The organism is Streptomyces celluloflavus, from assembly GCA_000720995.1.
GTDB lineage: Bacteria > Actinomycetota > Actinomycetes > Streptomycetales > Streptomycetaceae > Streptomyces > Streptomyces celluloflavus.
The window spans coordinates 57,672-171,642 of sequence record JOEL01000006.1; the positions used below are offsets into that span (position 1 = coordinate 57,672).

Sequence of the window (113,971 nt, forward strand, 5' to 3'; positions counted from 1 at the left end):
GGCCCCCGGCCGCCCGTTCCGCCTCCGCACCCATCGCGCACCCCGCTCTTCGCTCCTCGGCCCGCCAGGGAGAGTCCGCTGCCGGATCGAACACCATACCGCGCACTGAGCAAGCGCTTAGCGAACTGCCGGTACGCGCCGGTGACCAGGGGCGGGAATCCGGTGCGCGGCGGCCCGGCGGCCGGGTCAGAAGGCCGAGACGCCGGTCAGCGCGCGGCCGATGAGCAGTTTCTGGATCTGGCTGGTGCCCTCGTACAGGGTCATCACCCGGGCGTCCCGCACCAGCTTGCCGACGGGGTACTCGTCGATGTAGCCGTAGCCGCCGAAGACCTGGAGGGCGTTGTTGGCGGCGCGCACCGCGGCTTCGGAAGCGAACAGTTTGGCCTTGGACGCCTCGGTGGCGAACGGCTCGCCGCGGTCGATCAGATCGGCGACCCGCCAGGTCAGCAGGCGCGCGGCGTCCACGTCCACGGCGATATCGCTGATCAGCTCCTGCACCAGCTGGTGCCCGGCGACGGGCTTGCCGAACTGCTCGCGCCGGGCCGCGTAACCGAGGGCGGCGTCCAGGGCGGCCTGGGCGATGCCCACACAGCCGGCGGCGACCGACATCCGGCCCTTGGCCAGCGCGGACATCGCGACCGTGAACCCCTTGCCCGCGGGTCCCAGCAGGGCGCTCTCCGGCACCCGGACACCGTCCAGGAACAGTTCTGCGGTGGCCTGGCCGCGCAGCCCCAGCTTGCCGTGGATCTCGCGGCGCTCCAGCCCGGGGCTGTCGGCGGGTACGAGGAAGGCGCTGATGCCCCGGTGGCCGGGCTCCTCGCCGGTGCGGGCGAAGAGCAGTACGACATCGGCCCAGGTGCCGTTGGTGATGAACATCTTGCTGCCGTCGATGATCCAGTCCCCGCCGTCGCGACGGGCCCGGGTCGTGAGGGCGGCCGCGTCCGAGCCGGTGCCCGGTTCGGTGAGGCCGAAGCAGCCGAGGGCGCTGCCGGAGGTGAGCGACGGCAGCCACCGGCGCTTCTGCCGTTCATCGCCCCAGGCCGCGATGGTCTTGGCGACCAGGCCGAGAGAGACCGAGACGATGCCGCGCACCGAGGAGTCGCCGCGGCCCAGCTCCTCGGTCACCAGGGCGTACGCGAGGTGGTCGCCGCCGGAGCCGCCGTACTCCTCGGGGACGGTGAGCCCGAGGAAGCCGAGGTCGCCCAGTTTGCGCACGATGCCGCGGTCGACCTCCTCGGCGCGGTCCCAGGCGGTGACGTGCGGGGTGATCTCCCGGTCGGTGAAGTCCTTGGCGAGCCGCCGCACGGCGGCCTGCTCCTCGCTGAGTTCCAGGTTCATCGGGGCCCCTTGTGGACGGCGGCGGTGCGGCGGACGACATGAGGCGCACGAGGCAGCGTGTTCGCCGGTACGCGACATTAAATTAGCACTGCTAGTTTTTTCTGGTCGGCCTCTACTATGTGCGTCATGGCCCGACCCCGCAAGCCCCTGCTGAGCCGCGAGCGCATCGTCACCACGGCGCTGGCGCTCATCGACGCGGAAGGGCTGCCGGCGCTCTCCACCCGGCGCCTCGCGGCGGAGCTGGGCGTGAGCGGACCATCCCTCTACAACCACTTCACAACCAAGGACGAGATCCTCGACGCGGTCGCCGACACGGTCATCGCACATGTCGACGTCTCGGCCTTCGAGGAGGGCGCGGACTGGCGGGCCGGGCTGCTGGACTGGGCCCGCTCCTACCGCGCGGCGCTCGCCGCGCATCCGCACATCGTGCCGTTCCTCGCCCAGGGCCCCGGCCGCCGGCCGGCCGGTCTGAAGATGGCCGACGCGGCGTTCGGCGGCATGGTCGAGGCCGGCTGGCCGCCGGCGCAGGCGACCCGGATCTGCGCGATGATCCGCTACTTCGTCGCGGGCTCCGCGCTGGGCTCGTTCGCCCGCGGTTTCGTGGACGACCCGAGCGCCTACGATCCGGCCGACTACCCGCATCTGGGCCAGGCGCACCTGCTGGCGGAGCATCAGCGCCAGGTGGACGAGGGGGCGTTCGAAGCCGGCCTGCGCGCCCTGGTGGACGGGCTCGCGCTGCACCACCCGGAACTCGTACCGCCGCACGGCCGGGGCGCACCGTCACCGTGACGCCCGCCCCATGACGCCCGGCCCCGGAATCCGGCGATCCGTATTCCCGTGCGACACCTCTTGCCTGCACGCCAATCGGTAGATGTAAAGTGCATCTGTCCCTGACCAGCAGGGACCTGACGCGTGGTACGGAGGCGGCGTGCGCACACCCGGCACAGCCCATGACAACCGGTTCACGGCGCGTGGCGCGCGCTTCGCCGTCCAGGTCCTGCGCGGCCAGGCCCAGGTCGACTTCCTGCCGAGCGCGCTGACCGGTCTGGTGTTCGCCATCGCGCTGTTCGCGTCGGGCTGGGAGTACGGCCTCTACGGGCTGGCCGGCACCGCCGTCGGCACCGCCACCGCCGCCCTGCTGGGCGTGGACCGGGACCGGGTCACCTCGGGGCTCGAAGGGTTCAACGCCTGTCTGGTGTCGGTCGGCTTCGCGGTGTTCCTCGGCGCCGATCAGGTCTCCACCATGGTGCTGGCCCTCGCCGGCAGCGCGGTGGTCACCATCGTCACCGGCGGCACGGCGCGCATCATGGCCACCTGGGAGCTGCCGACCTTCACCCTGCCGTTCTGCCTGATGGCGAGCGCGATGACGATCGCGGCGCCCGGCTTCGAACGGGTCTGGCACCACAGTGCCGGGCTGGCCGAGCTGACCCGCCCCGCGGGCGGGTCCACCGCGCTCGGCTGGACCGATCTGTGGCACGCCTTCTTCGCGAACTTCGGCGAGATCTTCTTCATGCCGCAGTGGTACGTCGGCCTGATCTTCCTGGCCGGCATCTTCCTCGCCAGCCGCCGGGTGGGCGTGCTGGCCTGCCTCGGCAGCGCCGTCGGCATCCTCACCGCCTGGGCCCTCGGCGCGCCCGCCGACCAGATCGCCTCGGGCACGATGGGCTACAACGCGGTGCTGGTCGCGATGGGGCTGTGCGGGGTCTTCCTCGTCGCGGACGCCTGGAGTCTGGGGTACGCGCTGGTCGGCGCGGCCGCCGCGACCGCCCTGACGTCGGCGATGGGCGCCCTCTTCGCCCCGTCCGGCGGCCACACCTTCACCTGGCCGTTCGTCCTCGTCGCGGTGATCTTCCTGGCCGCGGCCCCGGCCTTCCCCCGGCTGCGCCGGGTGGGCGCGGCCGACCCGGCGGACGCGGCGGTGGACAGCCCGCAGCGCGCCGCCGAGGACGCCGCGGCTCCCGGTACCGCGGAACCGGACCGGGGAGCCGGCCGGCCACGGCACCGGCCGACCGTCCCGGCCTCCTAACCCTCCCGGCTCCCCGTCCGGCCCGCCCGGCTCACCGTCGCCGCCCGAGGACGGCCGGATCTCCCCTTCCGCACCCGGTCGGCGCGCGCTCTCAGAAGACGATCAGCGCCCGCCCGCCCCGGCCCGCCAGCATCGCCTCGAACGCGGCCGGGATGCCCTCCAGCCCGATGCGGTCGGTGACCAGCGCGCCGAGATCGAACGCGCCGGAGCGGACGTGTCCGGCGATGACCGGGAGGTCCCGGGCGGGGTCGCTGTTGCCGTAGACGCAGCCGGAGAGCGTACGGCCGAAGTAGAAGAGCTCCAGTGCGTGGAAGGTCACCTGCTGCTCCTGGCCGCCGATGCCGACGACGGTGGTGCGCCCGCCGCGCCGGGTGGACGACCAGGCCGTCCGGATCGTGTCGGCGCGGCCCACGCACTCCACCGCGACATCGACGCCGTAGCCGCCGGTGAGTTCGCGGATGCGCTTGGCGGTGCCTTCGCCGGAGAGTACGAACTCGGTGGCGCCGGCGGCGCGGGCCAGCTCCTCCTTCTCCGGTGAGACGTCCACCGCCACGATCGGGCCCGCCCCCGCGATCCGCGCCGCCTGGAGCGTGGCCAGCCCGACCCCGCCGGCCCCGTAGACCGCGACGGACTCCCCCGCCCGCACCCGGGCGCTGTGGTGGACCGCGCCCCAGCCGGTGAGCACCGCGCAGCCGAGCAGCGCCGCGTCGGTGAGCGGCACCCCGTCGGGCAGCGGCAGCACGGCGTGCGCGGGCACCACGGTCTCCTCGGCGAAGGCGGCGGTGCCCACACCGGGGTAGAGCGCGCTGCCGTCGGCGGCGAGGGTGGCGTACGGAACGTTCGCGGCGGCCCCGGAGCGGGCGCACAGCCAGGGCTCCGCCAGCCCGCAGAAGTGGCAGTCGCCGCAGGACGGCGCCCAGTTGAGGACGACCCGGTCGCCGGGGGCCACCGCCGTCACCTGCGGGCCGACAGCGGTGACGGTGCCCGCGCCCTCGTGGCCGAGGACGGCCGGGGCGGGCTGGCGCAGGGTGCCGTTGGACAGCGACAGATCGGAGTGGCAGACACCGGCGGCGGCGAGGCGGACGCGGACCTGGCCGGGCCCCGGCTCCGGCAGCTCGATCTCGGCGATCCGGAGCGGGGCGTTGACGGCGGGCAGTACGGCGGCACGGACCACGGAAGGGATCTCCTCTGGGTGGCGGAAGCGGAAGGGTGGCGAACGGGGCGGAAGAGCCGGATGCGGGCGAGGCGGAAGAGCCGGGTGCGGGCGGGGCGGGTGCGCCGCCCCGCCCGCACCCCCGCTCAGAACTGGAGCGACTTGGTCTGGAGGTACTCGGTCAGACCGTGCCGGCCCAGCTCGCGGCCGACCCCGGACTGCTTGTAACCGCCGAACGGGGCGAGGGGGTTGAAGCCGCCGCCGTTGATGTCGACCTGTCCGGCGTCCAGCCGGCGGGCGAAGGCGACCGCCGTTTCCTCGTCACCGGCCCAGACCGCGCCCGCGAGTCCGTAGACGGTGCCGTTGGCGATCCGGGCGGCGTCCTCCTCGTCCTCGTACCGCAGGAGCGACAGCACCGGGCCGAAGATCTCCTCCTGGGCGATGGTCATCTCCGGGGTGACCTCCGCGAAGACGGTCGGGGTGACGTAGTAGCCCGCCTCAAGGGGCGCCTGCGGGCCGCCCGCCACGATTTTCGCGCCCTCGGCGACGCCCTGCTCGATGTAGCCGCGCACCCGGTCCCGCTGCCGGGCGCTGACGAGCGGGCCGATGCGCTCGCCGGGGACGTACTTGGCGGCGGCGGTGGCGGCGAGTTCGACGGCCTCGGCGTACCGGTCGGTGTGAACCAGCATCCGGGTCCACGCGCTGCACGTCTGGCCGGAGTTGGCCATCACGTTGGCGACGCCGACGGCCACCGCCTTGGCGAGATCCGCGCCGGGCAGGATGACATTGGCGGATTTGCCGCCGAGTTCCAGGGCCACCCGCTTGACGGCGGCGCCCGCAATGGCGCCGATCTTCTTGCCGACGGCCGTCGAGCCGGTGAAGGAGACCAGGTCCACGCCCGGGTGCTCGGCGAGCGCCTGCCCGGCGACCGGGCCGAGGCCGGTGACGAGGTTGAAGGCACCGGCCGGGATCCCGGCCGCGTCCACGCACTCGGCGAACAGCTGGGCCACCAGCGGGGTGTTCTCGGCGGGCTTGAGCACGACCGTGCAGCCCGCCGCGAGCGCCGGGGCGACCTTGGCGACGATCTGGTGCAGCGGGTAGTTCCAGGGCGTGATCGCGCCCACCACGCCGACCGGCTCATGCAGCACGGTGGAGTTGCCGACCTGCTCCTCGAAGGGGTACGAGGCGGCCAGTTCCGCGTACGAGCCGCAGACCACGACCGGCATGCCGACCTGCACCTTCGTACTGAACGCGGGGGGCGAGCCCAGTTCGGCGGTGACGGTCTCGGCCAGTTCCTCGCCGCGCGCCGCGAGCTGGTCGCGCAGTGCGGTCAGCCGGGCGGCGCGCTCGGCCGGCGCGGTGGCGGCCCAGCCCGGCAGGGCGGCGCGGGCGGCCCGTACGGCGGCGTCCACGTCCTGCGCGGAACCGGCGGGGACGGTGGCGATGACCCGCCCGTCGGCCGGGTTGACGACATCGATCGCGCCGCTCCCCTCGGCGGGCCGCCAGCTTCCATCGATGTACATCGCGTCGTGCTGCTTCACGTCGTGGTCCTCCCGGGGCCGCTGTGGTCGTGCGACCCCCAAACTAGCACTGGTAGTTTTCCGTCGCCGGAAACCTCGGCGATTCCCTCGGCCCGCCCGGAGGCGGGATGCCGGACGCCTTCCGCACGGCCCGGCACCTCACCCGCCGGGCCCCGGCGACATCTCTCACCCTCCCCCGGGCGGCGGCGCCGTACCCACGAACCGCCGGCCTTCCCGCCGTTGGCCCCACGGCCACGTCTTCGCCCCGTCAGCTCGCGTGGCGGCTGGAGGATGCCGAGGGCGGTGCACGGCCGTCCGCTTCCCCCGGGGCCGCCGCCCGGCGGCGGGTCGGCGGGCCGGTCCGGTGCGGGCGGCGCACAGTGGACGCGGCCGGCCGGGAGCGGGAGTGGGGCACGGTGATCCGGCCACGGCGGCCGGGAGTTTCCGTTGACGGACCCCGACAGCAATCCTAAGGTCCTGCATAGGATTCCTTGAGCGTCGGGAGCGCGCGATGACAGGCACGGGCAACGAGCAGGCGGGGAAGACGGCCGAAGGGCTGGCCTATTCCCTCGGATTCGGCAACGAGCACAGTTCGGAGGCGGTGCCCGGCGCACTGCCCGCGGGCCGCAACTCCCCGCAGCGCGCCCCGCTGGGCCTGTACGCGGAGCAGCTCAGCGGCAGCGCGTTCACCGAACCCCGCAGCCACAACCGCCGCTCCTGGCTCTACCGCATCCGCCCCTCGGCCGCGCACCCGCCGTTCGTCCGCGCCGATCAGGGCGCGCTCCGCTCGGCGCCGTTCACCGACTGCGTCCCCGACCCCAACCGGCTGCGCTGGAACCCGCTCCCCGAGCCGGCCGGTCCGGTCGACTTCCTGGACGGCCTGTGGACGCTGGGCGGCAACGGCGACGCCACCCAGCGCACCGGGATGGCCGTCCACCTCTACTACGCCAACGCCTCGATGTCCGAGCGGGTGTTCAGCGACGCGGACGGCGAGCTGCTGATCGTGCCGGAGCGCGGCGGGCTGCTGCTGCGCACCGAGTTCGGTCTGCTGCGGGCCCTGCCGGGCGAGGTGGCGCTGATTCCGCGCGGGGTGCGCTTCCGCGTCGAGCTGCTGGACGCGACCGCCCGCGGCTATGTCTGCGAGAACTACGGCCGGCCCTTCCAGCTCCCCGACCTCGGCCCGATCGGCGCCAACGGCCTGGCCAACGCCCGGGACTTCCGTGCCCCGGTCGCCGCCTACGAGGACATCGAGGGCCCGTTCGAGGTCGTCAACAAGTTCTGCGGGCACCTCTGGAAGGCGGTCTACGACCACTCACCGCTGGATGTCGTCGCCTGGCACGGCAACCACGTCCCGTACGTCTACGACCTGCACCGCTTCAACGTCATCGGGTCGATCAGCTACGACCACCCGGACCCGTCGATCTTCACCGTCCTCACCGCCCCGTCGGACACCCCGGGGCTGGCGGGCGTGGACTTCGTGGTCTTCGCGCCGCGCTGGCTGGTCGGCGAGGACACCTTCCGGCCGCCGTACTTCCACCGCAACGTGATGACCGAGTACATGGGGCTGATCGAGGGCGCCTACGACGCGAAGACGGCCGGTCCGGGGGGTTTCGTGCCGGGCGGCGGTTCGCTGCACAACATGATGTCGGCGCACGGCCCCGACCGGGAGACCTTCGACCGCGCCAGTGCGGCGGAGCTGGCACCGCAGAAGATCACGGACGGTCTCGCCTTCATGTTCGAGACCCGCTGGCCGCTGACGCTCACCGAGCAGGCCCGTGACGCCGGACACCTGCAACGCGGCTACGACGACGTATGGCAGGGTCTCCAGCGCCACTTCCGCCCGTGACTCCGGGGACCCCTCTGTGACGACCTTCGCTCCCGACTCGCTCGCCCTGAACCGCAAGCTGCCGCTGTGGTACCAGGTTTCGCAGTCACTGCGCGCCTCCATACTGGGCCGCTCCCCCGAGGCCCCGCTGCGGCTGCCCACCGAGGAGACGCTCGCCACGCACTACGGCGTGAGCGTGCTGACCATGCGCCAGGCCCTCAAGGAACTGGAGACCGAGGGGCTGATCAGCCGGCACCGGCGCCGCGGCACCTTCATCGAACCGGACGCGCGGCGCGGCGCTCCGGTGCGGCTGCTCGGTTCCGTGGACGCGATCGTGGCCCAGCAGTCCGGGATGAGCAGCGTCCTGCTGGCGCACGGGAGCTGCGCCCCGCCGGCCGAGCTGGCCGAGTACTTCCCGGACTGCCCGGAGGTCGCCTGCTTCCGCCGGCTGCGCAGCGACGAGAAGACCGGCGAGCCGACCAACCACGCGTGCAACTACGTACGGTCCGACGTCGCCGCCCGTATCGACCTGGCGGATCTGGCGCGCTGGCCGATGACGAAGGTGCTGCGGGACGCGGTGGGCGTGCGGATCAGCCGGATCACCGACACCGTCGAGGCGCGGCTGGCCGATCCGGAGACCGCCCGGCTGCTCCAGGTCCCGCTGGTCAGCCCGATCCTGCACCACACGGGCATCACCTACGACGAGGAGGGCCGGGTGGTCGACGTGGCCCGTATCCACTACCGCGGCGACCGTTTCTCCTTCACGGTCACCCTGGACGCGCACTGAGGACGGCCGGCGCGGACGGCATACCGGACGGGGGGCCGGGCAGCCGCGCCGGCCCTCCCCGGTTCAGATGCGCTCCAGGCTCCGGCCCGTGCTGCGCGGCCCCAGCAGCACCACGTCCAGGCACAGCAGCACCATCAGCACCGCGGAACCGGCGAACACCGCGACCGCTCCGAAGCGGGCGAGGACCGACAGCGCGACGAACGGCAGCACCACCGAGGTGAGCCGGGAGAGCGAGTACGCGATACCGATCGCGCTGCTGCGCAGGCCGGTCGGGAAGATCTCGGTCTGGTAGACGTGGAAGGCGTTGGAGAAGACGTTGCTGCACAGCGTCAGCGCGAAACCGGAGCCGACGATGAGCCAGGGGGCGTCGGCGAGACCGAAGACGAGTCCGCAGGCGGCGATGGCGAGCGCCGCGGCGGCGATCAGCGTACGGCGCTCGATCCGGTCGATGAGCGGGACGGACAGCGCCGAGCCGATCGGATAGCCGCAGAAGCCCAGCGCCGCGTAGAGCAGCGAATCGGTGACGGTGTGCCCCTTCGCCGTGAGCACCACCGGTGCCAGCGACCCGAAGCCGTAGTAGCCGACGGTCTGGAGCACCTGGAAGACGCACCACATGACGGTGCGCCGCCGGTGGTCGCCGCGGAGCAGCGCGCCGAGCGGCACCTTCCGCTCCGGCGGGGTCCCGGCCGCCGGAACCAGCGGCAGACTGCCGCCGGTCTCGTGCGCCACCCGCGCCTCGATGTCCGCCACGATCCGCTCGGCCTCACGGTCGCGCCCCTGCACCATCAGCCAGCGGGGCGACTCGGGTAACCGCCGTCGCATCAGCTGGAGGAAAGCGGCCCCCAGCCCGCCCGCCACCAGCAGCCAGCGCCAGCCGTCGACGCCCAGCACCTGATGCGCGGCCACCAGCCGGGCGCCGAGCAGCGCGACGACCGGTACGCCGAGGAAGCCGAGGGTGTACGCCCAGGCGATGTAGCGGCCGCGTACCGCGCGCGGCAGGAACTCCGCGAGATAGGTGTCCACCAGGACGAGTTCGGCGCCGAGCCCGATGCCCGACAGGAAGCGCAGCGCGAGCAGCCACGGCAGATCCGGGGCGAAGGCGCAGAGCAGCGAGCACCCGGCGTACGCGCCCAGGTTCACCAGGAACATCCGGCGCCGCCCCACCCGGTCGGCGAGCACCGACAGCACGTTCGCGCCGACGAACATGCCGAGGAACGCGGCGGCGATCACCCAGGCTTTGGCGGTGTGGCCGAGCTGCCACCGTTCGGCGAGGGCGGCCCCGAGCACCCCGCCGAGGAAGACCTCGTAGAGGTCGAAGAAGGAGCCGATGCCGACGATCAGGGTGATCTTGCGGTGCCACCGGGACGCCGGCAGCCGGTCGAGCCGGGCGGCGGTGAACGCGCCGGCGACAGCGGTGTCCGTCAAGTCGGTCCTCCCCCTGGGCAGGTCCCGGCGCGCGGGGCGCGGTGGCGTGCGCACCGCGCTCGCCGGGCGTACGGCGAGGACCGTACTCCGCCAAGATCGGACCCGGTAGACCGCCGCCGGACGCCCGTCCCCGGACACCGGTGGCCGGTGCCGGGCCCGGCCGCGGTGTCCGGCCGGTGGATACGATGCCGGGGTCAACCGAACGGTCCGGGAGGGGCTCCGCGTGACGGCGAAGCAGGACGCGCCACGGCTGTCCGATCTGCTGCCGTGGTCCGTGGCGCCGCTGCGGCCCGGCCGTTCCTGGGTCATGGGGCCGGACCCGGCGGTACTGCGGGCCCGCTGGAACGCCCTGGTGGGCGCCGCGGACCCGGCGGCCCGCGAGCGGCTGTTCCGGCCGTCCCGGGCCCGGACCCTGCACTCCGCCGTCGGGCAGCTGCCCGGACAGCCGACGCCCACCGGGCGGCTGTCCCGGGCGGCCGGACCGTGCCCCGAGCCGGTGCGGCTGCTGCACGGCCCCTTCGACCAGCAGTGGCTGCTGCCCGACCACCGGCTGCTCGACTCCGCACGGCCGGAGCTGTGGCGGGTGGCCGGGCCCCGGCAGCTGTTCGCGGTCACGTGGAGTCCCGCGTCGCAGCTCCCGGGCCCCGCGGTGGTGTGCTCCGCGGTGCTGCCGGACGGGCGTTCACCGGCCGGCCGCCCGGGGCGGATCCACCCGCTCTACCGGCGGCCGGGCGGCCGGGAGCCGAATCTCGCGCCGGGCCTGCGGGCGCTCCTCACCCGGCGGCTCGGCCGGCCGGCCGCGCCCACGGATGTCCTCGCCTGGATCACCGCGAGCGCCCGCCACTCCCCCGACGGCTGCGTGGTGCCGTTCACCGCCGACCCCGCGGTCTGGGACGCCGGGGTCGCGCTCGGCGAGCGGCTGCTGTGGCTGCACACCCGGGGCGCGTACGCACCCGGTGGCGGCCCCGGCGGCGAACGGCCGCGGCTGCCGGGCGGCCGCCGCCCGTACGTGCGGGCGCCGCTGCCCTCCCGCGGCCTGCCGGGGACCCTCGCGTACGACCCGGCCGAGGAGGCGCTGCTGCTCGGCAGTGGCCGGATCTCACCGGTGCCGCCCGGCGCCTGGGAGTTCCACGCGGGCGGGGTCCGCGTCCTGTCGGCGTGGTTCGAGCAGCGCACCGCCGCGGGCCCGGAGCCGGCCGAGGACGGTTCGCTGGCCGCGCTGCGCCCCGCGGTGTGGCCGCAGGAGTGGACCTCGGAGCTGCTCGAACTGATCACGGTGCTGGCGCTGCTGGCCGAACTGGAGCCGCGCCGCGAGGAGCTGGCGCGCCGGACGGCGGACGGTCCCCGGATCGACGCGGCCGGGCTACGGGCCGCCGGCGTCCTCCCGCCGCCACCCACCGCGCGCCGCCCGGCGTCCGTGCTGGACCATCACGAGGAGGGTCCGGAGGGACAGTTCACCCTGCTGTGAGGGGCCGGCGGCCCGGGGCGGCACGGCGCCGGGCGCGGCACGGCCGGAAACGCAGGAAAACCACCCGTCGCAACAGGACGGGTGGTGCGGGTGGGGCGCCGACCGGGTGGGACGGGCGGCGGATCGGGCCGTGCGCCGTACGACGGGCCGGGATTCCTGCCCCGGCGAACACACCGGCGCGCTGCCGACGCCCCGGGCCTGACGGGCGGTCGGATCGCAGCGCTGCGCCGGGACGGTGTGATCGCCCGGGGTGCCGCGTCAGGGACGCGTCAGCTGTGCCCGCCGAGCAGTGATCGCCGCAGCCTGCGCAGCGGGGCGAACAACAGCACCTTGGCACCGCGGCTCGTCGTGCGTGAGCGGTCACGCGTGGTGAGCTCCCGCATCAGTGACGTCGCGCCCTCCGCCTCCCGCTGCGGGACGGCGGGACCGCCCAGCACCGCGAGATGGCGGTCCAGCCGCGCGCTGGACGCACTGCTTCCGCAGCTGACGGCAGGGACTCGCGCCCTGCGCATTGCTATCTGTTCCATGACTCTCCCCACCCTTACGAGGGCACCCGGCCCCGGGCAGGGTAACCCTATCTCTCCCGGAGGACACGTGCGCAGACCGGTCAAGGGCATCACCTGCCCCACGCCGGCGTTGACGAATACCTATGAAACGCCGCGTACAGGGCTGTGACCAGGCAGAGTTGATGCCCCGTCGGGCAGGGCGCGGGCGGCGGGACGCACGAGGAGAGCCCGCCCCCTGCGGACCCTCCTCGCCGTCCCGAGGTGCGACGGCTTACGCGGCGGAGGAGAGCGCGGGCAGGTAGCCCTTGGCCTGGCCGGCGGCGGTGGGGTGGTAGGACTCGTCGACGGGCAGGGTCACGCTGTGCAGCCAGGGGTCGCCCGAGCACAGCTCATGCCCGGAGAACTTGGTGTTGACGTCGGCGAAGCTGAAACCGTGGTCGGCGGCGCGCTTGGCGGAGACGCCGTTGATCTGGTCGGCCGCCCCGTTGATGGCGCTGCGGGACTTCTCGGAGAGGCCGGCGAGGCAGCTGCCGCCGATCTTGTAGAAGTGCGGATAGCCCAGGACGACGACGTGCGCGGCCGGGGCCTTCTGGCTGATGGCGTTGTACACGCCGTCGAGCTGGGCGGGCAGCGTGTTCTTGACGTAGCTGACGGCCTGGGCGACCCGCGCCAGACAGGTGCTCTCGGAGTTGAGCGCACAGGTGGACATGGTGTCGGCGAACCCGGCGTCGTTGCCGCCGATGGTGATGCTCACCAGACCGGTGGAGGAGTTGAGCGGCGCCAGCTGACCGCCGAGGACATCACCCGTACGGGCGCCGGAGCAGGCGGTCGACTGGTAGGAGGACGGTGAGTTCGCGGCGGCCCACAGGGCCGAATACGCCTTGGTGCTGCGTTTGCAGGAGCCGCTGGAGCTGTCGTAGCTGCCGGCCCCCACACCCGCCGAATAGGAGTCTCCGAGGGCTACATAGCCGGTGGGGGCGGCTTGTTGGGCGGACGCGGCCGTCACCGGACCGGTGAGGACGAGCGCGGCGGCGGCGAAGAAGGCGGACGTCATGGCCGCAAGTCGGGGCAGTCTCATGGAACCTCCCATAGCAGGAACTCGGCCCCACATGTAGTAGCAGCGGCGCCACGCAACGGGAAGTGTCCATGCCAAAGATCAACGAGAGTTCACGGCACATCTGCGGACCTGTGAAGATCTTCACCGCCGGACCATTGCGTGCGGTGACATGTCTATGGCATTGCCTCAGAATCCTTGCCGCGCACCCGATGCCACCCCACGAACCATGTGACGGGTGGTCAGCACAGCCCTCCGTACCGCCCGCCGCGTACACCCCGGGCGGCGCGTCGCCCGGGGCCCTCCGCCGCGGCGCCACTGCCCGGATTCGCGTCTTGACGGGGGTCGGGCGCTGCGCGACATTGAGGCCCGGCATCCGGCGCTTACAGGGGGCAAGCGGCCAATGCAGACCACAGCCATCAACGACAGCGGCTCACGCGACGGGCCGCCACCCGGTCACCGGCCACCCGGTGACCGGCACTCCGACGTAGGGCGGTCCGACCGGCACCCGCCCGGCGGCCGCCGGTGGACCGGAGCGGTACCGCTCTGCGCGGGCGCGGCGGTCGGCGTCGGCGCGGTGGGGGCCGTACTGGCGCTCGCCGACCTCGCCTCACCGCTGCGCGCGCCGTTCACGCTCTTCTTCCTCCTGCTGGCACCGGCCACCGCGATCGGCGCGGCGCTGGGCCGGCTGGATCCGCTCGGCCGCGCGGTCGTCGCGGGAGCGGGCGCGCTCGCCGCCGATCTGCTGGTGGCCGAGGCCATGCTCGCGCTGCATCTGTGGTCGGTACGCGGCGGAGTGGTGGCGGTGGCGGTCCTCAGCGCCGCCGCGCTGCTGCTGACGGCCCTGCACCGGTGGCCCGGCCGGGCCCGCCGGAGCCGGACACCCTGACGTGGACATCGCCGTATACCGCCCCGGCGAGCTGACCGCGGCCGACCGGGCCGCCTGGACCGCCGTCCAGTCCCAGGCGCGGGCGCTGGGGTCGCCGCAGCTGGCGAACCCCTTTCTCGCCCCCGAGTTCGCGCTGGCCGTCGGGCGGTGCCGGCGCGGTGTGCGGCTGGCGGTGATCCGGGAGGACGGCGCCCCGGCGGCGTTCCTGCCCTTCCAGCGCTCGGCACTGGGCGTGGGGCGCGCCATCGGCCTCGGTATCTCCGACGCCCAGGGGCTGGTGCACCGGCCCGGCTTCCCGTGGGACGCCCAGGAGCTGCTGCGCGCCTGCGGGCTGTCGGTGCTGGAGTTCGACCACCTGGTGGACGGCCAGAAGCCCTTCGACCGCGGGGCGCTGATCGCGCATCCCTCCCCCGTCATCGACGTGGACCGGGGCTTCGCCGCGTACCTGGAGCAACTGCGCGGCCGGTCGCCGAAGTTCATCCGCACCACCCTCGCCAAGGAGCGCCGGCTCGGCCGTGACCTCGGCCCGGTGCGGTATGTCCACGACGAGCGCGATCCGGCGGTACTGCGCACCCTCATCGGCTGGAAGTCCGCGCAGTACCGCAGGACGGGACGCCGCGACCGGTTCGCGCACCCCTGGATCGTCCGGCTGGTGGAGCAGCTCTTCCACACCCGTACCGAGGCGTTCGCCGGTCTGCTGTCGGTGCTGTACGCCGGGGAGCGGCCGGTCGCGGCGCACTTCGGGCTGCGCTCGGAGTCCGTACTGGCCTGCTGGTTCCCCGCGTACGACCCGCGGTACGCGAAGTTCTCGCCGGGCCTGGTGCTGCATCTGCGGATGGCCGAGGCGGCGGCCGCGGCCTCGATGGCCTACCTCGATCTGGGGCGCGGCGAGAAGGGCTACAAGAACTCCTTCAAGACCCGGGAACTCCCGGTGTCCGAGGGCTGGGTGGCGCGGCGCCATCCGGTGGCGCTGGGGCACCGGGCGCGGCGCGCTCCGGTACGGGCGCTGCGCGACACCGTGCGGGCCCGGCCGGAGCTCTTCGAGCCGGCCGATCGCCTGCTCAAACGGATGGGCCAGTTCCGATCGGGCCGCTGAGCCGCGCATCGGCGCGTACCGGCCAATAACCCGGAAAGAGATTTGGAGTCCGTCATCTTGCCTTAGAGTCGCCGTTATCCATATCGTCATGCATTCACTCATTCACTCGCATCGGGCGATCATTACCAAGCGCTCTCGGGGAGAGCCGAAGCCAGCACGCTGAATATCCGGTGCGAGGCACGGCGGGGGGTCTTGGTGCACCCGGAATTCGCTTATTGATCGCCGTTCACCGATGACCGGGACACGCGCCGCGCAACCGGTGACACGCTTGCCGGCCAGCTCTGTTCGCATGGCGGCCCAGGCCGTCCCGAATGGGGTGCGAACCCCCCTTTCGAACCGGATACACAGCAGGACCGCCCGGGGGTGGGCGGCCCACCGGACGGGAGGGAATTCAACCCATGAGCTCGTTCCTTCGCCCCGTAGGCGCGGTTCGACCGCCGCAGGCGCTGCTGCCCGGACATGCCGTCTACCGGCCCGTCTCCTCCTATCTCGCCATCGCGCCGCCGGTCAGCGTCGTCATACCGGCGATGAATGAGGCGGAGAATCTCCCGTACGTCTTCACGACCCTGCCGGACTGGATTCACGAAGTGATCCTGGTCGACGGGAATTCGACCGATGACACGGTCCGGGTCGCCCGTGAGCTGTGGCCCTCCGTCGTCGTCGTGCGGCAGCGCGGCAAAGGCAAGGGCGATGCGCTGATCGCCGGATTCGCGGCCTGCACCGGCGACATCATCGTGATGATCGACGCCGATGGATCGGCCGACGGCCGCGAGATCGTCAGCTATGTGTCGGCGCTGGTCTCCGGGGCCGATGTCGCCAAGGGCTCGCGCTTCGCCAACGGCGGCGGTACGGACGATATGACGCCGGTCCGCAGGCTCGGCAACCGGGTGCTGACCACCGTCGTCAACGTCAAGTTCGGCGCCCGCTACACCGATCTCTGCTACGGCTACAACGCGTTCTGGCGGCGCTGTCTGGCCCAGATCTCGCTGGACTGCGCCGGGTTCGAGGTCGAGACGCTGCTGAACATCCGGGTGGTCAAGGCCGGGCTGCGGGTGCAGGAGATCCCCAGCCACGAGTACCACCGCATCCACGGCGCCAGCAATCTGCGGGCGGTGCACGACGGTTTACGGGTCCTGCGGGTGATCCTGCGGGAGCGCGGCACCCGATGGAGACGGACCGCCCGGCGCGGGCCGAACACCGGAGACGCGCGGTGACCGGCCCGGCCGTACCGGACGGCGGCGGACCGGGCCGTACCGGGGCGGACCGCACCGGGGCCGGTATCCGGATCTCCGTCGTGATCTGCGTCCACACCGAGGACCGCTGGGACGAGATGCTCGCCGCCGTGGCCTCGGTGCGCGGACAGTCCCGGCCCGCCCACGAAGTGCTGCTCGTGGTCGACCACCACGCTCCCCTGCTGGACCGGCTGCGCCGGCACTTCGGGACCGCGGGCGCCCCGGCGTCCCCGGGCCCGCCGACTCCCCTGCGGATCATGGCCAATTCAGGTCCCCGGGGACTGTCCGCCGGGCGCAACACCGGTATCGCGGCGGCGCGCGGCGAGGTGATCGCCTTCCTCGACGACGACGCGGTGGCCGAGCGGGACTGGCTGCGGTACTTCGCCGAGGGGTACGCGGATCCGGCGGTGCTGGCGGTCGGCGGGCGCACCGAACCGGTCTGGGCGTCGGGCCGCCGGCCCGCCTGGTTCCCCGCCGAGTTCGACTGGGTGGTGGGCTGTACGTACCGGGGTCTGCCGCCGGGCAGGGTGCGGGTCCGCAACGTACTGGGCGGCAACGCCTCGTTCCGCAGGCCGGTGTTCGAGACCGTCGGCGGTTTCGCGAACGGTATCGGCCGGGCCGCCGGCCGGCGGCCACTGGGCGGCGAGGAAACGGAGTTGTGCATCCGGCTCGCCCGCGCCCTGCCGGACGCGGTGCTGCTGATCGACGACCGGTCGGTGATCCACCACCGGGTACCGGCCGCCCGGCAGCGCTTCGGCTACTTCGCCGGCCGGGCGTACGCGGAGGGCCTGTCCAAGGCGCTGGTGGCGCGGCGCGTCGGGACCCGGGCCGGGCTGGCGGCCGAACGGCGCCAGCTGACCCGGGTGCTGCCCGCGGGGGTGCTGCGCGGGGTGCGGGACGCGCTGCTGGGCCGGGCGGGCGGTGCCGGGCGGGCGGGCGCGATCGTGGCGGGCACGGCGGCCGCGGCGGGCGGCTATCTGGTGGGGACGGTACGGGTACGCCTCGGGGGCGCGCCGACGGCTTCCGACGGTCCGGGCGGCCTGGGCGATCCGGGCGGCGCCCCGGAGTCCGCCACCGCCGCCACGGCCACCCCTGCCACGGGCGTCGCGGCCTCCGGGTGCGCGGGGGCGACCGTATGAGCGGCCCGTCCCCCGTACCGGTCCTGATGTATCACGCGGTGACCGAGACGCCCGCGCCCGCCGTACGGGAACTGTCCGTGACGCCCCGGGCGTTCACCGGGCAGCTCGCGGTGCTGGCCGATCGTGGTTTCACCCCGCTGACGACGGCCGCGCTCGCGGCGGCCTGGCGGGGCGGCGGCCCGCTGCCCGCCAAACCGGTGCTGATCACCTTCGACGACGGATACGAGGGCGTGCACCGGTATGCGCTGCCCGCCCTCGTCCGGCACGGTTTCCCGGCCACCCTCTTCGTCACCACGGGCTGGCTGCGCGGCCCGTACGGCACCGGGGGCGGCCCGGACACCATGCTCGACTGGGACCAGGTGCGCCGGCTGGCCGCGGCCGGTGTGGAGATCGGCGGACACAGCCACCGCCATCCGCCGCTGGACGGACTCACCGACGACCGGCTGCGGCGGGAGGTGCTGCGCTGCAAGGCGATCGTCACCGCCGAGACCGGCGCGGCCCCGGAATCCTTCGCGTACCCCTACGGCCACTCCAGCCGGCGGGTGCGGCAGCTGGTCCGGGGGCTCGGCTTCCGGCAGGCGCTCGCCGTGCGCAACGCCCTCGCGGACCGCCGCCAGGGACCGTACGCACTGGCCCGGCTGACGGTGCGGCGCGGCACCGGCCCCGAGGAGTTCGCGCGGCTCGTGGAAGGCCGCGGTATCAGCCGCGCGTTCGCCCGGGACCGGGCGCTCACCAAGGGGTACGCGGTGGTGCGCCGGACCCGGCAGGCGGCCCGGCTGCTGAGACCGGACGGGCGACGAGACCCGGAGGATGACAACTGACCGTCCACTCCCGGCAGTTGAGACCCGGCGGCCGCGACGGACCGGGTCCGCCGGCGGCGGGAGGAAGGACGCCCGAGCCCGTGCCCGACACGACCGCCCGGACCGCGGAGCGCACCGGACCGAAACCGCGGGAAGGAGACCGCCCGCCGCCCCCGGCGGGGCGGGGCGGCGGCGGGCCGCTGTTCCGCAACGCCTACGCGCTGATGCTCAACACCGGTGTCTCGGGGCTGCTCGGACTGGGGTTCTGGCTGGTCGCGGCCCGTTACTACACGGAGGCCGCGGTCGGCCAGGGTTCGGCGGCGATCGCCGCGATGAAGCTCCTGGCGGGGCTGACGGCGGTGACACTGACCGGCGCGCTGGCCCGTTTCCTCCCCGTCGCCGGGAGCGCCACCGGTCGGCTGGTCCGCCGTACGTACGCGGGCGGTTCGGCCGTGGTGGCCGTCGCCGCGACCGTCTTTCTGCTCACCCTCGACCTGTGGGGCCCCTCCTACGGTTTTCTGCACGGCCCGCTGAACGGCCTCGGCTTCGTCCTGGCCGTCGCCGCCTGGTCACTGCTCACCCTCCAGGACGGGGTACTGACGGGGCTGCGCAGCGCGCTGTGGGTACCGGCCGGCAACCTCGCGTTCTCGGCGGTGAAACTGGGGCTGCTGGTGGTGTGCGCCGCCGCGCTGCCCACCGCCGGGGTCTTCGTCTCCTGGGTGGCGGCCATCGCGGTGTCCGTCCTGCCGCTCGGCTGGCTGGTGTTCCGGCGGCTGATCCCCCGGCACGTCCGGGCGACGGGCCGGACAGCCCGGCCGCCGTCCCTCCGGGAGATGGGCCGCTTCCTGGCGGGCGACTACACCGGGTCGCTGTTCTCGCTCGCGGTCGTCTATCTCGTACCGGTGCTGGTCGCCTCGCAGGTCAGCGCGGTGGACAACGCGTACTTCTACATCACCACCACCATCGGCGGCACGGTGAACCTGCTCGCCGTCAACATGGGCGCCTCGCTGACCGTCGAAGGGGCGCACGATCCGGCGCGGCTCGCCCAGCACACCCGGGCCGCACTGCGGCGGATGGCCCGCATCATGATCCCGGTCTGCTGCCTGCTGTTCGTCCTCGCGCCGTACGTCCTCGGCGTCTTCGGGTCCGGCTACGCGGACGCGGCGACACCGCTGCTGCGCTGGTACGCGGTGGGGGCGGCGCTGCGCGTGGTGCTGGAGGTGTACTTCGCGGTACTGCGCGCACAGAGCCGCACCTCGGGACTGGCGTACCTCCAGGGGCTGTTGTGCGTCCTGGTGCTGGGGCTGACGCTGCTCCTGCTGCCGCGGATGGGGCTGACGGGGGCCGGCGTCGCCGAGATCTCCAGCCTCACGGTGATCGTCTCCATCGCCGCCCGCCGACTCCACCGGGTACTGCGCGGCCACCCGTCCCCCCTCCTCACCCGGGTCCCGGCGGACAGCCTCGCCCCGGACGGCGATCTCGCGGACCTGGCCGTCCACGGCGACCGCGGCGACGCCGTCGGGACGTACCGGAGGGGCCGCACCACGGAGGCGGATGGGGATACGGATGACGATGCGGGTGCGGTCACCGGTGTGCACACGGGCACGGGGGCAGGGACTGGCGCAGATACGGACGCCGTGCGGCCGCCGCGGCGCCGGGCGGTTCCGTCCTGGGCCGAGACCGCCGCCACCCCGCCCGCCCCCGGTCCCGCCCGCCACCGCGGCCCCGCCCCCGTCCCCCTCTCCGTCCGCCTCCGGCGCCGTCCCGATCTCGCGGTCTGGGGGCTGCTGGCCGTCGCGCTCACGCTGTTCTGGCTGCCGCTGCGCGGTATGGGCGACGCCGACCTGGACCGGATGAACGGGCTCGGCCTGGTCTCCGTACTGCCCCCGGCGACGCTGGCCGGCGCCGCCCTGCTCGTCACGGCGTACGGCTGCGCCCTATGGCTGGCCCGGCCACGACGGGTCCTGCTGGCCGCCGTACTGCTGCTGACCGTGGTGGCACTGCACGCGCTGCCCGCCGTTCTGGAGACCGAACCGCGCTTCGCGACGGCCTGGCAGCATCTGGGTTTCCTGGACCAGCTCGGCAGAACCGGCGCCGCGGCGCCGGATCTGGACGCCCGCTGGAGCTGGCCGGGGTTCTTCGCCATGGCGCAGTTCCTCGCCCAGGCGTGCGGGGTCACCGACTTCACCGAGGTGCTCCGCTGGTGGCCGCTGACCCTTGAACTCCTCTACCTGGCCCCGCTGTTCCTGCTGCTGAAGGCGGTACGCGCGAGCTGGCGGGCGAAGTGGTGCGCGGCCTGGCTGTTCGCGTTGTGCGGCTGGGTGGGCCAGGACTATTTCTCCCCGCAGGGTTTCACCTATCTCCTGTACCTCGCGTTCACGGCGATCCTGCTGGTGTGGTTCCGCGCGCCGCACCCGCCGCCCGGTACGCCGCACCGGTTGCCCCGCAGGCCGCACCGGTTGTCCGGTGGGCGGCAGCCCGGCGAGGCGGCGGTGACACCGGCCGGGCGGGGCCAGCGCGCGGTGCTGCTGGCCGTGCTGATCGGGCTGTTCGCGGCGTCGGCGGCGGGTCATCAGCTCACCCCGTTCGTGATGCTCGGCGTGCTGACCGTGCTGGTCCTGGCCCGCCGCTCCTGCTTGCGCGGGCTGCCGCTGCTGCTCGGCGTCATGGTGGCGGCCTGGCTGGGCTTCCTGGCCGAGCCGTACTGGTCGGGCCACCTCCACGAGCTGTTCGGGGGGCTGGGCGGCATCGGCGGCAACGTCGCCTCCTCCGTCACGGACCGGATAGGCGGCGGCGACGCCACCCACAAACTCGTGCTGTACGCCCGGGTGGCGCTGGCCGGCGGGGTGCTCGCGCTGGCCTGCTGGGGAATGCTGCGCCGACGGCTCGCGGGCTTCACCGAACGTGCACTGCCGGTGCTGGCCGGCGTCCCGTTCCTGGCCTTCGGGATGCAGTCCTACGGCGGCGAGATGGCCCTGCGCGTCTTCCTGTTCGCGCTGCCCGGCGCCTGTGTGCTGGCGGCGCTGGCGCTCTTCCCGCACGGTACGGACGCCCGCCGGAGCCTGGGCCCGCTCGCCGCGCTGCTGACGGGCCTGATCCTCACCACCGGCTTCCTCGTCGCCCGCTGGGGCAACGAACAGTTCGAACGGATCCGGCCGGGCGAGGTGGCCGCGATGGCGTACGTCTACGCCCATGACCGCCCCACGGCGCGGCTGCTGTGGTTCAGCGACGATCCCGTCAACAGCGTCACCCCCGCGATGCCCTGGGGCGCCAAGGACATGGCCCGGGTGCGGTACCAGCCGGTCCTGGCCCCCCGCGACCCGGCCCGCCTCGACCCGGTCGTCACGGCGCTGCGGGACGCCGGACCGCAGTCGTACCTCGTCGTCAACCACGGCCAGTCGGAGGCGCTGCGGCTGAACGCGGGCTACGGCGACCACTGGGAGCGGCGGCTGCGCACGTCCCTGGACCGGCGGCCCGAGCTGCGCCGGGTGCTCTCCAACGAGCACGCGGCGGTGTACGAGCTGATGCGCCGGCCGCCCGGTGAGGTCCCGCGGCCGCGTCCCGGTCCGGCCGGGCCGCGGGTGACCTGGACGCCGTGGACGGTGGCCGGCGCGGCGGCCGCGGTGCCGCTGATCCTGCTGCTGACCGCCCGGGAGGTGCTCCGGGTGGCGGCCGCGCCGGGCACCCGCCGGCGGCGGTGGCTGCGCGGCTCGTTCTGGTGCGCGATGCCGCTGCTGGCGGTGTTTCTGGCGTCGCTGGTGCAGCGGTTCCTGACGCTGTCGTGAACCACCGCACCGGCGACGCCGTGCACTGCCGCCGCGAACCGTGCCGGGCAGACGGTCGGTGGCGGGTGGCCGTGCGTCTGCCCTCCTGGGTCTGTGGCCGTGGGTCCGGCCCGGCCGCCGTCCCGCCGCGCGCCGGCTTCCGCCTCAGCGCCGCGCGATCCAGCGCACCCCGTAGCCCGCCAGCGGCACGGCCCGCCCGTCGACCGTCGCCGTGATGCGGCGGTCCGTGGTGTTGACGACCAGCGTCGTGCGGTCATCGGCGAGGGCACGGACCCGCGCGCGGTCGTCCGCCGCGATCGCGGGTTGGCGCGGCCGGGTGCCGGGCGGGAAGGCGCGGGCGAACCCCGACAGCAGATCCATCATCGGCAACTCCCCTCCCCCGTCCGCCAGTTCGGTGCTGCGCCAGAGGCAGCCGGGACAGTCGGCGCCCTCGTTCTGCGGGTTCCAGTAGAAGCCGCTGGTGGCACCGCCGGCCGCCATCTCGATGAGGGCCGCCGCCTGCACGGCGGTGCGTTCGCGCTCGCTCCAGCCGCTCCGGTCGCCGGCGGTCTCGACGTACCACTCGGCCCACCACAGCGGCAGCCCGGTCTCCTCGCGCAGCCGGCGCCCCACATCGGCGAACTTCCGGGTGGCGGCGAACGGATCCGGTGCGTAGCGGTCATCCGTGCTGTAACTGGAGCCGTCGACGACGACGAAGTCCGCGCCCGCCTTGTGCCGGTTCCAGTACCGGAAGGCGTCCAGGGTGCGCTGATCGACGCTGCCCCAGGGGCCTTTCCACGCGGAGGGGTGGGTCTCGTCGCCCAGGACATGGCTGTCCATCACCAGATAGGGCCCGCCCACCTGATTGGCCGGGTTCGCCCTTTTCAGTTCCCGGTGGACGAGGTTGTACAGGCGGGTGTATCCCTCGCTGTTCCAGCGTCCGCGGGAATCGTCGAAGAAACCCTTGAATTCGTTCCAGACGACGAAGTGGCGCACGTCCGGATAGCGGCGGGCGATCTTTCCGGCGAGCGCCGCGAAGTCCGCGTAGTGCTCCGGCGCGGGGGCCTTCTCCAGCGCGCTCCAGTCGGTGTGGCCGGCCGCCCCGCGCTTCATCCAGTCCGGCGAGCAGCACAGGGTCAGCACGGGGGTGCCGCCGGTGCGGCGGATCAGCGCGATACGGCGGTCCAGATCGGTGAAGTCGTAACGTCCGGGGCTCGGTTCGGGGTTCCGCGCGCCCCAGCCCATGATGTGCTGGTTCTGCGGCATCGGGTCGGCGGACAGCAGCCGGGCGGCCCGCCCGGTGGCCCGGTCCGTGCCCCGGTCCGCGCTGTACTGGGTGTGGGTGAAACCCCAGCCGACGGCGGCCTTCGCCGCACCGGACGGCGGTGGCGGCACGTCCGGCGACCGACTGCATCCCGTCAGCAGCACCGCCAGCAGCACCGCCGGGACCATCACCCCGGCTACTGTCACCAGGGCGGCCCAGCGGCGCACCGCCCAACTCCCCCGCCTCGCGCGGGCTCCCTCCCCTCCCGCACCACCCGGACGTCCCCGACGTACCCCACCTTCACGTCCCTGACGTGCCCCACCATGGCGTCGCACAACAGGCAACAGTAGCCAGCCGGCCGGCCGCCCGGTACACCTGATTTCCTCGTCACGGGTGGATTCCGGGACAGGGCGAACGCCGGAATGCCGCGGGTGCGCGGGATATTCCGTGTACGCGGCGGGGCCGGGTGGCAGATCATGGCCGCATGAGTGCCGATCACGTCCAGCCGACCGCCGCCGAGGAGTCCCTCCCGATCCGTCTGACCCTGGACGACAGCGATTCCCCTTCCGATGTCATCGACGCGCTCTTTCTGGGGCGGTTCGCCAACGGCGAGCAGCCGTACTGCCGTACCCGGTCCCTGGAGCGGGTACGGACCGGCCTGACGCTGCTGCCCCCCGGCGCCCGCGTCCTGCGCTCCGCGCGCGGCGACAGCCGCAGTGCCACCCTCGCGGAGGGCGACGGCTTCACGCTCCTGATCTCCCGCTGGAACCGCGGCGCCGATGTGACGGTCACCGCCGTCAGCGACGAACTGGCCGAGAAGGTGCTGGCCCACTCCGCGGACGGCGCGGAGGACGAACCGGAGCCGCGGCCGGAGAACGTCTCCATGGGCTTCTGGTACTTCTCGCCGCGCCGCGGCCCGCACCGTACGTCCCGGCAGATCTCGGCCGGCACCTGGGAGGAGGTCCGGCCCAACTACACCGCGCCGGTGGCCGACGCGATGGACCGGCTGATGAAGGTCGCCCCGGAGGAGATCGCCGGCCGGCTCCTGCTGCTGCACGGCCCGCCCGGTACGGGCAAGACCTCCGCGCTGCGGACCCTCGCCCGCTCGTGGCGGGACTGGTGCCAGGTGGACTGCGTACTGGACCCGGAACGGCTCTTCAACGACGTCGGATACCTGATGGACATCGCCATCGGCGAGGAGGACGACAGCGGCAAGGACCGCTGGCGGCTGCTGCTCCTGGAGGACTGCGACGAACTGATCCGCGGCGAGGCCAAGCACACCGCCGGGCAGGCGCTGTCCCGGCTGCTCAATCTGACGGACGGACTGCTGGGCCAGGGCCGCAACGTCCTGGTGGGCGTCACCACCAACGAGGACCTGGAACGGCTGCACCCCGCCGTGGTCCGGCCGGGCCGCTGCCTCGCCCGTATCGAGGTCGGCCCGCTCAGCCGCCCGGAAGCGGTGAACTGGCTGGGCACGGAGGAGGGCATCGGACGCGAGGGAGCCTCCCTCGCCGAGCTGTACGCCCTGCGCCGCGGCACCCGCCCCGCGTCCGTCCCGTCCCCGTCCCCGGACTCCGACGCCGGGCTGTATCTGTAGGGGAACAGGTGGTGCCCGGGGACAGCCTCCTATGACGCAGGGGCGAGCGGCGCACGCACCGGGGCGCCCACGCCTTGTCCACGCGTCGCCTCGGAGACATCGAGGCAGCGCGTGGACAAGGCGGGCGAACCGCCCACCACCCGCCACGACGGGCACCACTCCGACGCCGTCACCCATGGGCCGCCGAGGACGGCGACGGCACGAAGCCCCGGAACCGCCTCGGCGAGGTTCCGGGGCTTCGTCGTGCTCAGCGCGCGGCAGTGGGCGCCGGGAGCCGTCGCGACATGTTCATCTCCTCGACGGTGGCGACCAGCGGGGCCAGCTCGGGGTTCTTGGCGGCCTCGTCCAGCGCCTCCCGGAGGGCGGCCTCGTTGGTCGGCCTGGCCGCTTCCAGGAGCTTTAGGCCGGGCCCGGTCACGTCGGTGTAGATGCCGCGGCGGTCGGTCGCGCAGAGGTAGCGCGAGAGCAGGCCGCGGTCCTCCAGCCGGGTGACGAGGCGGGTGGTGGCGCTCTGGCTGAGCACCACCGCGTCGGCGACCTGCTTCATCTGCAGGTGCCCGCCCTCGCCGTCGTGCTGGCGGCTGAGCACGTCGAGCAGCGAGTACTCGCGCACGCTCAGGTCGTGCTCGGCCTGGAGGGTGCGCTCGATCTGCGCCTCGATCCGGCCGGCCAGGAGGTAGAGGGCGGCCCAGCCGTTGGCGAGGGCGGTCAGCGCGGGGTCCGTGGCGGTCATGGGCGTGGCTCCTTCGGGTGCGACGCCCTCAAGGATAAGCCCTTGCACAAATATCGGCCAGCGCACGTATCCCGCTCACGCAAGTATTACCCTCCGCGACGCCGGGGTGCGCGGCCCGCCGCCGTCCGGAGAATCGGTTCCACCCGGCCCCCAGGAATCCGCCCCGCACCCGCGGAGCGACCGCCGCCGCGCAGGGATCGGAACGAAGGGAATCGTCATGACCGTTTCCAGCACCCCGATGAACCTCACCCGGGCGGCCCACGTCGGGATCTCGGTGTCGGACCCGGACGCCTCGATCGCGTTCTACCAAGCCCTCACCGGGCGCGAGCCCGTCGCCTCGGGAACCATGCACAGCGTGCCGTTCGGCGCGTCGCAGGGCCTGTTCACCGCGGAGCTGCGCTACGCCACGATCAACCTCGACAACAGCCTCGGCATCGACCTCATCGAGTTCCGCAACCCGCCGGGCGAGCCGACCAGGGGCGCCGCCAACCGTCCGGGCTCGATGCACCTGTGCCTGCGGGTGGACGGCTTCGACGCGGTGTACCGGCGGATGAAGGAGGCCGGCTACGCCTTCCTCGGCGACGATTACACGTTCATCGCGGGCGAGGTGACACCCGAGGCGGCACTCGGCACCAAGGTCGCCTACTTCAACGACCCGGACGGCACCAACCTGGAGATCATCCAGCCCGAGGGCGGCTTCGCCGGCTGAGGTGCCCGACCAGCGCGGGCGGGGCCCGGACCGACACGATCCCGGGCCCCACCCGCGTTCACACGTCCGCCGCCACCACCCACCGTCAGCGACAGACGAATGCCCGCACTTGCGCTTAGCCAGCGCATGCAACTATTGTCGGAGCACGTAAGGCGCACCCGCAATCGTATGGAGGGCAGCACACCATGCCTCTCGCGCTCCTAGCCCTGGCCATCGGGGCCTTCGGGATCGGCACGACCGAGTTCGTGGTCATGGGCCTGCTGCCCGAGATCGCCGGCGACTACGGGGTGTCCATCCCCTCCGCCGGACTCCTGGTCACCGGTTACGCGATCGGCGTCGTCATCGGCGCCCCGCTGATGACGGTGCTCGGCACCCGGATCGGCCGCAAGACGATGCTGATGATCCTCATGGGCCTGTTCGTGGCGGGGAACCTGCTCTCCGCCGTGGCACCGACCATGGGCGTGATGCTCGTCGGCCGCATCGTGGCCTCCCTCGCCCACGGCGCGTTCTTCGGCATCGGCTCGGTGGTCGCCGCCGACCTCGTGGCCCCCGACAAGAAGGCCGGCGCCATCGCCACGATGTTCACCGGCCTCACCATCGCCAACATCGTCGGCGTTCCGCTGGGAACCTTCATCGGCCAGGCCGTCGGCTGGCGCGTCACCTTCGCCGTCGTCGCCGCGCTCGGCGTGGTCGGACTGCTCGGCATCGCCAAGCTCGTCCCCGCCCTGCCCCGCCCCGAGGGCGCCCACCTGCGCCGCGAGCTCACGGCGTTCCGCAACCCCCAGGTCCTGCTCGCCATGGCGATGACCGTCCTCGGCTTCGGCGGTGTCTTCGCGGCGATCACCTACATCGCGCCGATGATGACCCACGTCGCCGGCTACTCGGACGGCGCCGTCACCTGGCTGCTGGTCCTGTTCGGCGTCGGGATGTTCCTCGGCAACCTGCTCGGCGGCAAGTTCGCCGACCGCAAGCTGATGCCGATGCTCTACGCCTCCCTCGGCGGACTCGCCGTCGTCCTGGCCCTGTTCACCCTGACCGCACACAACAAGATCCTCGCCGCGGTCTCCATCCTGCTCGTCGGGGCGCTCGGCTTCGCCACCGTCCCGCCGCTGCAGAAGCGGGTCCTCGACCAGGCGCACGGCGCGCCCACCCTGGCCTCCGCCGTCAACATCGGCGCCTTCAACCTCGGCAACGCCCTCGCCGCCTGGCTCGGCGGCCAGGTGATCGCGGCCGGCCTCGGCTACACCGCCCCGAACTGGGTCGGCGCGCTGCTCGCCGGAGCCGCGCTCCTGCTGGCCGTCCGGTCCGCCGTCCTGGAGCGCCGCACCCCCGTACGGGAGGGCGCCGTCACCGCCGCTCCCGTCCCCGTCCACCACTGACCGTCCCCCTCTCCGTTCCCCCTCCCCGTTCCTTCCAGGAGAAGCGCCACCATGAGCACCACCCTCACCCCGCTGACCACCGCCGACGCCGAGACCCTCGTCGCCGCCGCCCGCCGCGCCGCCCGGGCGGCCGGGGTCGCGGTCAGCGTCACCGTCCTGGACGCGGGCGGCCACCTGCTCGCCTTCCTCCGCGACGACAGCGCCGTGCTGATCTCCGGGGAGACCAGCACCCGCAAGGCGTACACCGCTCTCCAGCTGAGCGCCCCCACCGCCGACCTGGTCGACCTCGTCAAGCCGGACGGACCGTTCCACACCCTGTCCACCGCGCTCGACCGGCCGCTCCTCTTCATCGCCGGTGGCGTCCCGATCCACCGCGACGGCAAGCTCGTCGGTGCCATCGGCCTCGGCGGCGGCGCCCCCGAGCAGGACCACTCCTTCGCCACCGCCGCGCTGACGGAACTCGCCCGGTGACCCGCACGCCGCAGGAGGTCTTCGCCGACCACGGGCAGCGCCTGGGCACCGGGGACCTCGGCCACATCGCCGGGAACTACACCGAGGACACCGTCCTCATCACCCCCGAGGGCGCGCACCACGGCCGCGACGGGGTCCGGCGGGTCATCGGCCGCCTCCTGGCCGATCTCCCGGACGCCGACTGGCAGCTGGACCCGCAGTTCGCGGGCGGGGTGCTGTTCCTCCGGTGGACCGCCGCCACCGCCACTCACCAGGTCACCGACGGCACCGACACCTTCGTCTTCCGCGACGGACTCATCAGCGCCCAGACCGTCCGCTACACCCTCACCGACCTTCCCCGCTGAAAGGAAGCACGCACCATGAACAACTCCACCGTCCCCACCGTGAAGCTCAACAACGGCGTCGAGATCCCCCAGCTCGGCTTCGGCGTCTTCCAGGTCCCCGACGACGAGACCACCGCCGCCGTCACCTCCGCCCTGGAGGCCGGCTACCGCAGCATCGACACCGCCGCGATCTACGGCAACGAGACCGGCGTCGGCCGTGCCCTGGCCGCCTCCGGCCTGCCGCGCGAGGACCTGTTCGTCACCACCAAGCTGTGGAACGCCGACCAGGGCTACGACGCCACCCTGCGCGCCTTCGACGCCAGCCTCGCCAAGCTCGGCCTCGAATACCTCGACCTCTACCTGATCCACTGGCCCACCCCGGCCCGCGACCTCTACCTGGACTCCTGGCGCGCCGTCGAACGCCTCGCCTCCGAGGGCCGCATCCGCGCCGCAGGCGTCTCCAACTTCCAGCCCGCCCACCTCCAGCGCCTGCTGGACGACAGCCGGCTGGTGCCCGCCGTGAACCAGATCGAGCTGCACCCCGGCCTCCAGCAGGCCGAGCTGCGCGCTTTCCACGCCGAGCACGGCATCGCCACCGAGGCGTGGAGCCCGCTCGCCCAGGGCGCCGTCCTGGACGACCCGGCGATCACCGCGATCGCCGCCCGCACCGGCAAGTCCGCCGCCCAGGTGGTCCTGCGCTGGCATCTCCAGCTCGGCAACATCGTCATCCCGAAGTCCGTCACCCCGGCGCGCATCCGCCAGAACCTGGACGTCTTCGGCTTCCAGCTGACCGACGAGGACATGGCCGCCATCGCCGCCACCGACCGCGGCCTGCGTACCGGCCCGCACCCGGACCAGCTCAACTGACCGACCCCGCACCCCCGGAAGCCCGCTGCGGGCCGGCCCTTCCCGGCCGGCCCGCAGCGGGCTTCGCCCGTTCCCCCCACTCCGAGGACCGATTCACCCATGGCACCCCGTCACCCCGCCCTCGCCCGCCTCGCCCCCGGCGAGGGCCGGCTCACCCTCGGCCTGGAACTCCCCCTCGACAACGACTGGGGCCCCTCCCGGCAGGCCACCGACCGTACGGCCGGCCGCCCCCACGGCGTCCCGGACCTCGCCGACCACGCGCGCCTCGCCCGGCTCGCCGACCGGCTCGGCTTCGCCGGCCTCTGGGTGCGCGACGTCCCGCTCTTCGACCCCGTCCGCTTCGGGGACGCCGGGACGGTCTTCGAGACCTTCACCCACCTCGGCCACCTCGCCGCCGTCACCGAGCACGCCGTCCTCGGCACCGCGGCCGTCGTCCTGCCGCTGCGCGAACCGCTGCTCGTCGCCAAGGCCGCCGCCACCGTCGACGCGCTCTCCGGCGGCCGGATGCTGCTCGGCCTCGCCAGCGGCGACCGTCCCGTCGGGTACCCGCTCTTCGGACGGGACTTCGAGGCCCGCGGCGCCGCCTTCCGCGAGGGACTGCACACCCTGCGCGCCGCCTGGCGTCCGGGCCCGCTGGAACTGCCCGGGGCCGGGCTCGGCTCGGACTTCCAGCTGGAGGTCCTGCCGAAACCGGCGGAGGCGGCGGGCATCCCGATCGCCGTCGCCGGCGGCGCCCAGCAGACGCCCGAGTGGATCGCCGAGCACGCCGACGCCTCGCTCAACTACCCCCGCGACCTGGGCGCGCTGCGCCTGCGGACCCGCCGGTGGCGCGAGCTCGCCGGGGAGAAGCCGTACGTGACCCCGATGGTGCTCACCCTCCAGGAGGACCCGGACGCCCCGGCCCGTCCGATCCGGCTCGGCCTCAGCACCGGCCGCAACGCCCTGATCGAGCACCTGGAGACCATGGCGCGGTCCGGGGTCTCGCACGTCTCCTTCAATCTGCGGCCCAACGACCGGCCGGTGGAGGAGCTGCTGCTGGAGCTCGCGGAATACGTCCTGCCGCGTTTCCCCACATCCGTCGCATAGAACCCTTGCATTAACCAGCGTCTGCAATTATTGTAAAAGCATGCAAGGTGCGCTCGCATCTATCGAGTGGCCCTTGCACCCCCCACTCTCCGTTTCGAAAAGGCATCACCATGTCCCTCAAGGAACTCCTCCCCGGCAAGCTCGGCTACGGCACCGCCCCGCTCGGCAACATGTTCCGCGCGATCCCCGACCAGGAGGCCGCCGCCACCGTCGAGGCCGCCTGGCAGCAGGGCGTCCGCTACTACGACAGCGCCCCCTTCTACGGCGCCGGTCTCGCCGAGGAGCGCCTCGGCGAGGTCCTCTCCGCCAAGCCCCGCGACGAGTACGTGCTCTCCACCAAGGTCGGCCGCGTCATCCTTGAGGAGCTGGAGGAGGGTGCCCGCGAACTCGGCGAGAAGGGCGGCCTGTTCGAGCACGGCAACCCCCACAAGATGCTGCACGTCTGGACCGCCGAGGCCACCGAGCGCTCCATCGAGGACAGCCTCAAGCGCCTGCGCACCGACCGCCTGGACATCGTCTGGGTCCACGACATCGCCCAGGACTTCCACGGCGACCAGTGGCTGGCCAAGTTCGAGGAGGCCCGCACCGGCGCCTTCCGGGTCCTGTCCCGCCTGCGCGACGAGGGCGTCATCGGGGCCTGGGGCCTCGGCGTCAACAAGACCGAGCCGATCGAGCTCACCCTGTCCCTCGACGAGCCCCGCCCGGACGGCTTCCTCCTCGCCGGCCGCTACACCCTCCTCGACCACGGGCACGCCCTCCAGCGCCTGCTGCCGATGGCGCAGGAGCAGGGCGTCGGCATGGTCGTCGGCGGCCCCTACAGCTCCGGCATCCTCGCCGGCGGCACCCACTTCGAGTACCAGGAAGCCCCTGCGCACATCATCGAGCGCGTCACCCGGCTCAAGGACCTGGCCGCGAAGCACGGCGTGAGCGTCAAGGCCGCCGCCCTGCAGTTCTCCCTCGCCCACCCGGTCACCGCCGCGGTCGTCGCCGGCGCCACCAAGCCCAGCCGCATCGCCGAGGACCAGGCGGCGCTCAACGAGACCGTCCCCGCCGCGTTCTGGCAGGAGCTGCGCGCCGCCGGCCTCGTCAGCCTGGCCGCCCCGCTGCCGTACGGCGTCTGAACCACCCCCGACCCGTCAGGAAATCCGATCATGGCCTCCACCTCCGTCAGCCGCATCGTCCCCGCCTCCCCCGACAAGGCGTGGAACCTCATCGGCGGCTTCGACTCCCTCCCCGACCGGCTCCCGTACATACCCGAGAGCACCGCCCTCGAAGGCGGCCGCGTCCGCCGCCTGCGCAACCCCGAGGGCGGGATCATCATCGAGCGCCTCGTCGCCTTCAACGAGGCCGAGCGCCACTACAGCTACGCCATCCTGGAAGCCCCGTTCCCCGTCAACGGCTACGTCTCCACGATCCGCGTCCACGCCGTCCCCGGCCAGGAGAACGCCGCCGAGGTCCAGTGGTCCGGCCGCTTCAACCCTGACGGCGCCACCGAGGACGAGGCCGTGGCCCTCTTCACCGCCATCTACCGCGACGGCCTCGGCGCCCTCCACACCACCCTCGCCGCCTGAGACCCCTTCCTCCTGCGAGCCCGGGTACGCCCCCGCGCACCCGGGCTGCCGACTGGTTCCGGGCCCCGGCGGTCGTTCTCGGGCGGCTTGGGGGCGCACGGGACGTACCAACTGACCGCCGTACGCGGCGACGCGATCGGCGGCCTGCTGCGGCCCGTCGTCCTGTCCGGCCGCCTCGACCGGCCCGGCCCGGCCCGGGAGAGCCAACCATGAGCCGGGACCGCATCCCGCCCGGGTGGCACCGCCTGAGTGGCCAAAAATGCGACGGGTTAGCATATGAGCGCCGCCTAGCTCGAAAGATAAATCTGTGACTGTTGTCAACGAAGACTCATTCACCAACTGGAAGAACCGCGAGGAGATCGCGGAGTCGATGATCCCGATCATCGGGAAGCTGCACCGTGAGCGGGACGTCACGGTCCTGCTGCACAGCCGCTCCCTGGTGAACAAGTCGGTGGTCAGCATCCTCAAGTGCCACCGATTCGCCCGGCAGATCGCCGGTGAGGAGCTCTCGGTCACCGAGACGCTGCCGTTCCTCCAGGCCCTCACCACGCTCGACCTGGGCCCGTCCCAGATCGACATCGGCATGCTCGCCGCGACGTACAAGGCCGACGACCGCGGTCTGTCGGTGGCGGAGTTCACCGCCGGGGCCGTCTCCGGTGCCACCGGCGCCAACAAGACCGAGCGCCGCGAGCCGCGCGATGTCGTCCTCTACGGGTTCGGCCGCATCGGCCGCCTCCTCGCCCGCCTGCTCATCGAGAAGGCCGGCTCCGGCAACGGCCTGCGGCTGCGCGCCATCGTCGTCCGCAAGGGCGCCGGTCAGGACCTCGTCAAGCGCGCCTCGCTGCTGCGCCGGGACTCCATCCACGGCCAGTTCCAGGGCACGATCACCGTCGACGAGGCCAGCGGCACGATCATCGCCAACGGCAACGAGATCAAGGTGATCTACTCCGACGATCCGACGTCGGTGGACTACCCGGCGTACGGCATCAAGGACGCCATCCTCATCGACAACACCGGCAAGTGGCGCGACCGCGAGGGCCTGTCGAAGCATCTGGGCCCCGGTATCGCCAAGGTCGTCCTGACCGCACCGGGCAAGGGCGACGTCCCCAATGTCGTCCACGGCGTCAACCACGACATGATCAAGCCGGACGAGCAGATCCTGTCCTGCGCGTCCTGCACCACCAACGCGATCGTCCCGCCGCTGAAGGCGATGGCGGACGAGTACGGCGTCCTGCGCGGCCACGTGGAGACCGTCCACTCGTTCACCAACGACCAGAACCTGCTGGACAATTACCACAATTCCGACCGCCGCGGCCGCTCGGCGCCGCTCAACATGGTCATCACCGAGACCGGTGCCGCCTCCGCCGTCGCCAAGGCGCTGCCCGACCTCGACGCACCGATCACCGGCAGCTCGATCCGCGTCCCGGTGCCGGACGTCTCCATCGCGATCCTCAGCCTGCGGCTCGGCCGCGAGACCACCCGCGAGGAGGTCCTCGACTACCTCCGCAATGTGTCGCTGACCTCGCCGCTCAAGCGCCAGATCGACTTCATCAGCGCCCCCGACGCGGTCTCCAGCGACTTCATCGGCTCGCGCCACGCCTCCATCGTCGACGCCGGCGCCACCAAGGTCGACGGCGACAACGCGATCCTCTACCTCTGGTACGACAACGAGTTCGGCTACTCCTGCCAGGTCATCCGCGTCGTCCAGCACGTCTCCGGGGTGGAGTACCCGACCTACCCGACCCCGGTGGTCTGACCCGTACCGGCGAACCGTCCGGCCGCCGGCACTCACCGGCGACCGGACCCCGGCAGCCCGCGCCCCTCGACCGCCCCGCCAGGGGCACCACGGGCGGCGCGGCAGCCGGCGCCGCGCGGCGACTCGGTCCACGCCCCCCGGACGCGGTGCCGCAGCTCAGCGCTCGCTGGCCCGGGGCTTGAGCCGCACCGAAGCAGCCGCTCCGCCTCGTCCTCCACCGCCCTCGTCCGGCCCCGCCCGGGTCAGCGGTGCCGCCAGGTGCTGGCGGTCGATTCCGGCTGCGGCGCCAGGTGTTTCAGCCGACGGTACGAGCCATGGCCGGAGTCCCTGCTCGGCCAGTCCCAGCTCGGTAATTCCCCGCTCGGTCAGTCGCGGGACGCCGCCCCGTCGAGGAGACGGGCGAGCTCGGCCGGTTTGGTGAACATCGGCCAGTGGCCGGAGTCGATGTCGGCGAACTCGACGTGCTTGACCCGGCTCAGTTCCGGCGCCTCGCCGGCGGTGATCCATTCGCGCGCCTGCTCCGGGGTGAACTCCGGGCAGACGACCAGGACCGGAACGTCGTAGCGGCGCCGGTCCGTCAGCCGGACCACGCCTCTGGCCACCTGCTCGGGGACGGGGACGGCACCGGCTGCGATGCGCCGGCGGAGTTCCTCGTCGAGGTCGGCGCTGTCCGCACCCTCGAACGGGCCCCAGCCGGGGAACGGCATGGCGCCGTCGCGTATGTCGAAGAAGTCGGCGTACCGCTGGCCGTCCTCGTGGGGGAAGCCGCCGATCAGCGCCAGTTCGGCCACCCGTTCCGGGCGCGCGTCAGCGGCCAGCCAGCCGAGGGTGCAGGCGGCTGAGTGCGCCACGAGCATGGGCTTCTCCGCCGTCGCGTCGACGGCGGCGAGGACTGCCGCCACCTGCTCGTCGAGCGTGGCGGACGAGCGTCCGTCGCCCTGGCCCGGCAGGGTCACCGGCCGCGGGCGATGCCCGAGCGCCTCAAGGGCTGGTGTCACCTCGTCCCAGGCAGTGCCGTCCAGCCACAGGCCGCCGATGAGCAGGATTTCCACAGTGAGATCCACTTCCATATCGAGGGTGGGGCAGAAACGGCCGAGAGCGTCGTGCGGTGGACGCGGCCTGCCCGACCGGGCGTGCACCCATGCTAGGAGCGATTCCGGACGATCTGCTTCCTGATTACCTGCCAGCTGCCTACGCTGTCCGACGTGCAGACCGGAACGAGCCCCACAGCGCGCGCACTGCGCACCCTCGAGATCCTGCGGACCCGCCCCGGCACGACGGCCGAGCAACTCGCGGAGAAGCTCGGGGTGACCGATCGCGCCGCACGTCGCTACGTCGCGATCCTGCGGGAGGCCGGCATCCCCGTGGACTCGGTGCGCGGCCCGCACGGCGGCTACCAGTTGCGGCGCGGGACCCGCCTGCCTCCGGTGACCTTCACCCAGAGCGAAGCGCTCGGCCTGGTCATGGCGGTGCTCGACGGCAGGCCCGCCGCCACCGATCCCGGGGACCTCGTCGGCTCCGCCCTCGGCAAGGTCATCCACGCGCTGCCCGAGGGGATCGGGCGTCAGGCGGCCGCGCTGCGCGAGCATGCCGCCGCCGCGCCCGATCCGGGTGCGGCCTACGCCGACCCCGCCGTCACGAGCGCCCTGGTGGACGTGATCGCGTACTGGCGGCGCGTGGTGATCACCTACCGGAGCGAGGCCGGCAACCAGTGGCAGGAGGAGGTGGACCCGTGGGCGGTCGTCGTACGCCGGGCGCGCTGGTACCTGCTCTGCCATTCCCATCGTGCGAACGCCGTGCGCACCTACCGGATCGATCGCGTACTGGCGGCCGAGGAGACCGCGGTCGGGTTCCGGCTGCCGGAGGGCCTCGACCCGGTCGCGGTGCTGGAGGAGAACCTGGGCACCGGATGGGCCTATCCCACGCGAGTGCTCTTCGACGCACCCGTGGAGCGGGTCGCTCCATGGGCCGGGCCGTCGATGGGACAGCTCGAACCGGTGGGGGTGACGGGAGAACGCTGCGTCCTCGTCGGCAGCACCCGCAACCCGGCGATGTACGCGCAGGAGTGGCTGGCAGCGGTCCCGTTCGTCTTCCATGTCGAGGGCGGAACGGAGCTCCGGGACGCGGTCGCCACCCTGGCGTCCCGTCTCGGCACGGCCGTATCCGGACCGGCCTCGGGGGCGGGACAGGGGTGACTCCGGGGCGCCGATGACGAGTCCCCGGCAGCGGCCGGCCTCGGCCGGGCCCTTCAGTCTTCGCCCTTCACCTCGTCGTACGGGCGCCGGCATCCCTCGCAGTACACCTCCAGTGCGTCAACGCGCTGACCCGCGGTCGTCTTGAAGCTGCCCGGAAGTCGGCGATGCTCGCGATGCGCGGCTCCTCCTGGATCTTCAGCAGTTGCAGAAGGATGCGCTGTTCGCGAGGGAGCGTGGAGTGGTCCTCCAGGCGGCCGGCAAGGCGGGCGATCGTCTGCCAGGTATCAGTCACGTGTGTCTCGATTCCGTTTTGTGCGGTCGGGGTTCAAGTGCTCAGGGGGAACGTGAGCGTCATCGGGGAGCGGCCGGTCGTTTGGCTGCGTGAGGCCACCGGCTGCCTACCGGTCCTCGGCGAGGGCCACGAGCTCAGCGAACAAGCCGCCGACATGGGCCAGTTCTTCGTACCCGCCCTGCTCGATAACGCGCCCCTCGTGCACAACAAGGATTCGGTCGGCGAGACGGGTGTCTTCGAGCTGGTGTGTCACCACGATTGATTGTCATGTGCTCGGCGGCGATCCGTTTGGTCTCCAGGAAGATCTGGTGCTCGCCCCGCGGGTCAAGGGTTGTCCATAGCCGTCAAGTATCCGTCCGCGTCGGATGGCACGGCTGCCCCAAGGCACGTTCGGCACAACCCCGGTCAGCGGGTGGAAAATTGGTTGAGCCTCGTATGGCCATGTGACAGGCTCGCCAGCCTTGACCGTGATCACCAAGTTGCACGACGACGGGGTGGACATCGATGCATCCCTGGTGACACGTCCGCTCTCCACGCGGCGATGACATCCGGGGTTTCGGTGAACAGCACGTGGAGGACTGATGGCATCCATCAAGCAGTTGCAAGTCACCTTCGACTGCGCAGAACCTGAGCGCGTCGCTCGCTTCTGGTGCGAGGTGTTGGGGTACGTCGTACCGCCGCCACCGGAGGGGTTCACCACGTGGGACGATTTCAAGCGCTCGCAGCCGCCTGAGCAGCGGGATTCATGGTTCACCTGCAGTGATCCCTCAGGTGTGGGCCCGCGACTGTACTTCCAGCGCGTCCCCGAGGGGAAGACCGCCAAGAACCGGCTGCATCTCGATGTGCGGGTCGGCACCGGGCTCGTGGGTGAAGAGCGCCTCGCCACACTCCAGGCCGAGTGCGCACGACTGGTCGCGCTCGGCGCCGTACACGTGCAAACGCTGCTCGCCGATGGCACCAACGAGTCGTGCATCCCGATGCAGGACATCGAGGGCAACGAGTTCTGTATCGACTGAGAGCCGCGAACGCGTCCTCGTTCTGTCCCCATGGGCCCCGGACGAAGAACCGTCCCCGACCTATCAGGGCGTGCGCGGTTCGGACGAGGCGACGCAGCCGGCCGTTGAGCTGTTCGAACACGCCGTCCTTCTGCAGGCGGGCGAAGCAGCCGTACACGGTCTGGTGCGGCGGGTAGTCGTGTGGGAGGTAGCGCCAGGGGATGCCGGTGCGGTCGACGTACAGGATCGCGTCGGGCAGGTCACGCAGGTCGTGCTCGGGTGGGCGGCCGAAGGGCTTGCATCTGCCGCCCGAAGTGCCGGACAAGCGCTGCTGCTGAAGGTGAGCGAAGCCACTCGCGCGATGCCCCGTGACACAATTCCGCGCATGAACGATTCGGCCACGTCGGCCATGGCCCGGGAGGTGCGTCGACGATGGCGTGACCGGGAGGCGCCCGACGGGGACTTCATCGTGTTCGCCGACGGCTCGCTCACTGTGATGGATCTGCTGCGTATGCAGCCGCCCGACCGGCTCGACGATCCGCGGGCCGAGAGCTGGCACTGGACCGAGGCCCTGCGCGCCACCGAATGGAGTACCGACAACTGGGTGGAGGTCGACTCCGCGCTCGCCACGCACACCTACGAGGGAAGCCGCGCCTGGGCGGGAGAGTCCGCCCAGCACGGATCCATCGGCTGGGTCGCGCTGACCCGGGACGACGACGAGAGCACCCTGGAATGGCTCGCCGTCTCCGCCTGGTCCAATCCGTTCCACCAAGTCACCCTGGACGGCGCCGCGGTGACCGCGGGCAGCACCTCCGGCCGGATCTGGACCTTCCCTCGGAACGCGCCCCAGAAAGTAAGGATCACCAATGATCCGGCCTACCCGGGCCGTCGCCGCTGAGCGCACCGCCTTCCCCACGATGACCGTCCTCGTGCTGTGTCGATGTGCCGTCAGGCAGCCACCCGGGGGCGGCCTCGCCCCAGCCTCGTAGCAGTCCGTAACACCAACAGCGCCAACGCCTCCGCGATCGGGCCGGCACAGTGTGTTCGGACGATGTCACCCTTGGGGCCAAGGTCATGAAGCACATCGACTCGGCCAACAAGGCGGTCGTCGACTCGACACTGCCGCACGCGACAGAGGACCTGGTGTCGGCGTACACGGGTAGGTGCTCAGCCGCGTCCTGCTGAACGTGCTCACCTGCCGCTTCGGCGGGAGCCTTCACTCACCGTGCGGTTGCCCGACGGTGAGTGGCGCGGATCAGTGCGGGGCCGCCGGGGGCGGTCTCATCCGCGCTTCAGCCACCCCTCGCGCACCCCGAGTGCGAGCAGTTTCTCCGTGCAGTCCCACAGGTCGTGGGAGCCCTCGTCGATGACGGAGGTGCGCTCGCGCACCCTTGTGTGGGTGACGCCCGGGGCGCGCCAGGTGCCGCCGTGGTTCCCGGCGTTCAGCAGCAGGGGCTGGAGCCGGTCCATCGCCTTGGCGAACCTGGCCTCGGGGGTCCGGCGCTCCTCGAACTCGTTCCACAGGCCGTGGAACTCCGCCTCCTGGTCGGTGGGCAGCAGTGCGAACAGCCGCTTGGCGGCGGCGCCCTCGCGCTGTGCCTGGTCCTTGCGGGCCGCGTCGTCGAACAGGCAGGTGTCACCCGCGTAGATCTCGACGAGATCGTGCACCAGGACGAGCTTCAGCGTGCGTTCCACCTCGATCGGCTCGTTGGCGTACTCCGCGAGGACGAGCACCATCAGCGCCAGATGCCAGGAGTGCTCGGCGTCGTTCTCCCGCCGGTTCGCGGACAGCAGGGGGCTCAGCCGCAGGACGGCCTTCAGCCGGTCGGTCTCGGCGATGAAGGCGATCTGCCGGGCGAGGCGTCCGGGGATGTCGAGCGGCAGCCCTTCGGCGTCCAGCAGTGGCTTCGCGGTGCCACGGGCGGGGGCGGGGGGTGATGCGGTCATGTCGTTCCTTCCTGGGGCCGGCGGCTTTCTCGGGGGGAGGAGTTGACGGGCTTCGCGGAGGGGTCCCGGCGGGCGCGGGCCGAGCGCCGGGCCGGTCGTACGGCGTACCGGCCGGCGGCCCGTACTGGGCACGCACGTGGGTGGCCCGGGGCGCGGTCAGACCTGGAGCAGTTCGAGCAGCCGGCCGCGGTCGAGCCGCTCGACGATCGTGACGGCGGGCCGGTCCCGCAGTGTGTCGCGCCAGTCGACGGCGGTGGCGCCGTGGCGGGCACTGCCCGGGGCGTATTCCGCGTAGACGCGGTGCTCGACCGCCCCGGTGATCACGGCGGGATCGAGGGCCACCGCCATGGCCAGCGGATCGGCGCGGACGTACTCGCCGCGCCCCGCGTACGCCGGGTCGGTGGCGAACCGGTTCGCCATGATGCGCCGCAGGGTCGTGGCGGACCGGCTCGTACCCTCGAAGAAGGACGTGAACTCGTCCGGTGTGAAGGCGTGGGCCAGCGTTGTCTCCCACGAGAGCAGCACGAGTCCGGGGAAGCTGGCGAAGACCAGGTCGGCCGCGGCCGGGTCGGCCCCGGTGTTGAACTCGGCGCTGATCGTGAGGTTGCCGCGGCCGTGGATGGCGCCGCCCATCACCACCACCCGGTCGAGCAGTTGGGGCAGCCGCGGTTCGAGCCTGAGGGCGAGGGCGACATTGGTGAGGGGGCCGAGGGCGACGAGCGTGATCCGGCCGGGGTGGCGGCGGGCCGTCTCGACCAGCGCGAGCGCCGCCGGCGTGCCCTGCTCCCCGGCCTGCTCGACGGGCCACCGGCCGAGTTCGCCGAGCCCGTCCGAGCCGTGGATGTCGGGAGCCTCGCTCCGCGGCCCCGCGAGGGGCCCCGCGGCGCCCCGGTACACCGGGGTCCTGGCCGCGTCGTCGCCGTACGCGCCGAGCAGCCACCGTGCGTTCGCCGTAACGGTGTCGATACCGACGTTGCCCGCGACCGTGCAGACGGCGGCCACCGGGACGTGCGGGCGCTTCGGCGACGGGGTCAGCGCCATGGCGAGGGCGTGGGCGTCGTCCAGCCCGGGATCGGTGTCTATGACCAGCATGCTCACTGGGGAACTCCCTGCATGAGACGGAACAGAGCACTTGCTTGCGCGGTTTTCGGCGGGCCGCCCGCCGCGGTGCCGTCGCACCGAGCGGCCGCGGCGAGACCGCGACGTCCTCAAGGGGCGCGGGGAACCGCACGACCCGCTACGGCCAACCCGCGGACAGCGCACCCCACTTCCGGCGGACCCGCTCCAGGGGGCTTCTGACGGATCTCCGTGGCGGAAGGAGCGGTGCCCGGTGCGTGCGATCGCAAGGCGCCGGGAGGTCTTCACAGCGGAGCCATGGGGACATTCCGGCAACGCCGCGTGGGGGTACCTCCCGGCGGCAGCCGGGCGAGGGCGTGCCAGGCGCCGCGACGCCGCGGGGATCCGTCAGAAGCCCCCTAGGCACGGTCCGGCGACGGCCGCCGCCCGGGGCACTCGGCCGGGGCGGGGACGGGTACGCGGGCCGTCGGCGCGGGGCGCACCAGGCGTCCGCGGAGCGTCCGGTACCGCAGGGTGGGCAGCTCGGGCTCCCGCTCGACGTGGTCCGCGTGGAACTCCGCGCCCGTCCTCTTCAGCGCCTCCAGGAGGGCCTCGACCACCGAGCGCGCCAGCGGCGCACCGGGGCAGTAGTGCTCTCCCGCCCCGAAGCTGAGCGAGCGCGAGGCGGCACCGCGGTCCTGTATGCGCAGGGGGGCCGGGTAGTGCTCGGGATCCAGATTGGCCGCGGCGAGGCAGAGGTTGACCCGGTCGCCCTCGTCGAGCCGGTACGGGCCGACGGAGACCGGCCCCCGCGCGTACCGGCTGGCGAACCGGAAGGGGGTGGCGAGCCGGAACACCTCCTCCCTGAGCCGGGGCACGGAAGTATGGCCGAGCAGGTCGCGGGGGATCCGCTCCCCCGCGACGCACAGGGCGGTGACGGTGGGATCGTGGGCCCCGGTGACCACCTGGGTGAGCAGCGCGGTGGCGGTCTCCGGGCCGAAGTCCGGGTCGTCCCACAGCTCCGCGACACCCGCCACGAACGGTGTCGGGCGCGCCGTCCGTGCCGCGCGCAGCCACTCGCGCAGCCCGTCGACCGAGGCGAGCGCCCGGTCGATCCGCTCCATGTCGAGGCGGGGCGTGGCCAGTTCGTCCATCACGGACCGGCTCAGCTCGATGAGGATCGCGGCGCCGGCGCGACCGGTCAGGGCGGCGACGACCTCCCAGGCCAGCGGACGCGCCACCTCGTCCAGCCAGTCGAAGGACTCCTCGCCCACGGCGGCGAGGCGTTCGTCGGCCACCCGGGCGCACCTGGCCCGCAGTTGCGGCGTCACCGCTCCGCGCAGCAGATGCAGGGAGACCGTGCGGATGCGCTTGTGGTAGTCGGAGTCGGAGAAGACGGGCCAGTGGGCGAAGAACTCCTTGAGTCTGGACCGCCGTCTGCGGTCCTCCTCCGGGAGCGCGGCGAGCCGCTGGTCGGTGGAGCGCCGGGACCAGAACTCCCGGCTGGTCAGGATGTGCCGTACGTCGTCGGCACGGAAGGCGTAGAGGCCGCCGTTCTCGGCCGCCTCCTGGAAGGGGCAGGCCGCGGCCGCCTCGGCGAGCGCCGCGGCCGGGTCCTCGCGGCTGAAGTCGCCGAATACGTCAAGCATGGACGGCTCCGCCGGGCCGGGCCGGGGCCGGCGGAGCCGCCGGCCCGGCGTCCGGCGCGGTGGCGGCCGGGACCGAGGGTGAGGCCACAGCGGCGTTCGGTGCGGTGGCGCGGGACCTGGTCCGGTTCGAGACGTGGAACATCATCGCGGCGCGGTCCCAGTCGGGTTCCTCGTCGGCCATGGCGGTGATGCGCCGCAGCACGTCCTGCTCGTCGAGGATGGCGCCGACCGCCTCCGCCACCGTCACGTGCTTGGCGGGCCGCCACACCACCTCGACCGGGTCCCCGGCGGCGACGCGTCCCTCTTCGAGCACCCGGAGGTAGACCCCGGGGCGGCGGGCGCCGTTGAAGCGTTTGGCCCACCCCTTCTCCTGCATCCAGCCGCCGAATGTGCCGCAGGCCATACGTGGTGCCATGACTTGCAGCAGCACCTCGCCCACCTGCCATTTCTCGGCGAGTACGGCTCCGCTCGCATCGAATCCGACGAGGTCGAGGTTCTCCCCGAACGCACCGTTGCGCAGGGGGTTCTGCAGGCGGTCCGACCACCAGTCGAGGTCCTCCCGCGCATAGGCGTAGACCGCCTGGAGTGCCCCGCCGTGGAAATCGGCGGCCTGCTCGTCGCCTTCGAGACCGAGTCTGCCGACGTTGACGCTTCCGTCGACGGGGAGTTTCCTGATTGCCGACCTGCCGCGGCGCGGAGCGAATTCAGCCGCAACGATCGGACCCGTGTTGACAGAAATCACATTACCCATGTGAATTACGCTAAGCGGTATCCTGTACACCCATCAACAGTTGCCTGGAAAATATGTCAGGTATCCGATCCCCAATCCCGCCCGGAAATCGCCGCGTTCGAAGCGGCGGGCAGTATTCCGCCGCAAACGCCCGGCGTGCTCCAGCGGTCCCGGAGCGAAATCCCGGACCGCTGGCACGAATGCGCGCCGCGGGGAAGGAGGAAACCGGTGCCGGCCGTCACGCTCCCGTCGGGAAGAACGCGCCCGGAGTTACCGCACGCCCCGGGCGCGTGCCATCACGAAGAAGGCGGGGACATTCACGTGCCGCCCCTCCGCGGTGACCGTCCCCTGGTAGTCGAGGGGGGCCGTGGAGACGATGTCGAAGCCGGCCGCCGCCAGTTTGCGCTGGAGGGCGTCGTCCTCCCGGGCGACCGGCAGCGGGACCCGGTCGAAGACGAACCCGAACTTCTCCGCGGGACCGCCCCTGCCCTTCAGCTGTCCGAGGATGAAGTCCCTGCTGGCCGGGGCGAGTTCGTAGAAGAAGGCGCCGCCGCTGGAGCCGGCCAGGTGCGCCAGGGACGTGACCGCGCGGTCCAGTTCGTCGGGGGTGAAGGCGTGCAGGACGGTGCGGACGTACAGCGAGGCGTCACCGATCCGTTCGTGCAGCGCCGCGGCCTGCTCGGGCTGGAGCAGATCGAGCTGCTCGTACTCGACACCGGGGGCACCGTGGTTCTTCCGCGCCCGCTCCACGGCGCTCGGGGCCACGTCCACGCCGATCACCCGGTCGAAGTGCGTGGCGATGGCCGCTGTCTGCGCGCCGTCCCCGCAGCCGACGTCGATGACGGGCTTGGCGGGGTCGAGCACGCTGCCGAACAGGTGTATGTGGGCATGGGCCACGTAGGTGGGGTCCACATCCCACGGTGATGCGCCGGGCGTCGGGGGAAGGTCGGTCCAGAAGCGATCCCACATGGCCTCGAAGCGGCTCATACGTGCTTCCTCTCCCTGGTTTTCGGCAGTTTCCGCTCCCGCACCGCGCATTCGACCCCGCCCATGGCGGCCGTGCATGCGCGGGAGACGGGAATTATCTTTCGATCATTCGCCGTCCCGGTCGGTTCTGTAAAGGGAAGGGCGCGCGATGTGTCAGGTCCGGCAGTCGGGCGGCGAATTTCCCGCACCGGCGTGAAGGGCAGACGCGGCATTTTCGTCCGTGGCATACCAAAGGCGTCCGCGCATTCCTGTAGCGCGGGCCGGCACATGTTCTCCGGCGGGGAAGTCACCGTATGCGGAACGCGTACGGAAATTGCGGGCCGGGCGAAGAAAGCCCCGGCCCGCAACGGCGGTCCCCGTCGTTCGCGGAGGCTGTGGCCGACGACGGCCGGACATGTCACGGCGCCGTGAAGGCGGACCGCTCAGCCCGGCGTCACCTCCACCAGTTCCCGGATGTACGGCACGAGTTCACGGAAGGCGGCGCCCCGGTGGCTGATGCGGTTCTTCCGCTCCGGCTCCAGTTGCGCGGCGGTCACCCTCTCGCCCAGCGGCTGGAAGACCGGGTCGTAGCCGAACCCGCCCGTGCCCTCGGGGGAGGTGCGCAGCACACCGGGCAGCTCCCCGAAGGTCACCCGCTCCGTGCCGTCGGGCAGGGCGAGCGCGGCGGCGCAGAGGTAGCGGGCGGTGCGGTGCGGGCCGTCGATGTCTTGCAGCTGCGCCAGGAGCAGGCGCAGATTGGCCTCGTCGTCGCCGTGCCGGCCGGCCCAGCGGGCGGAGAAGATGCCGGGCGCCCCGGAGAGGACGTCGACGCCGAGGCCGGAGTCGTCGGCGATGGCGGGCAGCCCGGTGGCACGGGCCAGGGCATGGGCCTTGAGCAGGGCGTTCTCGGCATAGGTGACCCCGGTCTCCGGCACATCGGGGATGTCGGGGTAGGCGTTGGCACCCACCAGGTCGTATGAGGGCGCCGCCTCACTCAGGATCGTCTTCAGCTCGACGAGTTTGCCCGAGTTGCGGGTGGCGAGGATCAACGTGTTCATGGGTCAATCATCCAGTCCGGCCGGGGGCGTTGGGGTGATATCGCGGGCGTTCCGGAGCGCGGTGCGGGCGCTTCCTTTCCGGCGGCGGGAGGGGCCGGCGGGGCCGGGGCGGGACCGTCCGGCCGAAAGCCGCGGGCCGGGCAGGTGAGCCCGCCCGGCCGGGAAGCGCACAACGGGCCGAAGCCGAGCCATGCCGCGGTGTAGGCGGCGGACGCCAGCGTCACATGGCGGTGCCACCCGGCGAGCGATCTGCCGCTGAAGTCGCGCAGCCCGACGGCCTCGACGGCCCAGGCCGCCTCCCGGTCGACGCAGCGGGCCAGATCGGCGTACTCCACGAGCCGCTGCAAGGGGGTGTCGACCATGTCCGTCAGCCACAGGCGTTCGGGGGGCCGGTCCGGGTCGTCCCATTCGCCGACCAGCAGCCGCCGCGCGCCCGCCACGGCCTCCTCCGCCAGCCGGACCGGCACCGCGGCCGCGAGGGAGCGGCCGGCCGGCCGCGCGCCGCCCGGGGCGGTGTGCCGCACGGGCTGCCGGACGCTCCGGGCGGCCTCCAGGATGACCTGTGCGGAGAAGGAGCCGCGCCGGTATCCGGGCATGCACCGGTCGGCCACCGCGAGCCGGGTGGCGAGCGCCGCCTGGGCGAGCACCGGGGTGGCGTCCCGGGTGAACCGCGCCAGGGTGGCCCGGGTCGCGCCGCCGGGCACGTTCATCACCACCGGTCTGCCGCGGACCCCGGCGTCGCGGGGTGTGGTGAGGGCGGCGGTCGCCGCCCAGCCCTGCGGGGTGCTCCCGGCCGCGTCCGGCGACGGCTCCCCGGTCCCGGGCGCGCCCTCCCCCGGCAGGAACAGCAGCCAGTTGACCGGTACGGTCAGCTCCGGGGACGCCAGCCACACGCCGTACGCGAGTTGCCCCTGGAACGTCCTCCGCCGCCGTGGGTCGAACATCTCGTCGACGCCCACGGACTGCTTGCCGGTCCTCGGGATGGCCATCGGGTGGACGACGAGCGCGCGGGCCAGCTCGGTCTTCTCCGCCCAGGCGGCCAGAGCCGCGCGGATGGGGCGCCAGTCCCAGGTCGAGTCGGCGATGAAGTGGTGCAGGCTCTGCGCCGCCGCCGGGTCGCCCGTGACCGCGGCGACGTTCCTGATCGACTTGCGGCCCTGGGCCGCGAGCAGGCCGTGCAGGTACTGCCGGGCCCTGAGTCGCTGGTCCTTGCGTCTCAGGGAGGAGAACAGCTCGGCGCAGAAGCCCTCCGGCACCTCGCGGATGCCGTCCGTACAGGCCGGAACAGCGCACGGGCGGCCGACGGGCCCCGGCACGGCACCTCTGCCGGTCACCGCGGGACACCCCGCCGGCCCGGGGTCACCGGGCGGGTGCCCGGGCCCGCACCGGAATGTGCGTGGGCTTCCATCGAGAGCCTCTCCCTTCTGTCTGGTGCGGCCGGCGGCCGGGCGGGGCCGCCGGGCCGCCCGGTGCGGGGGACGGTGCCCGCGGGCCGGCGCACGGCCGGAGTGCGGGCCGCGCTCCGGTCCGGACGGGATCCGTCAGGCCCCGGCCATATGGGTTCCTCCGTCGACGTGGACGATCTCCCCGGTGGTCCTGGGGAACCAGTCCGACAGCAGGGCCACCACGGCGCGGGCGGCGGGTTCGGGGTCCTCCAGGTCCCAGCCGAGCGGCGCACGCGCCGTACTGGCCTCGGCCAACGCCTGGAAGCCGGGGATGGACTTGGCGGCGGTGGACCGGATGGGCCCCGCGGCCACCAGGTTGCAGCGGATACCCCGGCCGCCCAGTTCCCGGGCGAGGTAACGGGACGTCGCTTCCAGGGCCGCCTTGCTGACGCCCATCCAGTCGTAGTAGGGCCATGCCTGCTGGGCGTCGGAGTCCATGCCCACCACCGCGCCGCCGCGCCGTTCCAGCAGTCCGGCGACGGCGACCGTCAGCGACTTGAGCGAGAAGGCCGAGATCTCCACCGAGGTGGCGACCGAACTCCACGCCGTGTTCAGGAAGTTGCCGCCGAGTGCGTCCTGGGGTGCGTACGCGATGGAGTGCACCACGCCGTCGAGGGCCGGGTCGGGCCCCAGGTGCTCGGCGACCCGGTCGGCCAGCGAGTCCAGCTGCCCCTGGTCGCACACGTCCAGGTCCACCAGGGGAGCCGGCTCGGGGAGCCGCTTGGCGATCAGCTCGACGAGGCTGCGCCGTCCGTAGGCGGTCAGCACCACTCGCGCGCCCTCGCGCTGGGCGAGGCGGGCCACGTGAAAGGCGATGGACTTCTCCGTGAGCAACCCTGTGACCAGGATGTTCTTTCCGCTGAGTATGCCGCTCACGTCGTCACATCTCCTTGGTCCGCGTACCGCCGGCCGCCGCGGCGGCCGGCGGGGCCGTGCGGCCGACGGTTCCGGTCCGCCGGCCCGGGGCGAGTCCGGCCAGCAGGCCCGCGACGATGGGCGGGCCGTTGCGGGTGAGGACGGACTCCGCGTGGAACTGCACGGAGGCGAAGTGCGGCGCCCGCAGGGCGTGCACCTCGCCCGTGCGGCGGTCCCTGCTGACCTCGACCCGTGCCGCGTGGGGTCCCTCGACCACGTCGCGGGTGCTGTGGGCGACGAAGCTGTTGTAGAAACCGACGTGCTCCCGGCGGCCGAAGAGGTCGATCTCGCGCTGGAGCCCTTGGTTGGGTACCTCCTTGCGGACGACGTCGAGGCCGAGCAGCCTGCTGAGCACCTGGTGGCTCAGGCACACCGCGAGGAACGGCCACCGCCCGTCGAGGAGTGCGCGGATCGCGCCCTCCAAGTGCGCGATCTTCGGATCGGACGTGGCGCACGGGTCGCCGGGCCCCGGCCCCATGACGACGACGTCGTGGCCGGCGAAGGTGTACGGCTCGTCGAACCGGCGGGCCGTCACCTCCATGCCCATACTGCGCAGTTGCATCTCGATCATGGAGGTGAAGGTGTCCTCGGCATCGACCACGAGGACCCGCTGCCCGGCGAGCCGGTCCCGCGGCACGTCCGGCGCCACCTCGCCGTCCGCCAGCCAGAACCCGGCCAGCGCGTCGTTGCGGCTGCGCAGCGCCGCCCGCACCTCGGGATGGTCGCGGAACCCGGTGGGCGCGCGCCCCTCCAGGGCGGCGATGAGCCCGGCGGCCTTCGCCCGGGTCTCGGCCACCTCGGCGGCCGGCCGGGAATGGCGTACGAGGGTGGCGCCGACCCCGATGGCGACCCGGCCCGCGCGGTCGATGTCGGCGGTGCGGATCAGGATGGCGGAGTCCAGCGTCCGGCCGCCGCGCTCATCGCGGCCGATGAGCGCGGCGACACCGCTGTAGTAGCCGCGCCCCTCCGGCTCGTACCGGGCGATGACCCGGCAGGCGCTCTCCAGCGGACTGCCGGTGACGGTGGGCGCGAACAGCGTCTCGCGCAGGATGTCCTGCGGCTCGCGCCGGGTGCGGCCCTCGATGAAGTACTCGGTGTGCGCGAGCCGGGACATCTCCCGCAGATAGGGGCCGTCGACCCCGACGCCGTCGGAACAGACCCGGCTCATCATCTTCAGTTCCTCGTCGACCACCATGTACAGCTCGTCGGTCTCCTTGCGGTCGGCGAGGAAGTCCAGTACGCCGGGCAGGGTGGGGCCGCCGTCCGGGTAGCGGTAGGTGCCGCTGATCGGGTTCATCACCGCGGTTCCGCCGTGCAGGCTCACATGGCGTTCGGGCGAAGCACCGACGAAGGTGCGGTCGCCGGTGTGGATGAGGAAGACCCAGTACGCGGACGACTCGCGCTCCAGCAGGCGCCGGAAGAAGGAGAGCGCGCTGTGCAGGCCGTAGTCGCCGATCTCGGTGACGAAGGACCGCCTGATGACGAAGTTGGCCCCGAGCCCGGTGCCGATCTCGTCCGCGATCACCCGCTCCACGGTGTCCGCGTAGGCGTCGTCGGACACGTCGAAGTCCCCGCCGACAAGCCGGATTCCGGTGTCCGGGACGCGGCGCAGGACCTCGGCGAGCGGCACCGCGGCCTGCTCCCGCACGGTCAGCGCGAGGAGCGGCGCGCCGTCGTCGGCGCAGGTGAAGCCGCGCTCGGCGATCTGCCGGAAGGGCACGACCGCCAGCACCTCGTGGTACGGACCGGGCCGGTCCGGCGTGCGCGGCAGGGGCAGCTCGGCGAGCGAGGCGCACTCGCCCACCTCGCCGAGGACCACGTCGACCAGGCCGCTCGCGCCGCTGACGGGGCGGTGCAGCAGGGCGCAGGGCCCGGGAGCGGCCGACAGGACGCGGCCGAGGGCGTCGGCCGGCGGTGCCCCGGTCATCCGAGCGCCTCCTTCGTGGTGAGGACCACGGCGCAGGTGCGGGAGGCGTGGTCGAGGGTCCTGCGGTGGTCGTCCTCGCTGAAGTCGGCGACGGCGTCGGCCACCAGGAAGGGCTGGATGTCGTGGGTGTACGCCTCCAGCGCGCTGGTCAGCACGCCGACGTGCGCGTACACCCCGCACACCACGAGCTGGTCGCGTCCGTGCCGGCGCATCCGCTCCAGCAGGTCGCTCTTGAAGAAGGCGCTGTAGCGCCACTTGGTGAACACCCAGTCGTCCTCGGCGGGGGTGAGGGGTTCGACGATCTCGCGGTCGGCGCGGCCGGCCCGCATCCCCTGGCCCCAGAAGTCGGCCAGCAGGCCGCGCTGCTCAGGTGTCATATCGCCGGGCTGTGCCGTGTAGGCGATCGGCATACCGGCGCCGCGGCAGTGGGCGAGCAGGGCGCCGGTGTTGCGGACGAGTTCGGCGCGCAGGGCGTCGGGCAGTGGCCGCAGGAAGAACCGCTGCATGTCGTGGACGAGCAGGACGGCCCGCGCGGGATCGATCGTCCACCGCGGCACAGGGGCGGGCAGGTCCCCGCTGGCCGGCATCGGGTAGGGCTCGATGGGCGGGATGCTGGGCATGGCGCTCCTCTCGGGGGTGGGGGGGGAGGGGACGGCGGCGCGGTGGACGTGCCGGGGCGGCCGGCCGGGACGGGCCCGCGGACGGCGCGCCGGACCGCCGGCGGAGCGTTCAGGCACCGAGGGTGGCTCCGCCGTCGACCGTCAGCTCGTGCAGGGTGATGTGCGACGCCTCGTCGGAGAGCAGGAAGAGCACGGCGTCGGCGATGTTCTCGGGCCGGGCGATCCGGCCCAGCGGGATGCCGAGCCGGTACGCCCCGGGGTTGCCCCGGAGTGTGGCCTCGCGGCCGGACTCGTCGTGCCACATCGAGGTGAGCATCGGGGTGTCGGTCGATCCGGGGGCGACCACGTTGCAGCGGATGCCGTGCCCGGACAGTTCGATGCCGAGGGACTTGGTGAGCTGGACGGCGGCGGCCTTGGAGGCGGCGTAGGCGGCCATCTCGGCGCGCGGGGTGCGCGCCGCGTTGGAGGCCACGGTCACGATCGAGCCCGTGCCGCGCGGGATCATCCGCTCGGCCACCGCCCGGCACAGGTGGAAGACACCGGTGGTGTTGACCGCCAGGGTGTGGGCCCACTCCCGGTCGCCGAAGCCGACGACCGGACCCAGGTGCAGCACTCCGGCGGCGTTGACCAGGAAGTCGACCGCGCCCAGGCGCCGTTCGACCTCACCGACCAGGGTGTGCACGGCGGCGGCGTCGCTGACATCGGTGGGGAACGTGGTCACCCGCGAGGTGTCCGCGGTGCCCTCGGCCGCCCACTGCTCCAGTCGCGCCGCGTCGAGGTCGACCGCCGCGACGCGCACGCCGCGCTTGGCCAGGGCCGCGGCGACGGCGCCGCCGATCCCCCCGGCCGCTCCGGTGACGATGGCTGTCTTGTCCTGCATGGCCTTCCTTTCCGTGTCCTGTTCCGTCGCCCGTCGTGGGTCGTGGGTCGTGGTGGGACTGTGCCGTTCCGTCGGCCGCCGGCGCGGTCCCGTTCCGTCCGCCGTCGTGCGTCAGGGCCGCTCCCCGGTTCGCGCGTCAGGGCCGCCAGGCCGTCACGACGGACATCGCCTGGGCCGGGTTCAGCCGCGGGTCGCACACGCTGGTGTACGGGCCGGCCTCCCCGGCCCGCTCCAGGGCCGCCGCGTTCGCCACGCACTCCACGACGTCGTCGGGGGTGGTCTCCAGATGCAGTCCGCCGGCGACGCCGCCGGCCGCGCCCACGGCCTCCTGGAAGTCATGGATCTCCTGCCGGATCGTCTCGGTGTACCTCCTCTTGCGGCCGTCGCGCGCCGAGAAGGTGTTGCCGTGCATGGGGTCGGTGAGCCAGACCACCGGGTGGCCCTCGGCGCGGACGGCGGCAACGAGCGGGGGCAGCACCCGGGCGGCCCGGTCCGCGCCGGTGCGGGCGATCAGGGTGAGCCGGCCCGGCTGCCGCATCGGGTCGAGCCGTTCGCACAGCGCCAGCAGTTCGTCGGTACCGGTGGTCGGGCCGACCTTGCAGGCCACCGGGTTGACCACTTCGGCCAGCATCGCCACGTGCGGGCCGTCGGCCTGGCGGGTGCGCTCCCCGATCCACGGCAGATGTGTGGAGGCGAGCAGCAGCCGGCCGTCCTCGGTGCGGCGCAGCATGGGTATCTCGTAGTCGAGCAGCAGGGCCTCGTGGCTGGTCCACACCACGGGCTCGCCGGGGGTGCGCCGGTTCTGCTCACCCCATCCGAGGTGGCCCATGATGTCGGCGGCGGCCATGTATCCGGTGAGCAGCCGCAGCGGGTCGGGGCGGCGGCTCTCCGGCAGCGGCTCCGGTGCGTTGACCATGTGGCCCCGGAACACCGGGAGTTCGCAGCCGTCCACCGTCTCGGTGGGGTTCGAGCGCGGCTTGCCGAACTGGCCGGCCATCCGGCCGATCCGCACCACGGGCCTGCCGGTGATCAGCTTGAGCGAGCCCGCCAGCATCTCCAGTACGGCGGACTTGCGGGCGACGTGGCCCGGTGTGCACTCGGCCGGGTCCTCGGCGCAGTCGCCGGCCTGGATCACCTGCGCCTCCCCCGCCGCCACACGGGCCAGCAGGGAGCGCAGGAGCGCGACGTCCGCGGCCCGTACCAGGGCGGGGCGCTGGGCGATCTCCCTGCGCACACGGGTCAGCTGGGCCGGTTCCTCCCAGGGCGGCTGTTGCCTGGCCTCCTCGTAGCGGAGGTCGAGCAGGGTGATGTCCACCGTCTTCCTCTCCCCTTGCGGGCCTGGTGCGCGTGCGGCTGGACGGAGGGGTGTCACGGGACGAGTCCGCCGTCGACGCCGAATACCTGTCCGGTGATGTAGGAGGCGCGGTCGGAGACGAGGAAGGCGACCAGGCTCGCGACGTCCTCCGGGACCCCGAACCGGGCGAGCGGTATCCGGCTCCTTATCCGGTCGCATGCCGTGTCGTCGAGGTCCGCCGTCATGTCCGTGGTGATGAAGCCCGGGGCCACGACGTTGGCGCGTACGCCGTAGCGTCCGCACTCCTTGGCCAGGGCCCGGGTGAAGCCGATGATCCCGGCCTTGGACGCCGAGTAGTTGGTCTGGCCGGCGTTGCCGTGCACACCCGCGACGGAGGAGAGGGTGACGATGCTGCCCGCCTTGCGGCGCATCATGGAGAAGATCACGGCGCGGCAGATCGCGTAGGTGCCGTCCAGGTTGGTGGAGAGCACGTCGTGCCACTCGTCGTCGTCCATCAGGGCGAGCGGGCGGTCGCGGGCGATGCCCGCGGCGCTGACGAGGGTCCGTACGGGGCCGAGCCGCTGCTCGGTCTCCGCCACGAACTCCCGGGCGCTGCCCGGCTCGCACAGGTCGGCGGCGCGGCTGTGCACACGGGCGCCGGCCGCCGCCGCCAGTTCCGCCGTCTCCTTGGCGGCGGCCTCGTTCGAGCGGTAGCAGAAGGCGATGTCGTGGCCCTCGTGGGCGAGCCGTGCCACGACGGCCCGCCCGATGCCCCGGGAGCCGCCGGTGACCAGTGCCACCGGCCGGCCGTCGGCCGGCGCGCTCATGCCGCCGCGAGCTTCCGCCGGACCAGCTCGCGGACGCTCAGCAGGGTGGTGACGGTCTTGAACTCGTCGTCCGAGAGGACGACGCCGTAGCGGTCCTCCAGCCGGGTGGTGATCTCCAGTGCGGTGAGGGAGTCGACACCGAGGTCCTCCGCGAAGTGCGCGTCGTCGGTGACCTCCTCGGGCGGCAGCTCGAAGGTGACGGCCATCAGGCTGCGCAGTTCTTCCAGGTCGACGGAGTCGGGGGTGCTGTGGGACACGGTGCTGTTCCTTTCGGTCATTCGCCTCGCCCGAGGTCGCTCGGGCCGCTCGGATCAGGGGGATCGCTCGGGTCGTTCAGGTCGTCCGGACCGCTCGGACCACTCGGCCGGGGAGGCGGGGGAATCGGAGGTGGTGGCCGGCGGCAGCAGGGTCAGCGCGGCGGAGACGTCCGCGGCGCAAACCGTGGCGAGCGCCGCGCCCCCGCCGCCGGCGTCGAAGTGGGCAACCGCCGCCGCGCACTGCAGGACACCGAGAGCGCCGCCGCACTCCCCCAGTCCGTCCGCCAGGGCCACCGGCCGTACCGAGGTGCCCAGGTGTGCGGGGCGCGTCTCGCGGGCCCCGGTCAGCCAGAGCCCGATGCCGGGGGCCGCGGAGCCGGCGGCCGTGCGCAGCACCTCGTCGTGGTCCCGGCCGCGGTGCAGGCCGTGCCAGTGTGCGCGGACGCGGCCCGCGCGGTCCGCGGCGTGCGCGGCGGACTCCAGGACGACGGTGGCGGCGCCGTCGACGGTGCGGGTGCCCAGCAGCTTGTGCACGACGTCGTTGGCCGGTTCGACGCCGGTGACGACAACGGTGTCGGCTCGGTCGGCGGCGATCAGGTTGCGGCCCCAGTACAGCGCGTCGAGGCCGCTCGTCGCCCCGTTGCACAGGGTCACCGCGGGGCCGTGCAGGCCGTGGCCGGCCGCGATCCAGCCGGCGATGGCGCTGGTGGAGGTGTGCGGCAGGCCCATCGCGGAGATTGCCCGCGAGGTCTGCCGCGCCGCGATGTCCACGTACGCGCAGACGCTGTCGTAGTTCCCGGTGTTGGAGCTGACGACCACCGCGGTGCGGGTACCGTCCAGCGCCGGACCGCCGGCGCCGAGCAGTCCCGCGTCCCGCAGGGCCGGTTCCACCGAGCGGAGGGCGAGCCGGGTCGCCCGGTCCTTGTGCCGCAGGTCACGGCCCTTGAGCCCGGTCTCCGGGTCGAAGCCCGCGCCGCCGGCGGGGGCGCCCAGCAGGTCGCCGGGTCCCGTGAGGCCGGGGACCGCGAGTCCGGCCCCGGTCACCACCACGGCGGTGCGCGCCCTCGGTTCGCCGCTCATCGGCGGACCCTCCCTTCTGCCGCCCTCACGAGTGGGGTCGTGTCCTCTCGGTCCCGGTCGAAGCGCCTCTGGCTGCATAGGGGCTGGCTCAGGGAACTCATGCCTTCTCCACCACCGCCACGGCGTTGATCCCGCCGAATCCGAACGCGTTGACCTGGGCGAGGCCGATCGACGCGGGCCGGCTCGCGTCCCGCACCAGGCGCAGCCCGGCGGCCTCGTCGATCGGCTCCCGCAGGCCGATCACCGGCGGTACGGCGCCGTACCGCATGCTCAGTACGGCGGTCAGCAGGCTGAGCAGCCCGGAGCCGCCGAGGGTGTGCCCCACCCCGGACTTGACGGCGGTCATCAGCGGACCCGGGCCTTCGGCGAAGACCTCGGACATGACGGCCGCCTCGGTCTCGTCATTGCGGGCGGTGCCGGTGCCGTGCAGCATGACCAGTTCGATGTCGCGGGGTGTCACACCGGCCCGCCGGTGGGCCTCGCGCACGGCCGCGGTGATGCCCTCGGGGTCGGGGGCGGTGGGATGGGCCGCGTCGCAGTTGAGTCCGACCGAGCGCAGTCTGGCCACCGCCCGGCCCGTGCCCGCGCGGCGCAGCACGGCGGCGACGGCGCCCTCGCCCATGACCATGCCCCGGTGCCCGCGGTCGAAGGGCCGGGCCGCGTCGGGCACCAGAGTCTGGGCACGGTCCATGGCCGCGAAGGTGGATTCGGCGATGGAGTCGGTGCCCGCCACCACGACGGTGTCGGCCTGCCCCAGTTCGATCATGTCGGCGGCCAGGCCGAGCGCGTAGAGGGAGGCGGCGCAGGCGTTGGCGAAGGTGTAGGAGGTCGTGGCGGCGAAGCGCTCGCGCAGCGCCATCCCGAAGTCCAGCCGCTCCACGGGCACCTTGGGCCCGCCCCGCCACCACAGTTCCACGCTGCGCTGTTCGCGCAGGGTCGTGCCCACCAGTACCGGTACCTCGTCGAGGTCCTCGTCGAGTCCGGCGTCCGCCAGCGCCTGCGCCACGGCCGACAGGAGCCAGCCGGTGGCCCGCAGCGGCCGGTCCCCGCCGGGGCCCCGGTCGTCGACCTCGTAGGCGTGGTGCGCCCGGTAGTTGGCCGTGTCGAAGACCCGGACGGGCGCCAGCCCGTCGCGTCCCGCGCACAGCGCGTCGTAGGTGGTGCGGGCGTCGCCGCCGACGCAGCTGACGATGCCGATCCCCGCTATGTCCCAGCTCATGTCCGGGCCACCCGTCCGCGCAGGATGTGCGCCGCCACCTTGCCGCTGCCGGTGACGGGCAGTTCGGTGAAGAGCGCCACCCGCGAGGGCCGTTTGTGGGCGGGCAGCTGGCGCCGTGCGGCGGCGATCACCTGCCGGCGCACCCGTACGGGGTCGCTCCCTTCGGCGGGCTGCACACAGGCGACCGCCTCCTCCAGGCCCTCGGGGTCGCGGCCGGAGACGACCGCGCAGGCCGCGACGCCGTCGACCCCGCGCACCACGGTCTCGATCTCGGCCGGGACCACCTTGTAGCCGCCGATGTTGAGGATGTCGTCGGCGCGGCACAGATAGTCGAACGAACCGTCCTCGGCCTTGCGCACCAGGTCGCCGGTGTAGGCGCCGCCGTCGGCGAACGCGGCACGGTCGGCCTCCTGGCGCCCGACGTAGCCGAGCGCCACGGTCGGTCCGGCGATGTGGAGCCTACCTTCCTGTCCGTCGGGCAGTTCGCGGCCCGTGTCGTCGCGGACCGTGGCGCGGACCCCGGGGGCGGGTCGTCCGAGCGATCCGGTGGTCGTTCCGTCGGCGGGCGTGAGGAGGACGACGTGCATGAGTTCGGTGGCGCCGAAGCAGTTCACCAGGGCGGCCCCGAAGGCGGCGCGGATGCGCTCGGCCAGGGGGCGCGGGCAGTTCTCGCCCGCCGTTGTGCACAGGCGCACCGTGTCGTGGCCGGCCTCGGCGAACCCGGGCAGCGCCAGCAGCGCCGCGTACAGCCGGGGCACGGAGCAGAAGACGCTGGGCCGGTACCGGTCGAGCGCGGCCGCCACGACGTACGGGTCCACCGCCCCGCGGATCAGGGCCGCGCTCGCGCCGGCCGCGAGGACGCACAGCACCGCGTTGCCGAAGCCGTAGCCGAAGGACAGCCGGGCCGTCGTCAGCAGCACGTCGTCGGGGCGCAGGTCCAGTGCCCTGCCGAAGCCCTCGACCATCGCCACCAGAGCGCCCGCCGAGTGGCGCACGCCCTTGGGCGCTCCGGTGCTGCCCGAGGTGTACTGCACGAGTGCCTCGTCGCCGGCGGGCCAGCGGAAGGGGGCGGCCGGTCCCTCGGACGGCGCCGGGCCGTCCGCGGTGCGGCTCTTGGCGAGTTCCCGGCGGAGGTCCTCGCCGTCGGTACGCGCGCAGGCGGCCAGCACGGTGTGCAGGGCCGCCCGCTTGGCGTCGCCGCCGTCCACGTGGACCACCCGGGCGCCGCAGTCGTCCACCGCGAAGGCGATGGCACGGTCGTCGAGGAGCGGGCTCACCACGACGGGTACCGATCCGTTCCACCAGTGTCCGAGGACGGCGGCCACGGACGCGACGGAGTCCTCCGTGACCACCACGCCCCGCTCGCCGGGCCGCACGCCGAGCCGGTACAGCGTGCCGGCGTAGGAGCGGGCCGCCTCGTACAGGGCGGCGTACGAGACACGGCCGACGTCGGGATCGGTGCAGGCGGTCGCTCCCCCGCCGTCCGCCGCGACACGGTGGTGCACCAGCCGGCCGACCAGATCGCAGGCGTCGTGCGCGTGGTCCGCTCGGTGCGCGTCGCCGGCCTCGGGTGCGGCAGGCGCGCCCGCTTCGCGGGAGCCGAGCGCGGCGAGCGCGTCCGAGACGGATCCGATGGCGGCCGCGGTCCGCGGCGCGAAGGCGGTGCCGAAGCCCTCCTGAATGCGCGTGATGGCCTCGACCTTTTCCAGTGAGGTCATCCCGAGTTCATCGACCCAGCGGTCGGTCTCGCCGACTTCGGACGGTTCCAATTCCATCACCTGTGCCACGATCTCGCGCAGCAAATCACGTGCGATGGTTCTTTGCGCGGTCACTGGTGGATTCCCTTTCTGTCGGTGCCGCGACACTATCCCGGCGCCCTGCGCCCCGGTACCGCGCAATCGAGTAGGGAGCAGCGGCAATCCATCTACTTATTCGAGTAGTTCCGGCGGCAACAGTCCACGGTTTACCGTCGTCGCAGACGTGACACACCCCTCGGGGCCCCGCACCGCATCAACCAAGGCCAGGTGGACATGCCGCTCACGACGGACACCATGCTCAACCAGGAAGCCCGCACGCGGATTTACGAGGACGAGTCCGTGGGCGGTGGAAATGCGTGGCAAAAAGCACTGGAACTGAGCCCGCACCCTGATAAGACGTGTCTGCTGGCGGATCGTCCGGTGATCAATTGCGACGGCATTCTGCAATCGGAATTCAATCTGCGGCAACTCGATGAACTCGCGGAGTCCTGGGCGTCGTTCTACTGGGACCGCGGGGTGCGCCACCGGGACCGCGTGGCCGTCTGGATCGACGACTCCTTCGACGACCAGCTCCAGCTGGCCGCGCTCGCCCGGCTCGGCGCCATTCCGCTGCTCATCAACGGCCGGATGCTCCCGGAGCCGGCGCTGAGCCTGATGGCCCGCACGAATCCCGTGGGTCTGTACACCGACGCGGCCCATCTCGCCCTGCTGGAGGGCCGGCACGAGAAGCTGCCGGAGCTGCGCTGGACCATCACCCCCGAGGACGGACTCGGGCTGGGGCGGCGGATGCTGGCCGAGCGGGCGCGGCACCGGCACAGCGACGACGACCCGGTCTTCCTGTGCCACTCGTCGGGCACCACCGGCACCCCGAAGCCGGTCATCTGGGCGCACAAGCAGAGCCTGGCCGGCCCCGGCTGGCGGCTGTCGGTCCCCGAGGACCCGGCGGTCCTGATGTCGGCGGCCCCGCAGTCCCACTCGTCCGCGATCGCGTACACCTTCTACTCGCTGCTGTGCGGCCTGCCGCTGATCGCGTTCTCCGACCAGTCGGGCCCCGGGGTGGCGCGGGGCGTCCGCGAGCACCGGCCGACCCGCATCCTGGCGTTCAACCAGACCTACTCGGAGCTGGCCGCCATGGAGCTGGACCCGGACGACTTCACGTCGGTGCGCGAATGGCAGAACACCGGTGACTCGGCGCACGACGCGCACATCCGCAAGCTGATCCGCCACGGCCACCACCTCGCCGACGGCGAGCGCCTGCCCGGTTCGGTCTTCAGCGACGGCCTGGGCTCCTCCGAGCTGGGCTGGGCGACGCTGCGCCGCTACATCGACCGGGACACTCCGCCCCGGCCGCGCTTCATGGGCAACCCGGTGCCGGCCGGTGAGGTGGCCGTGCTCCGCCAGGACGGCAGCAGGGCCGCGGACGGCGAGGTCGGCATGTTCGGGCTGCGCAGCCGCTCCGTGGTGCCCGGCTACTGGAACGACGCCGACACCTACTACCGCAGCAGGCTGGTCGGGTACTGGCTCTCCGGCGATCTCGCCTACCACGAGGGGGACGACTTCTTCCTCGTCGACCGGGCGGCGGACGCGATCCACTCCCCCGACGGGCCGGGCTACTCGGTGCTGATGGAGGAGATACTCCTGATGCACCTGCCCGAGGTGGCCGACTGCGCGGTCGCGGCGGGACACCGCGGCGACACCGCCCGCCCGGTCGCCGTGGTCAGGACCACCGAGGACGCCGACCCCGCTGATCTGCTCCGGCGTGCCAACTCCGCGCTGCGCGACGCCGGCCAGCCGGCCCTCGCCCTGCTGGAGGTGGCCGCCTCCCCGGCGGACATCCCCACCGGCCCCACCGGCAAGGTGCTCAAGCGCGCGCTGCGGGAGAAGTACGCGGACCTCGACACGTACCTCGCGACCGCCACCGGGCGCTTCGCCACCGACGGAGAGGCGGCACCGCTGCGATGACGCAGTCCTCCCTTCCCGAGACGGCCGCGGCCGGCGACCTGGCGGCGTGGATCACCCGCCCCGGCGGGGCCGAGACACTGGCCGCGCGCATGGGCATCGAACTCCTCGAAGCGACCCCGCAGCGCCTGGTCGGCACCATGCCGGTGGCGGGCAACAAGCAGCTGTACGGCATGCTGCATGGCGGCGCGTCCGTCGTGCTGGCCGAGACCCTCGGCTCCATCGGCGCGGCGATGCACGCGGGCGGCGGACACATCGCCCTCGGTGTCGACGTCAACGCCACCCACCACCGGCCGGTGCGCAGCGGCATCGTGACCGGTGTGGCCACGGCCCTCAACCTGACCCCGACCATCGCCTCGTACGAGGTGATCATCACCGACGAGGCCGGCCGGCGCCTGTGCACCGCCCGGATCACCGTCGCCCCGAACACGGCGGAGGTGATCCGCCGCGCACGGTCGTGACCCGGCCGCGCTCGCCCGCTCCCGCACTCCCGTACCCCGTGTTCCCGTGCCCCCGTACTCCCGCACCCCGTGCTCCCGTCGGCCGAGGACTCCCCCATGTCTCCATCCAGCCCACCGGGCGGCACCCTGCCCGCGGTCCACACCCACTGCCCCTACTGCGCCCTGCAGTGCGGAACGATCCTGTCGGAGCGGGACGGCGCGGTGACCGTGGAGCCCTCCGACTTCCCGGTCAACCAGGGCGCCCTGTGCCGGAAGGGCTGGACGGCTCCGGCCCTGCTCGACGCCCCGGACCGGCTGCGCCACCCACTGGTCCGCCGGGCGGACGGCGTACTGCGCCCCGCCTCCTGGGACGAGGCGCTGGACACCGTCACGGACCGCGTCCGCGCCCTGCAGGCCGCGCACGGCAGGGACGCCGTCGCGGTCTTCGGGGGCGGCGGGCTGACCAACGAGAAGGCGTATCTGCTGGGCAAGTTCGCCAGGGTCGCCATGGGAACATCGCTGATCGACTACAACGGCCGCTTCTGCATGTCCGCGGCGGCCGTGGCCGGAACGGCCGCCTTCGGCACCGACCGGGGGCTGCCGTTCCCGGTCACCGACCTCGACGGTGCGCAGGCGGTCCTGCTGGCCGGCGCCAACATCGCCGAGACCATGCCGCCGCTGCTGCGCCATCTCGACCGGGCCGAGCTGATCGTGGTGGACCCGCGCCGCTCACGCACGGCCGACCGCGCGAAGCTGCACCTGAGCCCGCGGCCGGGCACGGACCTCGCGCTGGCGCTCGGCCTGCTGCACGCGGCCGTGACGGAGGGGCTCTGCGACGACGCGTACATCGCCGAGCGCACCGGCGGATTCGACGCGGCCTGGCGGCACGCGGCGGCCTGGTGGCCGGAGCGGGCGGAGGAGGTGAGCGGCGTACCGGCGGGGCGGCAGCGCGAGGCGGTGCGCATCCTGGCACGGGCCCGGCACGCCTACGTGCTGACCGGCCGCGGTGCCGAGCAGCACAGCAAGGGCGCGGACACCGTCGCCGCCTACATCAACCTCGCGCTGGCGCTGGGCCTGCCGGGCCGCGCGGGCAGCGGGTACGGCTGCCTCACCGGGCAGGGCAACGGCCAGGGCGGGCGCGAGCACGGCCAGAAGGCGGACCAGCTGCCCGGCTACCGCCGGATCGACGACCCGGACGCGCGGGCTCATGTCGCCGCCGTGTGGGGGGTGGACCCGCGCTCGCTCCCGGGGCCCGGCCGTCCCGCCGTCGAGCTGCTCCAGAGCCTGGGGACCGGTCAGGGGCCGCGCGGACTGCTCGTCTTCGGATCGAATCCCGCGGTCTCGGCCCCGCGCTCGGCTCTGGTCGGCGAACGGCTGGCCGCCGCCGACCTGCTGGTGGTGGCCGACTTCGTCCCCTCGGAGACCACCCAGCTCGCCGACGTGGTCCTGCCGGTCGCCCAGTGGGCGGAGGAGGAGGGGACGATGACCAACCTCGAAGGGCGGCTGCTGAGACGGCGCGCGCTGCGCCCCCCGCCCCCGGGCGTACGGACCGATCTGGAGGTGCTGCGCGACCTGGCCGTCCGGCTCGGTCAGCCGCCCGGCCGCTTCCCCGTCGAGCCCCGCGAGGTCTTCGACGAGCTGGGCCGGGCCTCGCGCGGCGGCCCGGCGGACTACTCCGGCATCAGCCACCGCCGGCTCGACGCACAGGAGACCCTGCACTGGCCGTGCCCCACCGACGAACATCCGGGCACCCCGCGGCTGTTCCTCCACCGTTTCGCGCACCCCGACGGCCGGGCCCGGTTCGCCCCGGTGGAGCACCGGGACGCCGCCGAGTCGCCGTCCGTCCGCTATCCGCTGATCGCCACCACCGGCCGGACGCTGGCCCACTACCAGTCCGGCGCCCAGACCCGGCGGGTGCCCGAACTCAACGCCGGGGTCCCGGAACCGGTCCTGGAGATCCACCCCGACACCGCCGCGCGCGCACGGCTCGCCGACGGCATGCTCGCCCGGATCAGCTCGGCGCGCGGCAGCGCCGTCGCAAGGGTGCGCACCGTCGACTCGCTCCGCGCCGACACGGTGTTCCTGCCCTTCCACTTCCCGGGCGCCTACCGTGCCAACCTGATCACCAACCCGGCCACCGACCCGCGCAGCGGCATGCCCGAGTTCAAGGTGGCGGCCGTCAGGGTCGAACCGGCGACGGGATGGACATGAGCGGCATCGTCGTCATCGGCACCGGGCCGGCCGGACACCGCCTGGTCACCCGGCTGCGCCGGCACGACGGCACGGCGGCGGTACGAGTCATCGGTGCGGAACGGCGGCCCGCCTACAACCGTGTGCTGCTCACCGACGTCCTGGCCGGACGGCTGCGGCCGGGGCAGCTGGAGCTGCCCGCCCATGACGGCGGGGTACGGGTGCACCAGGGGGTGACCGCGCTCGGCATCGACCGCCGCGGCAGGCTCGTCCACACCGACGACGGCCGCGTCCACGGCTACGACCGGCTGGTCCTGGCCACCGGCGCGCGTCCGGTGCTGCCCGTGCTGCGCGGTCTGCTCCGTCCGGACGGCGGCATGGCCGAGGGCGCCGCCGCGGTGCGCACCCTCGCGGATGCCGCGCGGCTGCCGGGGGAGGGTCCGGCGGTGGTCCTGGGCGGCGGTGTGCTGGGCGTGGAAACCGCCCTGGCCCTGCGCCGCTCGGGCCGTGACGTGGTCCTCGTCCACCGCAACCGCCGCCTGATGAACCGCCAGTTGGACGACCGGAGCGCGGATCTGCTCGCCGGGCAGGTGCGGAGCGAGGGTGTGGTGGTCGAGTGCGGCAGGAGGGTGCGGGCGTTCGCACCGGGCAGGGTCCTCCTCGACGACGGCCGTACGGTGCCCTGCGCCGCTCTGCTGGTCTGCGCGGGCGTACGTCCGGTGACCGGGCTGGCCCGGACCGCGGGGCTCGCGGTGCGCCGCGGTGTGGTGGTGGACGGTCTGCTGCGCACCAGTGACCCCCGCATCCACGCGATCGGGGACTGCGCCGAGTACGACGGCACGGTGGCGGGCCGCGTCACGGCCGCGTGGGACCAGGCGGACACCCTCGCCGCCCTGCTGACCGGCGGCACGGGGCACTACCGCGGTACCCCGCCGGCCACCAGACTGCGCGGGCCCCGGCCCGAACTCGCCGTCATCGGCCGCCCGGACGCCTCCGGCGCGGAGACCGTCCTGCTCTCCGACAGCGAGAGGTACGCCCGGCTGGTCCTCGACGCCGGGGGGAGGCTGCTGGGCGGCATCCTGTTCGGGCTCCCGGAGGCCGCGGCGGCCGCGGGACAGCACTACGCCCACGGTCTCCCGCTGCCGCCGGCCAGGCTCGCCTTCCTGCTGGGCACCCGCCCGGTGCGCACGGCGCCGGCCCGTCCGGCCGACGATCTGGTGGTGTGCCACTGCAACATCGTCACCCGCGGGCAGCTGGCCGCCGCCTGGCGCAGCGGCAGCACCAGCGCGGCCCAACTCGTCGCCGCCACCCGGGCCACCACCGGATGCGGCGGCTGTCTGGCCGAGATCACGGAGTTCTCGCGGGAGCTGGCCGGGGACGGGGCGGCGTGATCCGGACACTCGTCGTGGTGGGTTTCGGCATGGCCGCCCACCGGCTGCTGGACCGGCTGTGCGCGGAGGATTCCGGCCACTCCTGGCGGGTGGTCGTGCTCTCCGAGGAGCCGCGGCCGGCGTACAACCGGATCGCGCTCTCCTCCTACCTGGCGGGGTGCGAGGCCGGTGCCCTGTCGCTGCCGTCCGGCGCGATCCTGGGCAGCCCCCGGGTGGATGTACAGCTCGGCCGTGCCGCGGTCCGTCTCGACCGCGCGCGGCGCACGGTGACCGCGGACGACGGCACGGCGTACCGCTACGACGCCCTGGTCCTCGCCACCGGGGCACGGGCGTCCGTGCCTCCCGTCCCCGGCCACGACCTGCCCGGATGCTTCACTTACCGCTCGCTGGCCGACGCGGAAGCCATCAGAGCGGCCGCGGCGTTCTCGCCCGGCGGTGGTGCGGTGGTCGTCGGCGGCGGTCTGCTGGGGCTGGAGGCGGCGGACGGACTGCGGCGGCTCGGACTCGGACCGCACGTGGTGGAACGGGCCCCGCATCTGATGCCCGCCCAGCTCGACGCCGACGGCGCGAGGCTGGTGGAACGGCTGGTCGGCGCGGCCGGGCTGCGGGCGTACTGCGGTCGTCCGCTGCTGGCCGTCGAGCCGTACCGGCGGGGCCTCCTGCGGGTCCGGCTGGCCGATGCGACGGTGCTCGACGCGGCCCTCGTCGTCTTCTCGTCCGGGGTGCGGCCCCGCGACGAACTGGCCGCGGCGGCGGGCCTGGCCACCGCCGAGCGGGGCGGCTGCCTGGTCGACGCGGCCTGCCGCACCGAGGACCCGCGCATCTTCGCGATCGGGGACTGCGCGGCCGTGGAGGGCCGCAGCTACGGTCTGGTCACCCCCGGCTACCGGATGGCCGACGCCGTGGCCGGGCAACTGCTGGGCCGCCCGGAGGTGTTCACGTACAGCGGGCCGGTGACACGGCTGAAACTGCCCGGTGTCGACGTGGCCGGTTTCGGTGACACCCATGCCCTGACGCCCGGAGCCCTCCAGATCAGCTACCGCAAACGGCAAGCGGGCCACCATATTTACGCCAAGATTGTCCTGGACAAAGCGGCCGAGACGCTGCTCGGCGGCATTCTCGTCGGTGGAGCGGCGGCCCGGTCACCGCTGCCCGCATTACTCGGGCAGAAGTTGCCCTCACCTGTGGAGGAACTCCTTCCGTGAGACGGTTTCCCCTCCGGTCTGCGATCGAACCACCGAGCCTGTGAAACCAAGATCAGTTGCTTCGACCGGCTGCAATCAAGCCGATATGGCTATACTGCTTTGTCGCTCATCGGATCACCAAGGGAGCAGTATGCAACTGGAATGGTTCGGAACAGGCCCCTTCTTCGGTCTTCTCGGCACCCCGGAAATCCTCGCGGCAGGCCGGCGGATAAACATCGCGGGAGTGCGGCAGCAGACGCTCGTCGCCATGCTCTCGCTGTATGCCGGGAACACCGTCGGGGCGAGCTGGCTGATCGAGGGCGTCTGGGGCGGCCGTCCACCCGCGACGGCGGACGCCCAGTTACGCATCTGTGTCTCGCGGCTGCGCCGCCAGCTGGCCGAGGCCGGAATACCGGGCCTGATCAGCACCGACAGCCGCGGTTACCGCCTGGCCGTACCACGGGACCGGGTCGACGCGCACCGCTTCACCGATCTGCTGGCGACGTCGCGGAAGGCCGAGGCCGAAGGGGACTGCGTGGAAGCCGTGCGGCTGCTGCGCACCGCCCTCGGCCTGTGGCGCGGCCCCGCCGCGGGAGGTCTGACGAGCCCGCTGGTACGGGCCGCGGCAGAGCGTCTCGACGAGGAGCGGATGGGAACGTTCGAGCACTGCTTCGGCCTGGAACTCAGGCTCGGCCGGCACCATCAAATCCTGCCGGAACTGATGGCCCACGCCAACGAGTCCCCGTTCCGGGAACGGCTTCAGTTCCAGCTCATCACGGCCCTTTACCGTTCCGGCCGTCAGGTGGACGCTCTGCGCGCATACCGGGAGATCAGGAGAAAATTCGCGGAGGAAATCGGAATCGAGCCCTCGCAGTTCCTGCGCACCCTGGAGAGAAAGATTCTGGCGCAGAGCCCGGAATTGAACAGCAGAACTTACGTCCAGGACACCATGATTCCGGCGTAATTGCGGCGTCGCGGACATTCCCGTGCGCAGCCGAAGGCGCGACCGCCGGTGGTGCCCGGTGCCCCGGGGACCACCGGCGCGCACACAGCGGCTCATCCCGCGGCCGCCCGGCGCGACAACCGCATCAGCCCCCACACGGTGGCGGCCACCGCGAGCGTCAGCACCACCGCCAGCACGGTCGACAGCTCCATCGCCTCGGCGTAGCCGCCGGCTCCGTGCCGGGAGCCCAGCGCGGCGTAGAAGATCGCGCCGATCACGGCGACCCCGGTCGCCGAGGCGAACTGCTGAGCCGTCGTCAGGATGCCGGATGCCGCTCCGGCCTGCTGCGGCCGCACCAGAGCGAGGGTGGCGCCGTTGAGCGCCGGGAGCACGAGGCCGTTGCCGGTGCCGACGATCGTCAGCGCCACGATGACGAGGTACAGCGGGACGTCGCCGGACGACACCCGGAGCGCCACGATCAGCAGGCACAGGCCCGCGGCGATGAGCGCCGTGCCGAGCAGGACCACCGGCAGTCCGTGGCGCGCGATGAGCCGCTTGCCCACCATCGAGGCCACCCCGAACATCACGCCCATCGGCGCGAAGGTCAGGCCCGCCCCCACCGCGCTCCGGCCCAGCCCCGCCTGGAGCAGCAGCGTGAGGGTGAACATGAAGCTGCCGAAGTAGAGATAGAAGGCGAAGCCGGCGAGCAGTCCGATGCGGAACGGCGGGCTGTGGAAGAGGGAGAGTTCGAGGGTCGGCGTACCGCCCCGGCGCGTCAGCCGGCGCTGCCACCCCACGGTCGCGGCTCCGGCCGGGACCGCCGCGATCATGCAGAGCCAGGTCCACGGCGGCCAGTGCTCGTCGCGCCCGAGCGACAGCGGGATCACGAGCAGCGCGAGCGACAGGGCGATGCCCAGCACGCCGAGCGGATCGGCCGAGCTGCGGCGCCCGGACGCGGGGGCGTCGGCGGAGCGGCCCGGCAGCACCCGGAGCGCGATCAGCGCGGCCACCAGGCCGATGGGGCCGTTGATCAGGAAGATGACGCGCCAGCCGAGCCCGAAGACGTCGGCCTCCAGCAGGACCCCGCCGAGCACCTGCCCGGCGATGGAGCCGATGCCGGCCGTCGCGCCGTACCAGGCGATGGCACCCGGTCGCGCGGCGGCGGGGAAGACCGCGGTGACCGTGGCCAGGACCTGGGGCACCATCGCGGCCCCGGCCAGCCCCTGGAGCAGCCGGAACACGATGAGCTGGGCCGGGTCCGCGGCCAACCCGCACAGCACCGAGGCGACGGCGAAGCCGAGCGTGCCGATGACGAACATGCGCCGGTGGCCGAGCAGGTCGCCGAGCCGGCCACCGGTGATCATGCCGCTCGCGTAGGCGAAGGCGTACCCGCCGACGATCAGTTCCAGGGCGGCCTGTCCGGCGTGCAGGCTCTCGGAGAGCGAGGGCGCCGCGACATTGGCGACGAAGAAGTCGAACTGGGCCATGAAGACCGCGACGAGCAGCACGGCGAGCATGCGTCCGGTCCTCGGGGGTGAGGCGGAGGCATCGGCGGCCGGTGCTGCCGGGGGCGGCGCCGCACCCGGGAGTGCGGCGGGGTTCTCCGTGGTCATGGGTTCCCATCTCATCGACTACAGCGCACAGTCAGAGCATTGCGAGGTCGCCGCGACGAAGATTGACGCTATCATGGATGGATGATGTCCACTATCTCGCCCCTTAGGATCGAGGCATGAAGCTGTCTCAGGGAGTCGAGTGGAGCGTTCACTGCGCGGTCACCCTGGCGCAGACCTCGCCGGGTGTCTCGGTGTCGCGCCGGACCCTCGCCGAGCGCTACGACCTGCCCGAGGCATACCTGGCCAAACACCTCAAGGCCATGGTCTCCGCCGGTCTGCTGCACGCCACCACGGGGCCCAGGGGCGGGTTCCGGCTGGCGCGCGCCTCCGAAGAGATCACCATGCTGGACGTGGTGGAGGCCATCGACGGCAGCGGACCGCAGTTCGTGTGCCAGGAGATCCGGCAGCGGGGCACCGCCGCGCTGCCGCCCGAGCAGTGCCGGGAACGCTGCGGCGTCGCCCTCGCCCTGGACTCCGCCGCCGAGGCATGGCGCTCCTCGCTGCGCACGGTCACGATCGCCGACATCGTGGCCCGGCTCCCCGCCGGAGCACGCGCGCAGCTCCCGGCATAGGGCCGACCGCGTACCGCGGTCCACCTCCACGCGCCCGCTCCGCTCAGTGGAGCACACGGGCCAGTTTGACGCGGGAGTCCACATCGAGCTTCCGGTAGATCTGGCGCAGGTGGTAGTTGACGGTATGCGGGGAGCGCGAGACGCGGTTGGCCACCTGCTGGTTGGTCAGGCCCTCCGCCACCAGACGCGCGATGCCGTACTCGATCTCCGTCAGCTCGGACCGGGGCCGCGATCCGCTCGGCCGGCCCGGCCGCCTGCCCGGGCCCGTCGCGGTCGCGGATGCGGGAACGGGTGCCGGCACGGCCTTCCCGGCCCCCCGCGGACCGTCGCCCCCGGCCTTCCTGAGCAGCGATTCGACCCGGGTGACCGAGGCGAGCGCGCCGATGGCGCGATACCCCTCCAGCGCCGTCCCCAGATGCCGCCGGGCCGCGAGCCCGTCCCGCCGTTCCAGGAGCATCGTCCCCAGATCCTCGCTGGCCGCCGCGGCGGCCCAGGGAACACTGTGCTGAAGGGCCGCGTACTCCAAGGCGTCGGCGTCCTGGTGCAGCAGCCCCCAGGCGTGCCCGGCCGCCGCGGCGAGCCCCTGGTGCCCGGCGTTCTGGTCCGCGAGCCGCGCCGCCCGCCGGGTGACCGCCGCGGCCAGCGACTTCTCACCCGCGGCCCGGCACAGACGCACCAGATGCGCGGCTCCCCCGGCATCGAGCAGGAAGACGGACGCCTTGGTGAGCAGATCGGGGAAACGTTTTACCAGCAGCCCGACCGCCCCGGCCGCGTCCATACCGGCCGTGGTCACCCTGAAGTCGGCCCAGTCATGGCGCGCGGGCCGCAACGCACCGGGCTGGGCGACGATTTCCGAGCGGGCCCGCCAGATCTGGTCCGCGGCCTCGGACCAGTGGCCCTGGGCGAGCGTCATCAGGGACAGCAGGGAGAGCCCATGCGCGGCGGCCAGGTGCGCGTCGACGCGCTGCGCCCTCGCCACCCCCGCGCGTATCTCCGCCTCGGCCTTCTCGGTACGGCCCGTACCCATGAGCAGCTGGCCGCGGGCGATCGACGACTCGGCCAACGCCCAGGGGTGGTCGAGCCGTTCGGCCAGTTCCCGCGTACGGGCGAGGTGCACCTCGCCCTCCGTGAAGCGGCCGAGATGGATCAGCATGACGGCCAGGGTGTGCGACGGGTACGGACGCCAGGCGACGGGCAGGGCGTCCTGGTCCATCCGAAGGGCCTCGTGGCCCCACTCCAGCGCCTGGTCGATGCGGCCCGCGGCCCAGTCCAGGTTCGCCAGGACCATGGCGGCGACGACGGAGACGGCGCTGCGCCCCCGGGTCGCGACGATCGCCCTCGCCCGGTCCCGCTGCTCCGTCTCACCGGGGCCGAACAGGGCGAGGATCTGCGCGGCATCGGTGTCGCCGCCCGCCGCGCGGCCGACGGGTGCGGGTGCCTGGGTCAGTGCCCGGCTCAACGCGACCTCGGTGTGCGGGTCGAGCGGCCGGCCGGGGTTTTCCCGGCACAGCAGCAGAGCCGACATCAGGGATTCCGGGGCCTGTTCGGCCATTCGCCCCATCGGCAGGGACCGCTCGGTGGCGGCAGGCGGCTTCGGGCGGGCCTCGGTGCAAGGCGCGACCGCGGCCGGCTCGGCCGGCCGGTGCGGGGGCGCACCCCGCAGCAGAGCCTGCCGGACGGGGGCGGAGATCCGGGTGTTGAGCTTGCGGCGCAGGCCGGGCGAGCGGAACGCCAGCCCCTTCCCCCTGAAGCCGATGACGCCCGCCGCGATCGTCTCTTCGAGCGCCGACAGCATCGAGAGTGCCGTCACCGACTGCACCCGGGCGACCTCCTGGAGCGTGAACGCCTCGCCGACGAGCGCGGCGGCCTGGGCGAACTCCAGGGCGGGCTCGGACAGTTCGGCTAACTCCAGCAGCACGTCCAGCGGTGGTTCGTACGGTATCAAGTAGTCCGGCATGCGAAGTTCCCCCACCAGCTTCGGTTCGGCCAGCTCTTGCGCTTGCTTCGTGAGTGTTACCGGCGGCCGGGCATGCGACAAGTCCGCTCCCCGTCCGGGCCGCCCGCGGATACCTCGGTGATACGGATGTGATACATGGTGCGTGAGTCGTCATGAGACCCGGAGGCGGGCTGGAAGGGCCGCGCATGGACGCCCCGCAAAAGGTGTCGAAACCCCGGCGGGGCCGCAGATGAACGTGTGGTGCGGCGGGGGAAGAGGGTTTTCGACGCGGACGCCGGGGACGGACGGCAGGTGGACGGCCGCCCGATGGCCGTCGTCCGGCGGCGAACGGATCGCACGAGTACGCGGCGGTCGGACAGGGTGGGGCAGACTTGGGCTCGTCCGGCGCCGGGTTCAGGCGACCCGAGCGCCGAAGCAGTGGCTGAGGCCAAGGTCGCCGATGCGGACGTTGCACGATGGCATGGGGACGCCTGTCCGGTCAGCCGAAGCGCCCGCCCGCCTTGTCGGCACTGTGCAGCACCAATCCGGCCGGGGCCTTCTTCGATGCCGGCCGGAACGGCCGCGGGCGCCGAGCCGGCGGACCGCAGGTCTGTGGCCAGGGCCCGCCGCCCTCCGGCCCCCAGCGCTCCGGTCACCTAAAGGACGTCTGATTAGACGCCTGATTACGCGTCAGTGGAGTCAGCAAAGGGTCAGCAAGTGTCTGATTGGACCTGGTCGCAGGCGCTCGCAACCGCGCATCGCCCCCGGCTCGCGAGCCGGCCATGGGGAGAGCATGGCCAACTCCTACGCCGAGCCAACGCGGTGCCGCGGCTCAGCGCTCCCTGCCCCGGGGCTTGAGCCGCACCGGCGGCAGCTCCGGCGCGAGCAGCCGTTCGCCGTCGTAGCCGTGTACGGCGCCGAAGCGGTCGCCGCCGTCGTTCCACGCGGTGCGGGCCTCGGCGATCTCGGTGTGGTTGCGGCCGATGAAGTTCCACCACATCACGATGTCCTCGGCGAACGGTTCGCCGCCGAGGAGCAGCAGGCTGCTGTCGGTGCCGGCGCGCAGCGGGAGTTCGGCGCGTCCGCAGCCGAGGTAGAGGAGCGCGCCGGGGGCCAGGGGGACGCCGTCGATCTCACATGCGCCGGAGATGGTCAGTGCCGCGTACTCGAAGTCCGGTTCGACCGGCAGCCGGGTGTCCGTACCGGCGGCGAGGACGATATCGGCGCCGACGAGCGGGGAGTAGGTGGTGCCGGGCGAGGCGGCGCCGGCCAGCTCGCCGAGGATGACGGTGGCCGACAAGCCGCCGCCACCGGCGATCACCGGCAGCTCCGGGTGGTGTTCGAAGGCCGGGGCGATATGGCGGTGTTCGGCGGGGAGCGCCACCCACAGCTGGGCGCCGTGCAGCAGCGGCGTATGGGCGCGGGGGGATTCCTCGGAGTGCGCGATGGCCCGTCCCGACGTCATCAGGCCCAGCTCGCGCGGCCGCACCGTCTGGAGGCTGCCGAGGCTGTCGCGGTGCAGCACCTCGCCCGCGTGCAGCCAGCTGACGGTCTGAAGGCCCATATGCGGATGCGGCGGCACCTGCATACCGGGTTCGTCGGCGATGTCGTCGGGTCCGTAGTGGTCGACGAAGCACCAGGCGCCGACCATGCGCCGCCCGAGGTTGGGCAGCAGGCGCCGGACGACGGTGCTCTCACCGAGGGGCACCTGTTTGCCCGGCTGAAGGTCGCGGACCGGACCCGTACGGCGGTTGCCGCCGCACAGGTTGGGCACGGGCTGGAGATCGAGGTTGCTCATACCGTCACGATAGGTGTGGTCACGCGTGCAGCTCGCGCAGACGTACGGACAGGCATGTCACGCAGCCCTCCAGCTTCTCGAACTCGCCGATGTCCACCGGCACCGGCCGGTACCCGAGGCCGGCGAAGAGTTCCGCGGTCCTCGGCGCGCCGGCGGCCATCAGCAGCTTGTCGCCGCCGAGCAGTACGACGTGTGCGCCGGACTCCTCCGGTACGGGCCGGAAGCGCGGGAAGACGCCGGGGTCGTCGACCAGGGGCGGGTAGCCGATGACGGTGCCGTCCGGCAGGGCGGTCACCGCGGACTTCAGATGCAGCACCCGACTGACCGGCACGGCGACCACCGTGGCCCCCAACGGCTCGAAGACGGACCGGAGTTGGCGAATTCCCTCGGCGTTGGTGCGGCCGCCGCGGCCGACGTGGACGGTGTCGCCGGTCTTCAGGACGTCGCCGCCGTCGAGGGTGCCGGGCGCGCGGATCTCGGTGACGGAGCAGCCGAGCGCCTCGGCCGCGGCGCGGGCGCCTCGCGTCTCGGGCCTGCGGGAGTCCGCGCCGGGCCGGGTGATCAGCGCGACATCGCGGTACACGACCATGGTGTCCTCGACGAAGACCGCGTCCGGGCAGTCGTCGGCCGGGGGCACCTCGGTGAGCTGCCAGCCGTGGTCGCGCAGCGCCTGGACGTATCCCTCCCACTGGCGCAGCGCGAGCGCCGGGTCCACCGGCCGCCGGTCGATGTGGGTGACCAGCCCCTCGGCGAGGCGGGGTCCCGGACGGCGGACGAGGGCCTGCTGGCTGGGCATGCGTCTCCTTCGGTCGGGTGGCCGGTGCGGCGGTGGCCGGGGTCGCGAGGTGCAGTGTGCGGCAGGTGGGGCGGGGCCGCTCAGGTGCCCGGTTCGTACGTCGCGCGCAGGGCCTCCTCGACGGCGGCGAGGGCGGCCCGCCGGTCCAGGCCGAGGCGGTGGGCGCGGCGTGCGTAGTCCGCGGCGGCCGCGGCGGCTTCCTTGTCGGCGGCGTCGCCGACGGCCGCGATGAAGCTGCCGTTGCGGCCCCTGGTCTCGATCACACCGTCGGCCTCCAGGGCCCGGTAGGACTTGGCGACGGTGTTGGCGGCCAGCCCGAGTTCCTCGGCGAGGCCGCGGACGGTCGGCAGTTTGTGGCCGACCGGCAGGCGGCCGTCCCGGGCCTGGTCCGCGATCTGGGCGCGTACCTGCTCGAACGGCGCGTCGGCCGCCGCCGGATCGATGCTGATCTTCAGGTTCTGCGGGGACACGGCGGGCGCTCCTGGTGCTGGTGGTGGCGGGTCGGGTGCGCGGTTTTGTCGCATCCATTGTGCGCCAGGAGCGCCCGCCGTGCCGATACCGGTCCGTATGCCCTGCGGGTTACCGGGGATACCGGTGTTGCCGGGGATACCGGGGATACCGGGGCTACAGCTCCAGGGTCGTCCCGGTCGTCCGCAGCCAGTTGTCCATGCCGAGGACCAGCTCGGCGCCCGGCCGGATGTCCATCGTCGCACCGGCCGCGGTGGACTCCGCGACGGCCGTGGCGTTCAGCAGCGGCCGGGCCGGTGCGTCGCGGTCGGCGGCCAGTTCCTTCAGTTCGGCGCGGAGCGCCTCGCCGTAACGCGGGTCCTGGGTGCTGGGGTAGGGGCTCTTGACCCGGTCGGCGACCAGGTCGGGCAGCACATCGCGGACGGCGGCGCGCAGCAGCGACTTCTCGCGGCCGTCGAAGGTCTTCATCGACCAGGGGGTGTTGAAGACGTACTCGACGAGGCGGTGGTCGCAGAACGGCACCCGGACCTCCAGGCCGACGGCCATGCTGGCCCGGTCCTTGCGGTCCAGCAGGACCTGTACGAAGCGGGTCAGGTGCAGGTAGCTGATCTCGCGCATCCGGCGCTGGAGTCCGGTGTCGCTGTCCAGGTAGGGCACCTCGGCGAGCGCCTCGCGGTAGCGGCGGTTCTCGTAGCCGGGCAGGTCGAGCTTGGCGAGCAGCCCCTCGTCCAGCAGCGCCTCACGGGTGGCGTCGCCGCCGGAGAACCGGCCGGAGAGGCCCGCCGCGATCCAGGGGAAGGTGTCGGCGTTGACGGACGCGGGGTCGTGGAACCAGCGGTAGCCGCCGAAGACCTCGTCCGCGGACTCGCCGGACAGTGCGACGGTCGACTGCTCGCGGACCGCCTTGAACAGGAGGTAGAGGGAGGTGTCGCCGTCACCGAAACCGTTGGGCAGGTCGCGGGCGGCCAGGACGGCGGCGCGGTGGCCGCGGTCCATCAGGGCGGCGGTGTCCAGGATGATGTCGTGGTGGTCGGAGCGGACGTGCTCGGCCAGGGCGTGCGCGTACGGCCCGTCGGGGGTGCCGCGCAGATCGTCGGCCTTGAAGTTCTCGGTGTAGCCGGTGAAGTCGACGGCGAACGAGCGCACCGGGCCACTGCCCTGGGCGGCCAGCGCGCGGGCGGACAGCGCGGTGATGGCGGACGAGTCCAGGCCGCCGGAGAGCAGGGTGCACAGCGGCACATCGGCGATCAGCTGGCGGGCGACGATGTCGTCCAGCAGTTCGCGGACGCGCGCGATGGTGGTGTCGAGGTCGTCGGTGTGCTCGCGGGCCTCCAGCGCCCAGTAGCGCTTGACGCTCACCCCGCCGCGGCCGGCCCGGACGATATGGCCGGGGCGCACCTCGTGCATGCCCTTGTAGACGGCGTGGCCGGGAGTCTTGGTGAAGGTGATCAGCTCGGCGAGGCCCTCGGCGTCGACGGTGGGGTGCACCGAGGGGTGGGCGAGTATCGCCTTGGGCTCGGAGCCGAAGAGAACACCGTCGGGGGTGGGGTAGTAGTAGAGCGGCTTGATGCCCATCCGGTCGCGGATCAGCAGGAGTTCCTCGGTCCGCGGGTCCCAGAGGGCGAAGGCGTACATACCGTTGAGCCGTTCGGCGAACGCCTCACCCCACTGAAGGTAGGCGTGCAGCACGACCTCGGTGTCGCTGCTGGTGCGGAAGGCGTGGCCCAGGGACTCCAGCTCGCTCCGGAGTTCGCGGTAGTTGTAGACCTCACCGCTGTACGTGGTGACGATCAGGGTGCGGCCGTCGTGCTCGACGGTCATGGGCTGCTTGCCGCCGTCGATGTCGATGACGGCGAGGCGCCGGTGGCCGAACGCGGCGTGGGTGTCGAGCCAGACGCCGCCGGCATCCGGGCCCCGGCAGGCCATCGTCTCGGTCATCGCCTCAAGGGTGCGGCGCTCGGTGGTGAGGTCTCGGTCGTAGGAAATCCATCCGGTTATTCCGCACATGCTGGCGGCTCCTCTTCGGTCGGCGGCAGGCCACCGCATACCGGCGGCGGCTCGCGGCGATCACCGTACGCCCGGATAGTTGCACCTGCCACCTAAACCGGCGGAGCACCGTCCGGAATGAGCCACCCGGACGGCGGCGCCGGAAGCGGCGGGGGAAACGGCGCGGAAGCGGTACGGAAAGGGGAGGCGCCGGGGCACGCGGGAGCGTACTGTCCGCGGCCATGATGCCCGCCGTACGCGCGTTCCGCCCTGCCGACGCCAAGGCCGTCGCCGACCTGCGGCGCGCCGTGCTGCCGTACCTGATCTCCACTCCGCAGGGCGTCGCCCGGCAGGTCACCACCGCTCCGGCGGCGCAGTGCCTGCGGCTGTTCGTCGCCGAGCTGGACGGCCGGATCGTGGGCGCGGTCCACAGCGGTCTGGTGCACGAGCTCGGCGCCCCGGGCCGGGCGGCGGCGACGCCGTTGGTCCATCCGGACCACCGGGGGCGGGGCGCGGGCGGCGCGCTGCTGACCGCGGCCGAGGCGCAGCTGACCGCGGCCGGCGCCACCCGGCTCTTCGCCTGGGCGGCGGACGAGCCGGGCGCCCTGACCTTCGCGGCGCACCGCGGCTACCGCCGCACCCGTCCGGCCGGTTTTCTCCGGCTCGATCTCGCGGACGCCCGCCTGCCGCCGCTCCCCGGCCGGCTGCCGCCGGGCGTCCGGCTCTGCACCGGCGCGGACTTCGGCGCCGATCCGTACCCGCTGTTCGCGGCGGACGCCGAGGCGGCGGCGGACGGACCGGGCGATACCGCCGGCGACGCCATGGCCTACGAGAACTGGCTGCTGCGCACCTGGGAGCATCCCGACCACGACCTCGGTCTCACCACCGTGGTGACCGTCGACGGCGAGATCGCGGCCTGCACCCTCGCCACGACCGACGGACTCGGCCGCTACTCCTCCGGTACGACCGGCACCCGCCGCGCCTTCGGGCGGGGGCCGGCCCGGCTCGCCGCGACGGACTCACTGCGCCGCGCCCGGGACGTCGGCTGCACCGAGGCGTTCACCGGCCACGACGCCGTGAACACCCCGATGCTCGCGATCAACCACGCCCTCGGCTACCGGCCGTACGCGGCCGGATGGCGCTGCGTGCGGGAGCTCGGGAGGGGGTGACGCGGCGTCCCTCCGGTGGGACGGGTTGCGGCCTGTCGGGCGGGGCGGCGCCACGCCGGATGGCGGGGCGGCGCCACGCCGGGCGGCGGTTCCGGCGCCGGCGCCCCGCGGCCCCGTGACGGCGGCGCCGAACCGGGCGGCGGGTGGCCGGGACCGGTGGCGACGGCTCCGGTGTCCCTCCTTCCGTCGGGGCCCGGTCGCGCCGTACCGCCCGGCCCGCGGCCCGGCCCTCGCGCGTCGCGGCTGGACCACGCGGGGCGGGTTCCAGCGACGTCGACTCCCCAGGTGGCCCAGGGTCGCGGCTGAACCGTGCGGGGCGGGGCCGGGGGCGCGGCACGGCGCGCGCGGTCGGCCCGGCCGGCCGACGGGTGCGGGTCAGCCGGACGCGCAGGTCGTCGGGGTGGCGTGGGCCGGGTCGAGGGCGTTGGCCGTCTCGTGGAAGGCGACGCCGTCGGCGAGCCCGATGGCCACGTGTTCGGCGAGGTCGGCCGGGCACAGGTCCTGGAGCAGGACGTTGTGGACGCCGGGGCCGTCGAGGAACTGCGTCCGGTAGGGCGTGACGACCTCGTCGTACCGGGTCGCGATGACGGTGTAGCGCACGCCCGGGACGGTGTCGCCGCCCGCGTTGAGGCGGCCCAGCATGTCCGATCCGGCGATCTGGTCGGTCAGGCCGGGGGTGAGGGTGCTGAGGTACTGCCGGGCTCCGGGGAACTGGTCCAGCAGCCGGGTCAGGCCGTCCAGATCGGTGCCGTGGTTGCTGGGGGCCAGCCCGATCAGCGCGTTCACCTTGTCCGCGCCCCCGTGGAACTTCAGGTACTCCCGCGGCATCATGCCGCCCTGCGAGTGGCCGACGATGTCGGTCTTCGCCGCCCCGGTGGCGGCCAGCACCCGGTCGACGTACCCGGCGAGCTGCCGCGCCGACGTGTCCACCGCGCCCAGGCCGTGGAAGAACGGGACGCCGGGCAACTGACCGTAGTCGAGGGAGAAGACGCAGTAGCCGCGGGCCACCAGGTAGGGCGCGAGGCCGAGCCAGTTGTCGACGGCGTTGCCGAAGGTGCCGTGCACCAGGACCACCGGCCGGGGGTGCCGGGCGGAGGGCTTGCAGGAGAAGTTGTTCCAGCCGCTGCCGACGGTGGGGGTGCCGGCGGCGGCGGGCGCGGCCGTGGTGACGCCGATGGCCAGGACGAGGGCGGGGAGGACGGCGAGCAGGCGGGACCGGCGCAGCTTCATACGATGCTCCTTGCGGGTGAGGGGACTCCGAAGTGCTCGGTGAGCCGTTCACCTGCGATCCGGATCGCAAGGGTCATTACCGCTGACTGAGAGTCAAGTTACGGCCGGGTAAATGGCGTTACCAGCCATCCGGCAGTGAAGGAAGCCACACACGATCCTCACCGGGCGTCCGGGCTACGCCGCGTCCGTACCGTGCGCACACCTGGCCCGTCCGCCGTGTCCGGGCCGTTGTCGGTGGCGTCCCGTAGAGTCGGTGACGTGTGGTCCGAACGGCCGTTCACCTGGGAAGTCCATGGCCCGGGGAGCGGTTGCCGGGGAAGCCGACGAGGGGAGAGACCGATGGAGACGGCGGATCTGACGGGAATCGCGGAGATCACCTCCGAGGCGGAGCTGCGTGAGCTGATCGGCGAGCCGAGCGCGCACGCCGCGCACAAGACCCGGCGGCGGCTGCACGACATGGACCGCCAGTGGCTGGCGCACTCCCCGTTCTGCCTGATGGCGACGTCGGACGCGGAGGGCCGCTGCGACGTCTCGCCCAAGGGCGACCCCGCGGGCTTCACCCACGTCCTGGACGACACCACCCTGGTGATCCCGGACCGCCCCGGCAACAGGCGCCTGGACGGGTTCATGAACGTCCTCGGCAATCCGCATGTCGGGCTGAGCTACCTCCTGCCGGGGCGCGGCGACACGCTGCGTATCAACGGCCGCGCCCGGCTGCTGCGCGACGCCCCGTTCTTCGACGAGCTGATCGTCAAGGGCAACCGCCCGCGTCTCGCGCTGCTCGTCGAGGTCGAGGAGGTCTACTACCACTGCTCCAAGGCGTTCCTCCGCTCGGAGCTGTGGCAGCCGGAGACCTGGGAGCCGGACGCGCTGCCCTCGCGGGCGCGGATCGTCAAGCGCGTCGAGGCCCAGGACGTCCCGCTGGAGGCCCTGGAGGAGCACTACGGCCCGCGGTACGGGGAGCGGCTGTACGGCTGACGGTTGGTGGCCGGTGACTGGTGGCCGGTGGCCGGCCGTTGGTGAGCCGGCGGCCGGGTCAGTGGTCGCCGGTCTTCGCCGCCGGGTGTACCGCGCCGGTGCCGAAGCGTGCCCTGGCCCGGTCGACGGCCGCCTCGATGCGGTGCGCCTTGTCGTCGGCCGGGTCGAACGTCAGCTGGTGTGCGGCGAGTTCGGCGGCGCAGAGGTCCTCCGCGCGCAGCGCGACGGAGCGCACCCGCGCCCGCTGCAGGCCGAGCGCGGTGTGCAGCGCGTAGGCCGCCGCGGTCAGCGCGGGTCCGTGCGCGGTCGGCTCGGCCAGCCGCCGGGTGCGGACCGTCGTGGAGCGGTCGGCGTAGCGGACGGTGAGGGTGAGCGCGCGGGCCACCTGCCCGCTCGCGCGCATCCGGGCCCCGAGGTCGTCGGCGAGCGAGAGCAGTGCCCGGCGGCGCCTGGCCGGGTCCAGTTCGTCGTGGACGAAGCGGTGTTCGGCGCCCAGGGAGCGGGTGGCCGCGTTGGGGGACACCGGCGTCGGGTCGATACCGCGCGCCCGCTCGTACACCGCGCGGCCCGCCTTGGCGCCGAGGATCCGCTGCAGGGTCGCGGGCGGTGCGGCGGCGATCCGCCCGACGCTGTCGAGTCCGTACGCGCACAGGAGGCGCGCGGTCGCGGGCCCGACGCCCTCCAGCGCCACCGCCGGCCGGCGGGCGAGGAACGTGGCAACGGACCCGGTGTCCCCGGGGACGGTCCGGATCTCCCCGGGGGCCGCGCCCTGGGCCGCCATCCGCGCGAGCAGCGGGTTGGCGGCGACCCCGATCGTGCACCGTACGCCGTGCCACACCAGCGCGCGCAGCCGCACCAGTTCGGCGATGCCCGCCGCGTCCCGGCCGAAGTACCGCAGCGCCCCGCGGACATCGGCCAGCGCGGCATCGGGCGGCAGTGCCTCGACCACCGGCGTGAACTGCGCCAGCAGCCGCAGCAGCGCCGCGTACTCCCCCGCGCTCACGGGGGTGTCGCCGGCGGCCCGGAAGCGTACGCAGAGCACCCCGGCCGGCCGCGGCACACCGGCGGACGGCGGGGTGACCGGCGGCACCCCGGCGGACGGCGGTACGGCGGTACGGCCCTCGGCGGACGCCGGTGCGGACGGCTCCGGTGCGGACGGCTCCGGGACGGGCGGCTCCGGGACGAACGGTTCCGGTGCGGCGGACGGCCGCGGCGCGGCGGTCATCCCGCGCTCCCCGGGCTGGAGTGCCACAACTTGCGGCCGGTGGCGGCGCGTTCGCCCGGGGGCTGGAGGTCGGCCCACGGGTGCAGTTCGTAACCGGTCGGCAGCCGGATGGTCCGGGCCGGGGCGGCGACCGCCCCGGCCGCACCGCCGGAAGCGCCCGCCCCCGCGGTATGGTCCGCCCCGCCGGAACCGTCCGTCCCACCGGCTCCCTCCGTCTCCGCCGACTCTCCGCTCTCCTCTCCGGTCCGCTCGCCCTCTCCGTTCCCGGCCGCCTCTCCCGCACCCTCGTGGTCCCCGGGTTCCGCCGGCGGTCCGGCCGCCTGGTCCGGTCCTGCCGCGAGGCGGGCGGTGACCGCCTCCAGACCGCCCTCGCGGCGCAGTTCGGCCAGTTCGGCGAGGTTCCACGCGGCGGCGCCGACCACGCTGAGGCTGCGCGGTCCGCGCCGCTGGACCGTGCCGCGCACCAGCAGCAGCCAGGAGTGGAAGACGGTGTGCGCACAGACCTCAAGGGGACTGGGGGTATCCCCGGGGCCGCCGGAGCCCGGAGCGGCGTCGAAGAAGGCGCAGTCGACCAGCCCCGTACTGTCGTCGAGGGTCGTGAAGATGACCCGGCGGCCGGAGCGGATCGGCGGTGTCTGGGTGGCCGCCTTGGCCCCGGCGACCAGCACCGTCTCACCGTGTCCGGCGTCGCGCAGCAGCCGGGCCGGCAGGGCGCCCAGCTCCGCGAGGAACTCCTGGTGATCGGCCATCAGATGCCGGGAGGCGTCCATGCCCAGGACGCCCAGTTCGGCGCTGAGCCGTTCGGTGTCGCTCAGATCGGGCAGCCCCACCGGCTCGACCGTATCGGCCACCGCCGCCCGCCCGACGGCCCCGCCGCCCGCCGTACCGCCGTCGCCTGCCGGGTCTCCGGCGTCGATGGCCCGGCCGGGCAGGGTCAGCTGTCCGGCCGGTGCGCTCCGCCGGCGGTGGTGCAGTTCGGCGATGTGCAGCAGCAGGTCCCGCCGGTTCGCGCCGAAGGCGTCCAACGCGCCCACCCGGGCCAGGCGTTCGGCCACCGGGCGACTCGGCCTGGCCCGCTGCCACAGGTCCTGGAGCGAGGTGTAGGGCTGCCCGTCCGCGATGCGCCGCGCCTCGGCCGCGCTCATCCCGTACACATCGGAGAGCGCGAGCCGCACCCCCCACACCCCGGAGCCGTCCCCGGAAGCCGCCTCGACCGGAGCCAAAACCGAACTCACACCAGACACCAGTTCGATTCGATGGGTGATCGCCGACCGGTTCACATCCAGCGGCAGCACCGGCACCCCGCGCCGCCGCGCGTCCGCGAGCAGCAGCCGCTTCGGGTACATCCCGGGGTCGTGGGTGAGCAGTCCGGCGTAGAAGGCCGCGGGGTGGTGGGCCTTGAGCCAGGCGGACTGGTAGGTGGGCACCGCGAAGGCCACCGCGTGCGCCTTGCAGAAGCCGTACGCCCCGAACGCCTCGACGATCTCCCAGGTGTGCGCGATCACCTCGGGCGCATACCCCCGCCGTTCGGCGCGTGCCACGAACCAGGCGCGCACCTTCTCCTGCGCCTCCGGCTGCGACAGCGCGCGCCGCCGCTCGTCCGCCTCGTCCCGCGCACAGCCCGTCATGATCCGCAGCGTCTCGATGATCTGCTCGTGGAACACCACGACCCCGTAGGTCTCGCGCAGCGGTTCCGCCAGGTCGGGGTGCGGATAGCGGACGGCTCTGCGGCCGTGCCGGGCCTCGATGAAGGGCCGCACCATATCGGCGGCGACCGGTCCCGGCCGGAACAGCGAGATATCGACCACCAGGTCGTGGAAGGTGCCGGGCTGGAGGCGGCCGACCAGGTCGCGCTGGCCGGGCGATTCGATCTGGAAGCAGCCGAGCGTCTCGGTGGAGCGGATCAGGTCGTAGGTGGCCCGGTCGTCCGGCGGCACCTGCGCCGGGTCGTCCAGGTCGAGGCGGCGCCCGGTGGCCCGGCCGATCTCGGTGACCGCGTGCGCCATCGCGGACTGCATCCGCACACCCAGCACATCGAGCTTGAGCAGACCCAGGTCCTCGACGTCCTCCTTGTCGAACTGGGACATCACGATGGGGGTGCTCCCCCGGCCGTCCGCGCCCGCGCCGTCGGGGCCCGCGCCGTGGGTGGTCGGTACGACGGGCGTACGGTCCAGCAGCGAGGCGTCCGAGAGCAGCACCCCGCACGGGTGCATGGCGATCCCGCGCGGCAGCGCGTCCAGCGCCTCGACCAGCTGCCACAGCCGTTCACTCCCGGCCGCCGCCACCCCGCGCAGCTCCGGCAGTTCGGCCAGCGCCGCCCGCGCGTCCCGGGCCCGGATGTGCGGGAACGCCTTGGCGAGCCGGTCCACCTGCGCCGGGTCCATGCCCAGGGCGGCGCCCACGTCCCGTACGGCGTGCCGCACCCGGTAGGTCTCGGGCATCGAGACCGTCGCGACCCGCGCCGCGCCGAAGCGGTCGAAGATCGCGCGGTAGACCTCCAGCCGGCGGGCGGACTCGACGTCGATGTCGATGTCCGGCAGCGCGCGCCGCCGCTCGGACAGGAAGCGCTCCATCAGCAGCCCGTGTGCGACCGGGTCGGCGTGGGTGATGCCCAGGAGGTGGTTGACCAGGGAGCCGGCGCCGGATCCGCGGGCCGCGACCCGGATGCCCATCTCCCGTATGTCGTCCACGACCCGGGCGACCGTCAGGAAGTACGAGGGGTAGCCGAGCCGTTCGATGGTGCGCAGCTCCTCGTGCAGCCGCGTCCAGTGCTCGCGGTCGCGGTCGTAGCCGCGCAGCACCATCCCGGCGGCGCAGCGTGAGCGCAGCACCCGGGCGGCGGTGCGGTGGCCGGCGCCGACCAGCCGCGGTTCGGGGAAGTGGACCCGGCCGAGCCCGAGGTCGTCCTCCGGGTCGACCCGGCAGGCGCCCGCGGTCTCCTCGGTCATGGTGAGCAGCCGGTGGGCGAGGTCGTGCCGGAACCCGGCCGCCTCGGCGATCCGCCCGGCGGTGCGGCGCATCGCGGCAGCGTCCTTGAGCCACCGCTCGCCGGTGTCCCGGGCCTCGGGGCGGTGCCGGTCCACCGGGACCAGGCGGCGGGCGGAGTCCAGTACGTCGGCGACCGGGCCCTGGCCGGGGTCGGCGTAGCGGACCGCGTTGGTCAGGACGGCGCGGATGCCCTGGTCGACGGCGAAGCCGAGGGTGCGGGCGGCCAGCCGGAGCGAGCCGGGGCCGCTGCCGTCGCGGCCGTGGTCGACGATCTCCAGGCGCAGCGCGTCGCCGTACAGCTCGCGCCAGGGGGCGACGATCCGGGCGGCCCGGTCCGGGCGCCCGGCGGCCAGCGCCCGGCCCACGTCGGAGTCCGGTCCGAGCAGCACGGTCAGCCCGTCCGCGGCGGACTCCAGGGCGTGCCACGGGAGGACCGGCCGTTCGGCCCGGTCCGCGTGCGCGGCCGAGACCAGCCGGCACAGGGCGGCCCAGCCGGCCGCGCCGTCGCGGGCCAGGAAGACGGCGCGGGCCGCGGACTCGTCGAGGAAGGCGCCGCCGCGTACCGGGGTGCGCCGCCGCGCGGCGGGCGCCGGCGCCGAGGGGCGGCCCGCCACGGCGAGTCCGGTGCCGAACAGCGGGCGGATACCGGCCGCGGCGGCGGCCTTGGCGAACCGGACGGCTCCGGAGAGCCCGTCCCGGTCGGTCAGCGCGAGGGCGTCCATGCCCCGTTCGGCGGCGCGCTCGGCGAGCCGCTCCGGGTGGGAGGCGCCGTAGCGCAGGGAGAACCCCGAAGCGGTGTGCAGATGCGTGAACCCTGACATCCGCACCTCCTGCGCTCAGCCGCCCCCTGACCGGTTCCGGGTTCCGTGCCGGTCCCGGTCGCTCTTCGGCCCCGGGCCCCTCGTTTCCTTTTCCACCATAACCCTTGCTCGAACATTCGTACGAACGCGGACGGAGGTGCTCCCTCTCGCCGCCGTCGGCCGGCCCGCCCGATCTGCGCGATCCCGCCGCCTGCCGGAAGATATGGGGACAAAGGATCACGGCGTGCTCCCGGCCCCGGCCCGGCGCGGGCCCGGCGTGCCCCGGCGTGATCCCGGCATGGATGTGGCGAGGAGCGGCGCATGGCCACGATGGACGACGGCACCCGCACCACCTTCCTCGGGGAGGTGAAGAGCGCGGTGTCGACCCGGGCCGCGCTGCTGGTGATCGGCGTACTGGGCCTGATGGCCGCGTTCATCACGTCGTACACCGGCGCGTTCCACCACCCGAAACCGACCGACGTACCGCTCGCCGTGGTCGCCCCCGCGCAGGTGAGCGGGGAACTGGTGCGGAAACTGGACCAGTTGCCCGGCTCCCCCCTGGCTCCGCGCGCGGTGTCCTCCGAGGCGGCCGCGGTGCACCAGATCGAGAACCGGGAGATCGATGCCGCGCTGATCGTCGAGGTGTCCGGCAGCACCGACCGGCTGCTCGTCGCGAGCGGCGGCGGCGCCTCGCTGTCACAGGCGGTCGAGGCGGTCGTCGGCGCGGCCGAGAAGGCGCAGCAGCGCACCGTGCGCACGGTGGACGTGGCGCCCGCGGCGCACGGCGACGGCCGCAGCCTGTCGTCCTTCTACCTCGTCGTGGGCTGGTGTGTCGGCGGCTATCTGTGCGCCGCGATCCTGGCGATCAGCGCCGGGGCGCGCCCCTCCAACGGGCAGCGGGCGGTCATCAGGCTGGCCGTGCTCGCGCTCTACGCGATCGCCGCGGGCCTGGTCGGCGCGATCATCGTCGGCCCGGTGCTCGACGCGCTGCCCGGCAGCCTCTTCGGGCTGTGGGGGCTCGGCGCCCTGACCGTCTTCGCCGTGGGGGCCACGACCCTGGCCTTCCAGGGGCTGCTGGGCATCATCGGCATCGGCCTGGCGATCCTGGTGATCGTGGTGCTGGGCAATCCGAGCGCGGGCGGCGCCTATCCGTATCCGCTGCTGCCGCCGTTCTGGCGGGCGATCGGGCCCGCGCTGCCGCCGGGCGCGGGCACCTGGGCGGCGCGCTCCCTCGCGTACTTCCGGGGCAACGCGATGACCGGACCGCTGCTGGTGCTCTCCGCCTGGGCGGCGGGCGGCGCCCTGCTCACCCTCACACTCGCGGTGTTCCGTTCGAGGCGCGAAGGAAGCGGCGGCCGGCCCCGGCGCAGGGCCCGGCCGGCCGGCCGACCGCCTGCCCCGACCGACTGACCTACGCGGAACGGGTACGACACCGCGCGGGGCGCGCTCGCCCGCGCACCCCGCGCGTTCCGCCGCCCCCTCCGCGTCGCCGCGATCACATATGCGTTCCGCCGTCGATCCGGATCTCCGTACCGGTGATGAACGCACCGTCCTGCGAGGCGAGCATCGCGATGACCCCGGCGACGGTTTCCGGGCCCGCGAACCCCTTGCCGATGGCCGGCAGCAGCTTGCCGAACAGGCTCGGGTCGGCGTCCTCGGGCAGGCCCGGGTCGAGGGTCATCCCGGACTGTATGGAGCCCGGCGCCACACAGACCGCGCGCAGCCCCTGCTTGGCGTACTCGCTCGCGATGGCGTGCGTGAGGGACTGGATGCCGCCCTTGCTCGCCGCGTATGCCGCCATGTACGGGTGCGCGAACGAGGCGGAGGTGGAGCTGAAGTTGACCACGACGGGTGACCGGCCCGCGAGCAGGGCGGGCAGCGCCTCCCGGATCATCAGGAAGGTGCCGGTGAGGTTGACCGAGATGATCTTGTTGAAGAAGTCCAGGCCGGTCTCGTGGGTGTGCGAGGCGCGCAGGATGCCGGCCGCGTTGACCAGGACGTCCAGACCGCCGAGGCCGGACACCGCGGCCGCGACGCCGGTCCGGACCGCCGCCTCGTCGGAGATGTCCAGCACCGCGGTCACCAGCCGGTCGCCGCCGCCGTCCGCGGCGGCGCGCTCGGCGGTGGCCCGCAGGCCCGCCGCGTCGATGTCCGCCGCCACCACCCGGCCGCCCTCGGCGAGGATCCGGTGGACGGTGGCCTGTCCGATGCCCGAGCCGGCCCCGGTGATCAGTACGCGGCGCCCGTCGAAACGCTCCATGGTGCTGCTCCCTTTCCCTGGGTGTGTGCGCCCTCTCCGGGCACGTTTGTCCGCACGGTACGCCGACATGGCATGTTGTGCCACATTCGCGTGACATGCCAAAGTGTCACCACGCTCCGTAAGCTGGGCCCATGTCCACCGCGCCCCGCACCGCACCCCCCACACGCTCCGCCCGCCCCTCCCTCACCGAGCGGCGCAAGGCCGAGACCCAGCTGGAGATCGCCCGCACCGCGGCGGCCCTGTTCGCCGAGCGCGGCGCCGGGGTCACCGCCGAGGAGATCGCGCGCGCCGCGGGCGTCGCACCGCGCACCTTCTACCGCTACTTCCGCACCAAGGAGGACGCGGTGGCGCCGCTGCTCGCCGTCGGGGTGCGGCGGTGGATCGACGATCTGGCCGGGCCGGCGGCCGGGCCGCACCCGCCGTCCGTACGTGAGGCGCTGGAGCGGGCGGCGCGGCGGGCACTGACTCCGGCCGGGCCGGAGGCCGAGGAGGCACTGCGCTGGACCCGCGGGCTGCTGCGCGCGATGCCCGGTGATCCGGCGCTGCGCGCGGTCTGGCACCGTGTGCACCACGAGTCCGAGGAGGCGCTGATCCCGGTCCTGGCCCGGCTGACCGGCGCCGGCCCACTGGCGGTACGGCTCGCCGCGGCCGCCGCGAACACCGCACTGCGGGTCGCGGTGGAGGTATGGGCCGCCGGCGACGAGCCGGCGGACGGCCCGCAGGGGCCCGCGGAGCTGGTGACGCGCGGTATGCGGGCCCTGACGGCGGGGCTGCCGGAGCTGGACGGCCGGCGGCCGGATCCGGCCACGCGGCGGGACTGAACCGGCCGGCGGAGGGGTGCGGCACACCGGGCCGCGTGCGGGAGGGCCGCCCGGTACCTGATACCGGGCGGCCCTCCTGCACGGGGCCGTCACGCCCCGCACCGCGGTCTCACTTCTCTCCGGCCGCGTCCTGCGTCGTGCCGTAGTACGCCTGCTTCATCAGCCGCTGCATGTCGTCGGTCATCGGCATCCGCGGGTTGGCGGGCGCGCACTGGTCGGCGTAGGCGTTCATGGCCTGCTGCGGGAGGGCCGCGAGGAACTCCTGCTCGTCGACGCCCTGCTCCTGGAAGGAGGCGGGGATACCGCACCGGGTGCGCAGGTCCTCGATGGCGCGGGCGTAGGACTCCACGCCCTCCGCCGCGGTCGCGGCGGGCAGGCCCAGCATCTTCGCGATCTCCTGGAACCGCTCCGGGGCGCGGTAGACCTCCGCCTTCGGCCAGGGGGTGGCCTTGCCGGTGAGCTGTCCGTTGTGCCGGATGACATGCGGCAGGAGGAGGGCGTTGGTCCGGCCGTGGGCGACGTGGAAGGTGTTGCCCAGGGTGTGGGCCATGGCGTGGACCATGCCGAGGAAGGCGTTGGCGAAGGCCATACCGGCCACCGTCGAGGCGTTGTGCATCTTCTCCCGGGCCTCGGGGTCCTCGGCGCCGTGCACGACGCAGCGCTCCAGGTTCTCGAAGATCAGCTTGATGGCCTGGAGGCAGAGGCCGTCGGTGTAGTCGTTGGAGTAGACCGAGACGTACGCCTCGGTGGCGTGGGTCAGGGCGTCGAAGCCCGAGTCCGCGGTGACGGTCGCCGGGAGGTTCATCGGCAGCACCGGGTCGACGATGGCGACGTCCGGCGTGAGCGCGTAGTCCGCCAGCGGGTACTTCTGGGCGGCCGCGGGGTCGGAGATGACGGCGAAGGGGGTGACCTCCGAGCCGGTGCCCGAGGTGGTCGGGATGGCGACCAGCCGGGCCTTCTCGCCCAGCGAGGGGAACTTGAAGGCGCGCTTGCGGATGTCGAAGAACTTCTCCTTGGTGTCGGCGAACTCGACCTCGGGACGCTCGTACATCAGCCACATGATCTTGGCCGCGTCCATCGCCGAGCCGCCGCCGAGCGCGATGATGGTGTCCGGCTGGAAGTCGCGCAGCTGCGCGGCGCCCGCCTGGACGGTGGAGAGCTCCGGGTTGGGTTCGACGCTGTCGATGACCTGGAGGACGACGGCCGAGGGGCGGCCCTGGAGGATGTCGGTCACCTTCTGGACGAAGCCGAGGGCCGACATGGTCTTGTCGGTGACGATCGAGACCCGCTTGAGGCCGTCCATCTCACCGAGGTAGCGCAGCGAGTTGCGCTCGAAGTAGATCTTCGGCGGGACCTTGAACCACTGCATGTTGTTGTTCCGCCGTCCGATGCGCTTGACGTTGATGAGATTGACCGCGGTGACGTTCCCGGCGACGGAGTTGTGCCCGTACGAACCGCAGCCGAGGGTGAGCGAGGGCAGGAAGGCGTTGTAGACATCGCCGATGCCGCCGAAGGTCGAGGGCGAGTTGACGATCACCCGGATCGCCTTGACCCGCTTGCCGAACTCCTCGGCCAGCTCCTCGCTCGCGGTGTGGATCGCGGCGCTGTGTCCCAGCCCGCCCAACTCGACCATCTGCGCGGCGAGTTCCATGCCCAGCTCGGTGGAGCCGGCCCGCAGGCAGGCCAGGATCGGCGAGAGCTTCTCGCGGGTCAGCGGCTCGCCCTCACCGACCTCGGCGCACTCCGCGACGAGGACCGAGGTGCCCTCCGGGACGGTGAAACCGGCCTGTTCGGCGATCCACTGCGGGGACTTGCCGACGACCGCGGCGTTCAGCTTGGCGCCGGCGCAGTTGTTGGCGAAGGCCGTGGTGCCGAAGACGTACTCCTCCAGCATGGTCTTCTCGGCCGGGGCGAGGACGTGCGCGCCGAGCTTGCGCAGCTCCGCGAGGCCCTGGTCGTAGATCTCCTTGTCGAAGATGACGGCCTGCTCGGAGGCGCAGACCATGCCGTTGTCGAACGCCTTGGAGAGCACGATGTCGTGGATGGCGCGGGCCAGGTCCGCGCTCTTGTGGACATAGGCGGGGACGTTGCCCGCGCCGACGCCGAGGGCCGGCTTGCCGCACGAGTAGGCCGCCTTGACCATGGCGTTGCCGCCGGTGGCGAGGATCGTGGAGACGCCGTCGTGGTGCATCAGGCTGTCGGTGGCCGCCATCGAAGGCTCCTCGATCCACTGCACACAGTGCTCGGGGGCGCCCGCCGCGAGCGCCGCGTCCCGGACGATCCGGGCCGCCTCGGCGCTGCACTTCTGGGCGGAGGGGTGGAAGGCGAAGATGACCGGATTACGGGTCTTGAGGGCGATCAGCGCCTTGAAAACGGTCGTCGAGGTGGGGTTGGTGACCGGGGTCATCGCACAGATCACACCGACCGGTTCGGCGATCTCGGTGATGCCGTTCAGCTCGTCGCGGCGGATGACGCCGGCCGTCTTGAGGCCCGCCATGGAGTGGGTGACGTGCTCACAGGCGAAGAGGTTCTTCACGGCCTTGTCCTCGAACAGGCCCCGGCCGGTCTCCGCCACCGCCTGGCGGGCGAGCTCACCATGCGCGGCGAGCGCCGCGAGCGATGCCTTCATGACGATGTGGTCGACCTGCTCCTGGGTGAACTCCTCGAACTGGCCGAGGGCCTTCAGCGCCCCCTGGACAAGGCCATCGACCGCTTCCACTGCGGGGGTCGGTGCGGTGTTCTCCGTGGCCTGCATGGCAGGTCCTCCTTGGCTGGACCGGTTTCCTGATGCCTCCATCAGACCTCCGTCCGGACCCGCGAACTGTCCGCGAATGCCCCTTTTTGTGCGGACCAAAGTCCCTTCAAGATCGGAACGGGACCGTCAATATGCCGCCTGACCTGCAAGAACAGGGGAGGACCTAGGACCCTTGGAAGCTCGTGAAAACTTTCACAAGTTTCCTGCCATCGGGCCGGTGCGAGGCATCCGCTATCGGCATAAGCCAGTCTTGACACCCCAGGCCCTGCCTTCGGGCCAATCGGCGGAGATCGAATCCCTCCCGAACGATCGGTCGGCGGCCGGATTCACTCCCTTCCGAGCCGCCCGGCACCTCGCCGGGGGTCACCGGCGGCGCCGCATCCCCGCTGGCCGCACACGGTGCCCGCACCACTCCCCCACACTTCCCCCGCATTTGTTCACGCCATTACCCACTGCTTTCACCTATCGACTCAAAGCGATCGGCCGGGGTGCGTTCACTGTGCGCTTGGGCCAGACTCCCGTCCGGTATCTGCACCTTCGAGCAAGGGAGTGTTCGTCATGCGGTACATCACCGGCGGAATCGCGCTCGGCGCGGCACTGGTTTTCGGTGCCCTCGCCACCACCGCACCGGCCACCGCCGCACCCACCGCACCCACCACCGCACCGGCGCAGTCGGCGCGGACCACCGGGCTCTACGCCCCGACGGCGCTGGTACTGACCGTCGGCCAGGGCGAGAGCCGCGCGACCGCCACGGTGCAGCGCGCGGTGACGCTCAGCTGCGCGCCGTCGGCGAGCGGCAGCCACCCGGACCCCAAGGCCGCCTGCGCCCAGCTGCGTTCGGTATCCGGTGACTTCACCGAGGTGACCGAGGCCGGGACGACGGGCCGGGTGTGTACCAAGGAGTGGGCCCCCATCGTGGTCACCGCGGACGGCGTCTGGCAGGGCAGCCGGGTGTCCTACACGTACACCTTCGCCAACTCCTGCGCGATGACGGACGGCAAGGGCTCGGTCTTCGAGTTCTGACCGCTCCCCGCCAGGCCCCAGGTTCCAGGTCCCCGGACGCCGGACGGCGGCGTCCGGGGATCGTCGGGTGGGGGCCGATGGGCCGGGGCCGGGCACCGGGAAGGGCCGGGCGGAGGATGCGGGCGTCGCGCTCCAACAAGTCGCCCCGGACGGACCGGTGGCCGATGGGCGGACGACGGACGGAGGTACCACCGGTGAACGGACGACGGACGGAGGTGCCGCCAGTGGCCGGGCAACGGACGGAGGTACCCCCGGTGACCGCACGACGGACCGGCAGGCGGCCGGATACCGGCACCGACAGCCGGCGGAATGCGGGCACCGGCAGGCACCGGCCCCCGGATGTCGAGCAGGTCCGGGGGCCGGTGCCGGTGCCGTACGGGCCGGAGCCCGGCGGCACGGTGCGGTGCGGTGCGGGTCAGCCGATCTGCGCGCCGTAGGCCGCCAGGGCCGCCGGAACCGGCTGGAAGAAGGTCTCGCCGCCCGACGAGCAGTCGCCGCTGCCGCCGGAGGTGAGGCCGAGCGCGGTGCCGCCGTCGAAGAGCGCGCCGCCGCTGTCACCGGGCTCGGCGCAGACATCGGTCTGGATCAGACCGTTGACCGTGCCCTCCTGGTAGTTGACGGTGGCGTTCAGCGCCTTGACGGTGCCGTCGTGCACCTGGCTGGTGCTGCCGCTGCGGGTCACGTGCTCGCCCACCGTGGCATCCCCGGCCTGGGTGATCTGCTGGGTGCTGCCGTTGTAGAGGTCCACCTCGCTCGGGTGCGCGGTGTTCGCCGTGTACTTGGCGATGGAGTAGTCGTTGCCCGGGAACGTGGACTGGTCGGTGGTCGCGATCTCCGAGCCGCCCTGCTGGTCGGACCAGCTCTGCACGGCGTTGCCGCAGTGGCCGGCCGTCAGGAAGTACGGCTGGCCGTCCTTGACGACGTTGAAGCCGAGCGAGCAGCGGGCGGTGCTGCCCCAGATCGCGTCGCCACCGGCGATGAGGGTCTTGAACTCGCCCTTGCTCTGGCGGAGTTCGGCCTTGTCGCCGAGGGCGCCCACCACCTTGGTGAGCTGGTTCAGCTCGGCGCCCCGGACCGTGCGGTCGGCGGTCACCAGAACCTTGTTGCTCCGCGGGTCGACCGACCAGGCCGTGCCGGGGATCGTCGCCTTCGCCTTCAGCGTCCGGCGGGCCGTGTCGAGCTGGGCGAGCGTGTGCTTGACGAGTCTCGCCTCCGCCCCCTTGGCCCGGACGGCCTTGGCGGCCGTCTCGTCCACGACGTTGACCACGAGCTTGTGGGCCTTGGCGTCATAGAACGAGCCGGCCGTACCGGTCTTGAACTGGGCCGCCAGCGCGGTCGCCGCGGCGGGGGTCAGCCGGTCCGCGGTGGGGGCCGTCGCCGCCTGGGCGCTGGTCATGGTGAGAGTGGCGGTGGCGGCCAGGGCCAGCGCGCCCGCGCCGCCCAGGACGGCGCGCCGCTTGGGTATGCGTCGGTGCTTCAACTCAGAGCCTCCCGTGGGGGGATGGGCCCGCTCTGTGGGGAGATACGGACCCGGAGAGTGTGGGGAACTCGGGACACGGACGCATCCGCCCCGCGTCACAGCACCTCGGGGAGTCGCGTCCATGCCAACGTGCGGACCGAGTATTCCCACCGCCCCAGTCGCGCACAAGACCGAATTCCGGTCTCCGGTACGGGAGTTGACCGTTCCGCCGGATTGCGGACACAGCGTGGTCCGCGCACGTCGCGCCCGATCACGGACAGCGATGACCACAGGGGGCGCCCACGGGCACGCAGGGGGTGAGGACTACACCTGTCCGGAAACCATCCGCCTCATCCGGCCCCCGCGAATCCCCCACCACTCCCCCGGTTCCGTCCGCGACCACGGCCCACCGTCCGGCCCCGGACGGCGTGACCGCCATATCCGCCCACGTCAACGGCCCCGAAGTCCCCGCAGCCCCCACCGCAAGGCAACTGCCAGTGCTACCCGGACCGTGGGCTCAGCGGCGAAGTCCTCGGCTCCGGTGACGAGTTCGGCGGCGTCCCGACCGAGGCGCGTCATCTCGTGCGTCGCTCCATCCGGGTGGGCGCACCTCTGCCCAGCTACGGAGAGCTACTCCTCAGGAAGCGAACGGCCGGCCTCGGGGTGGTGCGGCAGCGCCCTTATGCCGGTGTACCGATGGCGTGGTGGATCGCGGCGGCGGCGGCGTGAGCGGCATGGGTGGGCCGGTAGGAATCCTGGGTCCAGGGGCGGCCGTCCGTCACCCACACACTTCGGAGTCCGAGCGCGTCGGCGCCCGCGATATCGGCGTGCGGTGAATCCCCGATGACCCACGCGCCCGGCAGGGGGACGCCGACGATCGCGGCTGCCGCCCGGAAGATCTCCGGTTCCGGCTTCTTGTGGCCGACGTCTTCGGAGACGACCCAGCCCTGGACGAGCTGGTCGAGTCCGGTGTTACGGATCTTCCCTTCCTGCTGGACGGTGCGGCCGTTGGTGACGATGACGCACGTCCAGCCGTCCGCCCGCGCGCTGCCCAGCGCCTCGCGGGAGGACCGCGCCAGGACGACGCGATCGGCGGCGCCGGTGTCGAGCAGCGCACGGATGGCGGCGGTCGGCACCACGTCGCCGTATCGGCCGGTCAGGGCCGCGGCGACGTCGTGACGCGCGGTATAGCCACCGGCGTCGACGGACATCACCCACATGAGGTCGGCGGCGGGCAGGGAGTGCTCGGCGAGGAAGTGCGCGACGGCGGCGCGGAAGGCCGCATCGCGGTCGACAAGGGTGTTGTCGAGATCCAGCAGCAGCAACGGCATGAGCGGCAGTGGACCACGGCCTGCGGCAGGTCGTTCGGGAGGTCCTACGGCAGGGTCTTACGGCAGGTCCTCCGCCTCGGGGAGCGTCTCCAGCTCGGGCGAGAGCACACCGCCGTCGCCGCTCGTGGTGACCTCGACGCCCTCCACGGCCTCCACGGCCTCGACGGCCTCCCGCGACGCGACCGGCGGCTGCCACTGCTGCTCCACCGGGACCTGCTCCTGGGTCTGGTCCTGAACCTGGGCCTCGACCTGAGCCTGGCTCCCGGCCTGGGCCTGGGTCCGGGCCGCGGCCTCGGCCTGGGCCGTCTGCGCCTGGGCCTGGAGTCCGGAGCGCTCCAGGAAGCGCAGCAGCTCCACCGGGAACGGCAGCACGAGGGTCGAGTTCTTCTCGGCGGCGACCGCCACCACGGTCTGCAGCAGCCGCAGTTGGAGCGCCGCGGGCTGGCCGGACATCGCCTGGGCCGCCTCGGCGAGCTTCTTCGACGCCTGCAACTCGGCGTCGGCGTTGATGACCCGGGCGCGCCGGTCCCGGGTCGCCTCCGCCTGGCGCGCCATCGACCGCTTCATCGTCTCCGGCAGCGAGACGTCCTTGATCTCCACCCGGTCGATCTGTACGCCCCAGCCCAGCGCCGGGCTGTCGATCATCACCGCGAGGCCCTGATTGAGCTTCTCGCGGTTGGAGAGCAGATCGTCCAGATCGCTCTTGCCGATGATCGAGCGCAGCGAGGTCTGGGCGACCTGGGAGACCGCGAAGCGGTAGTCCTCGACCTCGATGACCGCGTCGGCGGCGTCCACGACCTTGAAATAGACCACCGCGTCGACCCGGACCGTGACGTTGTCGCGGGTGATGCCCTCCTGGGCGGGCACCGGCATCGTGACGATCTGCATATTGACCTTGCGCATCCGGTCGATGCCCGGAACGATCATGGTGAATCCCGGCGCGCGCACCTCGGACGCCAGCCGCCCCAGCCGGAGCACCACACCACGCTCGTACTGCTTGACCACGCGCGCCGCCGCCATGAGATACACCACGCCCGCCGAGGCGAGCGCCACTCCGGCCGTCACCAGTTCTCCGACCATCACGGCCCCCAGACATTAGCCGTTCGCTGCCCGATTCACACTCTTTATCATGGTATGCCCGGGTCGGTGAGCGGGCGAGAGCCCTGCCGGGCACGGGCCGGGCACCCCCGCCCACGGCCGACGACACCGGCTCGCCCGTGATCCTTTCGACGGCCGCAACGGGCCCCCGGCCGCCGAGCACGCGACAGGACCCCCGTCCGCCGACGAACGGGGGCCCCGCCACTGCCGGACCACAGCGTGACCGCCTCAGCGGGTCACCAGGCCGGCAGCGGATCAGTACCAGGCCGGCGCCGGACCGGCAGCGGTCCGGCAGCGGTCCGGAATCAGTAGACGCTCACGCCGTAGGCGCTGAGCGCCTCCGTGACCGGCTGGAAGAACGTCGTGCCGCCGGAGGTGCAGTCGCCGCTGCCGCCGGAGGTCAGGCCCAGGGCGGTGGTCCCGGAGTAGAGCGGGCCGCCGCTGTCGCCGGGTTCGGCGCAGACGGTGGTCTGGATCAGACCGGAGACGATGTCGCCGTTGCCGTAGTTGACGGTGGCGTTGAGCCCGGTGACCTTGCCGCTGTGGATGCCGGTGGTGGAGCCGCGGCGGGTGACCGTCTGGCCGACCGACGGGGTGCCGGCGCTGGTGATGTCCTGGCTGCCGACCGTCCCCTCGTGGCTGACGGAGGAGGTGTACTTCACGATGCCGTAGTCGTTGCCGGGGAAGCTGGATCCGGTCGTCGGGCCGATGCTCGTGGTGTGCGCCGCGCTGGTGTACCAGGGCGGGTTGCCCTCGGTGCAGTGACCGGCCGTCAGGAAGTAGTACGTGTTGCCGCTGCGGACGTTGAAGCCGAGCGAGCAGCGCCAGCTGGGGGCGTAGATGGCGTCGCCGCCGGAGATGAGGGTGCGCAGGGTGCCCGCGGTGCGCTGGATTTGTACGGCGCCCGCGTTGCCGCCCGCGGCCTGCTCGATCTTGGTGATCTGCTCCTGGGAGACGGTGCGGTCGGCCGTGACGACGAGAGTGTGCGACTTCTGGTCGACGACCCAGGCGGTGCCGGGGACATCCGCGGCGCGTACCGCGCTGTCGGCGGCGGAGAGCTGGGCGGCGCTGAACGTCTTGGTGGGGGACGGGTCCTGGGCGTTGGCGGTCGGGATGGCGACGGCTCCGAGGGCCACCAGTCCGGACGCCACGGCGAGCAGCCGGATGCGTCTGGTCACGCCGCTGCGGGGGGTGGTGCGCTCGTTCCTCACGTGATTCCTCCGAGGGGATCGATGGGCCGCCGGTGGGCGACCCGTGAGGCGCAGGCGAAGGGCATCCGGGAATCCGCACGTGTCATTTTCCGCATGCCCCTGACAAGCGCTGAGCGGGAGTCTCGGGGACGTCACCCCCTGGGCGCAAGAGGGCCACGCCCGTACACCCGGCCGGGCACCCGGATGTACGCACCCGGATGTACGCACCACTCATCCGGCCGCGCACGCCGCCGCCCCGGCAGCCCCGGCCGGGCTGCCGGGGCGGTGTCCTCGGCGGATGGTGGGTCGGATCAGCGGGCGCGCAGGTCGCGCTCACCGGCCCGCAGCGCGAACGGCAGGGTGTTGCCGGGCGGCGGGAAGGGGCAGATGAAGTGGTCGGCGAAGGCGCAGGGCGGCAGCACGACACGGTTGAGATCGACGGTGACGGTGCCGTCCTCGGCGGGCGCCGGGGGCCGCAGGAAGCGGAAGCGGTAGCTCTCGTCGCCGCTGGTGGTGTCGGCGAACACCGCCCACAGGGAGCCGTCGGCCTCGACCGCGGCCTGCACGGTGTGCTCGTCGCCGTCCAGCGTGAAGGCCAGTTCGCCGGCCAGGCCGAAGCCGCGCCGCTGTCCGTCGGCGTTGGGCACCCGGACGGTGCGCTCCTGCGGATACGGGCGGAAGAGGCCGGGCCGCACCCAGCGGGCGTCATACGGGTAGACCTCGATTCCGGTGAACGCGCGGCGGGTCGCGGCGTCCGGGTCGTAGTCGCGTACCGCCCACAGCCCCTCGCGGCGCAGCACCGGCAGCCGCCGCTCGCCCCACGCCACCCGGGCCCGTGCCGCCGCGCCGTCCTCGCCGAGCCGGACCTCGCCGGACGGCGGTGTGCCGTCGACGGTGAGCCCGTCGCCCGCGCCGGTCCGCAGCACGACCTGGTCGCCGTCCTCGGTCCAGCGGCCCGGCAGCCCCTCGATCCGGCCGTCGGGATGGTCGGCGAGCCAGTGGGTGCCGGTCAGGGCGAGCGGTCCGTACGGCCGGGAGACCTTCGCGGTGCGCCGCTCGCGCCAGTCCTGCCACTCCTGAGGTGCTCGTGTACCGGTGCTCATGGCGGTCAACCCTTCTCGGCCGGGCGTACGGGATCCGGCAGTCCCAGATGGGAGCGCAGCGTCCGGCCGCGGTATTCCGTGCGGAACGCGCCGCGTTCCTGGAGGAGCGGTACGACGCGGTCGACGAAGTCGTCCAGGCCGCCGGGCGTCAGATGCGGGACGAGGATGAACCCGTCGGCGGCGTCGGTGCGCACGAAGGCGTCCATCTCCGCCGCGACGGCCGCCGGTGTGCCGATGAAGGACTGCCGGCCGGTGGTCTCGATGACGGTTTCGCGCAGGGACAGGCCCTTGGCCCGGGAGAGCGCCCGCCACCGGTCGGCGACGGCCTTCGGATCGCCGTGCCGGACGCGGCCCTGCGCCAGCTCGCTACCGGGGTCCGGGTCGATGTCGGGCAGCGGGCCGTCGGGGTCGTAGGAGGACAGGTCGACGCCCCAGATCTGCTCCGCGGCGAGCAGCGCGTTCTGCGGCGAGACCTGGCTGCGGCGGATCTCGGCGGCGTGCTCCTGGGCCTCGGCCGCGGTGTCGCCGAGGACGACGGTGACACCCGGCATGATCTTGAGGTCGTCGGGCCGCCGGCCGTACGCCGCGAGCCGGCCCTTGACGTCGGCGTAGAAGGCGCGGCCGGCCTCCGGTCCGCTGTGCCGGGTGAAGATGACATCGGCGGACGAGGCGGCGAACTCCCGGCCCTCGGACGAGTCCCCGGCCTGGATGACGACCGGATGGCCCTGGGGGCTGCGCGGGACGGTGAACTCGCCGTGGATGTCGAAGTGCCGGCCGCGGTGCGCGAACGGCCGGGGCACGCCGTCGTCCGTCCAGGAGTCCCACAACTCCCGTGCGGTGGCGACGAATTCGACGGCCCGGGAATAGCGTTGGGCCCGGTCGAGATAGCCGCCGCGGCGGAAGTTCTCGCCGGTGAACGCGTCGGAGGTGGTGACGGCGTTCCAGGCGGCCCGGCCGCCGCTGAGGTGGTCGAGGGAGGCCAGCCGGCGGGCGAGTTCATAGGGCTCGTTGAAGGTGGTGTTCACGGTGGCGGCCAGGCCCAGCCGGTCGGTGACCGCCGCCAGGGCGTTCAGCACGGTGATCGACTCGGGCCTGCCGAGCACGTCGAGGTCGTGGATACGGCCCTTGTGCTCGCGCAGCCGCAGCCCCTCGGCGAGGAAGAAGAAGTCGAACAGGCCGCGCTCGGCGGTGTGGGCGAGGTGTTCGAACGAGGAGAAGGCGATCTGGCTCTTCGACCGGTCATCGGCCCAGACGGTGGTGTTGTTGACACCGGGAAAGTGCGCCGCCAGGTGCATCTGTCTGCGGCCGTGCGGGGGCGCGGTGGTGCGCCCGTACGGGGAGGCGGCGGTGCGGCCGGGTCCGGTGGGTGCCGGGCCACCGGGAGCCGGTCGGCCGGAGGCCGGTCCGCCAGAGGCCGGTCCACTGGGCGTCGGCCCACTGGGCGTCGGTCCGCTGGGGTTCGGGTTCATCACGATGCCTCCCGGGCGAGGGCGTAGCGGTTGGCGGGGCGCGGCAGGCCGAGGTGCTCGCGCAGCGTGGCGCCGGGGTAGAAGCGGCGCAGCAGGCAGCGGTGCTGGAGCACCGGGACGGTGCCGTCGACGAGCAGGGCGAGGTCGCGCCCGGGGTCCGCGAACCGCAGGTGGAAGCCGTCGGCGGCGCCGTCCGCGTACCAGTCGCCGAGCAGTTCGGCGAGCCCGACGGCATCGCCCGAGCAGTGCAGTTCGACCGGCAGCGAGGCGAGGACGACCAACTGGCCGGGGTCGCGGCCGTGCGCGCGGGCGAGCTCGCGCAGTTCGGCGCGGACGGCACCGGCGCTCTGCGGGTCCGCGGCCCGGACCAGCGCGACATCGGCGTACGCGGCGGCCACCTCCCGTACGGCCCGTTCGGCGCCGGCCGTCTCCCCGGTCGCGTCCACGACCGTGACGGGGTGGCCCTGCGGCGGCCGAGGGACGGTGGAGGGACCGCGGACGGAGAAGTGCGTACCGGCGAAGTCGACGTAGTGCAGTCGGTCCCGGTCGACGAAGCGGCCGGTCGCCCGGTCGCGGATCTCGGCGCCGTCCTCCCAGCTGTCCCACAGCCGCGCGGCGACGTCGGCTGCCTCGCCCGCCTCCCGCCACGCCGCGGCGGGCGGCTCGGCGGCCCGGCGGCCGAAGAGCGCGGCCTCGGCCTCGGTGGTGGACACCTCGGCCTGCCAGCCGGCCCGGCCGCGGCTGACCCAGTCCAGGGTGCTGACGGCGGTGGAGACGTGGAACGGCTCGGTGTGGGTGGTGGTGACGGCCGGGACCAGGCCGATCCGCTCGGTCGCGGGGGCGACGCGGGCCAGCACGGCGAGCGCGTCGAGGCCCGGCCGGGTCAGGCTGTCGCCGAGGGTGACGAAGTCGAGGACACCGCGCTCGGCGAGCCGCGCCAGGCGGACGAAATGCGCCGCGTCGTAGCGGTCGGTGCGGTCCGGCCGGTCCGCGCGGGCGGCCGGCCGCGGGTGCTCCAGCGCGACGGACAGGTGGAGGGGGCGGGGGGATGCGGACATGGGTGAGCCTTCCGTGCGCCGGGTCAGTTCGCTGTCTTGGGCAGGCCGGGCGGGTTGATCCGCGAGGTCTTCAGGGCCTCGCCGCCGAGCCCCCAGCGCGCCAGCACCTTGCCGTACCGGCCGTCGTCGATGACCTTCCGGAGTGCGGCGGCATAGGCACCGACCAGGCCGCTGCCCTTCTTCGTGGTGGCGGCGATCTCGCCCTGGAGGCCGCGGCCGCCGCCGGAGAAGGTCCCGGCGACCTCGGTCAGGCCCGCGGTGCCGACGTGGTAGGCGACGGACGGGTTCGGTCCGAAGTAGCCGTCGATCCGGCCCGATTGCAGGGCGAGGTAGGTGTCGGAGCTCTTCTGGAAGTACTTGATGTCGACCGGTTTACGGCCGGCCTTCTCGTTCTCCTCGCTCCACTCGACGAGGATCTTCTCCTGGTTGGTGCCGGAGCCGACCGCGACGGTCCGGCCCGCGACGTCCTTCGCGCCGCGCACCCGCCAGCCGCTGCCCTTCTTCGTCTCCAGCGCCAGCTCGTCCAGCCGGTAGGTCGCGAAGTCGTACTTCTCCTTGCGCTCCTCGGTGACGGTGACGTTGGAGAAGACCGCGTCGAGTCTGCCGCTGTCCAGGCCGACGAAGAGGTTCTCCCAGGACAGCGGGGTGAACTCGGCCTTCAGGCCGAGGGTGTCGGCGACGAGGGTGGCGAGGTCCTCCTCGACGCCGATGAGGGTCCGGTCGTCGGAGGCGTAGAAGGTCAGCGGCGGTGAGCTGTCGGCGCCCACGCCGATGCGCAGCACACCGGCGTCCCGGACCCGGGCGGGCACCAGGGCGGCGAGCGCCGGGTCCCGCTGCCCGCGGACGCGGTGCTGGTCGGGGCCGGTATTGATCTTCGACCCCGGGGGGCCCGCGGCGACGCTCCCGGTCACCGCGTCACCGCTGCCGCAGGCGGTGAGCAGTACGGATCCGGCGGCGAGCGCGAGGGCGGCGGTCAGAGTGCGGCGGTTCAACTCGGGGCTCCTGGGGATGAGGGGGCCGGGGACGGCCGGACGGGGGACGGCGGCACGTCAGAGGACCTTGGACAGAAAGGACTTGGTGCGCTCGTGGCGGGGGTGGTCGAGGACCTGGCCGGGCGGCCCCTGTTCGACGATCCGGCCGCCGTCCATGAAGACGACGGTGTCGGCGACCTCGCGGGCGAAGCCGATCTCATGGGTGACGACGATCATGGTGGTGCCCTGCCGCGCCAGGTCCTTGATGACCGCCAGGACCTCGCCGACCAGCTCCGGGTCGAGGGCCGAGGTCGGCTCGTCGAAGAGCAGCAGCTTCGGTTCCAGGGCGAGCGCGCGGGCGATGGCGACCCGCTGCTGCTGACCGCCGGAGAGCTGCCGCGGATAGGCGTCGGCCTTGTCGGCGAGGCCCACCCGGTCCAGCAGGGCGCGCGCGGTCGCGAGGACGTCCTTCCGCGGGCGGCGCAGCGCGGCGAGGGGCGCCTCGGTGATGTTGTCCAGGACCGTCAGATGCGGGAAGAGGTTGAAGTTCTGGAAGACGAAGCCGATATGGGTGCGCTGCTTGAGGATCTCCCGTTCGCGCAGTTCGTAGAGCTTGTCGCCGGAGCGCCGGTAGCCGACCAGCGCGCCGTCCACGCTGATCCGGCCGCTGTCGACCTTCTCCAGGTGGTTGATGGTGCGCAGCAGGGTGGACTTGCCGGAGCCGGAGGGGCCCAGGACGACCGCGACCTCACCGGTGCGCACCTGGAGGTCGATACCGCGCAGCACCTCCAGCGCGCCGAAGCTCTTGTGGACGGCGCGGACCTCGACCATCGGCCGGGTTCCGGCGGGCGGCGCGGGGGTGGTGGCGGTGCTCATCGGGTGGCTCCCTTGGCGAAGTGGCGTTCGACGTAGTGCTGGAGGACGGAGAGCACGGTGGTCAGCAGGACGTACCAGGCGGTGGCCACCATCAGCAGCGGGACGACCCGGCCGTTCCGTCCGTAGATGACCTGGACCTGGTAGAAGAGTTCGCCGATCGCCATGACGGAGACGATCGAGGTGCCCTTGAAGAGGGAGATGACCTCGTTGGCGGCGTTCGGCAGGATCGCGCGCATCGCCTGGGGCAGCACGATGCGGCGCAGCTGCCGCGGCCTGGGGATGCCCAGCGCGGCCGCGGCCTCCAACTGGCCGCCGTCCACGGCCAGTACCCCGCCGCGCACGATCTCCGCGGCGTACGCGGCCTGGTGCAGGGCGAGGCCGAGTACCGCCGCGCTCATCGCGCCGACCAGGCCCATGGTGTCGAAGGAGAAGAAGCCGGGGCCGAAGGGGATACCGAAGTCCAGGCGCTTGTAGAGGTAGGCGAGGTTGAACCAGAACAGCAGCTGGACGATGAGCGGGATGGAGCGGAAGGCCCAGATGTAGCCGAAGGCGACGGCCCTGAGGAAGGGGCTCGCGGACAGCCGCATGAAGGCCAGCACGATCCCGAGGGCGAAGCCGAGGACGGTGCCGTAGACGGTGAGCTGGAGGGTGACCCAGACCGCGCGGACGACGGTCTCCGCGGTGAAGAACTGCGCGAACACCCCCCATTCCCAGGCCGGGTTGGTGAGCAGGCCGTGCGCGAACTGGGCGAGCAGCACGGCCGTCACCACGATGGCGGCCCACCGCCAGGGGTGGCGTACGGGGACGACCTTCAGCGCCGCCGGGTCGTCGTCCGCCGGCGGCCCGGTCCGCCGCGGGGCGGTGCGGTCGAGGGGTGGATCACTGGTCAGCGGCATGGGAGTCCTCGGGAGTGGGTGCGGTGCGGACGGCGGCGGGGACCGGCGGGGCGGGGTGAGAACCGGCGGGCGGTGGGGTCCGGTCCCGCAGGAAGGTGAGCAGCGCCCGCGCGGTCGCGTCGTTCTGCCGGAAGGCGGGGGCATTGGTACGGGGGCGGGCGAAGGCGCCGCCGGAGCGGGCGTCGGTGTGCGGGCCGAGGGCGAAGCGGCGGGGGTGCGGGCGGCCCGCCCGGTCCAGGATCCGGCCGTCGGCGGCGGCCACGGCCAGCAGTCCGGCGGCCGTGGACGCGGCGCCTTCGGAGTGCAGTCCGCGCAGCAGGGCGTCCCGGGTGCGCGCGACCGTCGGTTCCGGCAGCCGCGCCTCCACCAGCGCGCGGGCCTCGACCGACGCCCCCGGCACGCTGGCGCTCTCGGCGCGGAAGACCCCGCGCCGTTCGTCGGCGGTGACGGTGGTGTCCGCGCCGAGGAAGCGCACCACCCCGGCCCGGGAGAGCGCGAGCAGCTGGCGCAGCCGGGGGCCGGGCGGTCCGGAGGCGAGGTAGCTGAAGAAGCCGTGCCACCAGGGGCCGCGGTCGCCGATGCGGATCAGTTGCCCGTACACCGACAGCAGGGCGTGGAAGACCGCCAGGTCGGGGCTGTGCGCGGGGTCGTGGCGGCGGGCGAGATCGGCCTCGATGTAGCGGCGCAACCCGTCTTGCAGGGCGTCGGCGTCGCGGTAGCGGACCCCGGCCAGCGGATGGTCCAGGGCGGCCAGGTCGAGGCGGTCGGCGGGGTCCGGGACCGAGGCGCCGACCAGGGCCTGGAGTGCGGCGCTGCCCGGGTCGGCGGCGGCGTACTTCTCCTCGAAGTCGGGCCAGTTGACGCGGGTGCGCTCCGGATGGGCGGTGAACAGCCGGTGGTAGTGGGCGAAGCCCAGTTCCTTGTCGATCAGCGGCCGGATGTCGCGCTCGAAGTCGATGCCGTCGGGCCGGGCGAGCAGCGCGTCGAGCTGCGCGGGCCCGAAGAAGCGGGGCAGCGGCGGCCGTTCGCCGGGCAGCTCGTAGCCGATCTTGGAGTGGTAGGGCACTCCGCGCCGCGATCCGACGTGCAGGACGGGTTCGCGCCCCGAGGGCCGGTAGGTCAGCTCGCCGCCGGCGCCGGTCGTGTAGCTGCCGCCGCGCCCCTCGGTGAGCAGCACCATCAGGTCGACGAAGGCCAGCCCGAAGCCGCGGACGAGCACCGGCTCGCCGGGGCGCAGCGCGGTGAGATCGCTGTCGGCGGTGAAGGCGGGCGGCAGATGGGTCAGCCCGTGCCGGTCGGCGAAGGCGGTCAGCGCCCGCTGCTCGGGCGGCGGGGTCGACTCCAGATGGCCGAGGGTGAGCACGACGAGGTCGGCGACGAGCGGTGTGGGGCACCCCGCCAGCCACACCTGTTGCCGTCCGTCGCGCGCTCCGGCGAGGCGTACGGCGGTGCGCCGGTGTTCGTGGACGGCGATGCGCGGGGGCAGCGCGGCCACCGACCGCTCGTACACCCAGCTCAGATACGCGCTCTGCAGCCGCCGGGCGGCGAAGTCCTGCGGTCCCAGGGCCGCGAGGTCCGCGGCGAGGCCGGGTGCGACGCGTATCCCGCCGTCGCGCACCGCGCGGGCCCAGGCGGCGAGCGAGGGGCCGGGCCGCACCGGGCCCTCCTGCCGCACGGTCTCGTCGGTGAACATGGTGACGTCCTCGGCCAGGGAGTTCATCCACAGCAGCGGGGACTGGTCGTGGCGCCAGATGCGGCCGCCGCCGGGCGGATGCGGATCGACGAGATGCAGGTCCAGCGGCCGGTCGCCGTACAGTTCGGCGGCGTTGGCGGCGATGCGCTCGACCAGTCCGGTGCCGCGCGGCCCGGCTCCCACGATCACCACGGAGGGCCTCGTCATCGGGCACCGGCCGTACCGCGCGCGTAGTGCCGCTCGACGTAGTGCTGGCCGACGCCGAGCACCGAGGTGACCACGACGTACCAGATGGTGGCGACCAGCAGCAGCGGGATGACCTGGTAGGTGCGGTGGTAGACCAGCTGGACGGAGTAGAGCAGGTCCTGTACGGCGATCACGCTGACGATGGAGGTGCCCTTGAGCGTGCCGATCAGCATGTTGCCGGCCGGTGGCACGATCGCCCGCATCGCCTGCGGCAGCACGATGCGGCGCAGCCGCCGCCAGGCGCCGAGCCCGAGCGCCTGGGCGGCCTCCAGCTGGCCCTTCTCGACGGAGAGGAGGCCGCCGCGGACGACCTCGGCGGCGTACGCGGCCTCGTGCAGGGTGAGGCCGATGATGGCGATGGTGACCGGGCCGAGCAGGTTCACGGTCTTGACGGTGAGGAGTTCCGGGCCGAACGGGATGCCGATGCCGAGTTGCGGATAGAGCGCGCCGATGTTGAACCAGAACAGCAGCTGGACCAGGACCGGCATCGAGCGGAAGAGCCAGATGTAGCCCCAACTGACGCTCCGCAGCACCTTGTTGGACGACATCCGCAGCACTGCCAGCAGGGTGCCCAGCACAAAGCCGAGCGCCGTCACCAGCACGGTCAGCCACAGCGTGAGCCCGAGGCCGCGCAGTACGGCGGTGGTGGTGAAGTACTCGCCGACGACGCCCCACTGGAAGGCGTCGTTGCGGACGAGGGAGTTGACGTCCATGGCGAGCAGCAGCACCACGGCGGCGGCGGTCCACTGGCCGGTGCGGCGCACGGGGACGACCTTGAGGGCGTCCGCGGCGGGTGGTGCGCCAGGAGGGTCGAGGGGGCGGTGATCCGGTGACGCGGACGGATCGGACAACACTGCGTCGTTCACAGGCATGCGCGAAGGCTCCGTGGATTCAACGATCTGACACGGGAGTTGAGCGCCTTCACACAGGCGGAACGGGTCGCGCCCCTCAGCACGACCGCCCCTTGAGGCTATGAGGGGCAGGCTATGGGGTGAACACGCCTCATTGTCAATGCCGTCCACACTGTGAGCGAGGGAGCGCTGCGCGGTTGACGTGGAAACGGATGCCTGTTCCACTTGGTCGCATGTATGCATGGCAGCGGCTGGTCACCCGCGACCACATCGACCTCGGTCGTGTGTGGTCGTCTTCCTGTTGAGCTGACGCCCTGCCCTGAAGCCCGCCGCCGATAAGGCCGGGCCGTTTCGCGGTTCTCCTCTCCCGTTACCGCGCGCCTTCACACTTCGCGCCGCCACTCGGCGCACCCCTCCCCTCGCCTGTCCCGGAACCCGGGCGCCCCGGCGTCCCCCGGTTCCTCCTTGTCCACCCTGTCCACGGCTGTTCCCGCCTCCACGGGTCGCTGTTCGCTGTTCACGTTCACTGTTTCCCCGTTCCGCCGGCACGCTCGAAGAAGGGCGCGGTATGCGCTTCGGCGTCTTGACCTTGACCGACCACGTCCCGGACCCACCGTCCGGGCACCGCTTCACCCCGTACGCCACCGGTCCGTACGCGCCCGGTCCGTGCGGACCCGCCCCGCGCGTATGCCGCCGCCCGGCCGCCGGACTCGCGCTATCCACAAGGGAGTTGGGCTCCCCCGCGGCCGACGCCGGGGCGGTCCGGTGACCGGCGCGCCCCGGCCGCCGTACGCGGCCGCCCCGACCGTCCTGCACACCACCGTCACCGATCCGCTCGCCCGCCCACTGCTGGACGAACTCACCCACGAGTACCGCACCCGGTACGAGAAGCCCGTCGATCTGAGCCTGGAGTACCCGCCCGAGGAGTTCACCCCGCCGCGGGGCGCGTTCCTGCTGCTCCTGGCGGACGGCGGTCCGGTCGCCGGCGGTGCGTACCGCCGCTACGACGCGCACACCGCCGAGTTCAAACGGATCTGGACGCACTCCGCGCACCGCCGCCGCGGTCTGGCCCGGCGGGTGCTGGACGTCCTGGAACGGGACGCCGCCGACCGCGGCTACACCCGTGTCTACCTCACGACCGGCCCCCGCCAGCCCGAGGCCAAGGGGCTCTATCTCGCCGCGGGCTACCGCCCGTTGTTCGACCCGACCGCCGACCCGGAGACGATCGGCCCGCTGCCGTTCGAGAAGCACCTGGAGATCCCCCGCCCATGACCACCACCACGCCCCGCGACCGGGCGGCGCGCGCCCCGCGGCCCCGCACCACCGCGCCGCGCGCCGCCGCCCTCCTCGCCACCGCCGTCCTGGCGCTCACCGCCTGCGGCTCGGGCGGTGCGGCCGGCGCGGCGGGACCGGCCGCCGCCGAGGTCCCGACGACGGACGTGGTCTCCGGCGTCACGGAGGACCCGGCCGCCGCGAAACTGCTGCCCGCGGACGTCCGCGCCCGGGGCACCCTCGCCCTGGCCGCCAGCGTCGGCACCCCGCCGGGCGCCACCTATCTCCCCGACGGCACGACCGTGGCCGGCCAGGACATCGACTTCGCGGACGCGGTCGGCAAGGTCCTCGGCCTGAAGCTCACCCGCGAGGTGGCGAGCTTCGAGGCGATCCTGCCCGCCCTCGACAGCGGCAAGTACGACCTGGCCACCGGCAACTTCGGCGTCACCGAGGAGCGCCGCAAGACCATCGACTTCGTCACGTACATCAACGACGGCCAGGGCTTCGCGGTCCGCGCGGACAGCCCGCTGAAGAAGGTCACCGCGCTGCCGCAGCTGTGCGGACTGACCGTCGCCACCGGCGCCGGCACCACCTTCGAGGCGACGCTGGAGGACAACCGGCACCGGTGCCGGGACGCCGGAAAGCCGCCGTACGACGTCAAGACCTACGCCGACCAGGGCGCACTGTGGATCTCGCTGCAGCAGGGGCGCAGCGATGTGGTGATGAGCACCATCAACGGGCTGCGCTACGCCGTGCGGCAGCAGCAGGGCCTGCGGTTCCTCAACGAGTTCAAGCGGCTGGACGTCGGCTTCGCGTTCAAGAAGGGCTCCCCGCTGGCGCCCGCCGTCCAGGCCGCGGTCAACCGGCTGAAGGCGGACGGCACCTACGACCGGATCCTGAAGAAGTGGGGCACCGGCGCCTCGGCCGTCACCACCTCGCGGATCAGCCCGCCGGAGATCCGCTGACCCCGGTCCGGGCGGCCCGTCCGCACCGGCCCCGATCCCACCGGCCGCGCACCGCCACCGCCCGTCCGCACCGACCGTGACACCCGTCGTACTGTCAGTTCGCCACGGGGGCGCGTGCGCTGACACCGCGCCACCCACTTTGCACCAGATGTGTCACGAACCCCCCGTGCGGCGGGTATCCGCTTGGCGCTCGCTCCGCATCATGAACGACCATAGGGAGACGAAACACAGAAACCGCGGGTGAGAGGAGGCGTCCATGGGATCGGTGCGCAGGGCGAGTGCCTGGCTTGGGCTCGTCGACGACAACGATGACGAGCGCTACTACGACGACGACTACGCCGAGGGGTCCGGTTCCGCGTCCACGGACTCGGCCGGCAGCTCCTGGGTGACCGACCCACGGGCCCGGGTGACCGACGAGGCGGCCCAGGACCAGGGCACCCGTATCGCCACGGTCACCCCGGACGGCTTCCGGGACGCCCGCGGTATCGGTGAGCTGTTCCGGGAGGGCGTCCCGGTGATCGTCAACCTGACGGCCATGGAGTCCTCCGACGCCAAGCGCGTGGTGGACTTCGTCGCCGGGCTGACCTTCGGGCTGCGCGGTTCGATCGAGCGGGTCGCCCCCCGGGTGTTCCTGCTCACCCCGCCGGACTACAAGGTGCTCAACGGCGAGGCCGCCGGTCACCGCAGGACCGGCGGCTTCTTCAACCAGAACTGAGGCAGGGCCGCTCACCGGAGGCCGGCCGTCGGCCCGCGCCCGGCGCCACCGCTCAGCGGAAGGCGTCGAGACCGGTGAGCGCCTTGCCCAGTACCAGCTGATGCATCTCGACGGTGCCCTCGTAGGTGAGCACCGATTCCAGATTCGTCGCATGCCGCATGACGGGGTATTCGAGCGAGATCCCGTTGGCGCCCAGGATCGTCCGGGCGGTGCGGCAGATCTCGATCGCCTCGCGGACGTTGTTCAGCTTGCCGAAGCTGATCTGCTCCGGGCGCAGCTTCCCGGCGTCCAGACGCCGCCCCAGATGGTGGGCGAGCAGGATTCCCTTGTGCAGTTCGACCGCCATGTCGGCGAGCTTGGCCTGGGTGAGCTGGAAGCCGCCGATGGGCTTGCCGAACTGCTCGCGCGTCCCGGCGTACTCCAGCGCCGCCTCGAAGCAGGACCGCGCAGCCCCCATCGCGCCCCACACGATCCCGTAGCGGGCGTGGCTCAGGCAGTGCAGCGGACCGCGCAGCCCGGTGACCTCCGGCAGTACCGCGTCGGCCGGCAGCCGCACCTCGTCCAGGACGAGTTCGCTGGTGACCGAGGCGCGCAGGGACCATTTGCGGGTGATCTCGGGGGCCGAGAACCCCGGGGTGTCGGTGGGTACGACGAAACCCCGGATGCCGTCGTCGGTCCGGGCCCACACCACCGCGACACCGGCCACCGAGCCGTTGGTGATCCACATCTTGCGCCCGGTCAGCACCCAGTCGGTGCCGTCCTTCCGGGCGTGGGTGCGCATCCCGGCGGGGTCGGAGCCGTGGTCGGGCTCGGTCAGCCCGAAGCAGCCGATGACCTCGCCGGCCGCCATCCTCGGCAGCCACTCCTGCTTCTGCTCCTTGGAGCCGAAGCGCCAGATCGCGTACATGGCGAGCGAGCCCTGCACGGAGACCAGCGAGCGGATGCCGGAGTCGGCGGCCTCCAGCTCCAGGCAGGCCAGGCCGTACTGGACGGCGGAGGCGCCCGCGCAGCCGTAGCCGGTCAGGGACATGCCGAGCGCGCCCAGGGAGCCCAGCTCCCGGGCCAGTTCGCGGATGCCGGGGAGTTCGCCGCGCTCGTACCAGTCGGCGATATGCGGCAGGACACGGTCGGCGGCCCACCGGCGGACGGTGCCGCGGACGGCGCGGTCCTCGTCGGTGAGCAGGTCGTCCAGGCCCAGCGGGTCGCTGGGGTCGAACGGCGGAAGCGTCGAGGGCGGCTGTGCGGGCATGGCGGGGCCTCCGGCAGGTTCGGCGCACACAAAACTAGCAGTGGTAGTTGGCGTGCCGACGGTACGGCCCCCGGCGCCGTCCGGGCAAGGGTCACCACCGCGCGGCGGGGCGCGGCGGACCCGGGGGGACGGAAGGGGAGGAGAGGAACGTCCGGCGGCCGTCAGCGGCCGGAGCCCGCCGGGGCGGGTTCGCTGTCGCAGCCGGCGCCCGTGGCGGTGTCGCCCTCGGCCCGCTCCGCGGAGTCCGCGGCCCGGCGCGGCAGCCGCAGCGCGATGGCCGCACCGACCAGCAGCAGCAGGGCGCTGCTGACGAGGGTGATGTGCAGCCCGCGGATGAAGGAGTCCCGGGCCGCCTCGCGCAGCGCGGCCCTGGCCGATTCGCCGAGCCCCGCCGCCACCTTGTACGCCTCACCGAGCGAATGCGACGCCGCGGCGGAGGACCGCTCGGAGACGCCGTCGACATGGGAGAGGCCCGGGGCGTAGGCCGCGTTCATCACGCTGCCGAGCAGCGCGACACCGATACCGGCGCCGAGCTGGTAGGAGGTCTCCCCGATGGCCGCGGCGCCGCCGGCCTGCGCCGCGGGCGCCTCGCTGAGCATCGACTCGTAGGCGCCGAAGAGCGTGCTCTGGAAACCGAAGCCGAGCAGCACGAAGCCGAGGGAGAGCAGCCAGACGCGGTCCTGGTCGTTCATCGCGGTCAGGCAGAGCACCGCGGCGGCGGTGAGGACGAACCCGAGGGAGACCATCGCCCGCGGGCCGACGGCCTGCAGCACCCGCGAACCGGCGAGCCCGGCGGCCATCGCGGCGAAGACCAGCGGCAGCATCCGCAGTCCGGTCTCCAGCGGGCTCAGTCCGAGGACGAGCTGGAGGTACTGGACGGCGATCAGCTGGAGGCCGACGAGCGCGAGCATCGCCAGCACGATGCAGCCGACGGAGGTGCCGAACGCGGGGCGGGCGAAGAGCCGCATATCGAGCAGCGGATGCTCGCGCCTGCGCTGGCGGCGGACGAAGAGGATCAGCAGCAGGGTGCCGATGACGATGGGGCCGAGCGTGGTAAGGCCGAGGACGGCCGTACCGCTGCCGATCCGCTTCACGCCCAGGACGATGCCCAGCACGCCCAGCGCCGCGATAACCGTGCCGACCAGGTCCCAGGGGCCGTTGCGCTCGCCCCGCGACTCCGGCAGCAGCCAGCGTCCCACCAGGAACATGACAGCCATCATCGGGATGTTGATGAGGAAGACCGAGCCCCACCAGAAGTTCTCGACGAGGAAACCGCCGAGGACCGGGCCGATGGCGGCGCCGACCGCGGCCACCGCGCTCCACACGCCGATCGCGACCGCGCGCTCCCGCCGGTCGGGGAAGACCTGGCGCAGGATCGACAGCGTCGCGGGCATGATCATCGCGCCGCCGATGCCGAGCAGCGCACGGGCCGCCATCAGGATCTGCGGATTCGGGGCCAGCGCCGCGGCGGCCGAGGCCAGCGCGAACAGGCCGTAGCCGAGGAGCAGTATGCGCCGGCGGCCGACGCGGTCGCCGAGCGTGCCGAAGAGGATCAGCAACGACGCCGCTATCAGCGGATAGACGTCCACGATCCAGAGCAGTTCCACCGGGCCGGGGCGCAGGTCCTCGGTGACGGAGGGCACGGCCACGTACAGGATCGTGGTGTCCAGTGCGACGAAGAGCAGGCTGACGCAGAGCACGATCAGCACGGTCCAGCGGTTCACGCCGCCGCCTGGAAGCCGGGGAACACCAGCCGTCCGTCCACTGCCGGACGCGGTCGTCCCGGACATGCACGTACCTCCTGTCATGCTCTCGCGGCCACTGATCAGGGCACGAAAACGCCCCGGGGGAACCGGCGGCACGGGCGAGTTGAGACGTCAGACTACGCGAGTCCCCAGGGGCGCCGCGTGGCTCACCTCACGATGAGACGCGCATCGCAGGGCTCCGCGTTCCCCCACCGGCCCTCGCCACGCGCTCTTCGGTCACCTGGATAATCGACCGGATGAACGATCCCGCCTCCACGGCCGCCCCCGGCCGGACCTCACCGCGGCCCGCCGTACGGGCCGCGCTGCGCCGCGCCGCACCCGCCCTGGCGGTGTACGCGGCGATCCGGCTGCTGGGCCTCGTCGTGCTCGCCATCTGGTCGACGGCGAACGGCAAGGACTGGCACACGCTGCTCACCGCCCGCTGGGACTCGCTCTGGTACACCCGGGTCGCCGAGCAGGGCTACGGCTACACCGTCCAGTTGGCCAACGGCGACGTCCACTCCAACCTGGCGTTCTTCCCGCTGCTCCCGTGGCTGGAGCGCGGTCTGTCCGCGATCTCGCCGCTGTCCGCCGCCGACGCCGGGATGGTGGTGGCCTGGCTGACGTCGCTCGCCGCGGCCTGGGCGCTGTACGCGACCGGCGAGCGGCTGCACTCCCCGCGCGCGGGGGTGGCCCTGGCGGCGCTGTGGGCGGCGCTGCCGGTCGGGATCGTGCAGTCGATGGCGTATTCGGAGTCCCTGTTCACCGCCCTCGCGGCCTGGGCCGGGTACTCCGTGCTGACCGGCCGCTGGGTGGCGGCCGGCGTACTGGCCTCGCTGGCCGGGCTGACCCGGCCGGTGGGCGCCGCGGTCGTCGCCGCCGTCTGGATCACCGCCGCGGTGACCCTGTGGCGGGAGCGGGCCGACGGCGCCGGGCTGCGCGCGGCCCTCCGGGAGCGGCACCGCGGCCTGATACCGGGCGTCGTGCTCGCACCGCTCGGCTTCTGCGGCTACTTCCTGTGGGTCGCGGCCCGGCAGGGCAGCCTCACCGGCTATCTGGACGTCCAGGCCGGCTGGCACAACGGCTTCGACGGCGGGATCGCCTTCGGCTCGTTCCTCTGGCACCTGCTGTCGGGCCCCGCCTTCCCGGCCGGACTCGGACTGCTCATCGGCGTCGCGCTGGTGATCTGGCTGTACGTGCGCGGCGTACGGCAGGGCCAGCCGCTGCCGCTGGTGGTCTACGGCGGCATCGTCCTGCTGCTCGCGCTGACCGCCAAGGGCTACTTCGGCTCCAAGCCGCGGCTGATGATGCCGGCCTATCCCCTGCTGCTGCCGCTCGCGGTGGGACTGGCGCGGTGGCGTCCGGTGCGCTCCTGGGCGGTCGTCGGCGCGGTCGCGGTGGGCTCGGCGGTGTACGGGGCGTTCTGGCTGAACGGTTCGGGCCCTCCGTGACCGGGAGATTCCCCTCCGTGAGCACCGCGCCCCGGGAAAACGCTCGCGACACCCGTGCGAATCGGAGATAAAATCCGCCCGCGGAAAAGCAGATAAAGCGCCGACGGCGCAACGCCCGAGCGCTCCGATGGGAATCCAAAACGTTCATAATTCCCTTCCGAATCCGTGTGCCGAAGACACGGTTGAGACACATTCCACATCACATCGTCATTACAAAGCTCACAGTTTGACCAAGCACCTACATCACACGCGGTAACGTCGATTGAGTGCGTACCGATGACAAGCTCGACCAGATGGAGGAGCGCCCGACCGACCGCGCCCGACCACGCATGACCCGGACCCGCCTGTGGCTGTTCGGGGGCACGCTGGCGGTGTACTTCGCGATCGTCGTCGGAGTGCTGGCCAACACATGGCTGGTCACGTTCGACTGGCAGCTCATGTTCTTCCGGCCGTACAAGCAGTGGCCGGCGATCCACGAGTTCCTGGACTACTTCGTCGTCCTGGGGCAGCGCGGACCCACCGCGGTGGCGGTGGCGGCCTGGCTGGGCTGGCGCTGCTGGCGGCAGCGCAACCTCCACCCGCTGCTGGTGCTGGGCGCCTCGCTGCTGCTGCTGAACATGACGGTGGGCGCCGCCAAGCTCGGCATGGGCCGGCTCGGCCCGCACTACGCGACGACGGTCGGCGCCAACGAGATGTGGCTGGGCGGCGATATATTTCCCTCGGGTCACACCGCGAACGCCGTGGTCACCTGGGGTGTGCTGGCCTATCTGGCCACCACGCCGCTGCGCCGCCGGACGCTGTCGGTGATCGCCGCGTTGGGCGCGCTCGGCGTCGGCATGACCACCGTCTACCTCGGTACGCACTGGGTCAGCGACGTCCTGCTCGGCTGGGCCGCCGGTCTGCTGGTACTGCTCGCGCTGCCGTGGCTGGAGCCCGCGATGACCCTGGCGGAGGACCGTCTGATGGGTCTGCTGCTGCGGCTGTGGCTGCGGCGCCCCGAGTCGCTGCGCGGCCCGCTGCCGGCCGGTCTGCCGGCACCCGTCTCGCGGCAGCGTGTCGCCCCGGACGGCGAGGTGCTCGTCCGCGAGACCGTCGGCGCCGGTACGGGCGGCCGTGGCGGTACCGCCCGCACCCCGGACGGCCGCCCGCACCACCCGCCCCGGCCGCACACCACCCGTGCGGAGCGTTCACCTGTCACCCCGGCGGGCAGCCGACGGCCGCCGCACGCGGACCGTGTCCCGCGCGCCACACCGCTGAGCCCGACATCCGGGCGCGGCCGCAACGGGACCGGCTGACCGCCCCCTGACCGCGGGGCCGGTACGCACACCCGCTTCCCCGCATCGAAGGCCCCGGCCGCTCCCCCTCGGGAGCAGCCGGGGCCTTCGCCGTACACCGCCGCCGTCAGCCCTTCCAGCAGCGGTGCACCCGGCCGTCCCGGACCTCGAAATTGAGCCGGCCACCCAGGTATTCCATGGTGATCACCGTGCCCGGTGCCAGCGAGCGGACCGTGCTCCAGCCTCGCGTGCGGGCCCGGTCCTCGGCGTCCTGCCCGGCCAGACCGACGTACACCTCGATGTCGTCCTCGGGTTCGTTCAGGGGGTGCGGTACGGGTGCCATGGCAGCCACCGTAGGCGGCCGCGCCGACGTGCGGAAGTCCCTTCCTTCCCATACGACGATGACCTCCCGGTCCGCCATTGGTCACACTTGTGTCACAGCTAAGGCTGCTGCGTTTGCCGGAACTTCGCTCACCCATACGGGCCATCCGATGCCGCAACCGGGTGGAAAATGAAGTCGGCGGAATTCGGCCTTGATCAAACCTGAAACGAGTTGCCGTCACCCCGGACAGCACCGGATGCCGTTCGGAAAACAATCCGTCGCCGGCCCGGGATTCCCGTTACCCGAAGTCCTTTATCGGCCGTCCGGTAATTGGCCAACGACACACATCCCACACACATTTTCCGCACATCATCCCCCACAGGGGCGGACCGGGCGCGGTGGGCAGGACGGTGCGTTCGCCGCCCCGGCGCGCGGCGGACAGCGGGGCCCGTCGAGCGCTTCCGGGGCCCTGGCGGACGGATCGAGGTACACCGCCGCCCCTGCCGCCGAGGCGCGCGGCGGCACCGTCGCCCGCCGCGCGGAGAGCCTGGGTGGAGGCGCCCCCGGAGACGTACCTGGCGAGGTCCTTGGCGAGGTCCTGGGCGAGTCTCTCGGCAGGCGGAGTGGCGAGTGCCCAGCGCGGGCCGCGTGGACGCTGTGCGGGCGATCCGGTCCGCGCAGGAGGTACGCCGGTCTGCGCGGTCCACGTCCCGGGGCGGGGTGGACGCGCCGAGGCGGGGTGGACGCGGCAGCCGAGCCCGCGCGGACCGTCGGTATCCCGGCGGTCCGGCCTGGCGCTCCGGCCCGCCGCGAGCCTCCCGGCCGTCGCCGACAGCCGCTGGCCCCGGTCTCCGGTCCCCCGCCTGCCGTCAGCCCGCGGCCGGCCGGGCCGGGCCCGCGACCCGTATCGCCAGGTCGTTGTCGTACGTGTAGTAAGGGCCGACCGTGAACTCGCCCGCCGCGGCCGGCACCGGCAGCGCCGGGTAGCTGACGGCCCGCTTCTTGTCCGGGAGGTCGTCCAGGAGACGGGCGATGCGGACCGGACGCGCACCCTCGGCGGGCCGCAGCCACAGGTCCCACGGCTCGTCGCCGCCCGCCCAGCGGGCGGCCAGCTCCTCGTACGGCAGGGTGAAGGTGAAGTCCCGGCCCTCGACGGTCAGCGGGACGGTGACGGTGGCCGGACCGGCGCCACCGGGCGCGCCGTCCGCCGCCGGGGTACGCCGCGCGCGGGCCTCGGCCCGCGCCCCGGCGGCCGGGGCGGCGCCGTACAGCCGGCCGGAGACCGTCAGGCCCTCGGGCGCCACCAGGATGTCGCCGGCCTCGGC

General features: G+C 72.9%; 96 protein-coding genes and 2 pseudogenes (2 of these 98 only partly in view). 42 read left to right on the forward strand and 56 right to left on the reverse strand.

What is annotated here, in order from left to right; translation table 11 throughout:
* Nucleotides 1-34: the 5' end (the start) of a TetR/AcrR family transcriptional regulator gene (locus IH09_RS07855; RefSeq protein ID WP_052855378.1), read on the reverse strand. 596 nt of this gene lie to the left of the window's left edge; 34 of the gene's 630 nt are visible here — the first part of the coding sequence; the start codon lies at nucleotides 32-34; its stop codon lies beyond the left edge, outside the window.
* A gap of 152 nt (nucleotides 35-186) precedes the next feature.
* Nucleotides 187-1,338, reverse strand: a complete 1,152-nt coding sequence (locus IH09_RS07860) for an acyl-CoA dehydrogenase family protein (protein ID WP_052855379.1) — start codon at nucleotides 1,336-1,338, stop codon at nucleotides 187-189.
* 126 nt (nucleotides 1,339-1,464) lie between these two features.
* On the opposite strand from IH09_RS07860, the gene IH09_RS07865 reads away from it, so the two are divergent.
* Nucleotides 1,465-2,127, forward strand: a complete 663-nt coding sequence (locus tag IH09_RS07865; RefSeq protein ID WP_052855380.1) for a TetR/AcrR family transcriptional regulator — start codon at nucleotides 1,465-1,467, stop codon at nucleotides 2,125-2,127.
* 139 nt (nucleotides 2,128-2,266) lie between these two features.
* Nucleotides 2,267-3,364, forward strand: a complete 1,098-nt coding sequence (locus IH09_RS07870; RefSeq protein ID WP_094794547.1) for an urea transporter — start codon at nucleotides 2,267-2,269, stop codon at nucleotides 3,362-3,364.
* A 91-nt stretch (nucleotides 3,365-3,455) separates the two neighbouring features.
* Here IH09_RS07870 and IH09_RS07875 read toward each other — a convergent pair whose 3' ends face one another.
* Entirely contained in the window at nucleotides 3,456-4,538 is a 1,083-nt protein-coding gene (locus tag IH09_RS07875; RefSeq protein ID WP_052855381.1) for a zinc-binding dehydrogenase, read from the reverse strand.
* A gap of 125 nt (nucleotides 4,539-4,663) precedes the next feature.
* Nucleotides 4,664-6,058 carry an aldehyde dehydrogenase family protein gene (locus tag IH09_RS07880; protein ID WP_052855382.1) on the reverse strand — a complete coding sequence of 465 codons (1,395 nt, stop codon included), beginning with the start codon at nucleotides 6,056-6,058 and terminating at the stop codon, nucleotides 4,664-4,666.
* Nucleotides 6,059-6,548: 490 nt separating this feature from the next.
* On the opposite strand from IH09_RS07880, the gene hmgA reads away from it, so the two are divergent.
* Together hmgA and IH09_RS07890 are read left to right on the forward strand one after the other, a co-directional pair.
* Nucleotides 6,549-7,883: a homogentisate 1,2-dioxygenase gene (hmgA, locus tag IH09_RS07885; RefSeq protein ID WP_052855383.1), complete on the forward strand. Its 1,335-nt coding sequence runs from the start codon at nucleotides 6,549-6,551 to the stop codon at nucleotides 7,881-7,883.
* A gap of 16 nt (nucleotides 7,884-7,899) precedes the next feature.
* A complete protein-coding gene (locus tag IH09_RS07890) occupies nucleotides 7,900-8,649 on the forward strand; it encodes a GntR family transcriptional regulator (RefSeq protein WP_052855384.1) in 750 nt (249 codons plus the stop codon).
* A gap of 63 nt (nucleotides 8,650-8,712) precedes the next feature.
* Here IH09_RS07890 and IH09_RS07895 read toward each other — a convergent pair whose 3' ends face one another.
* Nucleotides 8,713-10,074: an MFS transporter gene (locus IH09_RS07895; RefSeq protein WP_110952146.1), complete on the reverse strand. Its 1,362-nt coding sequence runs from the start codon at nucleotides 10,072-10,074 to the stop codon at nucleotides 8,713-8,715.
* Between the two features lie 223 nt (nucleotides 10,075-10,297).
* Between IH09_RS07895 and IH09_RS07900 the strand changes: the two genes are divergently transcribed.
* Nucleotides 10,298-11,542, forward strand: a complete 1,245-nt coding sequence (locus IH09_RS07900; protein WP_052855385.1) for a type ISP restriction/modification enzyme — start codon at nucleotides 10,298-10,300, stop codon at nucleotides 11,540-11,542.
* A gap of 269 nt (nucleotides 11,543-11,811) precedes the next feature.
* Here IH09_RS07900 and IH09_RS07905 read toward each other — a convergent pair whose 3' ends face one another.
* Together IH09_RS07905 and IH09_RS07910 are read right to left on the reverse strand one after the other, a co-directional pair.
* Nucleotides 11,812-12,069 carry a hypothetical protein gene (locus IH09_RS07905; protein ID WP_094794542.1) on the reverse strand — a complete coding sequence of 86 codons (258 nt, stop codon included), beginning with the start codon at nucleotides 12,067-12,069 and terminating at the stop codon, nucleotides 11,812-11,814.
* A 250-nt stretch (nucleotides 12,070-12,319) separates the two neighbouring features.
* Nucleotides 12,320-13,126, reverse strand: a complete 807-nt coding sequence (locus tag IH09_RS07910; protein ID WP_052855387.1) for an SGNH/GDSL hydrolase family protein — start codon at nucleotides 13,124-13,126, stop codon at nucleotides 12,320-12,322.
* Between the two features lie 379 nt (nucleotides 13,127-13,505).
* Between IH09_RS07910 and IH09_RS07915 the strand changes: the two genes are divergently transcribed.
* The 6 genes from IH09_RS07915 (at nucleotide 13,506) to IH09_RS07940 (ending at nucleotide 22,043) form a co-directional block, all read left to right on the forward strand.
* Nucleotides 13,506-13,991 carry a hypothetical protein gene (locus IH09_RS07915; RefSeq protein WP_240151023.1) on the forward strand — a complete coding sequence of 162 codons (486 nt, stop codon included), beginning with the start codon at nucleotides 13,506-13,508 and terminating at the stop codon, nucleotides 13,989-13,991.
* Nucleotide 13,992: 1 nt separating this feature from the next.
* Nucleotides 13,993-15,087 (forward strand): GNAT family N-acetyltransferase, encoded by a 1,095-nt coding sequence (locus tag IH09_RS07920; RefSeq protein WP_052855388.1) that lies wholly within the window; start codon nucleotides 13,993-13,995, stop codon nucleotides 15,085-15,087.
* Between the two features lie 398 nt (nucleotides 15,088-15,485).
* Nucleotides 15,486-16,301: a glycosyltransferase family 2 protein gene (locus tag IH09_RS07925; protein ID WP_052855389.1), complete on the forward strand. Its 816-nt coding sequence runs from the start codon at nucleotides 15,486-15,488 to the stop codon at nucleotides 16,299-16,301.
* A 116-nt stretch (nucleotides 16,302-16,417) separates the two neighbouring features.
* A complete protein-coding gene (locus tag IH09_RS07930; RefSeq protein WP_240151032.1) occupies nucleotides 16,418-17,458 on the forward strand; it encodes a glycosyltransferase family 2 protein in 1,041 nt (346 codons plus the stop codon).
* Nucleotides 17,455-18,279 carry a polysaccharide deacetylase family protein gene (locus IH09_RS07935; RefSeq protein WP_052855390.1) on the forward strand — a complete coding sequence of 275 codons (825 nt, stop codon included), beginning with the start codon at nucleotides 17,455-17,457 and terminating at the stop codon, nucleotides 18,277-18,279. Before IH09_RS07930 ends, IH09_RS07935 begins: the two co-directional genes overlap by 4 nt.
* Before the next feature lie 80 nt (nucleotides 18,280-18,359).
* Nucleotides 18,360-22,043: a lipopolysaccharide biosynthesis protein gene (locus IH09_RS07940; RefSeq protein ID WP_404827246.1), complete on the forward strand. Its 3,684-nt coding sequence runs from the start codon at nucleotides 18,360-18,362 to the stop codon at nucleotides 22,041-22,043.
* A gap of 144 nt (nucleotides 22,044-22,187) precedes the next feature.
* On the opposite strand, the gene IH09_RS07945 is transcribed toward IH09_RS07940, so the two are convergent.
* Nucleotides 22,188-23,474 carry a xylan 1,4-beta-xylosidase gene (locus IH09_RS07945; protein WP_110952161.1) on the reverse strand — a complete coding sequence of 429 codons (1,287 nt, stop codon included), beginning with the start codon at nucleotides 23,472-23,474 and terminating at the stop codon, nucleotides 22,188-22,190.
* A 296-nt stretch (nucleotides 23,475-23,770) separates the two neighbouring features.
* On the opposite strand from IH09_RS07945, the gene IH09_RS07950 reads away from it, so the two are divergent.
* Nucleotides 23,771-24,883 carry a DUF5925 domain-containing protein gene (locus IH09_RS07950; RefSeq protein ID WP_052855392.1) on the forward strand — a complete coding sequence of 371 codons (1,113 nt, stop codon included), beginning with the start codon at nucleotides 23,771-23,773 and terminating at the stop codon, nucleotides 24,881-24,883.
* A 247-nt stretch (nucleotides 24,884-25,130) separates the two neighbouring features.
* Here the strand turns inward: IH09_RS07950 and IH09_RS07955 are convergent, their stop codons facing one another.
* A complete protein-coding gene (locus tag IH09_RS07955) occupies nucleotides 25,131-25,616 on the reverse strand; it encodes a MarR family winged helix-turn-helix transcriptional regulator (RefSeq protein ID WP_052855393.1) in 486 nt (161 codons plus the stop codon).
* 217 nt (nucleotides 25,617-25,833) lie between these two features.
* Between IH09_RS07955 and IH09_RS07960 the strand changes: the two genes are divergently transcribed.
* The 10 genes from IH09_RS07960 (at nucleotide 25,834) to IH09_RS08000 (ending at nucleotide 33,778) form a co-directional block, all read left to right on the forward strand.
* The gene (locus IH09_RS07960) at nucleotides 25,834-26,325 is read left to right on the forward strand and encodes a VOC family protein (RefSeq protein WP_052855394.1); all 492 of its coding nucleotides are present in this window, start codon (nucleotides 25,834-25,836) and stop codon (nucleotides 26,323-26,325) included.
* 185 nt (nucleotides 26,326-26,510) lie between these two features.
* Nucleotides 26,511-27,704, forward strand: a complete 1,194-nt coding sequence (locus tag IH09_RS07965; protein WP_052855395.1) for an MFS transporter — start codon at nucleotides 26,511-26,513, stop codon at nucleotides 27,702-27,704.
* Between the two features lie 51 nt (nucleotides 27,705-27,755).
* Entirely contained in the window at nucleotides 27,756-28,175 is a 420-nt protein-coding gene (locus IH09_RS07970) for a GlcG/HbpS family heme-binding protein (RefSeq protein WP_052855396.1), read from the forward strand.
* Nucleotides 28,172-28,519, forward strand: a complete 348-nt coding sequence (locus IH09_RS07975) for a nuclear transport factor 2 family protein (RefSeq protein WP_052855397.1) — start codon at nucleotides 28,172-28,174, stop codon at nucleotides 28,517-28,519. The genes IH09_RS07970 and IH09_RS07975 overlap by 4 nt, the downstream gene beginning before the upstream one ends.
* 15 nt (nucleotides 28,520-28,534) lie before the next feature.
* On the forward strand, nucleotides 28,535-29,365 hold the full coding sequence (locus tag IH09_RS07980; protein ID WP_052855398.1) for an aldo/keto reductase: 831 nt from the start codon (nucleotides 28,535-28,537) through the stop codon (nucleotides 29,363-29,365).
* A 99-nt stretch (nucleotides 29,366-29,464) separates the two neighbouring features.
* Entirely contained in the window at nucleotides 29,465-30,451 is a 987-nt protein-coding gene (locus IH09_RS07985) for a TIGR03571 family LLM class oxidoreductase (protein ID WP_052855399.1), read from the forward strand.
* Nucleotides 30,452-30,561: 110 nt separating this feature from the next.
* Entirely contained in the window at nucleotides 30,562-31,572 is a 1,011-nt protein-coding gene (locus IH09_RS07990) for an aldo/keto reductase (RefSeq protein ID WP_052855400.1), read from the forward strand.
* Nucleotides 31,573-31,602: 30 nt separating this feature from the next.
* Nucleotides 31,603-32,022, forward strand: coding sequence for an SRPBCC family protein (locus IH09_RS07995; protein ID WP_052855401.1), 420 nt, complete (start codon nucleotides 31,603-31,605; stop codon nucleotides 32,020-32,022).
* 87 nt (nucleotides 32,023-32,109) lie between these two features.
* Entirely contained in the window at nucleotides 32,110-32,235 is a 126-nt protein-coding gene (locus IH09_RS39690) for a hypothetical protein (protein WP_275126359.1), read from the forward strand.
* A gap of 94 nt (nucleotides 32,236-32,329) precedes the next feature.
* Nucleotides 32,330-33,778, forward strand: a complete 1,449-nt coding sequence (locus tag IH09_RS08000; protein ID WP_110952149.1) for a glyceraldehyde-3-phosphate dehydrogenase — start codon at nucleotides 32,330-32,332, stop codon at nucleotides 33,776-33,778.
* 365 nt (nucleotides 33,779-34,143) lie between these two features.
* Here IH09_RS08000 and IH09_RS08005 read toward each other — a convergent pair whose 3' ends face one another.
* The gene (locus IH09_RS08005) at nucleotides 34,144-34,830 is read right to left on the reverse strand and encodes an alpha/beta fold hydrolase (protein ID WP_052855402.1); all 687 of its coding nucleotides are present in this window, start codon (nucleotides 34,828-34,830) and stop codon (nucleotides 34,144-34,146) included.
* Nucleotides 34,831-34,983: 153 nt separating this feature from the next.
* Here IH09_RS08005 and IH09_RS08010 point away from each other — a divergent pair, with 153 nt between their 5' ends.
* The gene (locus IH09_RS08010) at nucleotides 34,984-35,973 is read left to right on the forward strand and encodes a WYL domain-containing protein (protein WP_052855403.1); all 990 of its coding nucleotides are present in this window, start codon (nucleotides 34,984-34,986) and stop codon (nucleotides 35,971-35,973) included.
* Nucleotides 35,974-36,371: 398 nt separating this feature from the next.
* On the opposite strand, the pseudogene IH09_RS40560 reads toward IH09_RS08010, so the two are convergent.
* Nucleotides 36,372-36,594 (reverse strand): annotated as a pseudogene (locus IH09_RS40560) (ABC transporter ATP-binding protein); the annotation flags it as partial.
* 252 nt (nucleotides 36,595-36,846) lie between these two features.
* Here IH09_RS40560 and IH09_RS08025 point away from each other — a divergent pair.
* Nucleotides 36,847-37,281, forward strand: coding sequence for a VOC family protein (locus tag IH09_RS08025; protein ID WP_052855406.1), 435 nt, complete (start codon nucleotides 36,847-36,849; stop codon nucleotides 37,279-37,281).
* A gap of 79 nt (nucleotides 37,282-37,360) precedes the next feature.
* Here IH09_RS08025 and IH09_RS36765 read toward each other — a convergent pair.
* A pseudogene (locus tag IH09_RS36765) lies at nucleotides 37,361-37,564 on the reverse strand (transposase); the annotation flags it as partial.
* 81 nt (nucleotides 37,565-37,645) lie between these two features.
* Here IH09_RS36765 and IH09_RS08030 point away from each other — a divergent pair.
* On the forward strand, nucleotides 37,646-38,158 hold the full coding sequence (locus IH09_RS08030; RefSeq protein ID WP_052855407.1) for a hypothetical protein: 513 nt from the start codon (nucleotides 37,646-37,648) through the stop codon (nucleotides 38,156-38,158).
* A gap of 383 nt (nucleotides 38,159-38,541) precedes the next feature.
* Here the strand turns inward: IH09_RS08030 and IH09_RS08035 are convergent, their stop codons facing one another.
* The 17 genes from IH09_RS08035 to IH09_RS08115 form a co-directional block, all read right to left on the reverse strand.
* Entirely contained in the window at nucleotides 38,542-39,207 is a 666-nt protein-coding gene (locus IH09_RS08035; protein ID WP_052855408.1) for an HD domain-containing protein, read from the reverse strand.
* Nucleotides 39,208-39,363: 156 nt separating this feature from the next.
* Nucleotides 39,364-40,299: a nucleoside hydrolase gene (locus IH09_RS08040; RefSeq protein ID WP_052855409.1), complete on the reverse strand. Its 936-nt coding sequence runs from the start codon at nucleotides 40,297-40,299 to the stop codon at nucleotides 39,364-39,366.
* A gap of 383 nt (nucleotides 40,300-40,682) precedes the next feature.
* Nucleotides 40,683-41,912 carry a cytochrome P450 gene (locus IH09_RS08045; RefSeq protein ID WP_052855410.1) on the reverse strand — a complete coding sequence of 410 codons (1,230 nt, stop codon included), beginning with the start codon at nucleotides 41,910-41,912 and terminating at the stop codon, nucleotides 40,683-40,685.
* Nucleotides 41,905-42,663 (reverse strand): MOSC domain-containing protein, encoded by a 759-nt coding sequence (locus tag IH09_RS08050; RefSeq protein ID WP_094794516.1) that lies wholly within the window; start codon nucleotides 42,661-42,663, stop codon nucleotides 41,905-41,907. Before IH09_RS08050 ends, IH09_RS08045 begins: the two co-directional genes overlap by 8 nt.
* 249 nt (nucleotides 42,664-42,912) lie before the next feature.
* Entirely contained in the window at nucleotides 42,913-43,629 is a 717-nt protein-coding gene (locus tag IH09_RS08055; RefSeq protein WP_052855411.1) for a class I SAM-dependent methyltransferase, read from the reverse strand.
* 422 nt (nucleotides 43,630-44,051) lie between these two features.
* Nucleotides 44,052-44,666 (reverse strand): RdgB/HAM1 family non-canonical purine NTP pyrophosphatase, encoded by a 615-nt coding sequence (gene rdgB, locus IH09_RS08060; RefSeq protein ID WP_052855412.1) that lies wholly within the window; start codon nucleotides 44,664-44,666, stop codon nucleotides 44,052-44,054.
* Nucleotides 44,663-46,000 (reverse strand): IS701 family transposase, encoded by a 1,338-nt coding sequence (locus IH09_RS08065; protein WP_110952151.1) that lies wholly within the window; start codon nucleotides 45,998-46,000, stop codon nucleotides 44,663-44,665. The genes rdgB and IH09_RS08065 overlap by 4 nt, the downstream gene beginning before the upstream one ends.
* Before the next feature lie 207 nt (nucleotides 46,001-46,207).
* Nucleotides 46,208-46,987, reverse strand: a complete 780-nt coding sequence (gene fabI, locus IH09_RS08070) for an enoyl-ACP reductase FabI (RefSeq protein ID WP_052855414.1) — start codon at nucleotides 46,985-46,987, stop codon at nucleotides 46,208-46,210.
* Nucleotides 46,988-46,991: 4 nt separating this feature from the next.
* A complete protein-coding gene (locus tag IH09_RS08075; RefSeq protein WP_052855415.1) occupies nucleotides 46,992-48,953 on the reverse strand; it encodes an anthranilate synthase family protein in 1,962 nt (653 codons plus the stop codon).
* On the reverse strand, nucleotides 48,950-49,573 hold the full coding sequence (locus IH09_RS08080; protein WP_052855416.1) for an isochorismatase family protein: 624 nt from the start codon (nucleotides 49,571-49,573) through the stop codon (nucleotides 48,950-48,952). The genes IH09_RS08075 and IH09_RS08080 overlap by 4 nt, the downstream gene beginning before the upstream one ends.
* A gap of 109 nt (nucleotides 49,574-49,682) precedes the next feature.
* Nucleotides 49,683-50,453, reverse strand: a complete 771-nt coding sequence (locus IH09_RS08085; protein WP_052855417.1) for a 2,3-dihydro-2,3-dihydroxybenzoate dehydrogenase — start codon at nucleotides 50,451-50,453, stop codon at nucleotides 49,683-49,685.
* 136 nt (nucleotides 50,454-50,589) lie between these two features.
* Nucleotides 50,590-51,768, reverse strand: coding sequence for a 3-deoxy-7-phosphoheptulonate synthase (locus IH09_RS08090; protein ID WP_052855418.1), 1,179 nt, complete (start codon nucleotides 51,766-51,768; stop codon nucleotides 50,590-50,592).
* A gap of 53 nt (nucleotides 51,769-51,821) precedes the next feature.
* Nucleotides 51,822-52,574 (reverse strand): 3-oxoacyl-ACP reductase FabG, encoded by a 753-nt coding sequence (gene fabG / locus IH09_RS08095; protein ID WP_052855419.1) that lies wholly within the window; start codon nucleotides 52,572-52,574, stop codon nucleotides 51,822-51,824.
* Nucleotides 52,571-52,831 (reverse strand): phosphopantetheine-binding protein, encoded by a 261-nt coding sequence (locus tag IH09_RS08100; protein ID WP_052855420.1) that lies wholly within the window; start codon nucleotides 52,829-52,831, stop codon nucleotides 52,571-52,573. Before IH09_RS08100 ends, fabG begins: the two co-directional genes overlap by 4 nt.
* Nucleotides 52,832-52,885: 54 nt before the next feature.
* A complete protein-coding gene (locus IH09_RS08105; protein WP_110952152.1) occupies nucleotides 52,886-53,911 on the reverse strand; it encodes a beta-ketoacyl synthase N-terminal-like domain-containing protein in 1,026 nt (341 codons plus the stop codon).
* A gap of 97 nt (nucleotides 53,912-54,008) precedes the next feature.
* Nucleotides 54,009-55,130, reverse strand: a complete 1,122-nt coding sequence (locus IH09_RS08110) for a beta-ketoacyl synthase N-terminal-like domain-containing protein (RefSeq protein WP_052855421.1) — start codon at nucleotides 55,128-55,130, stop codon at nucleotides 54,009-54,011.
* The gene (locus IH09_RS08115) at nucleotides 55,127-56,962 is read right to left on the reverse strand and encodes an AMP-binding protein (RefSeq protein ID WP_318279407.1); all 1,836 of its coding nucleotides are present in this window, start codon (nucleotides 56,960-56,962) and stop codon (nucleotides 55,127-55,129) included. The genes IH09_RS08110 and IH09_RS08115 overlap by 4 nt, the downstream gene beginning before the upstream one ends.
* 198 nt (nucleotides 56,963-57,160) lie before the next feature.
* Here IH09_RS08115 and IH09_RS08120 point away from each other — a divergent pair, with 198 nt between their 5' ends.
* From IH09_RS08120 to IH09_RS08145, 6 genes are all read left to right on the forward strand, one after another.
* Nucleotides 57,161-58,849, forward strand: a complete 1,689-nt coding sequence (locus IH09_RS08120) for a class I adenylate-forming enzyme family protein (protein WP_240151024.1) — start codon at nucleotides 57,161-57,163, stop codon at nucleotides 58,847-58,849.
* Entirely contained in the window at nucleotides 58,846-59,307 is a 462-nt protein-coding gene (locus IH09_RS08125; RefSeq protein ID WP_052855422.1) for a hotdog fold thioesterase, read from the forward strand. Before IH09_RS08120 ends, IH09_RS08125 begins: the two co-directional genes overlap by 4 nt.
* Nucleotides 59,308-59,403: 96 nt before the next feature.
* On the forward strand, nucleotides 59,404-61,497 hold the full coding sequence (locus tag IH09_RS08130) for a molybdopterin oxidoreductase family protein (protein ID WP_052855423.1): 2,094 nt from the start codon (nucleotides 59,404-59,406) through the stop codon (nucleotides 61,495-61,497).
* Nucleotides 61,494-62,867 (forward strand): FAD-dependent oxidoreductase, encoded by a 1,374-nt coding sequence (locus IH09_RS08135; protein ID WP_052855501.1) that lies wholly within the window; start codon nucleotides 61,494-61,496, stop codon nucleotides 62,865-62,867. Before IH09_RS08130 ends, IH09_RS08135 begins: the two co-directional genes overlap by 4 nt.
* Nucleotides 62,864-64,072: an FAD-dependent oxidoreductase gene (locus IH09_RS08140; protein ID WP_052855424.1), complete on the forward strand. Its 1,209-nt coding sequence runs from the start codon at nucleotides 62,864-62,866 to the stop codon at nucleotides 64,070-64,072. Before IH09_RS08135 ends, IH09_RS08140 begins: the two co-directional genes overlap by 4 nt.
* 130 nt (nucleotides 64,073-64,202) lie before the next feature.
* Nucleotides 64,203-65,015, forward strand: coding sequence for an AfsR/SARP family transcriptional regulator (locus tag IH09_RS08145; RefSeq protein WP_052855425.1), 813 nt, complete (start codon nucleotides 64,203-64,205; stop codon nucleotides 65,013-65,015).
* Nucleotides 65,016-65,107: 92 nt separating this feature from the next.
* Here the strand turns inward: IH09_RS08145 and IH09_RS08150 are convergent, their stop codons facing one another.
* Nucleotides 65,108-66,607 carry an MFS transporter gene (locus IH09_RS08150; protein WP_052855426.1) on the reverse strand — a complete coding sequence of 500 codons (1,500 nt, stop codon included), beginning with the start codon at nucleotides 66,605-66,607 and terminating at the stop codon, nucleotides 65,108-65,110.
* Nucleotides 66,608-66,723: 116 nt separating this feature from the next.
* On the opposite strand from IH09_RS08150, the gene IH09_RS08155 reads away from it, so the two are divergent.
* Entirely contained in the window at nucleotides 66,724-67,179 is a 456-nt protein-coding gene (locus tag IH09_RS08155; protein WP_052855427.1) for an RrF2 family transcriptional regulator, read from the forward strand.
* A 43-nt stretch (nucleotides 67,180-67,222) separates the two neighbouring features.
* Here the strand turns inward: IH09_RS08155 and IH09_RS08160 are convergent, their stop codons facing one another.
* The 5 genes from IH09_RS08160 to asnB all read right to left on the reverse strand — a co-directional run bounded on the left by IH09_RS08160 (nucleotide 67,223) and on the right by asnB (nucleotide 74,184).
* Nucleotides 67,223-69,136 carry a LuxR C-terminal-related transcriptional regulator gene (locus IH09_RS08160; RefSeq protein ID WP_052855428.1) on the reverse strand — a complete coding sequence of 638 codons (1,914 nt, stop codon included), beginning with the start codon at nucleotides 69,134-69,136 and terminating at the stop codon, nucleotides 67,223-67,225.
* An 811-nt stretch (nucleotides 69,137-69,947) separates the two neighbouring features.
* On the reverse strand, nucleotides 69,948-70,913 hold the full coding sequence (locus IH09_RS08165; RefSeq protein WP_052855429.1) for a pirin family protein: 966 nt from the start codon (nucleotides 70,911-70,913) through the stop codon (nucleotides 69,948-69,950).
* Nucleotides 70,914-70,932: 19 nt separating this feature from the next.
* A complete protein-coding gene (gene ddaH / locus IH09_RS08170) occupies nucleotides 70,933-71,709 on the reverse strand; it encodes a dimethylargininase (protein ID WP_052855430.1) in 777 nt (258 codons plus the stop codon).
* An 80-nt stretch (nucleotides 71,710-71,789) separates the two neighbouring features.
* Nucleotides 71,790-72,179 carry a GntR family transcriptional regulator gene (locus IH09_RS08175; protein WP_052855431.1) on the reverse strand — a complete coding sequence of 130 codons (390 nt, stop codon included), beginning with the start codon at nucleotides 72,177-72,179 and terminating at the stop codon, nucleotides 71,790-71,792.
* 154 nt (nucleotides 72,180-72,333) lie between these two features.
* Nucleotides 72,334-74,184 carry an asparagine synthase (glutamine-hydrolyzing) gene (asnB, locus tag IH09_RS08180; RefSeq protein WP_052855432.1) on the reverse strand — a complete coding sequence of 617 codons (1,851 nt, stop codon included), beginning with the start codon at nucleotides 74,182-74,184 and terminating at the stop codon, nucleotides 72,334-72,336.
* Between the two features lie 221 nt (nucleotides 74,185-74,405).
* On the opposite strand from asnB, the gene IH09_RS08185 reads away from it, so the two are divergent.
* The gene (locus tag IH09_RS08185) at nucleotides 74,406-75,332 is read left to right on the forward strand and encodes a GNAT family N-acetyltransferase (protein WP_052855433.1); all 927 of its coding nucleotides are present in this window, start codon (nucleotides 74,406-74,408) and stop codon (nucleotides 75,330-75,332) included.
* A gap of 375 nt (nucleotides 75,333-75,707) precedes the next feature.
* Here the strand turns inward: IH09_RS08185 and IH09_RS08190 are convergent, their stop codons facing one another.
* Nucleotides 75,708-76,562: an esterase/lipase family protein gene (locus IH09_RS08190; protein ID WP_052855434.1), complete on the reverse strand. Its 855-nt coding sequence runs from the start codon at nucleotides 76,560-76,562 to the stop codon at nucleotides 75,708-75,710.
* Between the two features lie 339 nt (nucleotides 76,563-76,901).
* On the opposite strand from IH09_RS08190, the gene IH09_RS08195 reads away from it, so the two are divergent.
* Nucleotides 76,902-77,540: a pyridoxamine 5'-phosphate oxidase family protein gene (locus tag IH09_RS08195; protein ID WP_052855435.1), complete on the forward strand. Its 639-nt coding sequence runs from the start codon at nucleotides 76,902-76,904 to the stop codon at nucleotides 77,538-77,540.
* A 58-nt stretch (nucleotides 77,541-77,598) separates the two neighbouring features.
* Here the strand turns inward: IH09_RS08195 and IH09_RS08200 are convergent, their stop codons facing one another.
* Together IH09_RS08200 and IH09_RS08205 are read right to left on the reverse strand one after the other, a co-directional pair.
* Entirely contained in the window at nucleotides 77,599-78,765 is a 1,167-nt protein-coding gene (locus IH09_RS08200; RefSeq protein WP_172451115.1) for a DNA polymerase Y family protein, read from the reverse strand.
* Nucleotides 78,762-82,574, reverse strand: a complete 3,813-nt coding sequence (locus IH09_RS08205; RefSeq protein ID WP_052855436.1) for a DNA polymerase III subunit alpha — start codon at nucleotides 82,572-82,574, stop codon at nucleotides 78,762-78,764. Before IH09_RS08205 ends, IH09_RS08200 begins: the two co-directional genes overlap by 4 nt.
* A gap of 300 nt (nucleotides 82,575-82,874) precedes the next feature.
* On the opposite strand from IH09_RS08205, the gene IH09_RS08210 reads away from it, so the two are divergent.
* Nucleotides 82,875-83,963, forward strand: coding sequence for a YhgE/Pip domain-containing protein (locus IH09_RS08210; RefSeq protein ID WP_052855437.1), 1,089 nt, complete (start codon nucleotides 82,875-82,877; stop codon nucleotides 83,961-83,963).
* An 85-nt stretch (nucleotides 83,964-84,048) separates the two neighbouring features.
* On the opposite strand, the gene IH09_RS08215 is transcribed toward IH09_RS08210, so the two are convergent.
* Complete coding sequence (locus IH09_RS08215) at nucleotides 84,049-84,813, reverse strand: SDR family NAD(P)-dependent oxidoreductase (RefSeq protein ID WP_052855438.1); 765 nt, start codon at nucleotides 84,811-84,813, stop codon at nucleotides 84,049-84,051.
* A gap of 131 nt (nucleotides 84,814-84,944) precedes the next feature.
* Between IH09_RS08215 and IH09_RS08220 the strand changes: the two genes are divergently transcribed.
* Nucleotides 84,945-85,634 carry a TetR/AcrR family transcriptional regulator gene (locus IH09_RS08220; RefSeq protein ID WP_052855439.1) on the forward strand — a complete coding sequence of 230 codons (690 nt, stop codon included), beginning with the start codon at nucleotides 84,945-84,947 and terminating at the stop codon, nucleotides 85,632-85,634.
* A 109-nt stretch (nucleotides 85,635-85,743) separates the two neighbouring features.
* Here the strand turns inward: IH09_RS08220 and adhE are convergent, their stop codons facing one another.
* The gene (gene adhE / locus IH09_RS08225; protein ID WP_240151025.1) at nucleotides 85,744-88,389 is read right to left on the reverse strand and encodes a bifunctional acetaldehyde-CoA/alcohol dehydrogenase; all 2,646 of its coding nucleotides are present in this window, start codon (nucleotides 88,387-88,389) and stop codon (nucleotides 85,744-85,746) included.
* A gap of 558 nt (nucleotides 88,390-88,947) precedes the next feature.
* Between adhE and IH09_RS08230 the strand changes: the two genes are divergently transcribed.
* Entirely contained in the window at nucleotides 88,948-89,412 is a 465-nt protein-coding gene (locus IH09_RS08230) for a subtilase-type protease inhibitor (RefSeq protein ID WP_052855441.1), read from the forward strand.
* 415 nt (nucleotides 89,413-89,827) lie between these two features.
* Here the strand turns inward: IH09_RS08230 and IH09_RS08240 are convergent, their stop codons facing one another.
* From IH09_RS08240 to IH09_RS08295, 12 genes are all read right to left on the reverse strand, one after another.
* Nucleotides 89,828-90,892 carry a S1 family peptidase gene (locus tag IH09_RS08240; protein WP_052855443.1) on the reverse strand — a complete coding sequence of 355 codons (1,065 nt, stop codon included), beginning with the start codon at nucleotides 90,890-90,892 and terminating at the stop codon, nucleotides 89,828-89,830.
* A 659-nt stretch (nucleotides 90,893-91,551) separates the two neighbouring features.
* On the reverse strand, nucleotides 91,552-92,202 hold the full coding sequence (locus IH09_RS08245) for an HAD family hydrolase (protein ID WP_052855444.1): 651 nt from the start codon (nucleotides 92,200-92,202) through the stop codon (nucleotides 91,552-91,554).
* A gap of 57 nt (nucleotides 92,203-92,259) precedes the next feature.
* Nucleotides 92,260-93,282 (reverse strand): slipin family protein, encoded by a 1,023-nt coding sequence (locus IH09_RS08250; protein ID WP_052855445.1) that lies wholly within the window; start codon nucleotides 93,280-93,282, stop codon nucleotides 92,260-92,262.
* 323 nt (nucleotides 93,283-93,605) lie between these two features.
* Nucleotides 93,606-94,511 (reverse strand): S1 family peptidase, encoded by a 906-nt coding sequence (locus IH09_RS08255; protein ID WP_052855446.1) that lies wholly within the window; start codon nucleotides 94,509-94,511, stop codon nucleotides 93,606-93,608.
* Between the two features lie 290 nt (nucleotides 94,512-94,801).
* Nucleotides 94,802-95,593: a DUF1684 domain-containing protein gene (locus IH09_RS08260; protein WP_052855447.1), complete on the reverse strand. Its 792-nt coding sequence runs from the start codon at nucleotides 95,591-95,593 to the stop codon at nucleotides 94,802-94,804.
* A gap of 5 nt (nucleotides 95,594-95,598) precedes the next feature.
* The gene (locus IH09_RS08265) at nucleotides 95,599-96,888 is read right to left on the reverse strand and encodes an NtaA/DmoA family FMN-dependent monooxygenase (protein ID WP_052855448.1); all 1,290 of its coding nucleotides are present in this window, start codon (nucleotides 96,886-96,888) and stop codon (nucleotides 95,599-95,601) included.
* A 173-nt stretch (nucleotides 96,889-97,061) separates the two neighbouring features.
* Entirely contained in the window at nucleotides 97,062-98,120 is a 1,059-nt protein-coding gene (locus IH09_RS08270) for an LLM class flavin-dependent oxidoreductase (protein WP_110952156.1), read from the reverse strand.
* Between the two features lie 23 nt (nucleotides 98,121-98,143).
* Complete coding sequence (locus tag IH09_RS08275) at nucleotides 98,144-99,112, reverse strand: ABC transporter substrate-binding protein (protein WP_052855449.1); 969 nt, start codon at nucleotides 99,110-99,112, stop codon at nucleotides 98,144-98,146.
* 57 nt (nucleotides 99,113-99,169) lie between these two features.
* Entirely contained in the window at nucleotides 99,170-99,967 is a 798-nt protein-coding gene (locus tag IH09_RS08280; RefSeq protein ID WP_052855450.1) for an amino acid ABC transporter ATP-binding protein, read from the reverse strand.
* A complete protein-coding gene (locus IH09_RS08285; protein WP_052855451.1) occupies nucleotides 99,964-100,863 on the reverse strand; it encodes an amino acid ABC transporter permease in 900 nt (299 codons plus the stop codon). Before IH09_RS08285 ends, IH09_RS08280 begins: the two co-directional genes overlap by 4 nt.
* On the reverse strand, nucleotides 100,847-102,763 hold the full coding sequence (locus tag IH09_RS08290) for an FAD/NAD(P)-binding protein (RefSeq protein WP_052855452.1): 1,917 nt from the start codon (nucleotides 102,761-102,763) through the stop codon (nucleotides 100,847-100,849). Before IH09_RS08290 ends, IH09_RS08285 begins: the two co-directional genes overlap by 17 nt.
* Entirely contained in the window at nucleotides 102,760-103,674 is a 915-nt protein-coding gene (locus IH09_RS08295; protein ID WP_110952157.1) for an amino acid ABC transporter permease, read from the reverse strand. Before IH09_RS08295 ends, IH09_RS08290 begins: the two co-directional genes overlap by 4 nt.
* Nucleotides 103,675-104,418: 744 nt before the next feature.
* On the opposite strand from IH09_RS08295, the gene IH09_RS08300 reads away from it, so the two are divergent.
* From IH09_RS08300 to IH09_RS08310, 3 genes are all read left to right on the forward strand, one after another.
* Entirely contained in the window at nucleotides 104,419-104,925 is a 507-nt protein-coding gene (locus tag IH09_RS08300; RefSeq protein WP_052855454.1) for a GNAT family N-acetyltransferase, read from the forward strand.
* A complete protein-coding gene (locus tag IH09_RS08305) occupies nucleotides 104,922-105,890 on the forward strand; it encodes an ABC transporter substrate-binding protein (protein ID WP_052855455.1) in 969 nt (322 codons plus the stop codon). Before IH09_RS08300 ends, IH09_RS08305 begins: the two co-directional genes overlap by 4 nt.
* Before the next feature lie 256 nt (nucleotides 105,891-106,146).
* A complete protein-coding gene (locus IH09_RS08310; protein ID WP_052855456.1) occupies nucleotides 106,147-106,605 on the forward strand; it encodes a cell division protein SepF in 459 nt (152 codons plus the stop codon).
* A gap of 52 nt (nucleotides 106,606-106,657) precedes the next feature.
* Here the strand turns inward: IH09_RS08310 and IH09_RS08315 are convergent, their stop codons facing one another.
* Nucleotides 106,658-107,854, reverse strand: a complete 1,197-nt coding sequence (locus IH09_RS08315; RefSeq protein WP_052855457.1) for an acyl-CoA dehydrogenase family protein — start codon at nucleotides 107,852-107,854, stop codon at nucleotides 106,658-106,660.
* 161 nt (nucleotides 107,855-108,015) lie between these two features.
* Nucleotides 108,016-109,644, reverse strand: coding sequence for an MFS transporter (locus IH09_RS08320; RefSeq protein WP_052855458.1), 1,629 nt, complete (start codon nucleotides 109,642-109,644; stop codon nucleotides 108,016-108,018).
* A 212-nt stretch (nucleotides 109,645-109,856) separates the two neighbouring features.
* On the opposite strand from IH09_RS08320, the gene IH09_RS08325 reads away from it, so the two are divergent.
* Both IH09_RS08325 and IH09_RS08330 read left to right on the forward strand, forming a co-directional pair.
* Nucleotides 109,857-111,050 carry a glycosyltransferase family 39 protein gene (locus tag IH09_RS08325; RefSeq protein WP_052855459.1) on the forward strand — a complete coding sequence of 398 codons (1,194 nt, stop codon included), beginning with the start codon at nucleotides 109,857-109,859 and terminating at the stop codon, nucleotides 111,048-111,050.
* A 266-nt stretch (nucleotides 111,051-111,316) separates the two neighbouring features.
* Nucleotides 111,317-112,345, forward strand: coding sequence for a phosphatase PAP2 family protein (locus tag IH09_RS08330; RefSeq protein WP_052855460.1), 1,029 nt, complete (start codon nucleotides 111,317-111,319; stop codon nucleotides 112,343-112,345).
* Nucleotides 112,346-112,451: 106 nt separating this feature from the next.
* Here the strand turns inward: IH09_RS08330 and IH09_RS08335 are convergent, their stop codons facing one another.
* Together IH09_RS08335 and IH09_RS08340 are read right to left on the reverse strand one after the other, a co-directional pair.
* A complete protein-coding gene (locus IH09_RS08335; protein ID WP_052855461.1) occupies nucleotides 112,452-112,667 on the reverse strand; it encodes an I78 family peptidase inhibitor in 216 nt (71 codons plus the stop codon).
* Between the two features lie 848 nt (nucleotides 112,668-113,515).
* Nucleotides 113,516-113,971, reverse strand: partial view of a hypothetical protein gene (locus tag IH09_RS08340; protein ID WP_240151026.1) — the final stretch only. It continues 585 nt past the right edge of the window; only the last 456 of its 1,041 coding nucleotides appear in the window; its start codon lies beyond the right edge, outside the window; the stop codon is at nucleotides 113,516-113,518.

What these genes read in the sequence shown, in the direction of transcription:
- IH09_RS08270 (WP_110952156.1), bottom strand. Translation starts at nt 98,120, where the DNA reads ATGTCCGCATCCCCCCGCCCCCTCCACCTGTCCGTCGCGCTGGAGCAC.
- IH09_RS08135 (WP_052855501.1), top strand. Translation starts at nt 61,494, where the DNA reads ATGAGCGGCATCGTCGTCATCGGCACCGGGCCGGCCGGACACCGCCTG.
- IH09_RS07990 (WP_052855400.1), top strand. Translation starts at nt 30,562, where the DNA reads ATGTCCCTCAAGGAACTCCTCCCCGGCAAGCTCGGCTACGGCACCGCC.
- IH09_RS07970 (WP_052855396.1), top strand. Translation starts at nt 27,756, where the DNA reads ATGAGCACCACCCTCACCCCGCTGACCACCGCCGACGCCGAGACCCTC.
- IH09_RS07905 (WP_094794542.1), bottom strand. Translation starts at nt 12,069, where the DNA reads ATGGAACAGATAGCAATGCGCAGGGCGCGAGTCCCTGCCGTCAGCTGC.
- IH09_RS07960 (WP_052855394.1), top strand. Translation starts at nt 25,834, where the DNA reads ATGACCGTTTCCAGCACCCCGATGAACCTCACCCGGGCGGCCCACGTC.
- ddaH (WP_052855430.1), bottom strand. Translation starts at nt 71,709, where the DNA reads ATGCCCAGCCAGCAGGCCCTCGTCCGCCGTCCGGGACCCCGCCTCGCC.
- IH09_RS08150 (WP_052855426.1), bottom strand. Translation starts at nt 66,607, where the DNA reads ATGACCACGGAGAACCCCGCCGCACTCCCGGGTGCGGCGCCGCCCCCG.
- IH09_RS08305 (WP_052855455.1), top strand. Translation starts at nt 104,922, where the DNA reads ATGACCACCACCACGCCCCGCGACCGGGCGGCGCGCGCCCCGCGGCCC.
- IH09_RS08120 (WP_240151024.1), top strand. Translation starts at nt 57,161, where the DNA reads ATGCCGCTCACGACGGACACCATGCTCAACCAGGAAGCCCGCACGCGG.
- IH09_RS07985 (WP_052855399.1), top strand. Translation starts at nt 29,465, where the DNA reads ATGGCACCCCGTCACCCCGCCCTCGCCCGCCTCGCCCCCGGCGAGGGC.
- IH09_RS08315 (WP_052855457.1), bottom strand. Translation starts at nt 107,854, where the DNA reads ATGCCCGCACAGCCGCCCTCGACGCTTCCGCCGTTCGACCCCAGCGAC.
- IH09_RS08075 (WP_052855415.1), bottom strand. Translation starts at nt 48,953, where the DNA reads ATGACCGGGGCACCGCCGGCCGACGCCCTCGGCCGCGTCCTGTCGGCC.
- asnB (WP_052855432.1), bottom strand. Translation starts at nt 74,184, where the DNA reads ATGTGCGGAATAACCGGATGGATTTCCTACGACCGAGACCTCACCACC.
- IH09_RS08200 (WP_172451115.1), bottom strand. Translation starts at nt 78,765, where the DNA reads ATGACCGCCGCGCCGCGGCCGTCCGCCGCACCGGAACCGTTCGTCCCG.
- IH09_RS07955 (WP_052855393.1), bottom strand. Translation starts at nt 25,616, where the DNA reads ATGACCGCCACGGACCCCGCGCTGACCGCCCTCGCCAACGGCTGGGCC.
- IH09_RS08055 (WP_052855411.1), bottom strand. Translation starts at nt 43,629, where the DNA reads ATGAGCCGCTTCGAGGCCATGTGGGATCGCTTCTGGACCGACCTTCCC.
- rdgB (WP_052855412.1), bottom strand. Translation starts at nt 44,666, where the DNA reads ATGAACACGTTGATCCTCGCCACCCGCAACTCGGGCAAACTCGTCGAG.
- IH09_RS07980 (WP_052855398.1), top strand. Translation starts at nt 28,535, where the DNA reads ATGAACAACTCCACCGTCCCCACCGTGAAGCTCAACAACGGCGTCGAG.
- IH09_RS08145 (WP_052855425.1), top strand. Translation starts at nt 64,203, where the DNA reads ATGCAACTGGAATGGTTCGGAACAGGCCCCTTCTTCGGTCTTCTCGGC.
- adhE (WP_240151025.1), bottom strand. Translation starts at nt 88,389, where the DNA reads ATGCAGGCCACGGAGAACACCGCACCGACCCCCGCAGTGGAAGCGGTC.
- IH09_RS07915 (WP_240151023.1), top strand. Translation starts at nt 13,506, where the DNA reads ATGCAGACCACAGCCATCAACGACAGCGGCTCACGCGACGGGCCGCCA.
- IH09_RS08210 (WP_052855437.1), top strand. Translation starts at nt 82,875, where the DNA reads ATGGCCACGATGGACGACGGCACCCGCACCACCTTCCTCGGGGAGGTG.
- IH09_RS08230 (WP_052855441.1), top strand. Translation starts at nt 88,948, where the DNA reads ATGCGGTACATCACCGGCGGAATCGCGCTCGGCGCGGCACTGGTTTTC.
- IH09_RS08130 (WP_052855423.1), top strand. Translation starts at nt 59,404, where the DNA reads ATGTCTCCATCCAGCCCACCGGGCGGCACCCTGCCCGCGGTCCACACC.
- IH09_RS08290 (WP_052855452.1), bottom strand. Translation starts at nt 102,763, where the DNA reads ATGACGAGGCCCTCCGTGGTGATCGTGGGAGCCGGGCCGCGCGGCACC.
- IH09_RS07910 (WP_052855387.1), bottom strand. Translation starts at nt 13,126, where the DNA reads ATGAGACTGCCCCGACTTGCGGCCATGACGTCCGCCTTCTTCGCCGCC.
- IH09_RS08295 (WP_110952157.1), bottom strand. Translation starts at nt 103,674, where the DNA reads ATGCCTGTGAACGACGCAGTGTTGTCCGATCCGTCCGCGTCACCGGAT.
- IH09_RS08045 (WP_052855410.1), bottom strand. Translation starts at nt 41,912, where the DNA reads ATGCTTGACGTATTCGGCGACTTCAGCCGCGAGGACCCGGCCGCGGCG.
- IH09_RS08085 (WP_052855417.1), bottom strand. Translation starts at nt 50,453, where the DNA reads ATGCAGGACAAGACAGCCATCGTCACCGGAGCGGCCGGGGGGATCGGC.
- IH09_RS08050 (WP_094794516.1), bottom strand. Translation starts at nt 42,663, where the DNA reads ATGGGTAATGTGATTTCTGTCAACACGGGTCCGATCGTTGCGGCTGAA.
- IH09_RS08195 (WP_052855435.1), top strand. Translation starts at nt 76,902, where the DNA reads ATGGAGACGGCGGATCTGACGGGAATCGCGGAGATCACCTCCGAGGCG.
- IH09_RS08160 (WP_052855428.1), bottom strand. Translation starts at nt 69,136, where the DNA reads ATGCCGGACTACTTGATACCGTACGAACCACCGCTGGACGTGCTGCTG.
- IH09_RS08220 (WP_052855439.1), top strand. Translation starts at nt 84,945, where the DNA reads ATGTCCACCGCGCCCCGCACCGCACCCCCCACACGCTCCGCCCGCCCC.
- IH09_RS08250 (WP_052855445.1), bottom strand. Translation starts at nt 93,282, where the DNA reads ATGGTCGGAGAACTGGTGACGGCCGGAGTGGCGCTCGCCTCGGCGGGC.
- IH09_RS08125 (WP_052855422.1), top strand. Translation starts at nt 58,846, where the DNA reads ATGACGCAGTCCTCCCTTCCCGAGACGGCCGCGGCCGGCGACCTGGCG.
- IH09_RS08245 (WP_052855444.1), bottom strand. Translation starts at nt 92,202, where the DNA reads ATGCCGTTGCTGCTGCTGGATCTCGACAACACCCTTGTCGACCGCGAT.
- IH09_RS07930 (WP_240151032.1), top strand. Translation starts at nt 16,418, where the DNA reads ATGCTCGCCGCCGTGGCCTCGGTGCGCGGACAGTCCCGGCCCGCCCAC.
- IH09_RS07860 (WP_052855379.1), bottom strand. Translation starts at nt 1,338, where the DNA reads ATGAACCTGGAACTCAGCGAGGAGCAGGCCGCCGTGCGGCGGCTCGCC.
- IH09_RS08080 (WP_052855416.1), bottom strand. Translation starts at nt 49,573, where the DNA reads ATGCCCAGCATCCCGCCCATCGAGCCCTACCCGATGCCGGCCAGCGGG.
- IH09_RS08310 (WP_052855456.1), top strand. Translation starts at nt 106,147, where the DNA reads ATGGGATCGGTGCGCAGGGCGAGTGCCTGGCTTGGGCTCGTCGACGAC.
- IH09_RS08035 (WP_052855408.1), bottom strand. Translation starts at nt 39,207, where the DNA reads ATGACCGCATCACCCCCCGCCCCCGCCCGTGGCACCGCGAAGCCACTG.
- IH09_RS08110 (WP_052855421.1), bottom strand. Translation starts at nt 55,130, where the DNA reads ATGAGCTGGGACATAGCGGGGATCGGCATCGTCAGCTGCGTCGGCGGC.
- IH09_RS08325 (WP_052855459.1), top strand. Translation starts at nt 109,857, where the DNA reads ATGAACGATCCCGCCTCCACGGCCGCCCCCGGCCGGACCTCACCGCGG.
- hmgA (WP_052855383.1), top strand. Translation starts at nt 6,549, where the DNA reads ATGACAGGCACGGGCAACGAGCAGGCGGGGAAGACGGCCGAAGGGCTG.
- IH09_RS07950 (WP_052855392.1), top strand. Translation starts at nt 23,771, where the DNA reads ATGAGTGCCGATCACGTCCAGCCGACCGCCGCCGAGGAGTCCCTCCCG.
- IH09_RS07995 (WP_052855401.1), top strand. Translation starts at nt 31,603, where the DNA reads ATGGCCTCCACCTCCGTCAGCCGCATCGTCCCCGCCTCCCCCGACAAG.
- IH09_RS08030 (WP_052855407.1), top strand. Translation starts at nt 37,646, where the DNA reads ATGAACGATTCGGCCACGTCGGCCATGGCCCGGGAGGTGCGTCGACGA.
- IH09_RS07925 (WP_052855389.1), top strand. Translation starts at nt 15,486, where the DNA reads ATGAGCTCGTTCCTTCGCCCCGTAGGCGCGGTTCGACCGCCGCAGGCG.
- IH09_RS08215 (WP_052855438.1), bottom strand. Translation starts at nt 84,813, where the DNA reads ATGGAGCGTTTCGACGGGCGCCGCGTACTGATCACCGGGGCCGGCTCG.
- IH09_RS08040 (WP_052855409.1), bottom strand. Translation starts at nt 40,299, where the DNA reads ATGCTGGTCATAGACACCGATCCCGGGCTGGACGACGCCCACGCCCTC.
- IH09_RS07945 (WP_110952161.1), bottom strand. Translation starts at nt 23,474, where the DNA reads ATGGTCCCGGCGGTGCTGCTGGCGGTGCTGCTGACGGGATGCAGTCGG.
- IH09_RS07965 (WP_052855395.1), top strand. Translation starts at nt 26,511, where the DNA reads ATGCCTCTCGCGCTCCTAGCCCTGGCCATCGGGGCCTTCGGGATCGGC.
- IH09_RS08335 (WP_052855461.1), bottom strand. Translation starts at nt 112,667, where the DNA reads ATGGCACCCGTACCGCACCCCCTGAACGAACCCGAGGACGACATCGAG.
- IH09_RS08285 (WP_052855451.1), bottom strand. Translation starts at nt 100,863, where the DNA reads ATGCCGCTGACCAGTGATCCACCCCTCGACCGCACCGCCCCGCGGCGG.
- IH09_RS07935 (WP_052855390.1), top strand. Translation starts at nt 17,455, where the DNA reads ATGAGCGGCCCGTCCCCCGTACCGGTCCTGATGTATCACGCGGTGACC.
- IH09_RS08185 (WP_052855433.1), top strand. Translation starts at nt 74,406, where the DNA reads ATGATGCCCGCCGTACGCGCGTTCCGCCCTGCCGACGCCAAGGCCGTC.
- fabG (WP_052855419.1), bottom strand. Translation starts at nt 52,574, where the DNA reads ATGAGCGCGCCGGCCGACGGCCGGCCGGTGGCACTGGTCACCGGCGGC.
- IH09_RS08260 (WP_052855447.1), bottom strand. Translation starts at nt 95,593, where the DNA reads ATGAGCACCGGTACACGAGCACCTCAGGAGTGGCAGGACTGGCGCGAG.
- IH09_RS08190 (WP_052855434.1), bottom strand. Translation starts at nt 76,562, where the DNA reads ATGAAGCTGCGCCGGTCCCGCCTGCTCGCCGTCCTCCCCGCCCTCGTC.
- IH09_RS08155 (WP_052855427.1), top strand. Translation starts at nt 66,724, where the DNA reads ATGAAGCTGTCTCAGGGAGTCGAGTGGAGCGTTCACTGCGCGGTCACC.
- IH09_RS08280 (WP_052855450.1), bottom strand. Translation starts at nt 99,967, where the DNA reads ATGAGCACCGCCACCACCCCCGCGCCGCCCGCCGGAACCCGGCCGATG.
- IH09_RS08105 (WP_110952152.1), bottom strand. Translation starts at nt 53,911, where the DNA reads ATGAGCGGCGAACCGAGGGCGCGCACCGCCGTGGTGGTGACCGGGGCC.
- IH09_RS07865 (WP_052855380.1), top strand. Translation starts at nt 1,465, where the DNA reads ATGGCCCGACCCCGCAAGCCCCTGCTGAGCCGCGAGCGCATCGTCACC.
- IH09_RS08265 (WP_052855448.1), bottom strand. Translation starts at nt 96,888, where the DNA reads ATGCACCTGGCGGCGCACTTTCCCGGTGTCAACAACACCACCGTCTGG.
- IH09_RS08165 (WP_052855429.1), bottom strand. Translation starts at nt 70,913, where the DNA reads ATGAGCAACCTCGATCTCCAGCCCGTGCCCAACCTGTGCGGCGGCAAC.
- IH09_RS08205 (WP_052855436.1), bottom strand. Translation starts at nt 82,574, where the DNA reads ATGTCAGGGTTCACGCATCTGCACACCGCTTCGGGGTTCTCCCTGCGC.
- IH09_RS08320 (WP_052855458.1), bottom strand. Translation starts at nt 109,644, where the DNA reads ATGTCCGGGACGACCGCGTCCGGCAGTGGACGGACGGCTGGTGTTCCC.
- IH09_RS08025 (WP_052855406.1), top strand. Translation starts at nt 36,847, where the DNA reads ATGGCATCCATCAAGCAGTTGCAAGTCACCTTCGACTGCGCAGAACCT.